Below are 115,343 nucleotides of genomic sequence, written 5' to 3' on the forward strand. Positions count from 1 at the left end.
GCCGAGCGTGGCTCGGCGCTACCGTTCCCATAACGCCCCGCAGCCCCGGCAACGCCGGCCGCCGGCGGAATCCATCACCGTGCGACACCGGGTAGCGCCGAGCCGTGCTCGGCGGAATGCCGGCTACGTGCGGGAGGACGAAAGGCGCCGCTGCGCTCGCCGAGCGTGGCTCGGCGCTACCGTTCCCATAACGCCCCGCAGCCCCGGCTACGCCGGCCTCCGGCGGAATCCATCACCGTGCGACACCTCGTAGCGCCGAGCCATGCTCGGCGGAATGCCGGCTACGTGCGGGAGGACGGAAGGCGCCGCTGCGCTCGCCGAGCGTGGCTCGGCGCTACCGAATCGGTGTCGTGCGTGATGCCGGGTACGCCTCAACCTTCGGCGTCGATCAGCCCCTGCTGGCGCGCGGCGCGCAGGTCGTCCGGTGTGTCGATATCCAACTCCAGTTCCGTGCTGGGCAGCAGAAACACCGTTTCGCGCGGGAGCGCGCGCAGCCGCTGTCGGAATCCACCGCGGCCCGTGCCCGAGGGCAGCGCGTCGAACCAGTGTCCCGGCACCACGGCCGGGACGGCCGCCAGCCCGTGCAGCAACGTTGCAGCGCAGCCAGAGGCGGACCCGCGTGCACCGTCCAGCAATGCCCGCAGGTGCCCCCGCGTCAGCGCCGGCTGATCGCAGAGCATCACCAGCACCTGCGGAACTGCCCGCACCGCATCCGCTGCCCTACGCAGGCTGTCAGCCATGTCCGCAGTGGGACTCGTGTTGACCAGCTGCGTGCAGCGGAGATCCGCCAGCGCCTGCGATGTGGCCTCGCTCGCCTCTGCGACCACGACCCACACCGCCTCCGGCGCCGTCTCAGTCGCGAGGCGCACCGCGCGGTGCAACAGGGTTTCTCCATCGCGGCACAGCCACTGCTTGGGCTGCCCGAGACGCGTGCTGCCGCCGGCCGCCAGCACCACGACCGCGTGGGCAGGTGCACCCGTCGTCATGAAACGGGCAACGCGGACGCGTGGCGCCATGCCTGGAGCTGGGCGGCAATACTCAACGCGATCGCATGGGGTCCGCGACCGCCCAGATCCAGACCAATCGGCGAACGCAGGCGGTCCGCCAAGGCCTCGACGGCAGCTGGCCGAAGCAGCGTGAACAGGTCATCGCGACGCCGTGCAGGACCCAGCAGACCGACGAAGGGTACCTGCGTTGCAGCAAGGGCGTGCAAGGCCTGCAGGTCCAGTTCGAAGTTGTGGTGCATGACCAGCACCGCATCGAACGGACCGCCTTCGGCCAGCGCCGCCTCGACTCCGTCCGAGGCCACCGTCAGCGCGCAGCGCTCACGCCATGCGATACGTGGGTCGTTGACGGTTGCCCGCCATCCCAGACCGCGCAGTGCAGGAACCAAAGGCGTTGCCTCGGGTCCTGCACCCAGCAGCAGAACACGCGGCGGGGGCGCCCACTGCAGACTCCAACGGGTCTGTTCGGCACGCCACGGCACCGACTGCACTGGCAGACGTGCCTCGCTGCACTGCGTGTCGCAGGCCAGCCTGACACCCCCGGACGTATCGAGTGCCAGCCGCAGCGCGCCGGCCCCATCCAACCAGGCCTGGAGCACGGGCGTGCACCCCGGCAACGCACCCAGCGGAATCAGCGCGATGCGCTGGCAGCCCCGGCAACCGACGGCGTTGCCGCTGAACAGCGCGGCGTCATCGCGGGTGTCGATCTCCATCCAGTCGATGCGCCCCCGGGACGCGGCCTGCAGCGCGCAGCGCTCGATTTCCGGCTCCAGGCAGCCACCGCTCAACCAACCCACGTGCTGGTCCTGGGCGAACAACACGACCGTGCCGGCACGCGCGTAAGTCGAGCCCAGCGTTTCCAGCACCACCGCGATGGCCGCCGGTTCGCCGGTACCGAGCGCGCCGATGCACGCCTCCAGTACCTGCGGCAGCCCGGCGTCGTGCACCTCCATCACCGTTTCATTGAAGGACAGGGTCACGCGATATCCGGCAGGCCCGGCAGCAGCTTGTCCAAGGTGACCGGGTAGTCACGGACACGCACCCCTGTCGCGTTGTAGATCGCATTGGCGACCGCCGCGCTCACCCCGCACAGGCCCAGTTCGCCCACGCCCTTTGCTTTCATCGGCGACGACACGGCGTCTGCCTCGTCCAGGAACACGACCTCCTGGTGTGGCACGTCGGCGTGCACCGGCACTTCGTAGCCGGCCAGGTCGTGGTTCACGAAGAAGCCCAGGCGCGTATCCACGGCAAGCTCCTCTGAGAGCGCCGCGCCGATGCCCATCGTCATCGCACCAATGACCTGGCTGCGCGCCGTCTTCGGGTTGAGGATGCGGCCGGCCGCGCACACGGCCAGCATGCGACGGATGCGACTTTCACCGGTGGCCATGTCAACGCCCACCTCGACGAAGTGGGCGGCAAACGTCGACTGCTGGTATTGCTCCTGCAGTTTGTCGAACTCGATGAAGTCCTCCACCACCAGTTCACCGTCGGCTGCTGCCTTGCCCAGCGGAGCCGAACGCGTGCCATCGCGTACCGTGCCATCGGCGAAGGTGGCGGTATCGGCGGAGAAGCCCAATCGCGCCGCCACGGTTTCGCGCAGCTTTGTGCAGGCCGCGAATACGCCTGCCGTCGCACTGTTCGCGCCCCACTGGCCACCCGACCCTGCCGATGCAGGGAAACTCGAGTCGCCGAGTTTCACCGTCACCTGATCGAGCGACACGCCGAGCATTTCAGCGGCCGTCTGGCCCAGGATCGTATAGCTGCCGGTACCGATATCCGTCATGTCCGTTTCGACGGTGACGTGGCCTTTGTCATCCAGGCGGATGCGGGCACCGGATTTCATCACCAGATTGTTGCGGAAGCCCGCAGCGACCCCCATGCCGACCAGCCAGCGCCCATCGCGCTGCTGCGCGGGAACGGCGGACCGCTTGTCCCAGCCGAAGCGCTGAGCACCATCACGCAGGCACTGCACCAGTTGGCGCTGGGAGAACGGACGCTTCGGATCGGAGGGATCTACCTGCGTATCGTTGCGGACGCGGAACTCGACCGGGTCCAGCTTGAGCTTCTCCGCCATCTCATCCATGGCGATTTCCAGCGCCATCAGGCCAGGCGTTTCGCCGGGCGCGCGCATCGCGTTGCCTTCCGGCAAGTCCATCGTGTGCAATCGCAGGCCGGCCAGGCGATTCGCACCGGCGTACAGGAACTTGGTCTGCTGGATCGCCTCTTCCGGCGAGCCGCCCGGCAGGTTGCCCGACCAGGATTCATGCCCGATCGCGGTGAGCGTGCCCTCTGCCGTAGCCCCCAGGCGGATGCGCTGGATGGTGGCGGGGCGGTGGGTCGTGTTGTTGGCGATCAGCGGCCGCGACAGCGCCAGTTTCACCGGTCGCTTGGCCGCCCGTGCACCCAGTGCGGCGAGCACCACGTCGGAGCGGATGAACAGCTTTCCGCCGAAGCCGCCGCCGATGTACGGCGAAATCAACCGGACCTTTTCCTCGGGCACGCCGAGCGTCTTGGCCAGGTCCTTCTTGCCCCACTCGATCATCTGGTTGGACGTCCACACCGTCAGCTGGTCACCCTCCCACGCGGCCAGCGATGCATGCGGCTCCATCATGGCGTGGGACTGATCCGGCGTGTGGTACGTGGCATCCAACGTCACCGGCGCCTCGCCGAAGGCTTTTTCGAAACTGCCCACGCGCGCGTCCGGATCGGTGTCCTGCAGCGGTCCACCGGCCGCCTTCGCGGCATCGAGGTCGAACACGCCCTTCGCGGGTGCGTAGCGGATACGCACCAGGTCAGCGGCCGCGCGTGCCTGCTCGAAGGTTTCCGCCACGACCAGCGCCAGCGCCTGATGGTAGTGCGCCACCTCAGGACCGCCGAGCAGCGCAGCCGCATTGCGTCCCGCCTTGTGCAGGGTGCCGGCATTGTCGGCGGTGACGATGGCCAGCACGCCCGGCGAGCGACGCGCCGCGTCGAGCTCCATCGAGGTCACGCGGCCCTTGGCGATGCCAGCACCGACCACGTAGCCATAAGCGGGCGAGGGCACGGCGTCATGCCACTCGTAGGCATATTTCGCGTGACCGGTGGTCTTCAGCGGACCGTCGATACGGTCCAGCGGCTTGCCGACCACCTTCATCTGGTCGATGGGATTGCGTCCCGCAGGGGTGTCGAATTTCATGGATCAGCTCCTCGCCTGCATCAATACCGACGCCAGCGTGCGCTGCGCCAACTGGACCTTGAACTGGTTCTCCGGTGTCGGCGCCGCACCTTGGAGCAGCGCACCGATCACGGCCTGCGCGCCCTGCGGCAGCAGGGCGTCGGCTGCATCACTGCGCCACGGCTTGTAGGCGACACCGCCCAGCGCGACACGGCCACTGCCATCGGCCTGGATCACCGCAGCGACAGACACCAATGCGAAGGCATACGACGCGCGGTCGCGCACCTTGCGATACAGATGCGTGCCGCCCAGCGGCGCCGGCAGCCTGACGGCGGCGATCAGTTCGCCCTTCTCGAGCAGGGTTTCGATATGCGGGGTACTGTCCGGTGCGCGATAGAACGTGTCCAAGGCAATCTGCCGCGTGCTGCCGTCCGGCCGCACGGTCTCCACCACGGCCGCCAGCAGCATCATCGCCACCGCCATGTCACTGGGATGGGTCGCGATGCAGGCCGTGCTGGTGCCGATGACCGCCAACTGCCGACTGACACCGCCGATAGCCGCACAGCCGCTGCCGGGAAGGCGCTTGTTACAGGGCTGGGCGGTGTCATAGAAATACGGGCAACGGGTCCGTTGCAGCAGGTTGCCTGCGGTCGTTGCCTTGTTGCGCAGCTGGCCGGACGCACCGGCGACGAGTGCGCGTGTCAGCAGCGCATAGTCACGACGGATGCGCGCATCGGCCGCCAGGTCGGTATTGCGGACAAGGGCGCCGATGCGTACGCCGCCGTCGTCGGTTGCCTCGATGGTGTCCAGCTTCAGGCCATTTACATCGATCAGATGGGTCGGGATCTCGATTTCGAGCTTCATGAGATCCAGCAGGTTGGTGCCACCGGCGATGAAGCGCGCGCCGTGGGTACGTGCAGCGGCCGCCGCCGCTTCGGCCGGCGTGCGGGCGCGTTCGTAGGTAAAGGCTCTCATGCGCGCTTGCCTCCCACGTCTTCGATCGCGTCCACGATGTTGGAATAGGCGCCACAGCGGCAGATGTTGCCGCTCATGCGTTCGCGGATTTCTTCGGCGCTGAGCGTTGCGCCTGCCTGCAGGTCACCGGTCACATGGCTGGGAATGCCGTCCTTGATCTCCTGCAGCACCGACACGGCCGAGCAGATCTGGCCGGGGGTGCAATAGCCACACTGGTAGCCATCATGCTTGACGAAGGCCGCCTGCATGGGGTGCAGGTCATCCGGTGATCCCAGCCCTTCGATGGTGGTGATCTCGGCCCCTTTGTGCATCACGGCCAGCGTCAGGCAGGCGTTGATCCGGCGCCCATCCACGATGACGGTGCAGGCACCGCATTGTCCGTGGTCGCAGCCCTTCTTGGTGCCGGTCAGCTGAAGGTGCTCGCGTAGCGCGTCAAGCAGGGTCACGCGCGTGTCCAGCTGCAGCGACTGCTTCTTGCCATTGACGCGAAAGTTCACTTTTTCGACGACCGGAGCGCGGGCCGGCTCACGTGCACCGGGGACGTCAGCCATGGCCGTGGGTATCGCGATCACGGACGCCGAGCCCGCGCCCAGTTTCAGCAGGTCGCGCCGGCTGAGCGCGAATTCGGAAGGGGTATTCATGCAGGACAGTTCCTCTTTGGCTGATGCAGACTTGGCTCAGGGGAGCAGGGTCGGACACCGCCGACGCCCCCAGCATGGCGCGCACGGGGTGGTCATCGGGTGAACCGGCCGCGCGATTCACGAGCGCGGCTCGTGAATGGGGCAGCGGTTGAACTCACTGCGGAAGCGCCGTGAGCCGGCCATCACCACGCGCCGCGCACGGTTGATGCTGCCCAGTGGCTGGTGCGCGGCGAGGGCATGCCACGGCGCGAAGGCGAGCGCATCCTCTGCGGCCTGTGATTCGCCCTCCTGCCAGGCGGCTTGGCGCGGCATGATGAGGTGCGCGACCTCCTGCCAGGGACTTTCTTCTTCCGGCCACGCCACTGACGCGTCCTCTACCGGCATGCGTTCCAGATCGCGGCACAGCTGGACCCGCAGTGCCCACACCGCAGGCTCCTGCAGGGTGGCGAAGAACGCCACGACGGCGTCGCGCTGCGCATCTTCACTGCCCGTGAGCGACTGATCCTTCAACGCAAGCAGCGAGTCCGACAGCGGCGCCAAGGAAAACTTGGCGATGTAGGCGCCGTAGCGATATGGCACCTGACTGAAGAAGGTTTCGCCCAAAGGATGATGCTGGGGTTCGCCGCCCATCGACTTGAGGGTGGCACTCTCCGTGCCGACGGCTTCCAACGCCGCCTCCGCCGCGCGCAGCGTCGCCGAGATCACCCGTTTGGTGCGCGGCATGCGCTCTGTGGTCGACGCCAGCAGACGCGCCGCACGCAGGAAGCCGGCAACGCCCGGCGTGCTGAATGCAGGCCCGTTGACCATCAGGAAATCCTGGGTGTGCTGCTCTTCGTCGCCCGGTAGACGCTCGCCTGCGACCTCCAGCACCTTCACCGCGACGGCACGCGGGGTGGAGACGGTATCCGGAAGCTGTTCGGCGGGAGGGGACGAGAGGCGCATCAGCGCGCGATGCCGCCCAGGGGAAGCGAACAGGCCCTGCGCGAGCTCGGGAGGCAAGCCCTCGAAGACCTGCAGTTCACCTTTCAACAGGCCCTGACCCTTGGCATGCACGGCCCGGTGGGCGTGGCCCTCTTCATCGGCGACGGTGCGCGCCATGCCGGTAAACACCTCGGACAGCGCGGCGATATGCTCGGCTTCGTCCTTCTCAGGCTGTTCCACGGATGGATCGAAGGCAACAGGGGGCGCAATGGAATTCATGGGGTGTCCTGCATCAGCATGGAAGGAGCTGTCGGTGGATGGCGTTCCAGCCGACACCTTCCCGCACCGCCGGTGGAGGCCGCGTGCCCGGACCCCGACCTCCGCTTCACATCCCCCTGTCGGTCGCATCGTAAACCCGCCTGGTAGAGCCGACTTCAGTCGGCTGCCGCTGAACCCGCCGCGGTCCCTCCAACCCCGCCTGGTAGAGCCGACTTCAGTCGGCTGACGTTGGTCCCGACCTCGATCCATCCGCACCGGCGCGCAGCAAAGGCAACGGATCGTAAGCGCCGTCGGCCCCGTAGATGCCCCAGTGCAGATGAGGGGGCGTCCCCTTGGCGTTGCCGGTATCGCCCACGTAGCCCAGGACCGTACCCGGCTCGACCACCTCACCCCGCGCCAGCCCATCGCGCCAGCCCTCCAGATGGGCGTAGTAATACCGTTCGCGCGCCGGCCCCTGCACCCAGACCTGGCGTCCGCCCAAGCCGCTTTCGCGTACATCGGTAACGATCCCGCGCGTGGCACTGCGCACGGCCGTGCCGCGCGACGCAAAAATATCGATGCCTGCATGGGTGCGGTCCGCGCCGCGCGGCGCACCGAAGGTGTCGGCTATCCGCCGCGCAGCGACACCCTCGACGGGTACCGGAAGTGCCGTGGGTGGCGGCATCCGTGATATCTCCCACATCGCACGTGGCACCTCGGCCCAGCGGCTGTTCCAGAACATCCCACCCAGCACGACCAGCGCGATGAGCCAGAACAGGCGCAGCAGCCACCGGCGAAGTGTGCGGGCGGCCGTGCGCTGCACGGGAGGAGCGGAATCGGGAGCCAAGCGGTTTGCCTGTCAGGAGGAAAGGGGCTTCAGCATGGCAGGCGTTGCATCAACGGCACGTTGTCGTCGGCCCCGTGCAGGGGGCGAAGAGGGCGGCAACGGGGGGTTAACGCGGAGCGTCGGCGGGTTCGATCGTCGACGCGTCCGTCAGCCGATGCGTCTGCAGCCGACTGAAGTCGGCTCTACCGGGGGCGGGCATCGTCCGGGGGCAGGTGCCATCCGGGGGGCGGGCATCGTCCGAGGGGCAGGTGCCGTCGGGGTCAGCTGCCGTTTGCCGGGGAGCGGCACGGCCCGTCAGCGGGATGCGTGCTCGTCCAGGTTGCCGCGGACCGCGCGGGCCAGATCGATGCGGGTGAACGGCTTGGGCAGGATGGCGATGGGCCGCCCGAGCTGGTTGTTGGCTTGATGGTCGCGCGGGTAGCCCGAGGTGAACAGGATGCGCAGCTCCGGCTTTCGCTCGCGCGACTCCCTGGCCAGCTCCCAACCGGTCATGCCGGGCATCACGATGTCTGAAAACAGCAGGTCGATTTCCACGTCCGGCCGCTCCAACAGTCGAATCGCGGACGGCCCATCGTGTGCTTCCAGTACGCGGTAGCCCAGTTGACGCAGTGCATCCACCGTGTAGGCACGCACGTCATCGTTGTCTTCGGCGACCAGGATCGTCTCATCCTGCGATTCGTATTCCGCGTAGCCACTGTCCTCCGCTGGACGCGGGCCCGGGAGCGGCAGGCTGGAACGCGGGAACAGCAGGGTGATCACCGTCCCCTCGCCAGGCACCGACTCCAACTGCACATGACCGCCGGACTGCTTGACGAAGCCGTACACCATCGACAGCCCCAAGCCCGTGCCGCGACCGACCTCCTTGGTGGTGAAGAACGGCTCGAACACGCGCGCCATGGTCTCCGGCCCCATGCCGTGGCCGCTGTCACGCACCCGCAGCACCGCATATTGTCCGGGCGGTACGTCCGGGTTCTGTTCGACGAAATCGTCGTCCAGCACGCCGGTACCGGTCTCCAGCACCAGGGTGCCCCCGTCGGGCATCGCATCACGCGCATTCACCGCCAGATTGAGGATCGATGCTTCCAACTGGCTCGGATCCACTTCGACGCACCACATGTCCGGGGCGACGTCGATCTGCAGGCGGACCAGTTCCCCCAGGGCGCGCTGCAGCATGTCCTGCATGCCGAGCACCTGCTCGTTGAGGTTGACGGCCTGGTTCATCAGCGGCTGCCGACGTGCAAACGCGAGCAGGCGCTGGGTCAGGCTGGCCGCACGCATCACGCCCTTCAGCGCATTGTCGAGTGGACGCGCTACCGGGCTGCTGGCCTCGGCCTGACGATCCACCAGCAGCTTGGCGTGTTCCACGTTGCCGGCGATCACCGTCAGGATGTTGTTGAAGTCGTGCGCGATGCCACCGGTCAGCTGGCCTACCGCTTCGATCTTCTGGCTCTGGCGCAGGGCTTCTTCGGCCTGGCGGCGTGCCGTGGTTTCCACCGCTTCGGACACCACGGCGGTGATCCGCCCCTGATGGTCCAGCAGCGGCCGGAACGAAAAATCAAACGACCGCCTGCCGGTCGGCAACTGCAGGTCGAGCTCATGCCGCGATTCATTGCCGCTCGCCGCCGCAACCACCGCAGCGCAGACCACGTCACCGGCTCCCGGGGACGCCGCGAACCACGCCGAATCGCAGAACAGCTCACCGCTCACCGCGTCCTTGCTGGACAGGATGGCGGCCAGCGAGGCGCGGTTCGCGTCCACCACACGTCCGTCGGTGTCGAGCAGGTTCTGCAGCTGGAAACTTGATTCGAACAAGGCCTGCAGCCTGCTTTCGCTCTGCTGCAGGTCGGCGGTACGCTGCTGCACCTGCTGCTCCAGCGATTCGTTCGCGTCGCGCAGCAGCAGCTCGGCCTGCTTCAGGTCGCTGATGTCGCGACCCAGCGTGTAGTACCCCGCAACGTGCCCATCCGCGCTGATCTCCGGCACGCCGTCCAGCAACACGTGCCGTGGCGTCCCGTCGACGCGCGGCACTTCCAGTTCAAACCGGACCCGCTGGCCTTCCAGCACCCGTTGCAGGTGGGGCAGGGCGGCATCGAACAGCGCCGAGCCGACCACTTCCTTCACCTGCAGGCCAATCAATTCGGCTGGCGGACGTCCGTGCCAGGCTTCGTACGCGGTATTGGCGAACTGGTAGCGATGGTCCGGATCCAGGTGCGCGATCAGCGCCGGCATGGAGTCCGTGATCAGCTGCAGCCGGTCGCGGCTCTGCTTGAGCTCATGCTCTGCGTTGAGCAGCTTGAAGCGCGCATGGCCCTCGTCGATGGCGCGGATGATCGCGTCGGGCAGCCGCTGCAGGCGCTGCTTGACCACGTAGTCGCGCGCACCGCGGGTCAGTGCCTGCACCGCCAGCTCTTCCGTCAACGTACCCGAGACGAAGATGAAGGGAATGCGCGGCATCAGCTCCTGGGTAAGCTGCAGTGCGCTGTCCCCGTCGAAGCCGGGCAGCACGTGATCGGCAAGGATGATGTCGTAGCGCTGGTCATCCAGCTCCGCCAGGAACGCGGCGCGGGTCCAGACACGCTGCACCGTAAAGTTCAGGCGCGCGCGCGAAAGCTGCGCCGTGATCAGTTCGGCATCGAGCGCGCTGTCTTCCAGCATGAGGATGCGGATCGGCGCATCCCGGCGGGGTTCAGTCATTCGTTCGGCCTTGCCCGGATGCGGTCAGCGGATGTGGCGGGGGATTGTTGGTGATGCCCCAGAACATGCCCAGTCCCTGGATGGCATCGAAGAACTCCTTGAAGTCGACCGGCTTCACTACGAAGGCGTTGACGCCCAACTCGTAGCTTCGCACCAGGTCCTGCTCCTCGCGCGACGAGGTCAGCATGACGATCGGCGTGCGGCTCAGGTGCGGGTCACCGCGGACGGCGGCCAGCACTTCCAGTCCGTCCACCTTCGGCAGCTTCAGGTCCAGCAGTACCACCACCGGGCCGCCATGGTTGGCATCCTGGTAATTCCCTTCACGGCGCAGGTAATCCAGCGCCTCGGCCCCGTCACGCACATGCGTGACCTGGTTCAGCAGCTGGCAGCGCTCCAGCGCGTTCAAGGTCAGCTCGGCGTCCTTCGCGTTGTCTTCCACGAGCAGGATCGGTCGCAGGTCCCTCATGCTTGGCCTCTTTGGGAATGGGGAATGGAGAAATAGAACGTTGCGCCCTTGTCGAGCTCGCCTTCGGCCCAGACACGCCCGCCATGGCGAGTGATGATGCGGTTCACATTGGCCAGCCCGATGCCCGTGCCCTCGTATTCATCGGCGTGGTGCAGGCGCTGGAACACACCGAACAGTTTGTCCACGTAGCGCATGTCGAAACCGCAGCCGTTGTCACGCACGAAGAAGACATCTTCCCCACTACCGCGCTCACTGCCGACCTGGATGACGGCGGTCTCGCGGTCGCGGGTGAATTTGATCGCATTGCCCAGCAGGTTCTGCCACACCAGGCGCAGCATGGTTGAATCGGCCTTGACCCGGGGCAGCGTGCCGATCTCCCAGTCCAGGCTGCGGCCTTCGTAGTCCATGGCCAAGCTGCGGCGCACGTCGTTCACCAGCGAGGCCACGTCCACATCGACCAGGCCCATGCTGGAGCGGCCCATCTGCGAGAAGCTGAGCAGGTCATCCACCAGGGTGCCGGCGGATTTGGCTGACTCGATGATGGTGTCCAGGTAGCGCCGCTCGGTGTCGTCGAGCTTGTCCGTCGCCGAACTGCCGAGCAGCTCCGAATACCCCACGATATGCCGGAACGGCGCGCGCAGGTCGTGGCTGACCGAATACGAAAAGGCTTCGAGTTCCTTGTTGCTGCGGACCAGCTGCTCGTTGAGCTCGGCCATTTCTTCCGCTTTGCGGAGCACGATGTCGACGATGGCGGTGCGCAGTTCCAGGGCCGCATCGCGATCGACATCCTGCCAAGGCAACGACTGCTCGCGCACGGTTTCCTTCCACGCCTCGAAGGACAGGCGGGGCGTCAGCGAGTCGCCGACCTGCTGCTTCTTCGGCTCACCGCCCCAGCGCACGGTGCGCATGACTTCCGGGCGGAACCACAGCACGAAGCTGTCATGCAGCTGCGAGATGGAGATGGCCATGACCCCGCTGGCGACGGCAGCGAACCCGCGCGCCGGTTCCCACAGGGCCGGCAGCATATCCGTCTGGAAGACATCGTCGCCCGCGTGTTCGGCGGTGAGCCACGCCACCAGTGCGGTGACCTGTTCCTCTGCCGGGCAGTCGCCCAGCCGCACGCACTGCCCCCGGTGGATGATGGCCGCACCCTGCGCGTGGGTCAGCGCAAGCAGGCTGTGTTCGTCGCGGCCAAGCGCCGCCATGAAGTCTTCATCGCCGGCCATGCGGCCCAGCAGACGCATCTGGATCGCCCGACGCGCGATGCGCTCTTCCACCACCGCACCACGCTCTTTCAGTGCGATCTGCATCGACAGGATCTGGCCGATGAACTCGCACGCCGTACGCACGTGGTACGGCACGCGCTTGGCGACGTGGTTGTGGCACGACACCAGGCCCCACAGGGTGCCTTCGCTCAACAGCGACACCGACATCGACGCGCCGGTGCCCATGTTGCGCATGTACTGCAGGTGCACCGGTGACACACTGCGCAGCATCGCCAGGCTGAGGTCGGTCGGTGCCGCATCGGCATGCGCGGGGCTGCGCAGCAGCGGCACCGGCTGATAGTCACTGTCGGCGATCAGTCGCACGCGGTTGCGACGGTACAGCTCGCGGGCCTGCGCGGGAATATCCGATTCGGGGAAGCGCAGGTCCAGGTAGGACGGCAGCTGTTCGTTGCGGTCCTCGGCCACTACCGCACCGTTCCAGTCCGTGTCGAACTGGTAGATCAAGGTGCGATCGAAGCGGGTGAGTTCCCGCACGTGTCGCGCGCCGATCCCGCACAGCTCGACGACGCTGGCCGCAGTCTCGATTTCGCTCATGAAGCGGCTGATCTGCGGGTAGAGGTCTTCCAGCGACCCCGGCTCGCCGGCCACCGGCTCTTCAAGTTCGATGATGAAATGCGTATCACTGCGGTGCGCCAGTGCATGGTGGCGACCAAAGCGGCCCAGCTGGATGGAGCCCAGGAACACCGATCCACCCGGCGCCATATGTTCAAGATGGCGTCGATACGGCGCCAGCGCGCCGCCCAGCACAGCATCGACCGGCTGGTCCAGGGGATCCCCGAAAAATTCCAGCACCGCCGGCTGGGTCATCGCGCGCTCGACCACGTGCATCGACACCGGGTCAACGATCAGCAGCAGGCCATACGGCTGGATCGCACCGGGGGTATGGATCGGCTCGCGGGCGCAGCTCGACAGGTCCAGTGCAGCAGGGGGTACGTCGTTCATGCAAATTCCTCTGCAACGGCGAACTCGTGGAGGACAAATCCCGTGACCGCGGCGAACGCGGCGATGGCACCGTCTTCCACGCACTGCTCTTCTTCGGCCGTCAGGCGGATGGCGTTCAAGGCCAGCGTGAAGTGCCGCCAATGCGCGGCGACGCCTTCTGCGGCAGGTGCCAGATGGCGAGCACCGAAGCCGGAATCCAGGCCCAGGCGAGCGGCCATCTTGTACAGCACCGCGCCACCCAGTGCAGAGCCCTCCACCACGTACAGCCACCCCAGTGCTGCAGCGAACGGCACATCCCGCAACGGTGGGTGCAGCGGGGCGGGGGCGGGCACGCCGAGATCGGCCAGATCCTGCTCGATGGCAGCCAGGCGTTGGCGCGCAGGCAGGTCAGGCAGCACCGCGTGCAGGGACGCGTGCGCATAGATCCCGGCGACGTGCCGGTGCAGGCGATGCTGGACCCGCAGGAACGCGGCAAACCGCTCGCGGCTGTCGAAGATCCGTTCCGCCATGATGCGCTGGTCCAGCCGCTCGTGCGTTTGATGAGTAGCGCGTTTGAGGCGCTCGGCACGGGAGGGCGGCAGGGCCGGGTCAGGTACTGGCATCGACGACGACGGGCAGGGGCGTTTGGGCGGGACGGAGCAGAATACCAGAGAGGTTGAACGCGTCATGTCAACGGAATTTCATGCAGAAACAGCCCAGTGGATCGGCTGGATCTGGGTGGTAGAGCCGGCTTCAGCCGGCTGCTTCGGCTCTTTGCGGTACGTCAGCGGGCCCGGTAGAGCCGGCTTCAGCCGGCTGCGTCGATCCGTTGCGATACGTCCAGCCGACTGAAGTCGGCTCTACAATGGCGTGCTCAGCCTCATCCGGAATGGACACCCGATGCACGACTCTGCCGCCCGATTCGCCGCTGCCTCCTTGTTCCTGCTTGGCCTGCTGGCATCGCCCCTGCATGCCGATGAAGGGACGCGCAGGGTGCAATCCTTCGACCTGCCCGTGTCGCCGTATCTCAGCGAACCCGCGCAAGCGGCCGTCCGCGGCTCGGTCACGCATCCGGACCCCACGGCGAAAATGGACAACGCGGCGGTCCTTGCCGGTCTGGCCAGCCTGCGCAAGGGCGCCGACGAGTGGGCGCGCGGTGAGATCATCGGCCTGCGCCAGCGCTATCCGGTGGATCTCTTCGAGGAGACCTGGAACGGCGTGCCGGTGGTGCGGGTACAGCCGCGCAACGCGCCGAGGGATCCGGCACGGCAGCGTCTGCTGATCGAACTGCATGGTGGCGCCTTCGTGTTCGGCCGGGCGGACACCCTGGGGCTGCTGGAAGCCATCCCGCTTGCGGCGATGACCGGGGCTACCGTCGTCGCCGTCGAATACCGCAAAGGACCGGAGCATCGCTTTCCCGCCGCCAGCGAAGATGTCGCCGCGGTCTACCGGGCTGCACTGGAACGTCATTCACCCGCACACATCGGCGTGTTCGGCTGTTCGGCCGGCGGCGTGTTGACCGGCGAGTCGCTGGCCTGGTTCGCGAAGGAAGGCCTGCCGATGCCGGGCGCGGCGGGGCTGTTCTGTGCGGCCGGTGATGCGCGCTACGGCGGCGACTCCCGGTATGTCGCCGCCGCACTGAACGATGCGCTGTTACCCGACGCCGACGGTCGCCTGCCGATCATGGAAGACCTCTACTACGGCGACGTCGATTTCCGTGATCCGCTGGTGTCACCGGTCTTCTCCGATGCGGTGCTGGCGCAGTTTCCGCCGACCCTGTTCATCACCGCGACCCGCGCCGCCGAGCTGAGCGCGGCCTCCTACACCCACTCCCGCCTGATCGACCTGGGTCGCGAGTCGGACCTGCACGTGTGGGACGGACTGGGACATGCCTTCCATCTGGATGCGCGCCTGCCAGAGAGCCAGCAGGCGTACCGCGTGATGGCGCGATTTTTCGCCCGCCACCTGGACATGACCACGCCAACGCCGTGACCGTTCGCCAGCTGCGATGCGGCGCTACATCAGTCCCAGGGTCACCAGCGCGAGCACCGTGTAGCGGCCGCCCTTGGCCAGGATCACCAGCGGCAGGAACACCCGCAGGGGCTCGCGCATCACCCCGGCCACCAGGGTGATGGGATCACCAATCACCGGCGCCCACGCGAGCAGCAGCGACCAGCGACCGTAACGGCGATACCACGCCTGCGCACGTTCCCGCTTCGCCCCCGAAAGCGGGTACCACCGACGGTTCTCCAGACGCTGTGCCTGCCGGCCAAGCCACCAGTTGACCAGCGCACCGAGCACATTGCCGACGGTCGCCACGAGCACCAGCAGCAGCGCAGGGTGGCTGCGATCCAGCAGCAACGCCACCAGCACGGCTTCGGATTGGGCGGGGATCAGGGTGGCGGCGACCAGCGCCGCAAGGAACAGGCCAAGGAGAGCAAGCATCCGCCCATTCTAAGCGCGTGGGTCATCGCGTGACCTTCAGGCGGATTGGGTCAGGCTGCCATCGCCGCTTACCGCACAGGCCCGCCATGCCACGCTCGCGCACACTCAGGATTGCCACCTTCAACGTCAACGGCATCACGACACGGCTGCCGCATCTGCTGGCGTGGCTGGAGAAGGAACAGCCCGATATCGTCGCATTGCAGGAACTGAAGGCGACCGATGCCGCCTTTCCGCGCGCCGCCATCGAAAGCGCGGGATATGGGGCGATCTGGCAGGGCCAGGCCGCATGGAATGGCGTCGCCCTGCTGGGCCGCGACACGCAGCCCATCGAAAGCCGGCGCGGCCTGCCGGGAGATCCATCCGACACCCAGAGCCGCTACATCGAAGCGGCGATCCACGGGGTGATCGTCGCAGGAATCTATCTGCCGAACGGCAACCCACAGCCGGGCCCGAAGTTCGATTACAAGCTGGCATGGATGCAGCGGCTGGCCCGCCATGCCCGCACGCTGGTGGCGCTCGAGTATCCGGTGGCCATCATCGGCGACTTCAACGTGATCCCCACGGACGACGATGTGTACGACGCAACGTCATGGAAAAAGGATGCCCTGATCCAACCGGCCGTGCGCGATGCCTACGCCGACCTGCTGGCGCAGGGCTGGACCGATGCGCTGCGACAGATCGTCGGCGAGGAGCGGATCTACACGTTCTGGGACTATTTCCGCCAGCATGCCGAACGTGATCGCGGCCTGCGCATCGACCACCTGCTGCTCAACCCGGTGTTGGCCAGCCGACTGAAAGCGGCGGGCGTGGACCGCTGGGTGCGGCTGCAGGAGAAAGCCAGCGACCACGCGCCCACGTGGATCACCGTCAAGGCGCCGACGCGTCCTTGACCTTGCGCAGATCCTCCAGCAGCACCTGATAGGCAGCCTCACGCGCCGGCCCGTCACCTTGTCGCAGTATCCAGGAGGGATGCACCGTCACCAGCGCCCGTGTGCCATCGTGCAGGGCATGCCACTGCCCGCGCCCCTGGCTGAAGCGGAAGGCCGAGCCCAGCAGCGCCGATGCCGCCGTCGCACCCAGACAGACGATGACATCCGGACGCACGTGTTCGATCTCGGCGGCTACCCATGAACGGCACGCTTGGACGTGCTCGCGGTCCGGCCGCTGGTGCACGCGCACCTTGCCGCGCCGCTGGAAACGGAAATGCTTCACCGCGTTGGTCAGGTACAGCGCCGAGCGCTCGATGCCGGCCTCGACCAGCAGCTGGTCCAGCAACTGGCCGGCCGGTCCGACGAAGGGGCGGCCGCTCAGGTCCTCGCGGTCGCCGGGCTGTTCACCCACGAGCATGATCCGCGCACGGGCAGGACCCTCGCCGAACACCGTCTGCGTGGCCGGCTCCCACAGCGGGCACTGGCGGCAGGCCGCGGCGCGTGCGCGCAGCGTATCCAGCGACCCGGCTTCGGCAGGCGTTGGCGGCAGGGGAACCGGTGCCTGGGGGATCCGACGCTGCGGTTCCTGCGCCTGGCGCGCATGCATCTCTTCCACGCGCGTGCTGGCGTCGCGCACCAACGTGGGCAGCAGCGAGACCTCCGGCAGGTGCTTCCAGTACTTGACCGGCATTTCCTGCCGCATCATCCGTTCGTTCAAGCGAGCGGGGTTGAAGATGCTGGCGTAATACGTCCGCCAGAGGTCTTCCCGCGAGTCATCCGCCGGTGCGTCGCTGCGCTTCGCGCCGCCACCGAAGTGCAGGGCGGTGCCGTCCCAGTGCACGCTGCGCGACGGGGTCAGGATCGCCCAGCGCATGCCGGCAAAGCGCCGCGCGAAGAACGGTGCGACCCGATCCACGATGTGGTGATCGGGCTCGAACCAGGCGATGAAGGCATCGTCCTCGCCCGGGACCTCGCGGAAACGCACGAAGGCTTTCATCTTGTGCGAGTCGCGGCGCACGGCCTGGGTCAGGGCATTGGCCCGCAGCACGTCGGCGTCGGTCGGATTGGACAGCACCTCGCGCTGGCCGTGGCCGATGCGCCACAGGATGCGGTACAGCAGGGGCAGCCGTTGCGCATCCCGGTGGCACAGCACCGTGGCGGCGAGCTCCAGGAACGCTTTCGAAACGCGCAGCACCGGGGCGGCGGCCGGGTCATGCGACGACAGCGCCCCCGCAAGATCAGGGGCATCCAGCAACGAGGCTTCGCGGCCTTCCAGCCAGTCGATCTGCTCCGGTGCCACCCCTGCCGTCAGCCCGATGCGGGCCGCCGCACGCCATGCATCCAGCGACCACGGCGGATCGATGCGCGCGGTCCAGCGTTGCACGTTCAACTGGCCGGATGCTCGCCGAACAGCGAACCCTGCCGAGGCGGCGGGGCCAGGCTCGCGCGCAGGCTGGCCGGATCGTCCAGTCGCCGGTGCGGGTGGTGGTCCAGCAGCTGCACGAAAGGCAGCAGCTTGCGCATCGGCGCGCGCAGCCGGGCCACGTCGGCCACGCGGAGGCGGCCATGGCGGCGGGCCATCAGCACCCGCTTCACATTGCGCACGCCCAGGCCGGGCACGCGCAGCAGCAGTTCCTTCGGGGCGATGTTCAGATCCACTGGAAACCGATCCGGATGCCGCAGCGCCCAGGCCATCTTCGGATCGATGTCCAGGTCGAGCATCCCGTCCTGCGTGGTATCGGTGATCTCTTCGATGCCATACCCGTAGAACCGCAGCAGCCAGTCGGCCTGGTACAGACGGTGCTCGCGCTGCATCGGCGGCGGCTGCAGCGGCAGCGCCTTGCTGGCATCGGGGATGGGGCTGAAGGCGGAGTAGTAGACCCGGCGCATGCGGTAGTTGCCGTACAGCTGGTCGGACGTGGTCAGGATGTCGCGATCACTGGCACCATCCGCGCCGACGATCATCTGCGTGCTTTGCCCGGCCGGCGCGAACCGTGGCGCACTCTTCTGCACGCTGCGCGTTGCCGCCGCAATGGCAGGGCGGGCGCGCTCCTCCTTGGATTCTTCGATCCGCCAGCGCAGTTCACCCATCGCGCCGCGGATGGACGGCATGGTTTTCTCCGGCGCGAAAGCGGCCAGCCCGGTTTCGGTGGGCAATTCGATGTTGATCGACAGGCGGTCGGCATATTTACCTGCTGCCGCCAGCAGCTCCGGTGATGCTTCGGGAATGGTCTTCAGGTGAATATAGCCGGCGAAACGGTGCTCTTCACGCAGCTGCCGCGCCACCTCCACCATATGTTCCATCGTGTAGTCCGCGCTGCGGATGATGCCGCTGGAAAGGAACAGCCCCTCGATGTAATTGCGTTTATAGAAATCCAGGGTCAGCGCCACCACTTCGGCCACCCGGAAACGCGCACGCGGCACGTTGCTGGACACGCGGTTGACGCAGTACGCGCAGTCGTAGATGCAGAAATTGGTCAGCAGGATCTTCAGCAGCGACACACAGCGGCCATCAGGCGTATAGCTGTGGCAGATACCGGACCCTTCCGTGCTGCCGATGCCGCCGGAGCTGCGTGAATCCCGCTTGCCCGCGCCACTGGAGGCGCAGGACGCATCGTATTTCGCGGCGTCAGCGAGGATCTCGAGTTTGCGGAGGGTTTCCATGACACCACGCTAGTAATGGCCGGTCTCATCAGATGAGACGAATGAATCAATGAATCTGAATATTTCAGCTGACCAGCCGCCATACCGACGTCTCGACGCTCCGGTCGGCAAACCCCCGGTAGTGCCGACTTCAGTCGGCACGCGTTTTGATCGGAACACGGATACTCTGCAGGTGTTAGTATTCCTACTAAATCACCGCAATACAATATGCCGACCTCCGCTTCCACCGCCCGCCGCGCCTCCCGCGCCGCCACCTATCTGTACCCCGAGCACCTGCGCGACGTCGTGCAGCAACTGCCGCGGACCCCGGGGGTATACGTTTTCCACGGACAGGACGGCGGCCTGCCGCTGTACATCGGCAAGAGCATCAATATCCGTGGGCGGGTGATGGACCATCTGCGCACGACCGAAGAGGCCGATCTGCTGCGGCAGACCCGGCACGTCACCGCGATCCCCACGGCCGGCGACTTCGGCGCGCGGTTGCTGGAGGCCCATCTGATCAAGCGCGACCTTCCGCTGTACAACCGCCTGCTGCGTCGGCTGCGTCGCCAGTTCAGCCTGCGCTTGTACCGCGGAACGGTGAGCGTGGTGCACTCCGGTGATCACGACCTGGCCACGGCACCGATGCTGCATGGCCTGTATTCCAGCGAACGGGCCGCCAAGGAGTCCCTGCGCCGGCTCGCCGACGATCACCGCCTCTGCTATGCACTGCTGGGCCTGGAACGATTGCCGGCCGGACGGGCCTGTTTCCGGTCAATGCTGGGGCAGTGCCTGGGCGCGTGCAGTGGGCGCGAGCCGCTGGACGCGCACGAACAGCGGCTGCGGGGCGCACTGGAGCGGCTGGAGGTATCGGCGTGGCCGTATGGCGGGAAAGTGGCCGTGGAAGAAAGGGGAGAGACCATGACCCAGTTCCACGTCGTCGAGGGATGGCGCTACCACGGCAGTGCGCCCAGCCTGGCCAAGGCCAAGCGGCTTCGCGCGGAGCCCGGCGAGTTCGACCGGGACACCTACCGCATCATCAAGCAGGGGTTTGAAGGTGCCACGATGGCGATCCATCCGCTGGCGTGACACCGGACGCCGAACGATGCGCCCTCTGGACAAGCAGGCGCTCGCACGGATCCAGGATGCTCAGGGCACCATCGCGGCAGAATTCACCAGCCCCACCGCGATGGCAACGCCAGCGGAGAACCAGCCGGCACTCTCGTTGCCGGCATCGATCTGATCCGGGCCACGGCGGGTGATGATCGCGCGGGAGATGCCGAAGGCCAACATCTGCATCACGACGGCGATCGCACACCAGATGGCGGCATCCACCAACGACACCGAATTGCTGATCACCGAGTTGATCGGCAGCGCCAGCCCGATCAGCGCGCCGGCCAGGCCGATGCCTGCCGCCTTGTTGCCTTGGCGGATCAAGGTGATTTCCTTGTGCGGGGTGATCAGCGCAACCAGCGCGATGGCCAGCAGCAGGATCAACAGGCCCATGCCCATGAAGGCGGCGAACGCGAGGAAAGACTGGCCGGTGATGACGTAGGGCATGGATATCCTTGGGAGGTGATGAAAAGGCAGGCACTCAACCTACCGTATTTCAACGCAGCACGTGATCGGCGCGCCATCGACCGATGACGCAGCCTGCACGCGCGACAGCAGAATCTTGCGCCTCCCAGGCCGCACTTCCGCCGCCTGCCCAGCGAGCAGCCCATGCGCGATACCGTCCACGCCCGTTACGCCACCCCATCACGCGTCCGTGAGGGCCGGCCCTTTCCACAGGGCGCCACCTTCGATGGCAAGGGCACCAATTTCGCGCTGTTCAGTGCCCATGCAACCCGTGTCGAGCTCTGCCTGTTCGATGAATCCGGCAACGAAGAACGCATCGAGCTTCCCGAGTTCACCAACGAAACCTGGCACGGCTACCTGCCCGACGTGAAGCCGGGGCAGCGCTACGGCTACCGTGTGCACGGACCCTATGCGCCTGCCGAGGGGCATCGTTTCAACCACCACAAGCTGTTGCTTGATCCGTACGCACGCGAGATCGACGGCGACCTGACATGGGCCGATGAACTGTACGGTTACACCATTGGTCACCCCGACAAGGACCTGAGCTTCGACGAGCGTGACAGCGCGCCGTTCATGCCCAAGGCGGTCGTGGTGCACGACGACTACGACTGGGAAGACGACCAAAGGCTGCTGACGGCGTGGAACCGGACGCTGGTGTACGAGACCCACGTGCGCGGTTTCACCAAACGCCATCCCGCCGTGTCTGCCGAGCTGCAGGGCACGTGTGCCGGGCTCGCATCGGAGGCGGTGCTCGATTACATCAAGGGCCTGGGCGTCACCGCGGTGGAACTGCTGCCGGTGCAGGCTTACCTCGATGACCAGCATCTGCTGGACAAAGGGCTGCGCAATTACTGGGGCTACAACACACTGGCATTCTTCGCCCTGAAGAGCCGGTATCTCGCCAGCGGCCATCGCGATGAGTTCCGTGACATGGTCAAGGCGATGCACCGGAAGGGCCTGGAAGTGGTGCTGGACGTGGTCTACAACCACACCGCGGAAGGCAACGAGCTGGGCCCCACGCTGTCGTTCAAGGGCATCGACAACGCAACGTACTACCGCCTTGCCGATGACAAACGTTTCTACATCAACGACACCGGCACCGGCAACACGTTCAACCTGAGCAACATGCAGGCCATGCGCTTCGTCAACGACTCGCTGCGGTACTGGGCAGAAGACATGCACGTGGACGGCTTCCGTTTCGACCTCGCTACCATCCTTGGACGGGAACCCAGCGGATTCGACCAGCGCGGCGGTTTCCTCGATGCCTGCGGGCAGGATCCGGTGCTGTCGCAGGTCAAGCTGATCGCCGAGCCGTGGGATTGCGGGCCGGGCGGTTACCAGGTCGGCCGCTTCCCACCGGGCTGGGCGGAGTGGAACGACAAGTTCCGCGACAATGCACGCAGCTTCTGGAAGGGCGATGAGGGCATGCTGGCCGAGTTCGCCACGCGCTTCACCGGCTCGGCGGATCTGTTCGACCGACGCGGTCGCCGACCGTGGTCCTCGGTCAACTTCATCACCGCCCACGATGGCTTCACCCTGCGCGACCTGGTCAGCTACAACGAAAAGCACAACATCGCCAACGGTGAGGACAACAACGACGGCTCGAATAACGATGCGTCCTGCAACTACGGCGCGGAAGGCGAGACCGACGATGCGGGCATCAATGCGGTGCGCGAGCGGCAGATGAAGAATCTGCTCGCCACCCTGTTGCTGGCGCAGGGCACGCCGATGCTGCTCGCCGGCGACGAGCGCGCGCAGACGCAGGGCGGCAACAACAACACGTACTGCCAGGACAACGAGACGGCGTGGATCGACTGGGAGCGGGACGCCAGCGACGGACGCCTGGCTGACTTCGTACGTGAACTGACCGCACTGCGCAGGCGCTATCCGATCCTGACCCGCGGTCGATTCCTCAACGGTCAGTACAGCGAGCAGGCAGGGGTCAAGGACCTGACGTGGCTCAATCCGAGCGGCGAAGAGATGCAGCCGGGCAACTGGGAAGAGGCGGGTGCGCGTTCGGTCGGGCTTGTTCTTGAAGGCAAGGCGCAGCATTCCGGCGTACGGGAGCACGCCCACGACGCCACCCTGCTGATCCTGATAAACGCTTGGCACGAAGGAGTAACCTTCAAGCTGCCGGACGACGAAGACACGCCCCTGCATTGGAAACTCGAGCTGTCCACCGACGATGCGCTGGACCGGTCGTCAGTGCCGAAGGGATCTACCGAATTCCTCGCCCCGCCGCGCAGCGTCACCGTGTTCGAGTGCCGCAGCTGAAACAACATCGCGGAACCCGGTAGCGCCGAGCCACGCTCGGCGAGCACAGCGGAACCGGCAACCCCAGCACCGCCGAGCCCAGGCTCGGCGGACCCGTATCAGACCAGCTGCGCCTTCGGTTTGTGCGTGGCCAGCCATACCGTCTGCCAGAGCCCGGACAGGCCGATCAGCGCATACACCGCGCGCGGCCAGGCGCTTTCCGTACCGCACACCATCCCGACCAGATCCACCTGGAACTGGCCCTGCAGGCCGAGGCAGATGGCGCCGAACAGCACCATGATCAAGGTCGCGATGTTGAACGCTCGCACGGCAGGGTCCCCGGTTATGTCAGTGTGATGGGGCCATCGTGGTGGGCAGGATGTCTCAGCGTCGTGAGCCGGGCTTCACGTGCCGCCAACGCAGGGGGGCAGGGCGCGGCCGCTGCACGCTGCACCGGTAGCGCCGAGCCACGCTCGGCGGCTTTTCGATCCAGGCACCGCGCACGCCCGACGCCGACCGCGCAGCGCACTCGGCCGAGCGTGGCTCGGCGCTACACTCTGCTCAGCCCAGCAGACCCGGATTGGCGCGCCAGACCGCCCAGTTCAAAGCCGAGGCAAACGAAATCCACGCCAGGTAAGGCACCAGCAGCAGGGCAGCAAACCGGCTTGCCCGCCAGAAGCCCGCCATGGTCGCCAGCAGCACCAGGATCAGCAGCACGATGTCGGCGAAGGCGGGACCGCCCATCCGCCAGCCAAAGAACAACCAACTCCACAACCCATTCAGTGCCAACTGCACGACGAACAACTGCAGGGCGCCACGCTGGGCACGCCAGCCCCCTCGGCGCCACACCAGCCACGCCGAGAGACCCATCAGCAGGTAGAGCACCGACCACACCGGCCCGAACACACTGGCGGGCGGCGCCCACGACGGCTTGGCCAGCGCCGCATAGAACTCACTGGCCGACACCGACGCTGCCGCGCCCACGGCGGCGACAAGGAAGCACAGCAGGAGCCAGCCGAGCAGGGCCAGCACTGGACGTTTCGGCGGTCGACGCATGGTGCACCGGATATCAGGAGGGCAGGGCAGCGCAGCATCGCACGTGCGCCAGCGCGGCGCCTCCACCCCGCCTGCACGCCTGTGTCCACCTGCACTACACAGCACGCTGCCTATGCTCTGTCCACACCCATCGCAGCGGCCGACCGACCATGATCCCCACCTCCTACTGGCGCAAGAGCTGGGGCACGTTCGTCAGGCCCAATTCCGGAACGTTCGATATCCTCGACATTTCCTGCCTGCAGGAACCGGCATCGCAGCGCATCGTGCATCTGTACGCGCTGCAGGTGCAGTGCATGGAGTGCCAGCACGGCTTTGATGCCCGTGACGGCCACGGCATCAGCACCGTCACCGGGGCGCGCGTCCTTCGTTGCCCGCAGTGTGCCGCCAGCCAGGCCGTTGCGAACACCGAGCTGGTGCGCTTCGCGAGCAGCACGACCGCGTCAGCGCGCCCACGCAGCGCCGCGTCGACCCAGCCCGCTCTGGCGATGGCAGGCTGAAGGGACTACGTCGCAGCGGCGACGTATCTGCGAAATAATAGGGCCTTCGTAACGCGACGCAGCGAAGGACCCGACGCCCATGCTTGATCTGATCGCGCAGCTCGGCCTCACCCACCCCATCATCCAGGCCCCCATGGCGGGCGTATCGACGCCGCAGCTTGCCGCCGCAGTCAGCAACGCGGGCGGCCTGGGCTCACTGGGGATCGGCGCAAGCACCGTGGCGCAGGCCCGCGAGGCCATCGAGGCTACCCGTCAACTGACCTCGCGCCCCTTCAACGTCAATGTGTTCTGTCATGCGCCGGCCACGCCGGGCTCGGCGCGCGATGCGGCGTGGATTGCCGCGCTGGCGCCCTTGTTCAAGCAGCAGTCGAGCGAGCCGCCTACGCAGTTGCGCGAGATCTATCGATCTTTCCTGGGCGACGAGGAGAGCTTCCAGCTGCTGCTGGACCTCAAGCCGGCCGTGGTGAGTTTCCATTTCAATGTACCCCCGCCCGCACAGGTCGGCGCGCTGCGCGCTGCAGGCATCATTACCTTTGCGTCGGTGACATGTGTCGAGGAAGCAGCGCAGGCGACCGCTGCGGGTGTGGATGTGCTGGTGGCCCAGGGCCACGAAGCCGGCGGTCATCGCGGCATGTTCGATCCTGACGCCTTGGATGAAGAGCTCAGCATGCCGGTGCTGGTCCGCAGGCTGGTGCGCGACGCGACACGGCCGGTCATCGCGGCCGGGGGCATCATGGACGGGCAGGGCATCCGCGCGGCGCTCGACCTTGGCGCGGTGGCGGCGCAGCTCGGCACCGCGTTCGTACTGTGCCCGGAGAGTGCGGCTGCCGAAGGCTATCGGGCGGCGATGAAGGGCCGGGGCAACGCGCACACACGGATGACGCGGGCGTTGTCAGGGCGCCCGGCGCGCGGCATCGTCAACCCGCTCATCGACTACGCCGACACCCTCACCGACGCCGACCCGGCGGACTACCCGCTGGCCTACGACATCGCCAAACAGCTGTTTGCCGCTTACGCCGCCCAAGGACGGACCGACGTCGGCGCGTTCTGGGCCGGGCAGGGGGCTCCATTGGCGCGCGAACTGCCTGCGCAGGGCCTGGTCAGCCTGCTGGCCGAGGAAATGACACGCTGACTCAGCGCTGCCAGTACACCGCAGGCAACAGCGCCTGCAGTTTCTGCTGCGCCTCCTCGGTGGTGAACGGTGGCGTGCGGGGCGGATCGTACACCTCCGGACGGGTCCCCTTGACCAGCAGGTCGATGGCAACACACTGTCCGCCGTGCACGGCACGGTAGCTGTCAGCGGACACGTAGTGGCTCATCGCCGCATCTCCGGCGCGGAAGTGGGTGAACGGGACGCCGCCGATTTCGACCTGCCCAGCGGCGGGGCCGGTGGATTCGGCGGGCAGCTGCAGGCAGGCCGCCATCGATGATGGATCGGCACTGACGCCGATGCGCATGGCAGCGGTGGTGACCTCGTTGGACCCATCCAGTACGACCGCGACCACGCGGCGGCCTTCGCTTCCCGGTTCGGCGAACAGCTTCCAGCTGCCAGGTGTGAGCGCGCCGGACTCCACGTCGGCCCCGACGCGGGCGCCAGGCACCGGGCGCAGCGCGAGCCCGGACGCCTCATCGACGAACGCAGGCTGCACGACAGCCGGACGTACCGCCGGAACCGGCGCAGCGGGGGTTGAGGCGTTTGCCGCTGCAGCCTGCTCAGCCGGCTCATCGACAACGTGGTCCGGCGCTGGGTTGCAGCCGGTAAGCGCCGCTGCCGTGGCGATCAACAGGCCGGCCGCCACCGTGTGCGAATGTCCCATCATCAGAAGCGTCCACCTTGATTTTAATGCAGAGCCACATCCTACGCAGGGCAGGCGTGCTCGCAGGGAGAAAGCGCCGATGGCGGCTTCCGCGCGTGGGTGGAGCCGAGGGTAGAGCCGACGGTAGAGGCGACTTCAGTCGGCTGCTCTGGCCTTGGTAGAGCCGACTTCAGTCGGCTGCGTGCAAAAACAGCCGACTGAAGTCGGCTCTACCAGAGAGCAAAAACAGCCGACTGAAGTCGGCTCTACCAGAGCGCGCCAGACCGCGAAAGAGCGCGGAAACAGGCCGCGAAAGCATCCGAGCGGAAGCAAATGCAGCCGATGCACGTCGCTGCAACCGCCGAGCCCGGCGACAACGAGGCGTGAAGACCCGCCCGAACGCCATCACGCCATGACCCACCGCAATGCGGGACACTCGCCCGCATGGACACACATGTTTCGCTAAGCCCCGATGCGCCGCGCATCCTGGTGGTCGAGGACGAAATCGAGCTCTCGATCTTGATGCAGACCATCCTCACTGGTGAGGGTTACGGTGTAGAGCAGGCCTACTCGCTCTCAGACGCGTTGCATTCCATCGATGATGAAGCCTTCGATGCGGCGATCCTTGACGTTGAACTGCGCGATGGCGTCGTGTTTTCGGTTGCGGATGCATTGAAAGCGCGCGGAATCCCCTACTTTTTCCTGTCGGCTGTCTACAAAGGCCTTGTGCCGCGCGCGCATCGCGATGCGCGGTTCCTCAGCAAGCCGTATGAGATCGAAGAGCTGAAGCGCTACGTCGCCGAAAGCCTCAGCGGCGTGAACTGAAAGCACCCGCACACGCAGCAGACATCGGCTCGGGCACGATCAGTCCATCTCCCTGGAACGTGCCCCCATGCCTGCAACCCACACTCCGCTTGCCCAGCACGTGGCCATCGTCACCGGCGCCAGTTCCGGCATCGGACTCGCCGTGGCCGAGGCCATGGCAGCCGCCGGTGCCGCCGTGGTGATCAACTACCACTCGCAGGAAGCGCCGGCAGACGACCTGGCCGAGCGCATCATCGCCGCAGGCGGACGAGCCACGGTGATCCAGGCCGACGTCGCCGATGAAGCCGATGTGGCACGGCTGTTCAATGAGACCGTGGACGTGTACGGACGCGTGGATATCGTGGTGTGCAATTCGGGCGTGCAGAAAGACGCGGCGATCGCGGACATGGCGCTCGAGGACTGGAACACGGTCATCGACGTCAACCTGACGGGGCAATTCCTCTGTGCGCGCGAAGCCGTCCGGCACTTCCGTCGGCAGCCCCGCAGCGGCAGGCCGGCGCGCAGTGCGGGCACGGTCATCGCCATGAGTTCAGTGCATGAAATCATCCCGTGGGCAGGGCATATCAACTACGCCTCCGCCAAGGGCGGCAGCCGGATGCTGACCCGTTCGCTGGCACAGGAGGTGGCCGCGGATGGTATCCGCATCAATGCCATCGCGCCGGGCGCGATCCGCACCCCGATCAACAAAGAGGCATGGGAAACCGAAGCCGCGCTGGAGAAACTGCTGCGGCTGGTGCCTTACGGTCGCATCGGCGAGCCGGAAGACGTCGCCCGTGCGGCGGTCTGGCTGGCGTCGGACGACGCCGACTATGTCACCGGCACCACGCTGTTCGTCGACGGTGGCATGTCGCTGTATCCGGAGTTCCGCGACAACGGCTGAGACCGATGGGGCAGGACGCAGCGGTAACGATGGACGTCGGCGCGGAAGAGGGCATTGCCGTCACAGCTGCAGTGGCAGCATGAGGCACCTTCCCAGACCCTCTCCCCAAGGAGCCTGCCATGGAATCAACCGTCGTCGTGACCCGAACCCGGGTCATCCATCCCGTCCACGCTGCCGTGCTCGGCGGGGTCTTTCCGCTGTTCCTCGGCGCCTTGCTGGCCGACTACGCCTATTGGAGCACCTACGAGATCCAGTGGAGCAACTTCGCGGCGTGGCTGTTGGTGGGCGCGATGGTGATGACCACCCTGGCCCTGCTGGCCGGCATCGTCGGCCTGGTTCGCGGCAGCCGTCAGTTGCCTTATGTGATCGTGCTGGTGGTGACGTGGCTGGTGGGCTTCTTCGATTCGCTGCACCATGCGCGCGATGCGTGGGCGATCATGCCCGGCGCTCTGGTGATGACCGTCATCGCCACCCTGCTGGCCTTCGTGGCCACCTGGATCGGCTTTTCCACCCTGCGCGCAGGAGGTGTCCGATGAGCCGCCAGATCGTGAAGATTCTCAGCGTGTCCGTGCTTGCCGCTTCAGTGGCCGCCTGCAGTGGCAAAGCCCCGCAGATGGACCAGTACGGCCAGAACCCTGAGCTGCCCAAGCCCAACCGTACGTTGATGCCGGACATGACCATTGCCAAGCCGGCGCAGTGGGGAGATCGCGTGCCAACCGTGCCGGCGGGGTATCGCATCGCCGCCATCGCGACCGATCTGAACATTCCGCGGCAGACGCTGGTGCTGCCCAACGGTGACATCCTGGTGGCCGAAGGGCGCGGCGGCAGTGCGCCCAACCTGAAACCGAAGGACGTGATCGCCGGCAAGATCAAGGCGAAGGGCAACACGCAGGTCAAGAGCGGAAACCGCCTGACGCTGCTGCGCGATGCGGATGGCGATGGCGTCTACGAAACGAAGACCGTTTACGCCGACAAGCTCAATGCGCCGTATGGCCTGGCGCTGATCGGCAACGCGTTGTACGTGGCCAACCAGGATGCCCTGGTGCGGTTCGAGTACAGCGAAGGCCAGACCCAGGCCAGCGGAGCGCCGACCAAGGTCACCGACCTGCCGTCAGCGATCAACCACCATTGGACCAAATCACTCACCGCCAGCGCGGATGGCCGGTATCTGTACGTGGGCATCGGCTCCAACAGCAACATCACCGAACGCGGCATGGCCGCCGAAGTGGACCGGGCGGTGGTGTGGCAGATCGATGCGCAGAGCGGCGCGCACAAGACCTACGCGACCGGCATTCGCAACCCCACGGCGCTGGCCGTACAGCCCGGCACCGGCACGGTGTGGGCGGTGGTCAACGAGCGCGATGAGATCGGACCGAACCTGGTGCCTGATTACCTGACGTCCGTGCGCGAAGGCGGTTTCTACGGCTGGCCCTACAGCTACTGGGGCAAGAACGTGGACACCCGGGTGATGCCGCAGAATCCAGAGAAGGTCGCGTCTGCGCTTACGCCGGACTACGCACTGGGCTCGCACGTCGCGGCGCTGGGCGTCTCGTTCTCCACCGCCACGATGGGCGCGAAGTTTGCGGACGGTGTGTTCGTGGGTGAGCACGGCAGCTGGAACCGCAACCCGCCGGTCGGCTACAAGGTGGTGTTCGTTCCGTTCCGTGATGGTCGACCTGCCGGTGAGCCGATCGACTTTGTGTCCGGATTCCTCGGCGAAGACGGCAAGACCCGCGGTCGCCCGGTAGGCGTGACGGTGGATCCGCGCGGCGCACTGATCGTCGCCGATGATCTGGCCAACACCATCTGGCGCATCACCCCGACCCAGTAAGCGGTAGCGCCGAGCCATGCTCGGCGACGCGGAAATCGGAAACCGCCGAGCACGCCTCGGCGCCACTCCCTGGCCAGCCCGCCCGGCTCAGTGCGGGCTGTCCAGCACGGTCTGCAGCCGGGTGGCCAGTTCGTCCAGCGTGAACGGCTTGCCGATCAGGTGCACCCCCGAATCCAACACGCCGTCATGCACCAGTGCGTTGCGGCTGTAGCCGGTGGTGAACAGGACTTTCAACGCCGGCCGCCGCCGGCGCGCTTCATCGGCCAACTGCCGTCCGTTGATTTCCGGCATCAGCACATCGGTGAACAGCAACGCGATGTCCGGGTGCGCGTCCAGATGCTTCAACGCCGCGCTCGCGCCGTCAGCGGCCAGCACCTGATAACCGAGCTCGGTCAGCGCGTCGATGGAAAACTGGCGCACGCCGGGCTCGTCATCGACCACCAGCACCCGCTGCTGCTGCCCAGCGGGCAGCGGCGGCTTCACCAGCGCAGGCGAAGCCGGCGCTGCATCGACGACCGCCGAAAGCCGAGGCAGGTACACCCGCACCGTCGTACCTTCACCCAGCGCCGAGATGATGCGCACGTGTCCAGCCGATTGCTTGACGAAGCCGTACACCTGGGACAGCCCGAGCCCTGTGCCCTGGCCGACCTTCTTGGTGGTGAAGAACGGATCGAATGCCTTGCCGATGACCTCCGGCGACATGCCGCTGCCGTTGTCCGCCACGCTGATCAGTACGTAGTCGCCTGCAGGTATGCCGGCATGCACCTGCGACGAATCGTCCGGCAATGTGCAGTTGGACGTCTCCACGGTCAGTCGGCCACCGCCTGGCATCGCATCGCGCGCATTGACGGCGAGGTTCAGGACGACGTTCTCCAACTGGTTGACGTCGGCGAAGGTGCTCCACAGCTCGGCGGCAAGCACGGTCTGCAGGCGGATGCTGCTGCCCAGCGAATGCACCAGCAGGTCCGACATGCCCGCCACCAGTCGATTGGCGTCCACCGGCACCGGCTGCAGCGGCTGCTGGCGTGAGAAGGCCAGCAAGCGTTGGGTCAGCAGCGCCGCGCGGCGCGCCCCTTCGATCGCCATGTCGATGTAGCGCTTGGAGCGCTCATCCTCATCGCCCAACCGCATCGCCAGCAGGTCCAGGGGGCCGATCACGGTGGCCAGCATGTTGTTGAAATCGTGCGCGATGCCGCCGGTCAACTGGCCCACGGCTTCCATCTTCTGGCTCTGCCGCAGCGCATCCTCCACCCGTGTGCGCTCGGCCACTTCCGCCAGCACACGGCTTTCCAGTTCTTCGTTCAGTTCTTTCAGCTGTGCGTCGGCATGCTTGCGCGCGGTGACTTCGATGGCCACGCCCAGCACCCGCACGCAGCGGTTGTCCTCAAACATGCCGCGTCCCTTGGCGGCCACCCAGCGGACGACGCCGTCTTCCTTGCCAACCGTCCGGTACTCCACGTCGTACAGGGCGCGTCTGTCGGGATCAGCGGCAGCGTGGAACGCCGCGGTTGTCGCTTCACGGTCCTGCGGGTGGATGCCCTCGTAGAAATCACGCAGGGTGACCTCGACGTGGGCGGAAATGCCGAACATCGCCTTGGTCCGTCGTGGCCAGATCAGTTGATCGTGCACCAGGTCCACGTCCCAGAAGCCCATGTCGCCGGCCTCGGTGGCGAAGCGCAGACGTTCCTCGCTCTCGGCCAGCGCGGCCTCTGCCGCCTTGCGGCTGGTCAGATCGAGCATCGCACCGATCATGCGCTGGGGCGTGCCGGCGGCATCACGCAGCACCGTACCCCGGTCCAGCACAGAGGCATACGTGCCATCGGCTCGCTGGAAACGGTACTCGCCGGACCATCCGGAGCGATCGCTGTCGATCACCGCATGGATGTCCGCATCGACGCGCGCCCGGTCATCGGGATGGATGTGGTCGATCCACCACTGTGCCGTCGTCTCGCTCAGCACATGGCCAAACAGCGTCACCAGCGCCTCGTTCCAGATCACCTGGCCATCGCGCATGCGCCAGTCCCAGATCGCATCGTTGGTCGCCCGCGCGGCAAGCCGGTACCGTTCCTCGACTTCCAGGTGGCGTTCCTCTGCCGCCTTGCGGTCGGTGATATCCAGGGAAGTGCCGATGAGTCCCACCACGGCGCCGTCCGCGTCGCGCAGGGGTGCCTTGGTCGACAGCCAGAACGCACGTCGACCGTCGGGGAAACTGACCGCCTCTTCCAGTTGCTCGGAGCGGCCACTGCGCATGACGCGCTCGTCGGTCGCCATCAGCGCGGCCGCCTGTGTCGGGTCGCTCAACAGCTCGGCGTCGGTGCGGCCGATGTACTGCTCCGGGGGCAGGCCGATCAACTCGGTCGTGCCGCGGTTGCCGATCAGCAGCCGCCCTTGGCGGTCCTTTGCGTACACCACGCCCGGCGCCGCTTCGACGAACGAGCGCAGCAGGGTCTGTGCCTGGTCACGCTCGATTTCCATCCGGCGTCGGTCCTCGATGTCGATCAGCACGCCGGGGAATCCCACGGGCCGGCCGTCGGCGTCCGTCTCCACACGGCCCGCCGCTTCGATCCAGCGGTACGTGCCGTCCACGCCGCGCGTGCGGTACTGGTGGATGTAACGTCCGCCGCGCTCGAGCGCATCGGCGACTGCAGCTTCCAGGCCGGCCTGATCGTCGGGATGCACGCGCTCCACCATCTGCTGCAGCGGCAACTCGCTGCCAGCCAACGAAGCATCCAGGCCAAAGGCCTGCGCAAGCGCGGCGTCGACGGTCAACCGGTCACGCTGCACATCCCAGAACCAGGTGCCGATGATGGCGCCGGCGGCCAGTGCCAACCTCACATGCTCGGCGTCGCGCTCGCTTCGGCGCTGGGGGGAGTCGGAAGGATTCAAGAAGGTCTCGCGCTGGCAGCTGTCGTCAGGGACCCGCGCACCCACCTGCGGCCAGACCGGCCGGGGTGTCGCAATCAGGCTGCCTAGATTAGCGCCGCCGCCCCCTGCGATGGAACTGTTTTCGGCGGCCACGCGGGGCGACAGGCGTGGCGACCTTGCTGGCTGTCCAGCCAGGTCGCCGCGCTTTGTCGGCAGGGCGTTATTTGCCGAGCTGCTTGATCAGCACCGCTGCGGTTTCTGCGGACGATGCCGGATTCTGGCCGGTGATCAGCAGCCCATCACGCACCACGTAGGAGCCCCAATCCGGACCCTTGGAGTAGTCACCACCGGCCTGCTTGAGCATGTCCTCGACCAGGAACGGCACCACATCGGTCAGACCGACGCCGTCCTCTTCGGTGTTGGTGAAGCCGGTGACGCTCTTGCCGCTCACCAATGGCTGGCCGTCGGCTGCTTTGACGTGACGCAGCACGCCCGGCGCATGGCAGACCAGGGCAACCGGCTTGTTCGCTGCGATGAAGGATTCGATCAAAGCGATGGAGTGGGCATCTTCGGCCAGATCCCACAGCGGGCCATGGCCACCCGGGTAGAACACCGCATCGAAATCGGCCGCAGACACGCTGTCCAGCCGCACCGTCGCGGCCAGGTGCGCCTTGGCGTCTGCGTCTGCGTGGAAGCGGCGGGTGTCATCGGTCTGGGAATCCGGCTCGTCGCTCTTCGGATCCAGGGGCGGCTGCCCCCCCTTCGGTGAGGCGAGCACGATCGTTGCCCCGGCGTCCTTGAAGGTGTAGTAGGGGGCGGCCAGTTCTTCCAGCCAGAAGCCGGTCTTCTTGCCGGTATCGCCGAGCTGGTCATGTGAGGTGAGAACCATCAGAACGTTCATGCGTATCTCCTGCTGTAGGTGTTCGAAGTAGACCAGTCGTCTTGTACGCTGGCGTGAAAAAAACGCTGCACCGTGCAGCGCCAAAGAAGTCCATCGCCGGACTCAGGAAGCGGGGCGATGTATCAGCTGATCCGTCAGCGCCTGTGCCTCGTCGAATGGGCGGTCCGTGCGCACGATCTTCACCATGATGCTGGCGCCGAGCCATAGCTGATAGAGGCCCTGCGCGACCGAGTGCGGACGTCCATCGATGGTGAGCGAGCCGTCCGCAACACCCGCCTCAAGCGCTGCAGCAAGCCGCTCGATGATGCCCGCAGTGCCACGCAAAAGAGCGGACCGCATGCTTTCGGACAGATCCGCGACTTCGGCGCCAAGCTTCACCGCCAGGCATCGGCCCTGGCAGTCATCGGACGCCTGGCTGGCCCGCCACGCCTGGAAATAGGACGCCAGTTGCTGCGCCTTGCTCTGGCCCGGCTGACGAAAGATCAGATCCATCTCGCCCAGATAGGCGCTGAAATAATCCTCCAGCATCGCTTCGCCGAAGGCTTCCTTGGATCCAAAATAATGATAGAACGAGCCCTTGGGCACGCCGGCAGCAACTAATACCTCATTCAGTCCGACGGCAGAAAATCCTTTCCCGCCCATGATCCGCCTGCCTGTCGCCAGGATCTTTTCACGGACATCGACACTGGCAGGGGAGGGCGCGGAGTTCATGGGACCTACCTTACGCCACATTAGACCGGTCGTCTAGTCGCACTCTGTGCGCCACGGTAGCGCCGAGCCACGCTCGGCGGACACCGTCAGCACCGACGATGCCGATGACATTGCACACAGACAACGCGGCAGGCTAGGCTCCGGGCACTCCGCATTCATGCCTGCCTGCGGCGGCGAGACGCGTGCAGGCGCCAGAGTGGGGGATTCACGATGTATCAAACGCTGCTCGCCCTGGTGCTGCTTGAAGGCGTACTGCTGGTGCTCTGGTGCCGACCGTGGTGGCCATGGGGCGTGACCCTGTTCAGTCGACGCATACCGGTGCCGGCCTCGCTGCTGCTCGATTTCCCCGACACGCGGCTGCAGGCCGACCTGCAGTCTGACCAATGGCCAGACCTGCTGGTGCGCCGGCTGGACCGACGGTCCTTTGCGTTCCGCGAAAGCTTCGGCTTCCATTTTGGCTGGCGCTATCCGCCGATGATGCGCGGGCTGATTCTCGTCGACGTGCAGCGGCGTGAACTGCGGATCGTGGGGCGCTCCAGCTGGACGGTCCTGTTCGTGGTCGCCAGCTTTATTCCTGCGCTGGCGGTGGCCCCCGGCGGCGTCGTGGTGGTTGCGCTGATTTTCGCTGCAAGCTATCTGGTGCAACGGCACCGCTTCCTTGCGGTGGAGGCAGCCATCCGCGGCTATCTGGATCCTCGCGCATAGCCCTGCGTGTCGGTCAGCAGCAGGCGGGCCTGCGTACCCCAGCCACCGATCAGCACATCGGTTCGCCCATCGCCATCCAGATCGCCTTGTCCCATGCTCCAGCTGCGGCCCACGGTGATGCCTGGCACCACGTCCAGCGTGACATCGGTGAAGGTGCCTTTGCCGTCGTTCTGCCACGCACGCAACTGCAGCGGCACGAAGCCCGGAACCTGGATGGCGCCGACCAGCAGATCCGGATGGCCATCGCCGTTGAAATCCACGACCGTGCCGGCCCAGCTGGAGAACGTATGCGTGGGCAACCGCGCAGCCGTTTCATCCACGAACTGCCCCGTGCCGTCGTTGATCAGCAAGCGGGTCTGCGGATCTTTCTCCCACGCCGCATTGTTGCTGGTGATGTTGAAGAAGACGATGTCCGGGCGCCCGTCGCCGTTGACATCCGCCACGTGGACCTCGCGCGTCTCCATCGGGACCCGTAGATCCAGGCGGTGCGACTGATCGCTGAAACGCCCCTTGCCATCGTTGATAAGCAGGCGGTTCGGGTGGGCGGGGCTTGCGAGCACGATGTCGAGGTCGCCGTCGCCATCCATGTCGGCGAACGCCACGCCTTCTGTCTGGTCTTCGCGCTGCGGCAGGTGGCTTTTGCTGGCATCGATGAAATGTCCGGGACGCTTGGCATCGTTGAGCAGCAGCACGTTGCGCGAACGCGCAGCCTCGGCACGGGAGCCGCCTTCGGCGGTGCTGCCGATGAAGATGTCCGGCAGGCCATCGCCGTTGAGGTCCCCCACGGCCAGGCCGTTGCCCTGGCGGCCGGTGGGCAAGCGATCACTGACCTCGGTGAAGCCGCCTTTGCCATCGCCGAAGAACAGCTGATGCCGTGCTTCGTCTTCGGCAACGAACACCACGTCGGCCTGGCCATCGCCGTTGAAATCAGCGGCGCGCACATGCTCGTTGTCCGCCCTGCGCGTGCCGAACACATCGGGCACGTAGCGCAGCCGGCCGCCCCCGTCATTGACGTACAGGCGGTTGACCCCGTGCTCCACCGACACGACCGCATCCAGGTCGCCGTCGTGGTCGACGTCCACGAAGACCGAGTCGGTGGAATGCAGGGCGGGTGCCAGCGGTACGTGGGTCGCGGTGGCGTCGACGAAGACCGACGAGGGCGCCTCATGGATCAGGCTGAAGGCGTGGGTGGCCGCCACGTGGTCGGGGTGATCCTGCGCCACAGCGGGCGCGGTGAACAGCAGGGAGGCGACGCATGGCGCGAGATGGAACGGGGATGCGATCCGGAGCAACGCAGCTCTCCAGTAGCGGAATCAGGGTTCACCGTAACGTGTCACGGAAGCAGGCGAAAGGCCGCGGGTGAGGGCTGACACGTACCGGTAGCGCCGAGCCGTGCTCGGCGGCTTCTTGCGGAAAACCCCACTGCGCTCGCCGAGCACGGCTCGGCGCTACCAAGCAGAAAACCCCGCTGCGCTCGCCGAGCACGGCTCGGCGCTACCAAGCGGAAAGCACCGCTGCGCTCGCCGAGCGTGGCTCGGCGCTACCATGGGGGCACGGACCGGGAGCACGCATGATGAGCAGCACGGGATGGTTGTGGGTGGTAGTGCTGGTGGTGATCCCGAAGGTGATCGTGGTGACCTGGGCCGTGCTGCGTGCGCGGCGGCAGGCCAAGCGACCCGCAACCCGTGACGCGTCACATAAATAACCCAATCACGGGCGACGCGCGATTTCGATTTCCTGCCCGTCCCAGGCATCCCGACGCGCACGGTCAGGATCCTGCTCCACGCGATCGGTCCGGTCCATGATCAGGGTAGGGCGCTGAGGCAGCACGTAGGTTGGCCACTCGCTGCCAGGATCCCCTTCGCGGACGAACCCAATCCAGCGCGAACGCATGCGCTCGGCGAGCGCACGCCGTCGGCCTGTCAGCGGGCCACCCCGCAGCGCACCGAACACCACGCCGTCCAACGGCCACAGGAACGTCAGGTCCACCGCATGCGCGGCCCCCAGGAACAGCCCGCCATAGTCGAAGCGATACACCCATGCGCGGCGTCCGCGGGCGACGTGCCGCTCGGCGAAATGCCGCGTGGGCATCTGGAAGTTGGCGTCGGTGCCCAGGTCACGGTTGCCGGCCCGCGTGTCCGGATAGGTCGCCGCGATGCGGCCAGCAGCGGTTTTCCCCAGCAGCCAGCCCACTTGGGCCAGCAGCTCACCGCGCTCGCGCAGCAACATGGTGCGTGCACCCGGAATCTCGAAGAAACGTATTTCATCCCGCATCGCGCCGACCAGCAGCGGGATGTCGGGCGTCTCAGCCAGCAGGGCCGCTTCAAACGAAGCGGGCAGCAGGTCGCCGTCATAGATCGGCGCGGCCGGGATCATGCCGGGGAACGCGTCGGCGACCTGCGCCTGCGCGTCGAGCAGGCGGGCGACCGGCACGGCCTCCAACGCCGCACGACTGTCGGCCGCATTGCCCAGCAGTTCGCGGTAGCGCACTGCCAGGCGTGCTGCTATCTGCTGGTCGTGAAGCAGGTTGAGCGATCCGCTCTGCATGATGGCAGCGCGGAACAACGGCTCGATCCCCCGGGCCACCATCAGCAAGGCAACCGACGTCGACCCCGCCGACTCACCGACCACGGTCACCTGCGCCGGGTCACCACCAAACAGCGCGATATGGGCCTGGACCCAACGCAAGGCGGCGATCTGATCGTGCAGCCCCCGGTTATTGGGGATGCCCAGTGCCGAAAAATCAGCGAATCCGATCGCCCCCAGCCGGTAGTTGAGCGTGACCACCACGATATCGCCGCTGGCGGCCAGCTCGTGGCCCGGATACATCGACCCTGCCCCCGTACGGAACCCGCCGCCGTGGATCCACACCATCACCGGACGTTGCGTGCCGTCCGCTGCGGGTGACCAGACGTTGAGGAAGAACGGGTCATCGGATTCACTGCGCGCACCGCCCGCGCCTTTCTCCTGCGCGGCCGTCGCGCCGAACGTGGTGCAAGCGACGGGGGCGGCCGGCAGCGGCTCCACGACGGGCAAGCCGAAGCGCGTGGCGCGTGCGTAGCGGATACCCCGCCACGCCGCCACGCCATTGTCGCGGTGACCGGTAAAGGGGCCGGCCTGCAGGCCCGCGGCGGTCAGCGACCTGCGCGTTTCGTCGGGTGGCGTCACGCTGCTGGAGGCGCGCCCACCCAGCCGTGTCGAACAGGCCAGCAACGGCGCAGCGGCCATCGTCATCGCACCCGCTCGCAGAAAGCGGCGGCGTGTCTCCAGGTCGGTCTGCGGCACAGGCGGCACTCATCAAGGCAGTCCGCGCCACGATAGGCCGCGCGTGCGCACAGCCATGTGAGGCGCCACACCGCCACGCGCGGCGCTCAGCCCATGTCGCGCTTTACCCGATTGCGATACGCGGATACGTTGTCGCCGCGTATCTGCCGCTCCCGCGTGCCGGTCACCGTATCCACCTTGCGGTCCGACCCGGTCACCGGCTTCGCATCGACTGCCGTTTCGCGCTCGAACGCATGGGATTTGTCCGTGTTGCGGTAGTAGCGGTACAGCCCCCAATACAGCGCCGTCGCCGCAGCAGGGCCAGCCGCCAACAACCAGAGTCCACTGTCTTCGCTCATGATCCGGCCACCAGTATCCAGAGTGCGATGGCTTCAACGACGCTGCCGGTGGTGAGCGCGGCCAGCAGCAGCTTCCACTGCTGTACCGGCACGCTGCCCATGGTTTCACCGGTGCGCCCGTTCACCGCGATGTAATGCAGCATGCCGCCCTTCTTGCCCGGTTGGTGGTACGAGTACAACCACACCGGCAGGTACATCGATACCCAGCGGGTGCCATGCACGTCCAGGCGTTCCTGTTCCCAGCGGACGCCGCGGTCATAGCGACGCACCGAGCTTTCCACTTTTGCCCGTGCGATCGACAGGAGCTGATCCTCCAGGCGCGGCAGCATCTTGTCCACGTCCAGGTTGCGCTTCTCCGACGTGAATCCGGTCAGGAAGGAGGCATTCCACTGCAGCGCGTTCTTGGTGTCGAACGGCAGGATCGTGTTGATGATGTTGTTGGTGTTGGCCTGCGTATCCAGGTTGCCGCGCTCCACGGAAGACTCCAGCGGCAGGTCGTCCACGGTGAACGCTACGTGGCGGTCCACGGCGTAGACATCCGCGTCGTAGTAGGTCTGCTTGTTCTTCTCGGTGCCCCGTGTGTACTCGCGGGTCTTGATTTCGCCGCGTCCCGATACCGTCGCACTGACATTGCTGTCCACGATCATGTAGGGCAGGTACACGCCGATGACATTCTCCGGCGTGAACTCGTCCTTGAACGCCTTCAGGGCGAACAGGCGACGCTTGTCGACGAACTGGCGGATGCGCGCTACCGCGTCGTCCTTGGTGATCCGGAACGGCAGCACGGCATCGGGCACGGCGCCGTTGGCCACCTGCTCATTGACCCCGAACACATGACGGCACCAGTGGCAGCGTGCGGTCATCGTGCTTTCGGTGTTGATGGTCACCTCGGCGCCGCAGCCGGTGCACTTGAAGCTCATCAGGCTGGCACTGTCGGCGGCGATGTCACGGGCGCCGGAGGCGATGACATGACCACGCAGCTGGTCGATGCCGGCGCCCAGGCCGAAGGCTTCTTCGACCCGCGTGCCGTGCCATTCGTTGCGGCAGTACTGGCACACCAGCACGTCCGTGCCCAGCTTGAGCCGGACGTCGGTCGACCCACACTTGGGGCAGCGGTTGAGGCCATCCTTCAGTTCGGCGGCAGCCGTATCCAGCGCCACCGGATCCGGTGCCAGCAATTCGTCACGGATCGGCGGGGGCAGGGTGGTCGCGTCCACGGGCAGGCTGCCGGGAAGGGGCGGCACGTCCCGCGGCGATCCCGGACCGGTCAGCGGAGGCGTCGGGGCCGCCGCTGCGGGCGGCAGCGGCGGCAGCGGCGGGGGTGTTCTGGAGTCGGACATGAGGTCGGCGCGTCCCTGGTCTTACAGACCCAACGCCTTGGCCTTGAGCTTGTCGTAGTCGTCCTGGGTGATCAGGCCCAGGTCAAGCATCTCCTTGGCCTTCGTCAGCTTGGCGATCGGATCGTCGGCGGCCGGGCTCGCCGGCGCGACCGGCTGTTGCATGCTGCCCACGCCACCGAACATGCCCGAAGCCATACCCACGCCGACCAGGCCTGCTGCGCCGCCGGTTTCGCCTGCCGACTGGATGCCCTGGGCCATGCTGGCCTGCAGGTTGGAATTGCCGCGCGCACCGGACAGGGCATCCGCTCGCTGCACCGTCTTCAGCAGTTCACGGGTATTGGCGTCGTACTCGATCGACACGATGGCCGTCTTGACGATGGCAAGCCCGCGATCGGAGTTCCACTGGTACGCCTGTTCCACTGCGTCGGACAGGCTCTTGGCGAAGCCCAGCGAGTCCTGCTGCAGCTTGGTGATGCGATTGCCCTTGCCGGGATCGTTGGTATACAGGCTGAAGGCGGGCGCCAGCGACCCCACGACTTCGTTGAACAACTGGCTGGCGGCCGCATTGTCCAGGTCGGTGAAATCAAAAACCTCGCCCGGCTGCAGATAGCGGGCCGGCACGAAGTTCTTGACGAACAGGATCGGGTCCACGATTTTCAGCGTATAGGAACCCCGCGTCACCGCGCCCACCTGCGTGCCGAGGAAGCCGTCGTCCCAGTAGATCTCCGACTGGGTGCCGAAGCGGTTGTCCGGCAGTTCCTTCAGCGATACGAAGAATGCAGCCTGCTGCGAGCCGGGCTGGCCGCCGAACTTGAACCGTTCCCAGGTCTGGCGGATCAGCGGCGTCACCAGGCCGTCTCCGGCGAAGATCGACTGCGAGTTGGCATCGTCGGATCGCCATTCGTAGCCGCCGGACTCGGCGACGAACGCGGTGACTGCACCGTCCTGCATCAGCAGCAGGCCGTAGCCTTCCGGGACCACGATCTTCGAACCGTTGGTGATGATGTTGGACGACGCGCTGGTGTTGGAGCCGCGCCCGGCGTTGGTGCCGCGTGGGACCGCCGCGAACAGGGCAGCCGTGGCAGGCAGTCCAACCGGAACGGTGTAGAAATCCTTCCACTGATCGGCCAGCACACCGCCCACCGCACCTGCCACCGCCTGACGAAGACCCATGACGCACTCCCTGTGATTTCGTGGACAGGCACTGTGCCTGCCATGCCCGGCCGACTATAGCAGCCGGGTGAGGCCGGCCGCGGTGCCGCGGATCAGGCGCCGGGCAGCTCGCATTGCATTTTCCCGTCCACGTAATACGGCTTGGGCACATCCGGATTCGCGCTGGTCTTTTCGAACACGACTTCGAACGAATCGGTGTCTGCGGTGCCTTGGCGATCCTTGCAGGCTTGCTGCAGCTTCTTCTTCACCGCCGCGATGCCGGCGTCGCGATCTGCGCCGTCGGCGCTGTTGGTCAGGTTGACGGTCTCGGCGAATGCCAGCGGACTCAGGCCCAGCAGGCAGACGGTGAACACCATGGCGTGCAGCTTCTTCATGTGCGACATCCTGTTCCCTCTGGAAGAAACCACAGGATAAGAACGCAGGGTTAAGACGCCGTGCGGGTGTCGGCCGGGTGGGCTGCCTGGTGACGGTGATCGGGAGGCAATGCATGGGTAGCGCCGAGCCGTGCTCGGCGGAACGTAAAAGGCACCGCGCTGCGGGCTCGCCGAGCATGGCTCGGCGCTACCGGGTCCGCTGCGGGCTCACCAGTCGGTGGGCGCGTAGTCCTTCAGGAACTGGCCCCAGACGTGCTCGCCGGTGTTGATCCCATGGATGATCGGGTCGACGATGCGCGCGGCGCCATCGATGATGTCCAGCGGCGGGTGGAACCGCTCCTGCTCCACCTTCTTCGCCGCCAGGTCGGCCGGATCCTCATCGGTCACCCAGCCGGTGTCCACGCTGTTCATGTGGATGCCGTCGTTCTGATAATCCGCCGCGGAGGTACGCGTCATCATGTTCAACGCGGCCTTGGCCATGTTGGTATGCGGGTGACGGGTGGTCTTGAAGTTGCGGTAGAACTGACCTTCCATCGCCGATACGTTGACGATGTGCTTGTCACGCTCCGGCGTACGCAGCATCAACGGCTTCAAGCGCGCATTGAGAATGAACGGGGCAATGGCATTGACCAGCTGGGTCTCCAGCAGTTCCACCGACGGCACCTCGGCCATCTGCATGCGCCAGGAGTTGCGGTCGCGCAGGTCGATCTGCTGCAGGTCCTGGTCCAGGCGGCCATCCGGGAACAGATGCTGCTGGCCGACCAGTTCGTCGGCCAGCAGCGGCACCTGCGAAAGCTCGGCGGCACGCACCAGGCCGTTGGCCCCCTTGAAGCCTTGTTCCTGTGTCACCTGCAGCACCGTGGCCGGGGTCGCACCCAGCAGTTCGGCGCTGCGCAGGCCCTCGTAGTCACCGATCAGGTTGCGCAGGGTTTCCGGCACGTCGTGCAGCGCAGCGGTCTCGCCGGCCATCATGTGCGCGTAGAACTGCGGCGGACGCCGCACGGTCTGGCAGGCATTGTTGATGATGAAATCCAGCCGCGTGCGCGTGGCGAGCAGCTCGGTGCAGAAGGCTTCCACGCTGGGCGTGTGGCGCAGGTCCAGGCCATATACCTGCAGGCGATGGCCCCATACGGCAAAGTCGGGCTCTTCGGCATAGCGGGCAGCCGAATCGCGCGGGAACCGCGTGGTCACGATCAATTCGGCACCCGCGCGCAGCAGCTTCAACCCGGCCTGATAACCGATCTTGACCCGGCCGCCCGTCAGCAGCGCGACGCGCCCGCGCAGGTCGGCCGTCTCCGTACGCTTGGTGAAGTTCAGCGCGGCGCAGTCCGGGCACATCTGGTCGTAGAAATGATGCAGCTGGGTGAACTTCTGCTTGCACACGTAACAGTGGCGCAGCTCGGGAGAGTGCACCGGCTCCGGGCCGGCATCAGCGCCTTCGCCGTTACGGGCGTCATGCAGGCCGGCCGCGTGCGGCGGGAAGTAGTTCGGCGTACTGAACACCGGCTTGCGGCGCAGGGCACGGATGCCGGTCTGTTCCAGCAACGCTTCGGCCTTGCGGACCTTCTCCTGGTGGCGGACCTTGGCCTGCTGCTTGAGCATCTGCCGGCGCGCCTTGGGCTCGGGATGGTAGACCTTGGCCACGACCTGGTGCAGCCGCACGCGGTCGGCCTCGGGCAGGGTGTCCAGCACGCTGCGGTCCGCTTCGATGGATTCCAGCAGGTCCAGCGCGGCGCGCAGGCGGTCGGTCAGGGGCGCATCGTCGGCCACGGCGACAGAGGAGGGGGCAGTGGTAGTCACATCAGATCCGGAAGAAACGGCATGAAGCCTGGAGTGGACAGCAGAGCGATGACCGGCTCGATGCGGGTCCATGCTGTAACGGGCCGGGCAGGACCCGGACGAGCCGCCATTGTCCCTGATCCAGCCGGGCCTGTGCTAGATGGGCGGCACGCGGTGGCCTGGGACCCTTTCACCCCCGTTGCGCACGCGCTGGCCCTCGGCCTCCGACGGGAAGCGGCGGAGCCCCATCAGGCGATGGTTTTTCAGCGGCCAGACAGGGCGCTGCGCGTGATCAGGGCCGCACTGCCCACCGCGATCGCGTCTTCCGCCAGGCCGGTGGGTGTCTGCCCGTAACGCCGCAGGGCCCGCATACGCAGGTTGAAGGCCAGGTAAGACGCTGCCACGGCAGTGCCGGCGCCCAGCGCTGCCCCTAGACCGCGCTGCGAACGCGGCGCCAACGCGGCGCCGACGATCAGTCCGGTTGCTACACGGGCCGCCATGCCGGCAGGTACGATGCGGTCCGGCGCCGTTTTCATTTTGTCGCCCATCAGCTCGCCGCCTGCCAATGCCAGCATGCCTGCCGCCGCGGCGCGATTGGCCAGCAGGCGCGTCGCCGCGGTGCCCGCGGGCAACCTGCCGCTGCGCGCCGCGTTGGTGACGGCGGCCAGCGGGGTCATGGCGCGCATGCCCGCGACGGCGCCCATCAGAAAGGAATGGATCAGTGCCATGCGAGCGTCCTTGAGCGGAGAAGTGATGCCCCACGCTAGACACGCGCCCGTAGGCAGCGTGGCAAGAAAATGCGAACGTCGGGCAAAGGAGCGGTCACTCGGCCAAAGCGGACGTCGCGTGGACGTCCGCCCGGTTTTTCCAGCTTACTTCGGCATCAACACCGAATCGACCACGTGCACCACGCCGTTGGACTGCATCACATCAGCGGTAGTGACCGATGCCTTGCCGCCCTTGGCATCCACGATCCACAACTTGCCGTCCTGCAGCTTGAAGGTAAGCGGCTCACCCTCCACGGTCTTCATCGTGGCGGTGCCGCCCTGCTTGGTGGCCGCAGCGGTCAACTGGGCAGCCGTATGCACGCCCGGCACCACGTGATAGGTCAGGATCTTGGTCAGCGCGGCCTTGTTCTCCGGCTTGACCAGGGTATCGACCGTGCCCGCCGGGAGCTTGTTGAAGGCGGCATTGGTGGGGGCGAACACGGTGAACGGACCTGCGCTGTTGAGCGTGTCCACCAGCCCGGCCGCCTTGACTGCCGCGACCAGCGTGGTGTGGTCCTTCGACGCGCTGGCATTCTCAACGATGGTCTTGGCCGGATACATCGGCGCGCCACCCACCATCGGCGGGTTGGCGGCGAAGCTGGGGGCCGCGACGGCGCCCAGAACGGCGAGGCTGGTAGCGAGGGCAATCTTCTTGAAAGTAGCTTGCACGGTGCATCTCCTGTTCGTCCCTCGGATGAGGGTACTGAAGGTACGCAGCCGGCAGCGGACTGGATGCAGGGCAATGCACTTATTTTTCTGCATGAGGGTGGCGTGAACAAACGGCGCGCCGCGGTCATCGGTGCGCGGCCACGAGGCGACGCGTAAGCGAGAATAGCCACCGCTTGTGAGATCGAAGGTGTTGTTCGCTGTATGCGCCGGACTGTTGTGATGTGTGTAGCACTGGTTGTGTCGCCGTTGAGCATGGCGGCCCCCCTTGAGATCGTCGGCCGTGCCACCGTGGTGGACGGTGACACGCTGGCGGTGAACCAGAGACGGGTACGGCTGTGGGGGATGGATGCGCCTGAGAGCGCGCAGCACTGCAGCACCGCGCAGGGCGCGCGATGGCCCTGCGGACGCCGCGCTGCCAATGCGCTGGATGCACATCTGCAGGACAAGACGGTGCGCTGCGTGCAACGCGACGTAGATCGTTACGGCAGGTCGGTCGGTGAGTGTTTCGTGCAGAACGAATCGGTGAACGCCTGGATGGTCCGGTCCGGCTGGGCAGTGGCCTACCGTGAGTACGCCACCCGGTATGTCGAGGATGAGCAGCGGGCCAAGGCGCAGAAGCGGAACATCTGGCAAGGGGCCTTCCAGATGCCGGCAGATTATCGTCGTGCGCAGCGTGCCGCCCATGCACGTCCCACTCAAGCCGAATCGGCGCCTGCCACGGCGTGCCGTATCAAGGGAAACATTTCCAGCGGCGGCGCGAAGATCTTCCATCAGCCGGGCCAGCGCGACTACGCGCAGACGCGGATCGACTTTGAGGACGGCGAGCGTTACTTCTGTTCGCCGGAAGAGGCGAGGGCAGCCGGCTGGCGCGCCGCAAAGCGGTAGCGCCGCTTTCGTGCTGCGCCGCAACGCGTATCGGGCGAATTCCCCAACGACTTCCCCGTAGCGCAAGCCTTTTCGCACCTGGTGGCGTCATGGCATTGACAGCGCTGTCAAACCCGGCTTAGAAACGGTTCAGCATCGCTGCTGCACGCGACGCACTCGTCTAGCCTGCATCCAGGCGACCCGTTCTGATCCGACCAGGAATCCGATGCGCATGACTACCCGTTTCGTCCCACCCGCTGCCGGTCGTTTGACGCCTGTGCTGTTGTCCGTTGCGCTGGCGTTGGCCTGCATGTCCAGCGCCGCTGCGGCGCCGGCCGAGGGTCGGATCCACCCCGCGCAGTGGCCGCAGCCGAGCTGGCCGTTGCCCACCGATGCCGCCATGGAACAGCGGATCCGCGCGCTGATGGCATCGATGAGTGTGGAAGAGAAGGTCGGGCAGATCGTGCAGGGCGACATCGGCAGTATCACGCCCGCGGAGGTCAAAAAGTACCGACTGGGCTCGGTGCTTGCCGGCGGCGGTTCCGATCCTGGCGGACGCTACAACGCCAAGCCCGCCGAATGGCTGGCCTTGGCCGATGCCTACTGGGAAGCCTCGATGGATACCAGCGCGGGCGGTCATGCGATTCCCATCATCTGGGGCATCGACGCGATGCACGGTCAGAGCAACGTGGTCGGCGCCACGTTGTTCCCCCACAACATCGGGCTGGGCGCTACGCGCAACCCGGAACTGCTGCGCGAGATCGCCCGCATCACCGCGGCAGAAACCCGCACCACCGGCATGGAGTGGACCTTCGCGCCGACCGTCGCAGTGCCGCAGGACGATCGCTGGGGCCGCGCCTACGAAGGCTATTCGGAAGATCCGGCACTGGTGGCCAGCTATGCCGGCGTGTTCGTCGAGGGACTGCAGGGCAAGGCCGGGGCAGCGGACTTCCTTGACGATCACCATGTCATGACGACGGTCAAGCACTTCCTCGGCGACGGTGGCACCACCCATGGCAAGGACCAGGGTGACACCACGGTGACCGAGGCACAGCTGCGTGACATCCACGCGGCGGGCTACATTCCGGCGATCGCGGCGGGCGCGCAATCGGTCATGGCCTCGTTCAACAGTTTCCACGGTGAAAAGATGCACGGCCACAAGCCGCTGCTCACCGACGTACTGAAAGAGCGGATGAATTTCGGGGGCTTCGTGGTGGGCGACTGGAACGGCCACGGCCAGGTCAAGGGCTGCACCAATACCGATTGCGCGCAGACCTTCATCGCGGGCATGGACATGGCGATGGCCCCCGATACCTGGAAGGGCCTGTATGAGTCCACCGTCAAACATGTGAAGGACGGCACGCTGCCCATGGCGCGGCTGGACGATGCGGTGCATCGGATCCTGCTGGCGAAGATGCGCATGGGTCTGTTTGAAAGGCCCAAGCCGTCGGCGCGCGCATTGGGCGGAAAGTTCGAACTACTGGGATCGCCCGAGCATCGTGCGGTGGCGCGGCAGGCCGTGCGTGAGTCGCTGGTCCTGCTGAAAAACCAGAACGCGGTGCTGCCCCTGTCCCCGAAGCAGACCGTCCTGGTGGCCGGGGATGGCGCGGACAACATGACCAAGCAGACTGGCGGATGGACGCTGACCTGGCAGGGCGACGGCACGAAGCGCGACGACTTCCCGCATGCCGACACCGTGTGGGATGGCATCAGGACGCAGGTGACGGCGGCAGGCGGCAAGGCACACCTCTCGGTGGACGGGTCGTATGAAACCAAGCCGGACGTTGCCGTGGTCGTGTTCGGCGAAGAGCCGTATGCCGAATTCCAGGGCGACCTGCCGGACCTGATGTTCAAGGGCGGCCGTTCCGGCGACCTGGAGTTGATCAAGAAGCTGAAGGCCGATGGCATCCCCGTGGTTGCCGTGTTCATCAGCGGCCGGCCGTTGTGGATGAACCGCGAAATCAACGCCGCCGATGCGTTCGTGGCGGCCTGGCTGCCGGGCTCGGAAGGCGAGGGCGTTGCCGATGTGCTGCTGCGCGGGCGTGACGAAAAGCCTCAGCATGACTTCCGCGGCAAGCTCAGCTTCTCGTGGCCCCGTCGTGCGGATCAGTACGTCAACAATGTGGGGCAGCCCGGCTATGACCCGCAGTTCGCGTTCGGCCATGGGCTCCGCTACGCCGACAACGGCGACCTGAAGGCGCTGTCCGAAGAGCCCGGCATCGACCCGACCAAGACCCGCACCAGCACCTGGTTCGACCGCGGCGCTGCCAGCACCGGGCTGACCTTGCGCCTGACCGGCACCAATGGCGAGCCGGTGGACATCGTGCACCCCAACGCGGCGACACCGGACGGGTCGATCACCATGACGGCGATCAACACCGATGTGCAGGAGGGAGCGCGCCAGTTTGATTTCAGCGGGCAGGGCCTGGTTGAACTGCGCTCCAACACGCCGCTGGACCTGCTGCGGGAAACCAACGGTGACGTGCTGGTCATCGCCACGCTTCGCGTTGACGCGCTGCCGGCCAACGCTTCGGTCAGCTACGTTGCGGCAAGCGGCAAGGCGTCGCGCGGTGAGGTGCCGATCGCCACGGCGCTGGCACGGGCGACCCCCGGTGAGTGGACCCGCATGGGCGTGCCACTGCACTGCCTGGCGAAGGCCGGCGTGGACATGAAAGGACTGGATGTGCCGATGGGCCTGCGTGCCAGCAAGGGCGTGAAGCTGTCATTGGCCAAAGTGGCCGTGGGTACGGAGTACGACCAGAAGGTCGACTGCGCCGGTTGAGCGGGTGCTGCGTCGACCTGGTGGTCCGGGTCGACGCAGCGCGCTGCTTAGAACAGCCCTTCGAAGGGGTTCCAGCTTTCCTTGCCCTTAACGCGCTCCATGAAGAAGCTGTAGTTGGTGCTCATGCCGACGGCGATGTTGAGCGCGGCCCACAGCGCACGGGCGACGATGTCCGGCATCACGAACGACAGCACGACCAGAATCACGTTGAGGCCGAGCACCACGAGGGCTTTGCGCCACATGCCCAGGATGGCCAGGTAGATCCAGCCGAAGAACAGGGCGAACAGGTTGACGTTGACCTTGAGCTTGTCACCGAAGGGCAGGGCCTTGAGGGCCTCGCGGTATTCCTTGGTCTTCGGCGCGCCGTGCTGCTGGAAGAAGTCGAAGCGGAACTGCCACTTCGGGCTGACGGGGGAGGTAGTACGTGCTTCCATTGACTCTCAGGCTCCATGTAATCGTTTACATGTTAGCGATAGTCTGCGCCAATGGGTAGGGCTGAGGTGCGCCGCGCGGTGCGCTCGCCGAGCGTGGCTCGACGCTACCAGGCCGTACACGCTGCCGTTGTAGCGCCGACCCGTGGTCGGCGGGAGAGCAAAGGCGCCGCGCTGCGCGCTCGCCGAGCGCGGCTCGGCGCTACCTGACCGTGCACACTGCCGTTGTAGCGCCGACCCATGGTCGGCGGGAGAGCGAAGGCACCGCGCGGTGCGTTCGCCGGGCGTGGCTCGGCGCTACCCGACCGCGCACGCTGCCGTTGTAGCGCCGACCCATGGTCGGCGGGAGAGCAAAGGCACCGCGCGGTGCGCTCGCCGAGCGTGGCTCGGCGCTACCACGGACCATGCTGCTATTTGCCGTCCACGGCGAAGGCGGCGTGGATAAGCGCCAGGTGACTCAATCCTTGGGGGGTGTTGCCCAGTCCCTGCTCGGTCGCCGGGTCCCACATTTCGGGCATCAGCCCGACATCGTTGCGGACCCGTGCCAGAAGCGATTCGAACAACCGCTTGGCCTCTTCCGGCTCGCCCAGCAGCCCGTACGCCTCCACCATCCAGAACGCGCAACTGATGAACGTGCCTTCGCAGTCCTGCATCCCGCTGTAACGCCACAGCAGGTCCCCGCTGGCATCGCACAACTCGCGCCGCATCGCATTACGGGTGGCGATGAAGCGCTCCCGCCGAACGTCTGCCAGTCCGAACCGGCACGCCAGCATCAAGCTCGCATCCAACCGATCACTGCCGGCATGCATCACATACGACTGGCGCGCTTCATCCCAGCAATGCGCATCGATCCATTCCAGGATGCGCTCTTTTTCCCGCTGCCATCGCGGCAAACGCGCGGTGGTGATATGGCCTTTTTCGGCCAGTTCGCAGGCACGTCGCAACGCCATCCAGCACTCGACCTTGGACATCGTGTAGTGCTGCATGTCTTCAAGCTCCCAGAATCCGCTGTCCTTGCGCATCCAGCCGTCGGCACACTCTTCGGCCAGCTCGAACAGCAGACGCGCGGTGGAAGGGTCGAAGATATGGCCAGCATCGATCATGCGGCTGGCCATCTCCATGACGTCACCGTAGCCACAGGTCTGCAACTGGTCGGTTGCGGTATTGCCCACGCGCACCGGCTGGCTGTTGCGATAACCGGGCACCTCCACGTAACGCTCCTCTTCCACCCGCTCGCCGCGCAGCGTGAAACAGGGTGCCAAGCCAGGCCGGTGGCGGCCGATGGTGGTCATCAGCCAACTGAAACCCGCCTTCGCATCTGGCGTTGCGCCCACGCGCAGGAAAGCTTTGATCACATAGGCCGCATCGCGTACCCAGGCATAGCGGTAATCCCAGTTCTTGTCACCGCCGATGCGCTCCGGCAAGGACGCGCTGACCGCCGCGGCGATGGCACCGGTGGGCGCGAACCACAGGAACTTCAGCGCCAGCGCGGAGCAGATCACTTCTTCCCGGTAGGTGCTCGTGCACTTCAGATCCGCCACCCACTGTCGCCACTCCCGGTCGGAGCGGTCGATGCGCGTGTCGATCTCCTTCAGCGGCGGCACCGGCAAGACTTCATCCTGCGAGGCGAGCAGGGCGACGATATCCTGCTCGCCCGCGTCGAGGACCAGAACGCCGCGCACCTGCCGGTCATCGCAGGTCTCCACCTGCAGTCGTGGAGAATAATGAAGCATGGTCATCACCGGGCCGACGTGGTGCACGCAGCCGTTCGGCGTTTCGCTCATCCACGGCGTGCAGGTGCCGCCCCGGTTACCGGGTTGGTACAAGAGATCGAACGTGACGCTGCCGTCCAGTACGTCGACACGGCGGGCGAGTTCCGACCACGGCAGCCGACCTGCCGGGCCGCTGTTCAACGATTCGGTGATGCGCGCCGTGCCACTGGCCGTCCGCACCTCGGTTTCCAGCACGTTGCTGTTATGCCGGTAACGTCGCTGCACGTGCTGGCTGTCGCGTGGCTGCAGGACGAAGCGCCCGCCCTCCGGTGCATCCAGCAGCCGGTCCAGCAGCGGCGGGGCATCCATGCACGGTGCACACCACCAGTCGATGCTGCCGTCCGGTGCGATCAGCGCACTGGAGCGGCCATCCCCGATCGCGGCATACCCGTTGATCGGTGCATAGCCGTCCGCATCGCGCCGGGTGTCGATCCCCGCAGCGTCGGCAGACGTCACGGCAGCAGCATCCCGCCCGTTGCACCGATCACTTCGCCGGTGATGTAGCTCGATTCCTGCGTTGCCAGCAGCACGTACGCCGATGCCATCTCGACCGGCTGGCCCGCACGCTTCAGCGGGGTCTGTGAACCAAACTCAGGGATCGCGTCCGGTGGCTGTCCGCCAGCAGGTTGCAGCGGCGTCCAGACCGGACCCGGCGCAACCGCGTTGACCCGGATGCCGCGCTCCGCGACCTGCTGCGCCAGCGCCTTGGTGAAGTTGACGATGGCCGCTTTCGTCGGCGCGTAGTCCAGCAGGTTGGGGGAGGGCTGATACGCCTGGATCGAGGCGGTGTTGATGATGGTGGCGCCCGCCGGCAGATGCGGCAGCGCGGCCTTGCACACCCAGAACAGCGCATGGACGTTGGTGCGGAAGGTCGCGTCGAACTGTTCTGTGCTCAGGTCTTCGATTTTTTCCACCGCGACCTGCTTGCCGGCAATGTTGGCCACGACGTCCAGACCGCCAAGCGCGTCCACCGCCTTGGCCACCAGCGCGCTGCAGAACTGCTCGTCCTGCAGGTCACCGGGCACCGCAACGGCCTTGCGCCCCTCGGCCTTTATCAACGCCACCACCTCGGCTGCGTCCTGTTCTTCCTCCGGCAGGTAGTTCAGCACGATATCGGCGCCCTCGCGTGCGAACGCGATTGCAACGGCGCGCCCGATGCCCGAGTCGGCGCCCGTGACCAAGGCCTTTCGTCCCTTCATGCGGCCAAGTCCGACGTACGACGTTTCGCCATGATCGGCTGAGGGGGAAAGTGCATGCACGGTGCCCGGCGCCGTCTGCACCTGCGCGGGATAGGTCGGCTGCGGGAACTGGGTAAGCGGATTCTGCATGTCGTACTGATTGCGGGTGGTCATTGCGGTTCCTTGGGGGGGAGGGAGTGAGCCGAAGCGTTACAGCGTTGCGGCACCGCCGGAGATCGTCAGCAGTGCGCCCGAGGTGTAGCTCGAGCTGTCAGCCGCCAACATCACATACGCCGAGGCGAGTTCCGCCGGCTGGCCCGGGCGACCAAACGGCGTCTGGCTGCCGAACTGCGCCACTTCTTCGGCGGCCATGCCAGCAGGAATGAAGGGGGTCCAGATCGGGCCCGGCAGCACCGCGTTCACGCGGATGCCTTTTTCGGCCAGCAGTCCTGCCAGCCCGATGGTGAGGTTGGCCAACGCGCCCTTGGTGCTGGAGTAGGGGAGGATGTTCGGAGTGGGCTTTTTCGAGTTCACCGACGCGGTATTGATGACCGAACCGCCGTCCTTCAGGTACGGCACCGACAGACGCGTGAGGTTGAATACCGCGTGCACATTGGTTTCAAACGTCTTGCGCCAGTCTTCGAGCGTGATCTCGTCGAAGGATTCGTAGTAGCGCTGGTAGGCGGCGTTGTTGACCAGGATGTCCAGCCCACCCAGCTCGTCGGTCACGCGCTTGATCAGCGCTTCGGCCTGCGCGTCATCGCTCACGTCACAAGGGCAGAGAACGGCCTTCTGGCCGGCCTTTTCGATCAGCGCGGCGATGCTCTCCGCATCTTTTTCCTCACCCTTGAGGAAAGCGATCGCCACATCGGCCCCTTCCCGTGCGTAGGCAATGGCGACGGCAGCGCCGATGCCGCTGTCGCCGCCGGTGATCAGGGCTTTCTTGCCTTTCAGCAGCCCGTGGCCGACGTAGCTTTCCTCACCGTGGTCGGGGCGCGGCTCCATCTTGTCCGTCTTGCCGGGGAAGGACTGCTGAGGGGTGTTGAACGGGGGCTTGGGGTAGTTGGGGACTGACATCAGCATTTACTCCGGGGGCAGCAGGGAAGCCGGAGTGTGGCGGGGCGACGGTAAAGCGCGTGGCCCCGGGATGTCTGCGTGATGTGGAGAGGGCACGGGAAGAAGCGCCGCGCTGCGCGCTCGCCGAGCGTGGCTCGGCGCTACCAGACCATGCACGCCGCCGTTGTAGCGCCGAGCCGTGCTCGGCGGGAAAGCAAAGGCGCCGCGCTGCGCGCTCGCCGAGCGTGGCTCGGCGCTACCAGACCGTGCACGCAGCCGTTGTAACGCCGAGCCGTGCTCGGCGGGATCCTGACTTCACGCGGCACACCGTGTTGACGGTGTAAACAGATCGTTCTGCGTTTCACTCCACGCTCACCTTGCGGCGCGATCCGCAATCAAGTTGTTGAATGCGATGAATTAAAGCGTCGGTAGCGCTATTAGTTGCATATTTGAATTAATAGCTCCGCCAATTGATGGTGTCTCCGCAGCCTGCAATCATGCGCAGCTTCCCCCTCACATGCCGCATTGGAACGCTTCCGTGGACGATAGCAACGGTGATGCGGGCTCTGAACAACCCAATGCCTGGTCACGCCGGAGATTTCTTCTGGCGTCGGCCTCGATGGCGCTGTTCGCAGCCTGCCGTCGCAGCGATACCGCTGCTGCCGGCACCCAGCCAAGCGCCAACCAGCAAGCCGACTCCGTCCCGTCAGACGCTGATGCGGCCGCAGATGCCAGGTTCCTGGCGTTGTCCAGTGCCTTGACCGGCAAGCACGATCTGGATCCCTACGTGTCCGGGCGCATCCGCGCTGCGATGGCCGTCCATGAGCCGGCCACCACGTCCACGCTGGATGCGCTCCAGCGCTTGGCCGGCACAGTGGACTCACCGGAGGAGTTCATTGCCATCCCGGCTGTCCGCGACGCTGCGTTGGTGATCGTCGCGGCCTGGTACACCGGCACGGTAGGCAAGGGCACCGACGCAGTCACCGTGGCCTACCGCGATGCGCTCATGCAGCATCCGGTCGCCGACGGCATCTTCCCGGCAACCTACGCCAGGGGTGGCCCTGCGTGGTGGGTTGCTGCGCCTCCGCCGGCCGTCGCCGCACGCTGAAAACATCCTGATCCTGTCGATAGCCGCGCGGCGCTGATGCACCGCGCCTCCGGAGTGCTGTTCCGTGAAGAAACCTACATTCAACAACGGTGACGTCGAGGCAGACGTCATCGTGGTCGGTTCCGGCGTCGTTGGCGCGCTGGTGGCCAACCAGCTCGTCGCCGCCGGTCACAGCGTGGTGATGCTGGAGGCCGGCCCGCGCCTGAAACGGGCCGAGGTCGTACAGAACTGGCGTAACGCGAGCTTCGAACGCCGCTTGGGCAGTGACTTCCAGGGCCCGTACCCGCAGTCGCCGCACGCCACCGCACCGCTGTATTTTCCAGCCAACGACTACGTCGCCCTGAGCGGCCCCGATGCCAGCAGTTTCCGCCAAGGCTTCATCAAGGCGGTCGGCGGCACTACCTGGCACTGGGCGGCGTCGTGCTGGCGCCACCTGCCGGTGGATTTCAAGATGAAATCGGCCTATGGGGTTGGTCGCGACTGGCCCATCGCCTACGCGGACATCGAGGCGTATTACTGCCGGGCAGAAGAAGCGCTAGGCGTATCGGGGCCCAATGATCCGACGCGGCAGAGCCCGCGCGAACGATCCCGGCCCTATGTGGCAGACATGATTCCCTGGGGGCACGGCGACGCCACCTTCGCCGAGGTCGTCAACCCGCACGGCTACAACCTGGTGCCGATCCCGCAGGGCCGCACCATCCAGCCCTGGAACGAGCGGCCCGCCTGTTGTGGCAACAACAACTGCCAACCCATCTGCCCGATCGGTGCCATGTACAACGGCATCCACACCGTCGATGCGGCCGAGAAGAAAGGCGCGGTCGTGCTGGAAGAGGCCGTGGTCTACCGCATCGACACCGATGCGCAGAACACCGTCACCGCCGTGCACTGGTACGACCGTGACCGGGTCAGCCACAAGGCCACCGGCCGCCAGTTCGTCATCGCCTGCAACGCCCTGGAAACGCCGCGTCTGCTGCTGCTGGCGGCCAACGAACAGAACCCGACCGGCATCGCCAATGGATCTGATCAGGTCGGACGCAACATGATGGATCACTCCGGTTTCCACTGCTCCTTCATTGCCGACCGCCCGATCTGGCTCGGCCGCGGGCCCGCGCAGTCCAGCTGCATGGTCGGCCCGCGTGACGGCAGTTTCCGGGCGGACTACTCGGCCAACAAGATCATCCTCAACAACATCAGCCGCGTGCCTGTCGCTACCCAACAAGCGCTTGCGATGGGGCTGGTCGGTGATGCCCTCGACGCGGAAATCCGCAGACGGGCGGTGTATGGCGTGGATCTGTCCATCAGCCTGGAACCCTTGCCGGACCCGACCAACCGCCTCACCCTGTCCACATCCCGGGTGGATGGGCTGGGCCTTGCCTGCCCGGACATCCACTATTCGCTCGGCGACTACGCCCGCAAGGGGTATGACAAGGCATGCGAGCAGCTGCGGCACATCGGCTCGCTGTTCAACGCCGAAGAATTCAACATCACCACCGCGCTCAATGCGAACAACCACATCATGGGGTCCACCATCATGGGCAGCGACCCGCGCGATTCGGTGGTGGATGAAAACTGCCGCGCGCACGACCACGCCAACCTGTGGCTGCCCGGCGGCAGTGCGATGGTGTCGGCAAGCGTGGTCAACAGCACCTTGACCATGGCCGCGCTGGGCCTGAAGACGGCCGATGCCATCGAGCGTGCGCTGTGAGGGCGGCTGCGCTGGTCCTGTTGGCGGCGGCGTGGGCGCTGTGCGTGCCCGCGGCCCATGCAGACGATGCGGTGGGGCGGGGACGTTACCTGGCCACGGCCGGTGACTGCATGGCCTGCCACACCAAGCCGACCGACGGCAAAGCCTACGCCGGCGGCTACGCCATCGCCTCGCCGATGGGGCAGATATGGGCCAGCAACATCACCCCTTCCGTGAAGTTCGGCATCGGCCGCTATAGCGAAGCCGACTTCGAGCGCGCCGTACGCCAGGGCATTCGCAAGGATGGCGCCCGTCTGTATCCGGCGATGCCGTACACCGCGTATGCCAAGCTGAGCGAGCAGGACATCCACGATCTGTATGCCTACTTCATGGCCGAGGTGAAACCGGTCGATGAGGTGTCCCCGTCCACCGACCTGCCGTTCCCGTTCAACATGCGCTTTTCGATGGCGGGCTGGAACCTGCTGTTCCTGGATGACGCGCCGTTCGTCGCCGAACCCGCCAAGGGTGCCCAGTGGAATCGCGGCGCTTATCTGGTCGAAGGCCTCGAGCACTGCGGCAGCTGTCATACGCCGCGCGGGCTGCTGATGCAGGAAAAGTCCAGCCAGCCGTTGGCAGGAGGCTCGCTGGGGCTGTGGTACGCCCCCAACATCACCTCTGACCCGGTGAGCGGTATCGGGGCGTGGACCGATCAGGAGATCACCCGGTACCTGAAAACCGGCAAGGTGAGCGGCAAGGCGCAGGCCGGCGGCGGCATGGCAGAGGCCATCACCCACAGCCTGTCCCACCTCACCGATGACGACATCGCATCGATCGTCACCTACCTGCGCACGGTGCCCCCGGTGGCGGACGCGGGCATGACCCGCAGCGCCTCTTCCTGGTCGCTGCGGGAGGGCGGCGCCACGACTGCCGGCGAGGCCCGCCTGCGCGGTACCTCGCTGCCGCTGGACAACGGCCAGGTGGTCTACGACGGCTCCTGCGCCAGCTGCCATGGCAGTCGCGGCGAGGGCAGCGCGGATCAGTACTATCCGTCCCTGACCCACAACAGCACGGTGGGCGCAGCGACCCCGCAGAACCTGCTGGCGACCATCCTGAGCGGCGTAGACCGCGAGGTGGCGGGTGAGCACGTGCTGATGCCGCACTTCTCAACTGGCTCGTACGTGCAACCGCTGACCGACACGGAAATCGCCAACGTCGCGACCTACGTACGGCAGCAGTTCGGTCCCGGTGACAGCGTATCGTTGGACGACGTCAAGCGCGCACGCGCCGGCGGTCCAGCGCCGTTGCTGATGACGCTCACCACCTACGGCCTGCCGGCAGCCGCACTGCTGTTCATCGGGCTGGTGTACTGGCTGTGGCGTCGTCGCGCCGCGCGCAGGAAGAGGGAGCTGTGATGCGCGCATTGTCTGGGGTGCTGTCGCTGGCTGCGCTGCTCGCCGCGCAGCAGACCGCTGCCGCCGAGGCGCGCCTTGAGCCCGCCGCCAAGCCGGTCGACACGGTAAAGCAGGTGCCGCTCAGCGCGGGCCTGCCATTGCGTGCATGGCTGCAGGATGCCGGCATCACTCCCACTGCCCGCGCCGTGGTGTCATCGGCGTATGCGGATGGCGGCTACCGTGGTTCGGGCAGCGCCACGGCCACACATCTTGATCTTGGCGCCATCATCGACACCGGCAAGGCCCTGGGCGTCGACGGCACGGTCAGGATCGTGCTGTCCGACCGCTTCGGCCAGGCAGTGCATGACCGCTACACCGGCAGCTACATCCAGAACCAGGCGTTCTGGGGACAGGGCCAGAATTTCCGCCTCAACGAGGTGTCCTACGAACGCTCGCTGCTGGACAAGCGGCTCAGCCTGAAGGGTGGCTTCTTCTCGATGGGCAACGATTTCGGTGGCCTGCCGTACACCTGTAATTTCAACAACAACGGACAGTGTGGCCACCCACTGGGGCCGATCTACAGCTCGGGCTGGCTGGATAATCCCACCGGCCAGTGGGGGCTGCGTGCCAAATGGACCGACCCCTCCGGCTGGTACGCACAGACCGGTGTGTTCGATGTAAACCCCTCGCGCAAGCAGGCCGACAATGGGTTCAAGCTTGCGCTGGATGGAAACACGGGCCTGTTCTTCCCGGTGGAACTGGGCTTCGTCCATGATCCCGGCCAGCGCGGTTACGGCGGCACTTATAAGGTCGGCTATTACCGGGACACGTCCAACGCCGTGCAGCTGGGCGACCCTGCGGCACGCGAGGCTTCGCACCGTAGCGGCGAGTACATCCAGCTTGCACAGCGCATCTGGAAGCCGGAAGCAGAGACGGTGCGTGGCGTGTCCGCGTTCGCCATCGCCACTCAGGCCGATGTGCGGACGGGGTCGCTGCGGCGTTCGTGGGAGCTCGGCGTAAGCTGGCGCGGTCCGTTCCGCGCACGCGAGGACGATATCGTCAGTGTCGGATGGACCCGGCTGGATTTCTCCGACCGGCTGCAGGCGCAGCAACGCAGCAGCGGTGAGCCCGTGCAGACCCGTGAGCAGATGCTGGAGGTGAACTATGGCGTGCAGGTTGCGCCCTGGCTGATCCTGCGGCCGGCGGCGCAATATGTGACCCGGCCTTCCGGCCTGTCCGAACGGCCCGATGCCTGGGTGTTCACTCTGCAGGCGCAGGCCACGCTGTAGTCGTCGTCGCCATGGATGGCGTGACACCGCGTTGCGGCGGTTTGTCGCAGGGCCGGCTGGCGGTGCCCCGGTAAACTACCGCCTTGGGTCGCTCGCGGTACGGGTCCGACGTCCACCCGGTCACGCACGGATGAGCATGGGTAACGCACTGATTGTCTACGCATCCACCCATGGACATACCGCGCGCATCGCCGGCGTGCTGTCGCAGCGACTGCGCCGGGCAGGTCACGGAATCGACCTTGTCACAGCGTTCGATGCGTCTGGCCTGGATCTGACACGCTTCGATGCCATCGTGGTCGGCGGCAGCATCCGTCACGGTCGCCATCACGCGCGGCTGGCCGCATTTGTCCGCGCCAACGGTGCGCAGATCAGCGCCGCGCGCGGCTTTTTTTTCTCCGTCAGCGCGATAGCCCGCAAGGCCACGAAGCGTACGCCGCAGGGCAACCCTTACGTGGCGCCATTCCTCGCCCGCACCGGATGGACGCCGGACGGCATCGCGGTGTTCGCCGGTAAAATCGACTACCCGCAGTATGGGTTCTTCGATGCGACGGTGATCCGCCTGATCATGAAACTCACCGGCGGCCCCACCGATCCTGCCACGGCCACCGAGTTCACCGACTGGGCCGCGGTGGATGCGTTCGCCAGCGTGATTGCCAACGCGCTGGCCCCGGAAACGGTGACCCCCGTGGCGCAGCCCACCCCGCGTCTCAGCGCGGATCGCCCCCTGCAGCACGTTGGCTGACGCACTGCGCGCAGCGGCCGGAAATCTCCACCGCGTGTGTGGCCGGAACAAAGCCGAGGTGGCGCGATGCCGCAACCCATCCCGGTTCCAGCGGAGCGGACCGCAGCATTGCGACGCTGGTGCACGTGTCGCAGACCAGGAACGTGCAATTGCCCGGCGTGCCGGGCGGCAGGAACAGATAGGCATTGATCGAGTTCAATTTCACCGCCCAGCCGTGGAACTGCAGGAACTCCATCGCACGATAGACCGCGGTGGGTCCGGTTCCGGGCAAGGTCCGCCGGATCTCATCCAATACGGCGTAGGCCTTCAGCGGGCCATCGGCCCCCGCCAGGATGTGCAGCACCCTGAGCCGGGCCGAGGTCAGCCGCTGGCCCCGTTGCTGCACCAGCCGATGGATCGTGCGGATGCGCTCATTGTCCAGCGCCGCGACAGCGGGGCGGTGGGGCGGCGATGTGGGGGGCAGGGCAAGCGGCATGGAATCTCCTGTCGGGGCGACGGCAGGTGCGACGAGGGAAGGAACTCCGATGGACCGGCCGATGGGTCATGCGGGCTCGGCCACCACCACGTAATCATGGCCATGTGCCAGCCCACCACGCTGCCGGGCCAGCGCCAGTGCGCGCGCCTGCAGGTCGGCGACATGACGCAGCAATGCGACGGCCAAGGTGCGGTCTGGCAGCTTGCCTGCCGCCTGCGAACACATGGCCAACTGGCTCTCGATGAATCGGCTGCCGTAAGTGATGGCCACGAGCTGTGCATCGATGATGCGGAAACCGGCGGCCTCCAGGCTGCGCAAGGCCCAGTCCAGCGGGTACTCGCGATACGGGCTGTCACCGGCCATCAACAGGCAGGCATCGCGCAGGCGCCCGATGTCGTTGACCATGCGCCCGGCCTCGGTATCGGGCTGACCATGCACGTAAGGCTGCAGCCCGATCATGTACAGGCGCTTGCCCACCAAGGGCCGCAGGCGCGGGAACAAGCGATCCTGCCAGTAAGGCGCAAAACCTTCGACCGCTCCCAGCAGATAGTCGGCGAGCACCACGTCGTAGTGCTCGCCGGCCAACAGCTGCGGATCCATCCAGTTGCCCACCACCAGGCGATCGTCAGCGCGGGGGGACAGATGCAGGGCCTGCGTGGTCTTCTGCAGCATCTGCTCCGAGCCGGTCACCGCCGTCCAGCGCTGGGTGTCCAGCGACTCCAGCCAGCGGATCGAGGCGGGACCGGTGCCGGCGTCTAGGACCGCGCCCCACGGCCGGTGGCCGTGGAGCGTGGCGACCCGGTCATACAGGGTCTGAGCCATCGTCAGAAGCGGTAGCTGAAGCCGACGCTGACGTTGCGTCCCGGCTGCGGCACCGTGTTGGCGAGGAACGAGGCATGGTTCCAGACCTGCTCGTCCATCAGATTGCTGCCGCGCAGGAAGACCTGGCTGTTGTGGTGGGGCAGGGTATACGCAATGGTCAGGTTGACCATGTCGTACGACGGAGTTTCCATTTCGAAGTCGTCGATGTGGGTCTGTCGGTTGACCCGGTACAGTTCCAGTTCGCCGTCGAACTGGCCCACTACCAGGTTGGCGCGTCCACCGAAGCGCGCCGCCGGGATGCGCGGCACGTTGCCGCCATCGGCAAAGCGCGCCCGGGTGCGGTCACCGAACAGGCTGGCCGAGAAGGCGTCGGTGAACTGATAGCCGACCTCCGCCTCCACCCCGCGGAACTCCACGTCGGCCTGGGTGTATTTGATCAGCCGGAAGGCTTCGTACTGGTCGAGGGTGCGGGCGTAGATGTAGTTGTCCACGTTGTTGGCGAAGGCGCCTACGCTGAAGGTCAGCGGTCCTTCGGTCTTGCGCAGGGTGAGCTCGGCATTGCGCGAGGTCTCCTTGTCCAGGCCGGCATCATTGGCTGCGCCACCGCAGGTCAGCGCGCTGCGCAGCAAGCCGCACTCGTAGGTATTGGTGGCCATGTGGATGCCGCGCGCGTACAGCTCCTGCGCGTGCGGCAGGCGCTGTGACCGCGATAATGCGAAGGTCAGCGATACATCCGGACGGAACGACCAGATCGCCGCACCCGAGTACGAAGTGGCGGTGTCATCGAAGGTCGGGCGGTTGCGGACATCGGCCTGCGGCTGGTGCTGCAACCACTCATGCCGCGCGCCGAGCTCGAAATGCCAGTGTTCGTTCAATTCGACGTGCTCCACCAGAAACAGACCGGTGGTGCGCGTGTCGACGGTCGGCAGGAACGCTTCGATCCCTTGTGCACTGAAGGTGGTGTCGGCGTGCTGGATGCCGAACACCCCGGTCCACGGCCCCAATGGCACGTGCTCCAGCTCGATGCGGCTGTCGTAGCCCTTGTTGGCGAAGGTGGTGGTTACTTCCTCGCCATCGATCTCGTCATGCTGGTAGTCGGTGTGGTTGGCACGGAAACGGATGCGGCTGATGCCGGGGAACGGGTCGCTGTACTCGCCGCGCAGGTCGATCCGCTTGCTGGTCAGGTCGATGGCCGCGACGTGCTCGTGATCGTGTTCGTGCGCATGGTCGTGGTCGTCTTCCGCGCCGTGTTCGTGCGAACCACAATGCAGCGCGCTGCCGTGGGGGTGGCAGCCTTCGTACTCATGGCTGTGGCCGGGCAGGCCATATTTGTCCTCGCGATACGAATAGGAAAGACCGACGTAGCCGTTGTCGGTCACCCAGCTGGCACCGACGCTGCCGTTGCTGGAGCGACTGAAGGTGGCATCCACCCGTGACTCGGCAAGATCCGGCGCACGGTAATCATCTGCGTCCTTGTAGGAGCCTTCGGCGTGCAGCACCAGGTTGGAACCGCCGATCTGACCGGTTACCGAGGCCGCCCCCACACGCTCATTGGCTACCGTGTTGCCGCGGACCAGCAGGCGGCCTTCCAGGCCGTTGTCCGGCAGGCGGCTGGGGATCTTGTTGTCCAGTACGTTGACCACACCGCCAATGGCACCGCCGCCATACAACAGGGTGGCCGGACCACGCAGCACTTCAATGCGCTCGCCCATCAGCGGATCAACGGTGACGGCATGGTCAGGGGAGATGTCAGATGCATCCAGCACGGACGAACTGTCGGAGAGCACTTTCACCCGCGGTGCGGTCTGCCCGCGGATGACCGGCCGTCCGGCACCGGCGCCGAAGGAATCCACGCGGACGCCCGGCAGGCCGTCGAGCACTTCGCCCAGGTTGCCACCGGCCTGCTGGATCTTCTCGGCACGGATCACGCTGACCGGCGAGGCGATCTTGCTGGCGTCTTCGATCATGCCGGTTACATGGACGGCATCGAGCGTGGCGGCGGACGGGCGGAGCGCAGCATCGGCGCGGGCCTGCGGTGCGATGACACCGCTGGCGAACAGGGCGAGCGCGATATGCGCAGCGAGCGTGGTACGGGTAGACGTCATGCGGTTTCCATTGCCCGTTCTGGGCATGCAGTGGCGAAAGAGTTGGGCGGCGCAGTGCGATAGCCGGTACTGGAAGATCCGGCACATCGCGACGTGAACCATCCAGCAACGGATGTTATAACATTACATGCGCCTAACGCCACTGGCATCGTCATGCTGCATCGGGCTGCGGTGCTCAGCCCTGCAGATTCCGGCAGATGGATGGCGCGTGACCGACCACGCGACGGAAGGCGGCGGAGAACTTGCTCGCATTTGCGTAGCCCGCCGACTGCGCGACCGCCGTGACACTGCAGCCTCGCAGCAGTTCGGTGCGGGCCCACTGCATGCGGTGATGGGTGAGGAAGGTGTACGGCGAGAGCCCGGTCGCCGCCCGCAACGCCCGACCGAAACGCGACGTGGGCATGCCCAGTGCAGTGGCCATCGCTGTCACCGTCGGGCGGCCATCGCGTGATGCATCGATATAAGCAAGCAGGGCCTGCACCTGCAGCGCACTCAGCGGACGCACCACCTTCAAGGAGCGCTGGGTCTGCTGCGCGAGCTGGGCCAACCGCTGCAGCACGGCCATTGCGCCCGCGTGCAGCAGCGCATCGGACAGCACGCCGCCTTCAGCCGCCGCCCACAGCGCGTGCAGCAGGGCGCTGACGGTGGCGTCACGGTGCAGCGTCATTGCCAAGGGATCCAACTCTGCCGCAGCAAAAGGGGGCTGACACAGCGCCGCCCAGTCAACCGCCAGACCCACCACCTCCAGAGCAGGGCTCACGTAACTGCCGGCCTGTCCCGGCAGCACCACGTTGAACTGGCCTACCGACCAGCGGGCATCCAGTGCCTGACGTCCAGAGGCGCGCTGCAGCAGGCGTCCACCACCGCCGACGGCAAGCGCCAGGCGAAGCTGGGCCGGCCGACCCATCGCACCTTCGCTTGCCTCGAACCGATGGCGTATCAGTGCGATCGCTCCATCGGCGCTGGAGGTCACCGCCAGCGGCGCTGCGAGGGCCTCCCGCTGCAGTACCTCGGCCAATGACATCAGCGTGCCGCGAATGGAGTCCTGCGCGTGCATATGGAGTAGCGGCCCCGGTGAATTGTTACATCATAACAGTCTGTTTTCGACGTCTGTCCATTCTCCTGTGAGGCCTCCTTTGAACGCCCCCGCTTCCTTGGCTGCTGCGATCGCCGCCAGCCTGATCCTGCTTGCACACTCCGCCGCCGCCCAGGACGCCACCACACTGGACGGCGTGCGTGTGACCGGATCCAAGCGCGATACGCCGTACCTGAAAAGCGATTTATCCGTGACCGTGCTTGACCGGCAAGCGCTGAAAGAGGCTGGCGTGGTCGACTTCCGCGACCTGGACAAGCTGGCACCCAACGTGAAGTTCAACGCCATGGGCCAGTTGAGCGACATGTTCATCTCGATCCGCGGGATCGAATCCAATCCCTTCCTGGTCAACCGCGCATCGGTCTACATCGACGGGATTCCGTTCCGTGAACTCAGCAATGCCGTGCTCAACCAAGTCGAATCGGTGGAAGTACTGCGCGGCCCACAGGGCACGCTGTACGGTGCCAACAGCGAATCGGGGCTGGTTCTGGTGCGCACGCGCGGGCCCTCTGATACGCCAGAGGGTGAGCTCACCCTGCGCAGCACGTGGTTCGGCAATGGCAACGGTAACAGCCTGGACGGCTTTCTCGCCGGACCGTTGCGACCCGGCGGCGACCTGTCCGGCTCGGTGGCCTTCATGGCATCGGACGACGACAGCTATCTGCGCAACCTGACCCCCTTCGGCGGTACCCGCGGCCAGGTCGGTGAGGGTTACCTGCAGGGAAAGCTGCGCTGGCGACCCAGCGATTATGTGATCGTCAATGCGCTGGCCTACCATCTGCGCACGCGGGCACCGGGCATGTTCGAGTACGAGTACCTGCCCTTGGACGTGGGCCTGTACAACCGCACGTATGGGGAAGCGCTCAACGGCGGTCGCCGCGCGGGCGACTTCACCTACATCAACGACGCCCCCAAGCGCACGGAGAACGACGAGAGCGTGGCCGGTGCCAGCGCGCAGTGGCAGTTGGCGACCGGCACGGTGGACCTTGCCACTTCTTACCGTACCCAGGAAGACACCTCGGCCGGCTATGACTTCGACATGACGCAAAGCGCTGCACTCGCCGGGCGCATCCATGACGAGCAGACAGCCTGGAACGCCGAGGCACGCTTCAGCTCGCTCGATGACCGGCCCTTTACCTGGATGGCCGGCGTATCGACCTACCGCACCCACAAGGACTCGGTACTGGGCACCTTCGTCGGCCCCATCACCCGCGGACTGGACAGCTACCACCTTGCCCCGCGGCAGACCGCCAAGGGTGAGGACTACAGCGCCTTCGCCACTGCCAGCTACCGCCTGCCGACGCTGCCCGAACTGACCGCCAGCGTGGGTCTGCGCCACGAACAGGCACGGCGCTCCACCGAGCAGCGCGCCGGTTCACTCGACCTGGCAGCCGGCGGGGTGGTGCGCTACCGCGACGCCGCACTCGCCCACACCTTCAGTGCGACGCTGCCGCGCGTATCGCTGCGGTATGACGCCAGTGAGGATCTGGCGTTCTACGCAGCCTCTGCCAAGGGCTACATACCGGGTGGCTTCAACCTGGCGGCGGCACAGAGCGATGTCATCAACGCGAAAGTGCTGCGCTACGAATCGGAAATGATGTGGAGCCACGAACTGGGCTTCAAGATGAACATCGGCGCAGGGCGTGGTCATGTGGGCGGCGCGGTGTTCCACATCACCTCCGACAACTGGCAGGAAATTCAGCTGGCCGTGGATGCCGATGGCCGGCCGATCTCTTCGGACTACGTAGGGTCCGATGCGTCGATCCGCTCACGGGGCGCAGAACTGGAGGGCGCCTACGCGATCACCCCCGCGCTGACCCTTACCGCCAACGCCGGTTACGTGGATGCGAAATACACCGCCCTGCAGGCGTCGGCCAACGAGAACCTCGCAGGCAACCGGGTCAAGCTCACCCCGCATTACACCGGCTACGTGGCAGCCCGTTATCAACATCCGTCCGGCCTGTTTGCACGGGTGGAATCGGCGTTCACCGGTTCGAGTGCGCTCGACGAGCGTAATCGCGCGTTTCAGCCCGCCGTGGCCATCCTGGGCGTGCAGGTAGGCTATGTGCACGGCCCCTGGAGCACACGCGTCTTCGTGCAGAACCTGACCGACAAGCGCCGCATCAACGGCTTGATCTTCGACAACCTGGCCTTCGGTCGCGACGGCAATTACTACGGCCCGATCGACAATCCACGCATCATCGGCGCCGAGATCAGCTACACGCTGTAACGGCGACGCGCTGGGGGGGCAACCCCTCCGGATCGGAAAGACAAAGACAACCAACAGCGTGCGCTGCCGTCGGTAGTGACGGCCGCTGGCCGTCAGGCCGTTGCCGCCGTAGCGCCGAGCCGGGCTCGGCGGCAAAACAAAGGCGCCGCGCTGCGCGCTCGCCGAGCGTGGCTCGGCGCTACCAGACCGCGCACGTTGCCGTCGTAGCGCCGAGCCGTGCTCGGCGGGAGAGCAAAGGCGCCGCGCTGCGCGCTCGCCGAGCGTGGCTCGGCGCTACCCACCGCGTGCACGCCCCGATCCCGGTCAGAACCGCGCTGTTGCACCCACGAAGAACGTCCGTGCGCCACCGTCGTAGTTGTTGCCTTCTTCGATGGTCGATACATCGCCGACGTTCAGTACGCCGGCGCGCAGGGTCAGACTCTCATTGACGTCGAACCCGGTCACCAGGTCCACCGTGGTATAGGCCTTGGCGAAGGTCGCACTGGTGGCCGACACCAGCTGCTCGCCGATGTGCTGCGCGCTCAGGTTCAACGACCACGCATCGGTGACCTGCCAGTCCAACGAGGTGTTGCCGGTGATCTTGGGCACCACCAGCAGGCTGGCGCCGGTGCTGCGGTTCTTCGATTCCAGCATGCGCGTGGCGTTGGTGGTCCAGCTCAGACGATCATGCAGGGGCACGGTGACGCTGGCTTCCACGCCACGGGTGCGTGCCTTCTGCACGTTCTGCGCCACCGTCCACCAGAATCCGTTGACGAAGCTGGTGGACTGGCCGGGAATCTCGCGCAGCGGTACCTGCTGGATCTTGTCGTCGAAATCGGTCAGGAAGTAGGTTGCCGATGCGGACCAGCCGCCCTGGTCGAAGCCCACGCCGATCTCGTAGTTGGTGCTGGTCTCCGGTTCCAGGTCCGGGTTGCCGGCCATATAGCAGCCGGTAGTGCCATCGGCACTGACCGAGCGGTTGGTCCACCCCTCGGCGGTCAGCGCGGTGCAGCCATTGCCGCCGCTCTGGGTCGCCGCACCGGCCGTGCCCTGCTTCAAGGTGGGCGCGCGGAAGCCTTCCGAGACACCACCACGGATCGTCCACGCATCCGCCGGATGCCACACGCCGTAGATGCGCGGGCTCAGGTTGTCGTCGTAGTTGTCGGTGTTGTCCCAGCGCAGCCCCACCGTCAGGATGAAACGCTCGTGCAGGGTGATGTGGTCTTCGGCGAACAACGCCCACGAATCGGCTTCTGCGGTCGGACTGATACGTCCCGTACCGGTCCAGGTCACCGGCACGGTGCCGATGGTGTTGTTGTTCTCAAGCTGCTCGCGCTTCCACTGGCCCCCGACGTTGATGTTCTGTTCGAAGCCCCAGTCGAAGCTGCGGGTGAAAGCGGTATCGAACACGGTCTCCTTGGCATGGTTGCCGACGGTACTGCCCTTGTCTTCGTAGTCGTTCTGCACCAACGTGGTCTTGGACGTGGACGCATCGCCGTACCGGCCGTCGTGCATCACCACGTAGCCGGTCTGCACCAGCTTGGACAAGCCCCATGCGCCGACGGCACCGGCCCCGGTGTTGCGCTGCTCGCCACGCGATGCCTCGACGCCTACCGTGTGGTCATCGTTGATGCGCCAGTTGAGCAGGGCGTTGTAGTTCTGCGCCTTGTTGCCGGGTGTCTGCCGCGCGCCGGTGTCGGATTCGCGGTTGGTCACATTGGCGCCCACGCGCAGACCGAGGTTCGGCGTCAGCGGACCACTGAACAGCGCGCCCATCTGGGTCGTGTTGCCGCGCGTGTCCGAGTCGGGCTTGCTGTAGTTGTAGGTGACCGAGCCGCCCCATTCGTTGGCGATCTTGCGGGTGATGATGTTGATCACCCCACCCATGGCATCGGAGCCGTACAACGAGGACATCGGCCCGCGTACCACTTCGATGCGCTCGATCATGTCCGGCGAGAGCCAGTTGAGATCCTGCGGTCCGAGGTCGTCACGATAGTTCACGCCCGACGAATTGCCTTGGCGGCGGCCGTCGATGAGGATCAGGGTGTACTGCTCGGGCAGGCCGCGCAGTTTGATCTTCGATTGCGCACCCGACAGCGCGTAGCCACCGGTGACCCCGGGGACGGTGCTGAGCAGTTGGCCGATGCTGCTGACCGGCTTGCGTTCGATCTCCTCGCGGGTGATCACGCTGATGCTGGCGGGCGCATCGCGGATCCACTGCTGGGCGCCCGTAGCGGTGACCACCACGGTGTCCATCTGCTTGGCCGACGCGGCGTCGGCGCTGGCCTCGGCATGGGCCTGGGCGGTGATGACAAGACCGACGGCGACCGACAGGGCGGCCACCGTGAAGCGGGAAAGGGGGGAGGGGGACAACATCGACGCAGTACTCCTGAAAGAGAGGGTCCGCTGGCGATGGCTGGGACATCCGTGTGGGGTATTTCAAGCTTCCTTAACAATCGTATCACGAACCATTCGCATTTGACATGTCACGTTACGTTGTCATGTGTGGAGACGCGATGGTGGTGCCCACGGTAGAGCCGGCTTCAGCCGGCTGCTCTTCGCAGTCGGCTGCTCCCCGCCAACGGCCCGCTTCGCTCGCCGAGCATGGCTCGGCGCTACCGGCCGATACCTTCCCGCTGGCGGCACTGACGGTCGAGCTCACGGTAGAGCCGGCTTCAGCCGGCTGCTCTTGGCATTCGGCTGTTCTCCGCGGACTGCCCGCTGCGCTCGCCGAGCCTGGCTCGGCGCTACCCGGAACCCACCCGGCTGGTCTCTGGCATCGCAAGGGCCAGCACGCACGCCAATGCTGCAATCGCGGCCAGGCTGAGGAAGGCGGCATCGTAGCCGGCGAACTGCACGATCACGCCCGCCAGACCGGGGCTGAAGGCCGCACCCACGCCGAACGCGGTGGAGACAGCGCCGAGGGTGACGTTGAAGCGGCCGGTTCCTTGGGTCAGGTCGCTGACGATCTCCGGCAGCAGTGCGCCGAAGATCCCGGCGCCAATGCCATCAAGCAGCTGCACGCCCAGCAGCCAGTACGGTGCATCGGACAGGGGATACAACACGCCGCGGATCGGCAGGATGAAGAAGGCGATCAGCAGCAGAGGGCGGCGGCCCCAGCGGTCAGCGCGGGCGCCGACCAGCAGGGCAGCCGGCACCATCACCAGCTGCGCCGCCACGATGCAGGCAGCGGTGAGGGTGGTGGCCAGATGCGGGCTGGACTGCGACAACTTCTGCCCGACCAGCGGCAGCATCGCCGCGTTGGCCAGATGGAACAGCGCACAGCACGCTGCAAGAATCACCAGCGTACGGTTGTGCAGCAGATGCATGATCCCAGCGGGCGCGGCCGGCGCGGACGTCGCGGCTGACAGGCCGCGCGCCTGCTGATGGTCGATGGCGGCGGCCGGAATCATCAACACGGCGCCGACACTGGCCAGTGTCATCACCGCCATCAGATAGAACACCACCACCGGCCCACCGACATACGCCAGGCCACCGGCCAGCACGGCCGCGACCGCGTTACCGGCGTGGTTGAAGGTTTCGTTCCGGCCCATGCGGCGGGCAAACGCGCGTTGACCGCCAATGCCCAGCGACAGCGCGGCAATGGCCGGTGCGAAGATCGTCCCGGCCACCGCGCTGATTGCCTGGGTAAGCGCGACCAAAGTGAACGAGGTGATCCACGGCAAGACCACGCAGCTGACCGTCACCACCAAGGCGGCGATCACTACTGCCGCGCGCTTGCCGTTGATCCGGTCCATCAACGCCCCGGCGGGCGTCTGCGTCAGCAACGCAGCAAGCCCTGCGACGGTCATCACCACGCCGATGCTGGCCGGCTCCCACTTGTGCACCGCCAGCAGATAGATGGCCAGATACGGCCCTAGTCCGTCGCGGACATCGGCAAGGAAAAAATTCAGCCCATCGAGACCCCGTGCGGGCGTATGCGAAGCAGAGGGAGCAGAGGGCGTTGGGGTCACGGGGGGCTCGCGGGGAGGGGCGGGGTGCCCGGCTGCAACGGCATTGGCACGTTATGCGCGTGCGCCTGTGACGGCTGCGTGGCGTGTTCGGCAAGCGCTCCCCGCATCTGCTTACGCCTCGCCCGCAGGCACCGGTTCTACTTTCGCACGGCCGTGGACGAGCGCCCGCGGAGCGTGATGCGGTTGCTCGATTCCGGCAGGGTGGCGAGCCGCTGCGCATGCAGCGCGTACACGCTTTTCTGCACGCAAAGCAGACGCGATGCCACGCATGCTCCGGAACCGGATATGGCGGATTTTTCATGCAGCGGCCCACTCTTTTTTTTCTGCACGCATTGGGCGCAAGCCGAGACGAATGGCGGGATGTGATCGCCACCCTGGAGCCACAGTTCGAGTGCGTGGCCCTGGACGTACCCGGTTTTGGAACCACGCCAAGCGCAGGACGCCTGGATGTGATTGCGCTGACGGACTGGTTCTGTGCGGAAGTGGCAGACCGTGCGCCGCCCTGCTGGTTCGCCATCGGTCACAGCATGGGCGGAAAGATCGCCACGCTTGCGGCGGCGAGGTCACGCGATGGGCTGCTGGGATTGGCCGGACTGGGGGGTGTGATCCTGATCGCAGCCTCCCCGCCGTCGCCTGAGCCGATGGATCCGGCGCGGCGCGCGGAGATGCTGGCCTGGTTTGGCAGCGGTGCGCCCCAGCGTCAGCATGCGGAGACGTTCGTGGACAACAACGCGGCATCCATGCTGCCGCCCGCGTTGCGCGAACGTGCCATCGCCGACGTGCTGCGGTCGCAGCCGGAGGCGTGGGCGGCGTGGCTGCTGCGTGGCAGCCGCCAGGATGTCGCCGATGCGGCAGGAACGCTTCACGTACCCGCACTGATCATGGCCGGCGCTGAGGACGGTGACCTGGGTGCGGACGCGCAACGTCGGCTCAACCTACCGCACTACCCAGCGGCCACGTTGGAGTGCATCCCCGGTGCGGCGCACCTGTTGCCCTATGAAGCTCCGCACGACGTGGCGCGGCTGATCACCCTGCAGGTAGAACGCAGCCAGGCACGGCGCCTGCCCGATGACTTCATGCGCCTGCTCAACAGCAACCGGGTGGTCCCGCGCATGCGCAGTCGGCTGTTGCAGCGCCATGCCGGGCCAGCGCCGGATGCCCGCGGAGTGCTCTCCGACGGGCAGCGTGCCGTGCTTGGCGCATTGGCGGCGGCCGTCCTGGATGGGCAGGCCGATGGCCTGGATCTGGCGCGCCGGATCGACATCGCCCTGGCCAACGAGGAAGGCGACGGCTGGCGTTTCGCCGACCTGCCTGCCGACGTGGCCGCATGGAAAACCGGGCTGGACATGCTGCAGCAGATGGATTTCGGCGACCTGCCGACCAGCGGCCAGGCCGCGCTGCTGACGGCGATAGCACGGGGTGAGCATCCTCTTGCGCCGGACAGCGCGTTCAGCACGGCGCAGCTTGCGCACTGGTTCGAAGACGCGCGCGCCACCGTGGTGCGCACCTGGACCAGCCTGCCATCCACCTTTGCGCTGATGGGTTACGACGGCTTTGCGGTGGGCGGCGACGGCCGGCACAGCCTGGGCTACACGCATACCGAGGCCGACCACGGCGAGGACTGGCAACTGCGGGGAGCACGCCCATGATGCAGGCCACGCCGTTGCACCCGGTCGATGCAGTGGTCATCGGCAGTGGGGCAGGGGGCGCGCCGCTGGCCGCACGGTTGGCGGAAGCCGGGCTGTCGGTCGTCGTGCTGGAAGCCGGCGCCGCATTCGACTCTGAAGATCATCTGGCCGATGAACTCACCACCGGCATCTACTGGATGGAAGAACGGCTGAGCGGCGGCAGTACGCCCACCGCGTTCGGCCCCAACAATTCCGGCACCGGACTGGGCGGTTCGACGCTGCATTGGGGCGCGTTCTGTCCGCGACCCGATGCCCGCGACATGCAGCTGAAGACGTTGACCGGACAGGGCGAAGACTGGCCCATCGCCCACGCGGACCTCAGCGCCTACATCCAGCGCGTGGAATCGTTCATCGGCGTAGCCGGACCTGCCCACTATCCGTGGGACACCACGCGTCACTATGCCTATCCGCCGCCCTTGCGCAATGCCTCGGCGCAGGCGATGCAGCGTGGTTGCGCGGCACTGGGTATTCAGGCCACGGACGCGCCTGCGGCTTTGGTGACGCGTTCGCGTGAGCAGCCCGGCTTCGGCACGCGCAGTGCCTGCAACAACTGCGGTGCCTGCCACCAGGGCTGCAGCAACGGCGCCAAGACCAGCATGGACACCACGTGGCTGCCACGCGCCCGCGCGTTCGGCGCGCAGCTGCGCAGCAGTTGCCGCGTCACGGATATCGAACGCGACGCACGTGGCCGCGTCACTGGCGTGGTCTACCACCAGGACGGCGTCGAGCAGCGTCAGCGCTGTGCCGCCGTGTTCCTGTGTGCCGGCGGCATTGAAACCCCGCGCCTGCTGCTCAACCTTGGCCTGGCCAACGGCAGCGGACAGGTCGGGCGTAATTTCATGGCCCACGTGGCAACCCAGGTCTGGGGCGAGTTCGACGCCGACATGTGCATGAACCGCGGCTACCCGTCGTCCATGATCAGCGAAGATCAACTGCGCCCGGACGCCGCCGCGTTCGTCGGTGGCTATCTGGTACAGAGTCTGGGCGTGCAGCCGGTGACCCTGGCCACCACGCTCGCCCGGGGTGCGGAACTGTGGGGCGCGGCGTTGGTTCGCACACTACAGCGTTATCGGCGGCTGGCAGGCATCGGCATCAACGGCGACTGCCTGCCGCAGGCAGCAAATCGGCTCTACCTGTCCGACGAAACCGACGCGTTCGGTCAGCGCAAGGCGCGCATCGATTTCAGCTACGGCACCAATGAAACGGCGTTGAACGTGCATGCCACGCGCACGCTCACCTCGATCTGGCAGGCCGCCGGTGCCAGCGGGATCTTCAGTGCCGAACGCTCGGCCCATACCTTGGGCACCTGCCGGATGGGCACGTCCCGGGAGCACGCGGTGGTGGACCCGGACGGTCGCAGTTTCGACATCGCCAATCTCTATATCTGCGACAACTCGACCTTCCCCAGCGCACTGGCAGCCAATCCAGCACTCACCCAGATGGCGCTTGGGCTTCGTACCGCTGAAAGGTTCCTGGCCACGCACGGCCTGGGACGCACAACCACAGCCTGAGGAGGCGACATGGATCTGGGTATCACAGGGCGCATCGCACTGATCAGCGGCGCCGATTCGGGAATGGGCAAAGAGACCGCCCGGCAGCTGCTGCAGGCCGGCGTGCGCGTTGCCATCACCGATGTAGCCGACGGCACGCTGGATGAAGCGCTGGCCGAGCTCAGTCCGCTGGGCGAGGTGATCGCCATCACCGGCGATGTCACCCGCGCCGCGGACGTCGACACGATCTGGGCCAAGGTGCGCGCCGATCTGGGCGAGCCGGACATTTTCGTCAACGCCGCCGGTGTGACGGGCGCTACCGGTGATTTCCTCGATGTGGATGACGAGGGCTGGCTGCGCACGCTGGACATCAACCTGATGGGCGCGGTGCGGATGTGTCGCCACGCCGTGCCGGCGATGCGCGCGCGGGGCTGGGGCCGCATCGTGCTGTTCGCGTCCGAGGATGCGGTGCAGCCCTATGTGGATGAGCTGCCGTACTGCGCATCCAAGGCCGGCATCCTCACCTTGGCCAAGGGGCTGTCGAAGGCGTACGGGCCAGACAACGTGCTGGTCAACACCGTGTCGCCGGCCTTCATCCACACCCCGATGACCGACGCGATGATGGAGAAACGCGCAAAGGAAAAGGGCATCTCCTTTGACGAAGCCGTCGCCACGTTCCTGGACGAAGAACGCCCCGGCATGGTGCTCAAGCGGCGCGGGCAGCCGGAAGAGGTGGCGTCTGCCGTAGCGTTCCTGTGTTCCGAACGCGCCAGCTTCATCAACGGCGCAGGCATCCGCGTGGATTCGGGCTCGGTCAACACGCTGGCCGGCTGACCCACGGCGGTGGCGCCGATGGTGGCGCCCACGGTGGCGCCGATGGTAGAGCCGGCTTCAGCCGGCTGCTCTTCACATCAGGCTGCCCTTCGCCCTCCGCGAACGGCCCGCTTCGCTCGCCGAGCATGGCTCGGCGCTACCAGCCGGTGCCCTCGCGCCGGTCGAGCCGGCGCGTCTCGGGCGATGCCTTCGCGCATGCGGAACCCATGGGGTGGGGCGCCGTATGATGGCTGGGCTCTCTTCCTCGCTCCGGAATCCAAGGTACGCCCCTCGCCATGCACGAACTGATCGCCCGAACGTCCCGCCCGCCCGCCTTCCGTATTGCCGCCTGGTTGCTGATGCTGCTCGGCATGTGGCTGGCGCTGCGCCTGGGGTTGGTGGTGACGCTGCTGTCGGGCCTGCTGGTGTTCCACCTGACCCACCTGCTTGCTGGCTCGGTGGAAGGCAAGCTGCCGCCGGGACGGGCCCGCGCCATGTCGGTCATCGTGCTGGCTGTGCTGATCATCGGCGGGTTGAGCTTGGCAGGCGTCGGCATCGCGGCGGTGTTCCGCAACCAGACCGGTGGCCCCGACGTACTGCTCGCCCATCTGATGGACATTCTCAACAGCTCCCGCCATCAGGTGCCGGCCGTGCTGCGCGCCTACATTCCCGAGGACATGGACACGCTGCGCACCGCACTGAACGAATGGGCCGCCGAACACCAGCGTCAGCTTGGTGTGGCCGGTACGTCGGTCGTGCAGGTGGGCGTGCGGGTATTGATCGGCATGGTGCTGGGCGCGATGGTCGCGCTGTATGACGAAATGCCGTTGTCGCGGATGGGTCCGCTGGCCCAGGAAATGGTCGGCCGCATCAGCCGAATGGCCGTGGCGTTCCGCCAGGTGGTCTTCGCCCAGGTCAAGATCTCGCTGTTGAACACGCTGTTCACCGGGATCTTCCTGCTGATCGTGTTGCCGCTGTTCGGCGTGCAGTTGCCGCTGGCCAAGACGCTGGTGCTGATCACGTTCGTCGCCGGGCTGCTGCCGGTGGTCGGCAATGTCATCTCCAATACCATCATCACCATCGTCGCGCTGTCCGTTTCGTTCTACGTCGCGGTGGGCGCGCTGCTGTACCTGGTGGTCATCCACAAGCTGGAGTACTTCCTCAACGCGCGCATCGTGGGCGGCGAGATCCGCGCACGGGCCTGGGAGCTGCTGCTGGCGATGCTGCTGATGGAGGCGGCGTTCGGACTGGCCGGCCTGGTCGCCGCGCCGGTGTTCTATGCCTACATCAAACGCGAGCTGCTCGACCAGGGCTGGATCTGAGCAGCGCACGCCGCAGAACGCCGACCGTGTGACCGGTCGGCGGTTGCAATCACGGCTGGCTGCTGGGCGCCACGTGCCGATCCAGGAAGGAGCGGATGACCGGAATGATCTCCTGCGCATGGGTTTCCAACGCAAAGTGGCCGGTGTCGTAGAAATGGATCTCCGCATCGGGAATGTCCCGCGTCCACGCCTGCGCGCCAGCCGGCAGGAAATACGGATCGTTGCGGCCCCATACCGCCAGCAGCGGGGGCCGCTGCGTACGGAAGTACGTCTGGAAGGTGGGGTACAGCTGCACGTTGGAGGCATAGTCCAGCAGGAGATCCAGCTGCACGTCGGCGTTGCCGGGCTGTGACACCCGCAGCCCTTCCAGGATATAGCCATCCGGTGGCACCCGTGTGTGGTCGCTGACGCCTTCCAGATACTGCCATTTGATCGACGCGGCGGTGGGGAAGTCGGCCAGCGCGGCGCGGTTCTTTGCCGTGGGTTCTTTCCAGTAAGTGCGGATCGGATCCCAGCCCTTGGCCAGCCCTTCTTCGTAGGCATTGCCGTTCTGCGAGATCAGCGCCGTGATCCGTTCCGGATGGGCGGTCGCCAGGCGCCAGCCGATCGGTGCGCCGTAGTCGTGCACCATCAGCGCATAGCGGTCGAGCTTGAGCTGTTCGGTGAAGCGATCCATCGTCCTGCTCAGGTTGTCGAAGGTGTACGCATAGACATCGCCGGCAGGCGACTCGGTGTGGCCGAACGACGGCAGGTCCGGTGCGATCACATGGTAGGTGTCGGCCAACGCGGCGATGACATCGCGATACATGTACGACGAGGCTGCGAACCCATGCAGAAGCAGCACAGTGGGTGCGTTTCGGGGGCCGGCCTCCCTATAGAAGATCCTGACATCACCCACCTGCTCGTAGCGGTAGTGGACAGGGGTAGCGGAGGGTGTGGCCAGCGCGCTGCCCGCAGTGAGGGCGGCAGCCACGCCGAGCGGAGCAAGGAGGTGATTGATCTTCATAAGTCTCGCCATGTAACCGAGATGGAGTGTTTTTGCAGGTTACGCAGCAAGATGGTAACCTGTCAATCTAATTTACGGAGGTTACATATGCCACCTTCAGACGCCACCGCCCCCCTGTTCGTCGCCAACGACCTGGCGTTGGACTTCATCAACTCGGCCTACGGGCCGCCCACCGCACCGGTGGACGTGCTGGTGGACGACGCGGCGGTGGTGCTGTGGCTGACGGAGGCCGGCGTCGTCGCGGCAGGCAGCGTGCGTGCGCCGAAGGGGATGCTCGCACTGGCGATCGCCCTGCGTGACGAAGCGCGTGGCCTGCTGGCTGCTGCGAGGGCAGGGAAGCCGTTGCAGGCGGACCGGGTCAACGCGGTGCTTGAAAGAGGCAGGCCCGTACTGGAATTGAGCTCAATGCCCAGCGACGCGACGCCCGTGCTGGTGGAGCGTCGTCGCGATGACAGCCCCGAGGCCTTGCTGCAGCCGGTCGCGCTTGCGCTGGGGCAGCTGTTGGCGGGCGGCGATCTGCAGCACGTCGGCCAGTGTGAGGCGCATGACTGTTCGCTGCTGTTCCATGACACCACCAAATCCAGGAAGCGGCGGTGGTGCAGCATGGCGCTGTGCGGCAACCGGATGAAGGTTGCCGCGTTTCGTTCGCGCCGGCAGTTCGTGCCGACTCAGGGATAGATTCCAGCAGTGCGGGTGATCTGCGCGGCCCCTCCCTGGAAGCGTACGGGGAGTGCGCATAGCGAATATGGGAATGTCCAACGATCATTTAGATGTGGCGACGCGACATGAAACAGTGGGCCTCCGTTCACGATCCCCACGGAGTTCCGCCGCCCATGTCCACCGCCCGTTCTGCGTCGCCGTTCAAGGTTTTCGGCGCGTCAACTTTGTCGGCCATGCTGCTGCTGGCCGCGCCGCTCATTTCCTCAGCGGCGGACAACGGCTCACCCCTGCGCACGTATCTCGCCGCCAAACGTGAGGCTATCAAGGCGCAGTCGGCGCAGCCTGCCGCACCCATCGCGATCCACGCAAAGGTCACGGCCGAAAGCCGCTCCGGCGTACGTCGCCTGCGCATCGGGCCCACGGGCGAGTTCCAGTACATCAGCGATAGTGGCCGCAACTACGCAGGCTACAACCTCGGCGCCGGTTCCTGGGACTCGCTGGTCGGCACCTTGGCGAGCGCCGTGGCCGATGAGTACATCGTGCAGGCGGCCGAGCAGAATGTCCCGCTTGATGCGCTGGACGTGGTGTTCACCAGCATCCCCGAGCGCAAGAGCGAGAGCCTGGCGTACCCGAACAATCTCTCCTATGTGGCCTACATCGACTCGCCTGCCACCGACGCGCAACTGCAGACGCTGAAGCGCGCGGTGCACGAAAATTCCTCGGCCATCGACCTGGTAACGCGACCGCAGCAGGTCAGCCATGCCGAGGTCGAATACCTCCATAGCGATGCGGTGCGCGACCCGGCGTTGCCGCCCGGTCTGCGCGATTTCATCACCGAGGAGAAGCGTCCCGCGGTGCTGGCCAGGCAGGGTAAGCCCGCCTCGGGCAAGGGCAAGCCCGCCGATCCGGAAACCCTCGTCGCGCGCGCCCACGTCGAGCCGCGCACCGGCCTGCGCCGCGTCTTCCTGGGCAAGGACGGTTATCACCAGCAGCTGCACGATAGCGCGCCCGGCCTTCTCGGCTATGGGCTGGCGCCGACGGTGGAGGAACACCTGCTCGGCGTGACCGGCACCTGCCTGACCCACATCTTCGAGGTGCAGGCCGCCGCACGGAACGTGCTGTTGGATTCGTTGGAGCTGACGGTTGATGGTCAGCTGAGCCCGCGCTTCGGCAGCAACATCCAATCGCCCGCACGCTACAGCGGTATCCGTTACAAGGTGCGGATTGAATCGCCTGCATCGGAACAGGAGATCGACGCGCTGCGCCAGTCGGTCGAGGCCACGTGCCCGCTCTACAACCTGGTCAAGGACGAGCAGAAGCTCGAAGGCAGCATCGTCCGCGGCGCCTACGCCGAAGCGACGAACCACGCGCGATAACGCACGCCGCGATCCAACCGGCCGTGCCCTGCAGCCATCACCTGGGGATATTCAATGAGTCGCACCCACCGTTCGCAGCTGATCGCGAAAAGCCCGTGCCATGCCCTGCACGGCCACCGTCCTCGTCGCGGTCGGCTGGCCTTTGCCCTGTGCACGCTGCTTGCGCCGGCAGCGTATGCCGCCGAAGAAACGGGCGTAGGGGCTGCGCCGTCGCAGGGCTCGAATGCCCGGTTGCTGGACAAGGTGTCGGTGCTGGGCTCGCAGATCGCCGGGGGTGGCGCGCAGGCCGCGCTGCCGGTGGTCGCGGTGGACCGGGAACAGATCGACGCCACGGGAGCGACCAACGGCAACGAGTTGTTCCGCAGCCTGCCGCAGTTCGGTGATGTCGCCGTCACCGAGAAGGGCACGACCAACGCAGGACGAAACTCCAATGTCGCACGCGGTGACGTGGGTTCCATCAACCTGCGCAACCTGGGCTCCAAGTACACACTGCTGCTGATCAACGGCCGGCGCACGGTGCAGCACCCGATCAGCAACAGCGGCGACGACACGACCTACAACGCCAATGCCATTCCCACCTTCGGCCTGGAGCGGGTCAACCTGCTGCTGGATGGCGCGGCGTCCATCTACGGTTCCGATGCCGTGGCAGGCGTGGTCGACCTGGTGACGCCGAGCAACCTGCAGAATGGCGGTGGCATCAAGCTGAACTACGGCAAGGTGGCTGATGGCCATCGCGAAGACATCTCGCTGGACGGCTACTTCGGCAGTGATTTCGCGGAGGGGCGCGGCAACATCTCGGTCCTGTATGGCGTCTCCAAGCGGACCGCGCAGCGCAATTCGGACGCATGGTTCACTGCCACCGATGGCCGCCGTCCCCTCGGCGATGGCACCAGCGTGCCGGATCCGAACGGTAGCTCGGGCTTCAGCACACGAACCCCATGGGGTCATTTCGACACCTATGCCGGCAGCCGGCGCACAGGCAGCTGGCACGTCGATCCCGCCAGCGGTTCCCTGGTGTCCGGCGCGGTACCGACGCGCTATCACTACGATTCCGCGGCCGAGCCGGGCATCACTTCGGCACCGTCCATCAACAAGGGAAATGTCTTCGCCAGTGGACGGTTCGATGCCACCGACAACCTGCAGCTGTTCGGGGAACTGGGTTACTACCGGGCCACCTCCGAATCCTGGGTGAGCAGCGAGTCGGGCTTCGGCGGTGACGGCTTCCTGCTGCATATCCGCCCGGACGCCTATTGGGTGCCGGACGCCTTGCGCGGCGCTGACGCGATCCGGCTGCTCAACTACCAGTTTGCGGATTCTGGGATCCGCCGGGTAAAGGTGGATAACGATCAGTCGCGTGTGCTGCTGGGCGTGCGCGGCTGGACCGACGGCGGCTGGAACTGGGAAACCGCTCTGCTGTATTCGCGTGCACGCAGTACCGACACGCAGCAGGGCGGGCTGACCGATACCTTCATCGCCGCGGTGAACCGTACCGATGCCGGTGCCTACAACCCCTTCAGTGGTGGCGATCCGGCCAGCATCCGGCTGGGCGATGCCACGCCCTACGACACCTCGGCGTTCATTGGCGAGGCCACCCGCGAAGGCACTACGGAGCTGGCGCTGTGGGATTTCAAGATCAACCGTTCGGACCTGTTGACCTGGTACGCCGGTGACATCGGCCTGGCGGCAGGCGTTGAGTACCGGTATGAAAGCCGTGAAGATGATCGCGACGAAAACATCGATGGCAGCCGTCCCTATACGGACTGGTATACCGGTACGGTAGCGGCCAGCAACTTCTTCACCCATAGCCCCCGGCCCGATGTCCGCGGCAGCCGCAACGTAACGTCAGCGCTGATCGAACTCGCCGTGCCGCTGATTTCCCCCGCGCAGGGCATACCGCTGGTGCAGTCCCTGGATCTGCAGATTGCGGGCCGCTGGGAGGACTACAGCGATGCAGGCAAGGTGGCCAAGCCAAAGCTGGCCGCGGCGTGGAAGGTAAATGACAGCCTGTTGCTGCGTGGCTCGGTCAGCGGCGGCTTCCGCGCGCCGGGGCTGGAACTGGTGAACTCCCCGCCGACCTACGGGTTCGGCTTCAACAACGATGCCGTCCGCTGCCACGCGCTGATCACCAAGGGCGCCCAGCCCGACTACAGCGCCTGCTTGAATGCCTACAGCAGTGGCTCGTCGGTCAAGCCCTCGGTGAGCGCCGTGACCTCCTACGGTGACGATGTGAAGCCGGAAACCACCCGGCAGTCGTCATGGGGCGCGGTGTTCGAGCCGCAGTTCCTGCCGGACTCCCTGGGCGCGATCAGCCTGAGCGTGGATGCCTGGCGGGTGCAGGTAGAGAATCCGATCAATACCCTGGGTGAGGAGCTGTTGTACGACGCGTATCTGCGCGTGGTGGAGGGCAGCAGCAACCCGAACGTGGTGCGTGCGGCCGTCACGGCGGAGGACACCGCGCTGTTTGCAGGCTCGGGTCTTGCGCCTGCGGGCGTGGTGACGCACGTGTACAACCGATATCAGAATCGTCGGCCACTCACCGCGTCGGGCGTGGACTACAACGTTACCTGGCGCCTGAGTGAGACGGCCTGGGGCAACTTCGCCTTCCTGCTGAGTGTCAGCCAGCTCAAGGAATACACCCAGCAGAAACCTGCCGAGGTGCAGCAGGTGGCGGCCGCCATTGCCAATAGCCAGTTGAACATCATCGCGCCAGACCTGGGCGCGGCCAACGAGGTCGGCATCAATGGGGCCAAGCCGGAATGGCGGGCCAGCGCGACGTTGATCTGGAACCTGCAGGACTGGACGGTCCGCTTGCGCGACGACTACATCGACAGCGTGACGGCCGGCGCCTATGCCGATCGCACGCCGTTCGTGGTGGGCTCCACCCAGCGCTGGGCGTTGTCGGTCAAAAAGGAGTTCAACAGAGGACGCCTGAAGGGGACGGCGGTGGAAGTGGGGGCGCGCAACCTGTTCAACGAAGAGCCGCCACTGAATGCCACCGGCAGCTACCTGAGCGCGTTGCACGAAACCTACGGACGCTACGTCCACCTCGGCATTTCCAAAAACTGGTGACCTGCATGAAGACGCACACGCTGGCCTCTGTCCTTGTCATCACCCTGCTTGCGGGGGCATGCAGCCCGCACGACACGCCTGCGCCGGAGACGTCCGCAGCCGCGACGGCAGCGCTGGATTTCAAGAGCGAACACGCTGAGTGGGTGCAGGAACGTACCGCGGATCTGGGCAAGCCCGATGGCTGGACCAGCCTGATCGGGCTGCACTGGATCGAGGCCGGAACGCAGAGTGTGGGCGCTGCTGAAGGCAATGCCATCCGCCTGGCGATCGCACCGGACCGCTTGGCCCGGCTGGAGCCGCGGGCCGATGGTCTGTACTTCACGCCGGTGGACGGGGCGCAGGTTACCGCCGATGGCAAGCCGGTGCAGGGGGAGATACGGCTGGATCCAGAAGGGAAGGGCGGTGGCACCACGCTGACCTATGACGAAGGCAAGGGACAGATCACCGCGATCAAGCGCGGACAACGGCTGGCACTACGGGTGCGCCATGCCGATGCGCCGGCGCGCCTGCACTTCGGTGGCCTGGACTTCTTCCCGGCCGAGGAAAGCTGGCGTGTGCAAGCGCGTTTCGTGCCACATCCGCCCGGCAGGACGCTGCCGATCGTGAACGTGCTCGGCGAGGTCGCGGATAATCCGAATCCCGGCTACGTCGTGTTCGAGAAAGAAGGGCGGGAGTGGAAACTGGAAGCCTTGGGAGACCCGGCGAAGAGCTTGAACCTGATGTTCCAGGACCAGACAACCAGCCGGCAGACCTACGGGGTGGGTCGCTACCTGCGCACCGATGCGGTCGCGGCAGACGGCACGGTCACGCTGGATTTCAATCGCGCGTACAACCCGCCGTGTGCCTACACGGACTTCGCAACCTGCCCGTTGCCACCGCCTGAGAACCGTTTGGCGCAGCAGGACGACAACCGGCAGCTCGTGCGGCTGGCGGTCGTGGCAGGCGAGAAGAAATACGCCTTGGCGCTGCACTGACGTTCGTCGCGATCCGGTAGCGCCGAGCCGCGCTCGGCGGAATGCATCCGGCGCTGCGATGCCAGACACAGGCCGCGCTTCGCGCTCGCCGACCATGGGTCGGCGCAACCACGCCGGATTTCGGTGCGCCACGCCGTGCCGGATGCCGGTTACGGGCCGTGCGGCGCAATATCTGGTAGCGCCGAGCCACGCTCGGCGGATTCCTTCCGGCACCGCGATGCCGGACGCAGGCCGCGCTTCGCGCTCGCCGACCATGGGTCGGCGCTACCAGGCCGGATCCCCGGTCGGCGCGCGATCCGGTAGCGCCGAGCCACGCTCGGCGGAATACATCCAGCGCCGCGATGCCGGACGTAGGCCGCGCTGCGCGCTCGCCGACCATGGGTCGGCGCTACCACGGCGGATTTCGGTTGCGCCGCGCCACGCCGGCTCCCGGTTGCGCCGCGCCATTACGCGGCCGGGGCGCTCCACACGCACATCAGCCGGCTGATGGCGGCATCCATGACCTTGAGACTCACGCCATCACGGGCGAGGGGAGAGAGGCCCTGCAGGAAACTGTCGAAGACGCAGGTCAGCGACGCAGCATCGGCGTCCGCTCCGAACTCACCCGCCGCGATCCCGCGCTCCACGCAGGCACGGATGCCAGCCCGCGTGTGGGCGCGTGACCGGGTCAGCGGCGCGGTCACGGACGCAAGCTCGGGCGTGGGCGCGCTCATGACAGCCAGCGTCACCATGCAGCCCTTCGGGTGGCCGCGTTCGCACTGCATCCTGGCCGACTGGCGCAACGCACGCTCCACCGCCTGTTTTGGTGCAAGCGTGGTGTCCCATAGACACTGGGTCACCTGCGCGTAAGTCGACAGATAGCGCTCAGCGCATTCCTGAAACAGCGCCTCCTTGGATCCAAACGCCGCGTAGAAACTCGGCGCACTGATCCCGCCGCCGATCGCCGCCTTGAGCTGGGACAGTGAGGTGGATTCGTAGCCCTGCTGCCAGAACAGGTGCAGCGCCTGATCCACCGCGGCGTCACGGTCGAAACTGCGTGGTCGGCCCATCTGTGCCATGGCGTCCTCCGATGCTTACATAAATACTATTCGATACATATCTCGTTGACAAGCCGCGATGCCACGCCTATATCTATATCGGTCGATACACATCTGCCAAACCTTCCACCCCTCGGGTTGACCCCTATACGCGAGCCGGTGCGGCAGGATTCCCAACCTAAAGGACACTGCGTGACTTCCCCCACCTCCACCACACCTGCTGCGGGCCTTGCGCCGCTGCCCATCGCTGCGCTGTTGGCGCTGGCCATGACCGGCTTCATCTGCATCGTCACCGAAACCCTGCCGGCGGGCCTGCTGCCGCTGATGTCCGATGGGCTGGGCATTACGCCCGCCTTGGCAGGACAGACGGTCACCGCCTACGCACTGGGCTCGGTGATCGCCGCCATTCCGCTGACCATCGCGACCCAGCAGTGGCGGCGACGCAACGTCCTGCTGCTCACCATCGTCGGCTTCCTTGTATTCAATTCGATCACCGCAGTGTCCAACGACTATGCACTGACCTTGGTGGCCCGCTTCTTTGCTGGCGCCGCAGCGGGCCTGGCGTGGAGCCTGCTGGCCGGCTATGCCCGACGCATGGTGCAGCCCGACCAGCAGGGCAGGGCGATGGCCATCGCCATGGTAGGCACACCGATTGCGCTGTCGCTCGGCGTGCCGCTGGGCACGTGGATGGGCGGCCTGCTGGGCTGGCGCACTGCGTTCGCTGCCATGTCGGCGCTGACCGTCGTGTTGATCGTCTGGGTGCTGGTCAAGGTGCCGGACTACCCGGGCCAGTCAGCCGCCCAGCGCGTCCCGCTGCGCAAGGTGCTCACCACGCCGGGCGTGCGTCCGGTGCTGGCGACCGTCATGGCATGGATGCTGGCGCACAACATCCTGTACACCTACGTGGCTCCGTTCGCGGCCAACGCCGGGCTCGCCGAACGCGTGGACGTGCTGCTGCTGGTCTTCGGTGTTTCGGCACTGATCGGCATCGGCGTGGCAGCCAAGCGGGTCGAGCGACACCTCCGCAGCACCGTGCTGGTGTCGTTGGCCACGTTCTTCGTGATCTGCGTGACCCTGGCGTTCCTGCAGCAGCTGCAACCGGTGGTGTATGTCTGCGTGGCGATCTGGGGCCTGACGTTCGGCGGTGCCGCCACACTGCTGCAGACGGCGTTGGCCGACAGTGCGGGCGAGGGCGCCGACGTGGCGCTGTCACTCAACGTCGTCGCCTGGAACCTGGTCATCGCCGGTGGCGGTGTCATGGGTGGGGTGCTGCTGGACCAGTGGGGGGCGCAGACCTTCCCGGCGGCGATGGCGTTCCTACTGGCCGTGGGCTTCTGCATCGTCTGGCGCGCGCGACATCACGGATTTGCGGCTGGCGCACGCGCGGCGGTTGCCGGGCACTAGGCCGTCATCGGGTCAGGAGGGACGGCCGCATCCCGGCGGTCGTCCCTGCAGGTGGCGTCATAAACCGTTGATGGGCAAGGCCTTCATTATTCTTCAGACAGTCATCAGGCCCTTCATTTGATGGCATGGTCCGCTGCGGACTCCTCTGCTGGAGTGTGCCCATGTCGATCCTGCTTCGCCTGTTTCCTGTCGCCGTCCTGCTGCTCGCCGCCAGCGCCGCGTGCGCTGCTCCTCCCATGGCCGTGGCGGAGGATTGGCCCGCCGGCGACCCTGCAGGTCACGGCTTCGATCCTGCGCGACTCGCCGCGCTCGATGCGGCGATCAACAGCGGCCAAGCGCCTGACACCACCAGCGTGCTGGTGCTCCATCAGGGCGCATTGATCCACGAGGCGTACTTCAACGGCGCTGACCGGGAGACGCTGCACAACACCCGCTCGTTGACCAAGAGCGTCACCGCACTGCTGGTGGGGGCGGCCATCGACCGCGGCCTGATCGACGGGGTGAGCGCTCCGGTGCTGGGCTACTTCCCGGACAGGACGCCCGCGCACGCCGGGGCCTTCAAGGACGCCATCACCCTCGAAGACCTGCTGACGATGAGTGCGGCGTGGGAGTGCGATGACAACAACAGCTTCTCGGCCGGCAACGAAGAACGCATGTACGTCAGTGCCGACTGGACCGGGTTCACCCTGGACCTGCCCGAGCGCGGCTACGCGCCGTGGAATCTGCGCCCGGCCGAAAGCCCGCACGGTCGCGCCTTCGCTTACTGCACGGCCAACTCTTTCCTGTTGGGCGCGATCGTCGAACGCGCTACCCACATGCCATTGGCGCAGTTCGCGGCCGACGCGCTGGAACGGCCCTTGGGCATCCGGACGTCGGTGTGGCAGCGTGCTTCAGAAGGCGTCGGCATGGGCGGCGGCGGCACCCAGTACCGCAGCCGCGACCTGGCCAAGCTGGGGCAGTTGATGCTGGACGGCGGTCGCTGGAAGGGTAGGCAGGTGATCTCTGCCGATTGGATCGAGGCCATGACCCAGGTGCGTGCGCAGACTCCGTTCGACGCAGAGTACGGTTACCAGATGTGGCGCTTCACCTTCAAGGACGGCGCACGGCTGCTGCACGCGTGGACGATGTCCGGCAATGGCGGTAACGCGGTATTCGTGGTGCCCGAGAAAGCGCTGGTGATGGTGGTGACCCGCACCCGCTACAACCAGCGCGGCATGCATGAGCAGACCCGGGCGCTGCTGCAGGATTTCATCCTCACCGCGCCGCAGTAGCCTGCCGTGCGTCTTCGGGGAGGATGCCCGATGCGATGACGCGCGCCCGTTCGGTCGCCACGTGGGCCTGCACTGACTGCAGCACCGCGGCGAATCCGGGGTCGGTACGCAGCGCGCTGAACAGCGGTGACACCCGCAGATACGCAGCATCACGGTAACCGCTGGCAACCGCAGCGTTGAGCGCCTGCAGGGCGGCCTGCCGGTCGCCGGCCAGCTCGGCGAGCAGGGCCGCTTCCACCCCGTCCAAGGGGTCGGCACCCTGCGCAAGCCCGGCCTGCAACGCGGCGGACTGCTGACGCAGCACGGTCGCAGCGGGCACAGGGGTTGCGCCGGTGATCCAGGCTACAGTGCCGGGCAGGCTGGCGTGAGACTTCAAGGCCCGTGCCTGCAGGGCAGCACTGCGGGCAGCGGGCTGGTCACCGCGCTGCAACGCCAGCTCCGTCGCCAGCAGATACAGCGCGGCATGCTCGGTGCCGCGTGCCATGGCCTCGTCCAGCGCCGCCTGCGCCTCCGCGGTGCGGCCTTGTCCATACAGAAAGACGGGCCAGGCACTGTTGGAAAACACATTGTCCGGATACAGCTGGAAGCTGCGCCGGTAACGCGCCTCGGCCGCCGCGGTGTAGCCCAGCAGCTCCAGGTTCGAGGCCACCTGCACCGGCCAGAAGCGCACACGTTCCGGATGACGCACGGCGAGGTTTGAAGCCAGCGCATCATGCAGGCGCCCCTTGCGGGCATACAGATACGCGGCCGAGGCGCGGCTTGCGTCGTCGTCGGGGTCCAGCTGCACCGCGTGCTCATACGCGGCCAGCGCGGCGTCGACCTCGCCCAGGCAATCATGCGCATAGCCCAACGTCGCATAGGCGGCGGACCGCTCCGGGCTGCGCACCACCACGGCCTGCGCCAGCGTCAACGCCTGCTGCACATCGTTGCGGTTGCCGTTGTACAGGCACGCACGCGCAGCGAGGGCGCGGGAAATCCCGAGCTGGGCCGGCATATCGTCCGGCACCTCCTGCAAGCGCTGGCGGTACAGCGCCAGGGCGCGTTCGTTGTTATCGCGCTGGCCGATGGCCGCGTAATAGTCCGCACGCTCCAGCAGCGGCGATGCGCCATCGCCCACGGCGGCCGGCCATTGCCACCACGCAAGTCCAGACAACGCGAGGACCAGCAGCGCGGCGGCTCCGATGATCATCGGCGCACGGCGCGGCGGAGGCATGGGCTGCGTGTCCGCCGATGCATCCGGCACCGGCTCGCTGCACAACTGATACCCCTGGCCGCGCACGGAACGCAGATAACGCGCCTGACGCCCGTCGTCGCCCAGTGCCTGGCGCAGCAGGCGGACCCGCTGGGTCACCGTCTCTTCGTTGACATGCGCGCCCGCCCACACGTTGGCGATCAGGTCATCGAAACCGACGACCCGCGTGCCTTGGGTGATCAGGTAATGCAGCAGCCGAAAGCTGAGCCCGGCCACGTCCACGACCTGGCCGCCCTCACGGACCACGCGCTGCCGCGCCACATCGATGCGCAGGTCATCAAGGCGGTAGTGCAGGGGCAGGGTGCCGGTGGCCTCAGCCATGGAGGAACACAGCGCTACAACGGGTCAACGGGGTCACCTGGCGGCTGCGGATCGTGGTTGCCGAGGGTAGCAGGCAGCCGCGGTCATCGGTGCTTGCCGATGCGGCATTGGTAGAATGCAGGTCAGGGCAGGGGGCCCGGACGGGAAAAGGAAGAACCGGCAATGGACAAGCACGCAGGCGCGACGGACGTGCCGAATCAAGAACCCGACAGCGGCGAATCGCTGACCTTCGACTGGCTGTATCAGCAGGTCCAGCGTTATGCCAAGCACAGCGTATATCCGCAGGCATCGAGAATCGAGCGCTGGCTGTTTCGGGTTGGCCTTGCTTCTGCAGCGCTGGCGATCCTGGCCGCGCTGATTCCATCTCATTACCTGGATATCAAATGGGCGCTTGCGATTGCAATCAGCTGTCTGGTCATAGAGGTTGCCAGCTTCCTGGTGGGGTCGATCCTCGCAGCGCGTCGCCAGCTCCGGCAGTACACCCAGCCGCGACTCTCCCATGCGAAGGAGATGGACGCCGAGTTCGGCTATTGGCAGACCGTGGTGCAGCATCTGCGCACGTTCCCACGGCAACAGCGCGAAGAGCGCCTGCGCTTCGTCAGCACCCTGCGGACCGGAATGACCGATCGCATGGGAATGATGTACGGCGGTCTGCAGCGGCTTGGGCCGTTCCCCCTGCTGATCGCGCTCTACCTGCAGTTCCGCCACTGGCAGTGGGGTGACTGGTCTGCAGTGTTCGATGTCACGGTTATAGAAGCGATACTGATCTTCGCCATGGTGCTGCTGTATGCGGTGGGGTGGCTGCTGGTCGGGCTGCGGGTTCGGCTGGATACCTATGTCAGCGTGCTCGAGGCATCGTTGCACGAGGGTGCGGCGTCCGGTGATCCCGCAGCTACACCATCCCAGGATGTCACTTCGCCTCGATATGCAGGCGAAGGCCCATCGCGCTCAGCACCGCCGTCAGACTCGTCAGGCGCACGCCCGCTGGCGCAGTGAGCCGTCGGCGGAGGGTCAGGGGATTGGAGCGCAGCGTCGTGGCGATGTCTCCCAGGCCGTACGCTTCAGCCAATGCGAGCACGCCGGCGATCAGTACTTGCGGATCGTCTGGCGCCAACGCCAGCTGAGTGTTGAGCGATGCCGCCATTGCCGAGGCACTTGGCGCGGAAGACGCTTCGCTGCCTGCGGGGCTCGGGGTTTCCCGGCTTTCGTCCATGCTCAGTGGGCCCCCAGGTCCGGTCCGACCGACGTCTTGATCAGCTCTCGACCGGCCGCCAGCAGCCCCTCCAGCAGATGCTCGCCCAGCAGGGTGTCGGTATGCCCGTCGCATCGTGAGAGATGCTCACCGTGGAGGATCTCAAGGATGGCGTCCAACCCTTGCAGGACGCGTCTCGACACGATGACCTTGCCGCTGCGCGCCAGCTCGCCCTCAAGCTCGGACGGGGCCGGGACCAGAGCCAGTCGTGGCGTCCATGGATGAGTGGGATGGTCGCGTTCGAACTGTTCGATCTGCGCTTCCAGTCGATCGACAAAGCCGGGTGGGAAGGCGTTCACGCGGTCGCCAAGCAATAGGGCCAGGCGAGCGCGACTGCGTGGATGCTGGGGTGTCATCGGTCGGACCTCGCATGCGATGAGGCCACCTGCGCCAGGGCGCAGGGTGGCGGGCGATGCGGGTTGGCATACCGGTGGTAACAAAGCAAAAGACCGGCGGATTGGGATCCCCTCGCACCGCCCGCCGTGTGACCGGTGGGCAATGCTGTGCATTCTCCGCCGTGCCCCGGAGGGCAGAACAGAGCCAATCGCTTTGTTACCTGTCAGGATGCCAATCCCGGCTGTGACCTTTCGGCTTCAGCCCGGTCATGGTCCGTGCACAGCATGGATGCGTCCATGAGGATAGTTGCGAATCTGGCAGGTGCGACGGCGACGCCAATGGCGTGGTGATCAAAGCCGCAATCGGCCGGAGAACCACTGCAGCGCTCAATTATCCGGCCGAAAGGAAAGGTGCCGCCGGAATGTCGCAGTGGCATCCCGCGCCGGGTCCGGAGGAAAGAGAGAGATCAGTCCCGCTGCCACTGCCTTCGGTTGCAGGGTCACGCCCACGCCTTCTGCGCGTTCGATATCCACGGCGCTGACCGTTCCATCCCGCTTGATGTGCATGACCCAGACCAGCTCCCCCGTGAACTGATCGGGTGCGAGGGACGGATCGTAATTCGGTCGGCCGAGGACGTAGGGCATGCCCGCCGGCGTGTGCTCGACCAGGGCCTCGACGGTAGCGAACACATCGACCGACTGAGCACCCACCACACGATCCTGATCGTTGACCCGGACCTCGTAAGTCCATTTTCCAGCGGGTGCGTCTGCCGGCAGATCGGCAGAGAAACACTTCTTGCTACCGTCCACGTCGCGATACATCTGGCGGCTGATCTGCCGGCCGGCGGGGCCGACGGCCCGCACTTCCATACGCTCGACGACCAGGTCTTTGTTGAGGATTGCCACGCAGATCTGGTGATCAAAGCGGCCATCCAAGGCGAAAGAGCGGGTTTCCTGCCGCGCCAGTGCGCCCACGCTCGTCCTGGTCCAGAGAAACTCGATGTAGGCATCCTTGGGGATTGGGGCAGGCGGCGTGGCGAGCGCCGTCCCACTTGACCAAAGGCACATCATCAAACACAGGCTTCTGAACATGGACCGTCCTTGGTATTCGTCTCGTTGACCTCGCCACCTGATTAAAGCGCAGATTCTCTGCAGGGGCGAGCGGATTACCCGGGAAAGAAAATCGGCGCGCCAGACACTCGCTGTGGAAAGCCTGCGGAAGAAGAAAACAGAGCGCGTGCACGCCCTCAATCCAGCCAGCGGAACAGACGTAACCGCGGCCTGATCCAGCGATCAAACACCAAGACCACCAGCAGCGACAGAAACACCAGCGGCAGCACGATGGCGGTCGCGAGGGCGATGACGAGCCACCAGCGAAGCGGCGTGCGGCTGCCTGTTCCCGGTGCGCCGATGCGGCCAGCCGGCTTGCGCCGCCACCACATCACCACACCCGACACACACAGCACGACGATGCCGATGCACGTGGCCAGCATGACCGCCTGATTGGCCCGCCCGAAGTAGTTGCCCATGTGCAGCTGCACGCCCATTTCAATGGCCTGGGCAACGACGCCGTAATCATCGAAGCCCGCTCGCACCAGCAGTTCGCCCTCTTTGTCGAAGTGGTAGGTGACCTGGCCCTGGGGCCTGTCGGGGTAGGTGTAGGCCATCAGCGCACCGCGCTGCGTGCTCGGCAGAAACACGCGCAACGGGTCCGTCGTGCCTGCAGCGCGCACATGCGCTATCGCGCGCTCCAAACCTGCTGCGGTCCACTGTCGCCCCGCGCCGTCCGCCGGGGACGCGTGGCTTCCGTGATGCGATTGCGCTGCGTCGGCCGCCGCCTCGGCAGGCGGCATCGGCGCGTGCTGCAACGTCCACGGGACGTCGTTGAACGCACTGCCGATCTTAGGTGCCTCCGGTGCCACGTAGCGGCGATAAACCGGCGGGTAACCCGCATGGATTGCGTCCGCGCCACCGCGCACCCAGTCGCCCCAGAACGCGGCCCATGGCAGGCCGGTGAAGATCAGGAACAGCACCGGCACTGACACCCACAGGCCCGTGGCAGCATGGAGCGACTTCCAGAACGCCCGCCCCTTGGCGCGCATATCCGGGACAACGCCCGACCACCAGGCAAGCCCCTGTCCACGCGGCCAGCCCAGATAAAGCCCCGTCACGATAAGCACCACCGCCCAACACGCGGCCAGCTCGATCAGGTAATTGCCCAGCGTGCCCAGCATCAGCGACCCATGGAGGCGCTCAGCGAACCCCACCAGCGTCCGGGACGGCACCATCGCGCCAAGCACCTGACCGGTGCCGGGGTCGACGAAGGTGATCTGACTTTCTGCATTGGCGCGCTGCAGATAGACCTGGGCAGGACGTTGCGGATCGGTCGGTACATCGATCCGCGTGGCGCTGCTACCGGGCGCGGAGGCCTCCGCCGCATCGATCATGCTCGCCAGCGGTGATCGCTCTTGCCACGGGGCAGGGGTGAAGCGCAGCTCCGGGTAGAGGGCATCGTTCAACTCATCGTTGAACAGATAGATCGCACCGGTGATGGCAAGCAACACCAGAAACGGCGCGACGAACAGGCCGGCATACAGATGCCAACGCCAGAACAGCCGATGCCGGTCCCGGTTGCCTGCATCGCCACGCTGCGCGGAAGTGGAGTGTGAGGTCATGTCAGAACCGGGTGCGCAGGGTCAGCTCGACGCTGCGGGGCGCGCCGAGGTAGATGTGGGTGGACGGGTACCCGGAATAGGTGCCGTAAAGTGCGTTCGACAGATTCCGCACACGCAGCACCGCCGATACCTGCTGCCAGTCGTAGCCGACCCAGGCATCGAACGTCGTATGGCCACGCACATGGATCGTGTTGGCGTTGTCGGTGTAGAAACCGCCGACGCTGCGGCCGGAGGCCCCTGCAGAAAGCGGAAGGCCCAGGAAGCGATAGGTCGCAGCCAGTGCGGCCGTGCCATTGGGCACATTGGTGGGGCGATTACCGCTGCGATCGGCCCCGCCGGCTTCCAGCAGGCGATCGTAGCGCGCAGTGCCATACGCAGCCGAGAGGTCCACGCGCAGCCCGCGCGTCACCTGGGCCTCTGCAGACAGCTCAACGCCCTGCGACGACAGCTCGCCGCCCTGCACGCTGATGCTCGGGTTGGCCGGGTCGCGGGTCAGGATGTTGTCCCGCTCGATCCGGTAGGCCGCTGCAGTAAGTTCCATGCGCTTGTCCCACACGCTCGCCTTGATGCCTGCCTCGAGCGACTTGCCCTTGCTGAGATCGAACACACCGGCAGCCGGGCGCATGGTCAACAGGGTGGACACCGGGCTCACCGCAGTGGCGTACTGCCCGTAGACCTGCACATCCGGGGTGAGGTCGAACACGCTGCCGACCCGCCAGGAGAACGGGCTGTAATCCGGCCGGAACGCGTCCACGCTGCCGGTGTTCAGATCGCGGATGTCACGCGACAGCTTGATGTTTTCCACGCGCGCGCCCGCCAACAGGGTCCAGCGGTCTGTCACGTTGAGTGCATTCTCGGCGAACACGGCGGTGGTGCGCAGGCGTGACTCGAAGATCACATTGTTTCCCGCGCCGGGAAAGTTGCCGGCCGATCCATCCGGGAACAGACCGACATCCGGATCAAGCGGTGATACCGGGGTGGTCACGCCGGTCTGTCGCGGATTGTGGAAATCGGTGTCGTTGTACTCGACCCCTGCCGTGAACCGGTTGCGACGTGCCCCGATCTGGCCATCGTGGGACAGCGCAAGGCGCTCGTTCCACGTCGTCTGGTCGTGCCGGATCCGTTCGGCGGTTCGCGAGAACTGCCCGGTCGAACGGTTGTAGATCCAGTTGTCGGAATAGAAAAAGTCGCGGTCTGCCTGATACCAGCTGAGATCGTTCTGCAGCGTCCAGTTGTCAGCAAGCGGAAGTTCGACACGCCAGCGCAGCAGGTCGCTGGTGGCGCCGGTGGTCGCACCCAGCGGGTTGTAGTTCACATGGCGGGTGGCCTTGTCCACGACGAATCCGTTGCTGCTGCGGACGACGTGACTGGGCGATCGGGCCACATCGGCCGGCACCATCGGCGCGCCCTGATACGTGCCCGTGCTCTCGTCCTCGGCGTGCTCGAAAGAGAACAACATCGACATGCCGGAATCGCGGCGCCAGAGCAGGCTGCCGCCGACCGTCAGCAGGTCCGTGTCGTTGTTGTCGATGTCGTCCAGGCTGTCAGAGCGCAACCGGCTGACGAAACCGCGTACCGCCACGGTATCCGACAGCGGCGTGTTGACGTCGAGGCCGGCCCGCCACGTGTTGAAGCTGCCGACCCCGAGCATGCCCTCCAGGCTGGTCGCGCCGAACTGCGGCTTGCGACTCACCAGGTTGATGGCACCACCCAGTGCCCCTTCACCGTAGAGCACCGACGCCGGACCGCGCAGGACTTCAACGCGTTCCAAGCCGAACGTATCCAGGTTACGGGTGACGATCGTGGAGGTGCCCAGTCGCACGCCGTCGTGCAGGACCGAGACCGTGTTGCCACTGAACCCCCGCATCGTGACCACGGCAGGATTGCCCGGCACATTGCCGACCATCGCGCCGCCGACCATGTCGAACACCTCGCTGGTGGTGCGTGCCCCCTGGGTGGCGATGTCGTTCTGGTCGATGACCTGCAAAGACGCTGGGGTCTCGCGCTGGGTCAGGCCCAGGCGGCTGCCTACCGCCTCCGGCGAATCCAGCAGGCGCTGCCGCTGCCCTTGAACGTTCAGCGCGTCCAGCGTCGTCGGGTCTGCAGGCGCAAGCGCACTGGTGGTCTGGGCGAAGGCGCCGGGTGCGCAGAGTGCGCTGATGGACAGCAGCAGCGCGCCTTGGCGGGGCAGCGTGCGGGATGAGAATCGGGAGATCGTCATGGGTGGACCTTGGATACGGGATGTCGGACCACGGGATACGGGGTGCCCAAGCGCCCAAGCGCACGGGTGCTGATCGACGCACGATCAGCCACGACATCGAGATGCCGCGACCCCCCAGGGCCGCGACACGGAATTGAGCCGGCCTGTCAGCCGGTTACGGAACGGGGGATCCAGTGTCCAGCCGCAAATGCGCCTGCCCCGGCGACCTGCCAGTGACATGGAGCGTGCAGGAACGGCCGGGCTCGGTGAGCCTCAGGGCGTGGGCTGGATCAGCAGGCGAGGGCGCGTGGTGGGCCGCGGGCGCCGAGCGTTCCCGGCGCGGGGCGGGTCTGCGTATCGACCAGTCCGGCTACGGCACGGAACACCGCCGGCCACAGGCTGATCAGCAACAGCAGCGCCACCAGCAGGGTGATCATGCGGGCGGCGATGAGGCAGTAATCGCACTCCACGCCCATCTCATGGTCTGCGTGGGGATCAATGACCTTCGCGGCCGTGGATTCCGGGGATGCCGTTTTCGTGGGCGGCGACATCATCGGCATGGCGTGGTCCATGCCCTGCATCCCTTCATGGTGCTGATGGTGTGTATCGGCCGACGGGGATGGCGCCGCGTCCATTTCCATCGCATGGCCCGCATGGGCATCTGGCGCCTGCACGGATGCCACCACCGGGTGTGCCAACGCCCGGCTGACCAACGGAGCGACCACGACCAGCACAATGGCCAGACAGGCCAGAACGTGGAGCCAGCGGTAGAAGACGGGGACGCGCACGGGGCTGATTCTACGGGATGGGGCGGACGCGTCAGGGGGAAAACGGCTTGGTTGCGCCATTCTGCGACGGTTTGTCGCAGGTACTGCGTCGGTTGAGTCCGCAGGACGGCGAGGCGCAGCTCACCCTGGACCAGGCAGATTCAGTTCGTAAGCGGTACCGCGCCCGCCCGCCGCGCGTTTAGTCAGGACGCCCAACGCCAGCAAAGCAGCGATATCACGCAGCGCCGTGTCTGCCGAACATTTGGCGATTGCTGCCCACTTGCTGGTGGTCAGGTTTCCTTCGAATCCATCAAGCAAACGGGCAAGTAGTTTGATCTGGCGCGCGTTGAACGACGTACCGGCCCAGTGCTGCCAGAAGCGCGCTTTGCTTAGCACGCTATTCAAGGTGGCCTGCGCGCTGTCGATGGCACGTTCAAGCGCACCCAGAAACCACGCCAGCCACGCAGTGACGTCCAGTGAACCTTTCTGCGCACGCTCCAGTTCGATGTAGTAATCGTTACGCTCGCGCTGTATCTGCGCCGACAGGCTGTAGAAGCGCTGTTGGGTCGCACCATCGGCCCGGGCAAGGAACAGGTCGCCCACAGCCCGCGCGATACGGCCGTTGCCATCGTCGAACGGATGCAGTGTCACGAACCACAGATGAGCAAGTCCCGCCTTGATCAGGTCGGGCTGGCCGGCGTCCTGATTGGCCCACTCCAGAAATGCCGTTGTCTCGGCAGCAAGCTGGCTGGCAGGCGGCGCCTGGAAGTGGACTTTCTGGCGTCCGATCGGCCCCGACACAACCTGCATGGGGCCGCGCTCATCGTCGCGCCACTGCGCTACGTTGATGCGGCTCATTCCGGAATAACCGGTCGGAATCAGGGCGGCGTGCCAACCGAACAGGCGCTCGGCGGTCAATGGCTCGGCGCTGCACGAGGTCGCGTCCAGTACCATCTCGACCACCCCATCTATGTGGCGATCAACGGGCGAAACGGCGCCAACGTCCACGCCGAGGTGCCGTGCGATCGACGAGCGGACCGACTCGACGTCGAGCACCTCGCCCTCGATGGCACTGGTCTTGACCACGTCATCGGTAAGCGCTGCCAGGCTCGCCTCATCGCGCAGGGCCATGCCCACGTCTGCCAGTCGGCCGAGCAGCATGCCCTGAGCACGACTGACACTCGACAATGCAGGGGCCAGCGCACCTGCATCGTAGGTCATTGCAGGCCAGCGATCTGCCTGCCAGATATAGGGCGTATCTCCGCAATTCATGCGGAGATTAGCGCATGGATTCGCCGCAACCGCAAGCTAATCGCCGCATATTATGCGGCGATTAGGCGTTTTTTCTCCGCGCAGTGCCCCGGACGGCCGGGGTCCCGACTGCGGAGCCGGCCAGCAGACCTCCCTCCCGGCTACTCCTGCAGACTCATCGGCTTGGTCCCGCCCGGCGGCAAGCCGAACCGCGCGCGCACCCAGTTGAGGAAAGCGCCGTAGGGGCGTCCGGAGAGCAGCATGATGACCGTGGCACCCAGGATGCCGAACACCAGATCGCGGCCCGACGCGCCGCTGAAGGCGATGACGGCGGCGTAGATCGGCACCTGGAACGTCACCAGCGCCGTGCTGTCCCAGAGAACGCGGGACCAGCGCGCCCCAGTTGCGCGGTGCATCAGCAGATCGCGCCACATGCCGTAGGGGCGTGCCACAGGCACCATCAGTGCCGCACCGAGCAGCCGTGCCTGGCCGACGTCTTCCCAGCTCATGCCGGTGATGTAGCGCTCGTTGAGGGCCCCGGTAACGGTGAAGAAAATGATCAGTGCCGTGGTGTCGGCAAGGAACCCACGCGGATTCCAGGCTTCCTTGTTCGTGGTCTTCTGCATGGGGGCAGGATGACACGGCCCGTGCGCGCGTTCGGTGAGCAACACGCCCTGCCGTGCACCTCAATCAGGTGACAGCTGTCACTGTGAAGCGGACGCGTTGCCCCCCATCATTTACTCAACGCGCTGGCCCGCCTGGCCAGTATCTCTTACATCAAGGACGTCCCGTGCAGATGCTGCAGCTCATCGTTTCGCATACCCCGATCTGGGTCTGGCTGGTCCTGGCATTCCTGGTAGTGCGCGGCATCAAGGCCATGAAACCGGGGGAAACCTCGCTGGGGAAACTCGCCATCGTGCCGGTGCTGTTCACGGCGTGGGGCATGTGGTCGATCAACGCCCGGTATGCAGGCTCCTGGCAGGCATGGGCGCTCTGGCTGGTCGGTATAGCGGCCGGCGCCGCCATCGGCTGGGCACTGCTGCGCAGACTGCAACTGCGCGTTGAACCAACCACCGGCGCATTGTGGCGGGGCGCGGATTACAGCCTGCTGCCGCTGCTGCTGGTCACCTTCCTGGTGAAGTATGGTTTTGAAGTGGCGCTTGCGATGTCACCCGAGCTGGTGGCTGATACCGGATTCCGTGCCGCGTACCTGATGATCTCCGGTGGCTTCACCGGCATCTTCGTCGGCAAGTTCATCCGGTATGTCAGCGCATCGCGGGGGTTGGTGGGGCAGGGGAAGGTGATGCCCGCCGCTTGAGCCCGGCGTGTACCGCACGGAGCGGGAGTCGCCATCTTCTTCGCAGGAGGTGGCGAGCTCGTCGCGATGGCGGGCCGTGCTGTAGCCAAGCTGGCGCTTGATCAGCCCACGGCACGCAACGTAGCCGCAGGCTGGACGTCAATGCGAGACCGACTCAAAAAGGCCCAGAAACAGGACTATCAGGAACAAGGAAAGGCCAACATGGAGAAGAATGGTCGCAGCGCGATGCGCACTGACCACTTCACCGGAAAGATGGACACCGTCGAGGAGGTCACCCTTGACCGCGCGCAATGCCTTATAAGCCACCTGCAACTCACCCGTCATTGCAACGCCTCCGCGCCGTGACCATATCTCGGGGTGGTCTCGCTTGAGAAGCCGCTTGAATTCGAAAAGCAAGAAAAAATACGTTGGGTAGGAGAAAACCATGCCTATGAGGCCCAACAGAAAAACTGTACCCATTGAACCGTCTCCCATCCTCCCATTGCGGGAGGCTTGACAATGCCCTGCGTCCTCTCGCCGCCGTCCCCCGATACAGACAGCGGTCCCCCGACGCGGTCATGAACCTAGCACCCAGGCCAGCGGATACGCCAGCAGCCCGGAATCAAAGCGTCGAACGTGAGGTCTTAGGGTATGTCAGCGCATCGCGGTGGCCGCGGGGCAGCGGACAGTCGCGCGCGCGGCTTGAGCAACCTGCAGACAGGGTGCTGGCAGGGTGACGATGAGGCCAAAGCCGTTGAAATACGCGGGGGTATAGTGGTTCATCGTCACCGCAAGGATCGAAGCTATGCAGAAGGGCTCGGATCTACTGGTCAAAGCGCTGGAGAATGAAGGCGTCGACCGCATCTTTGGTGTGCCGGGCGAGGAGAATCTCGACTTCCTCGAGTCACTCCGCAACTCGCGCATCGAACTCGTCCTTACCCGCCACGAACAGGCGGCCGCTTTCATGGCCGCCACCCACGGCCGGCTCACGGGCAGACCGGGCGTGTGCCTGGCCACCCTCGGCCCGGGCGCGCTGAACTTCTCCACCGGTGCGGCGTATGCCCATCTGGGTGCGTGGCCGATGATCCTCATCACTGGCCAGAAGGCGGTAATGAGTGCGAAGCAGGCCCGCTTCCAGATCGTGGATATCGTGGCGTCGATGAAGCCGCTCACGAAAATGACGCGGCAGATCGTCAGCCCGGCCGCAATCCCCGCCATGGTGCGTGATGCGTTCCGCGTGGCCATGGAAGAGCGCCCCGGCCCCGTGCATCTGGAACTGCCGGAGGACGTGGCAGGCGAGGAAGTGGAGGATATTCCTGTCATCCCCGTGCACGCGCTGGACCGTCCCGTTGCATCGCCTGCCGCCTTGGACCGGGCAGAGGCCGCCATCCTCGCGGCGAAGCGGCCACTGGTGATGATCGGCGCGGCCGGCAGCAGGCCGTGGCTCACCGAGGCCCTGTCGGCCTTCGTGGCACGTACGCGCCTGCCGTTCTTCAACACACAGATGGGCAAGGGCGCTGTCACCGGGGGGTCCAACCTGTACATGGGGACGGCCGCGCTTTCCGAAGGCGATTATGTCCATGAGGCCGTCGCCCGCGCCGACCTGATCATCGCCATCGGCCACGACACCATCGAAAAGCCGCCGTTCCTGATGAAAAGCAGCGGCGGGCCCAAGGTCATCCATATCAGCTTCCAGTCCGCCACGGTCGAGCAGGTCTACCACCCCGACATCGAGGTGCTGGGCGACATCGGTGCATCGGTCGACGCCTTGGCTGACCGCCTTGAAGGTCGCCTGTCTGTCGACGAGGGTATGGCCGAACTGCGCCAGAAAATCCTTGCCCATCTCAACGAGCGCGCCGACGAAGACCGTTTCCCGGTCACGCCGCAGCGGGTGGTGCATGACGTGCGCCAGGCGGTGCCGGACGACGGCATCGTGTGCCTGGACAACGGCATGTACAAGATCTGGTTCGCCCGCAATTACCGCACGCATGTCGCCAACACGCTGCTGCTCGACAATGCGCTTGCCACCATGGGCGCCGGCCTGCCATCGGCCATGATGGCGGCGATGCTGTACCCGAAGCGCCGGGTCATGGCGGTATGTGGGGACGGCGGTTTCATGATGAACTCGCAGGAGATGGAAACGGCCGTGCGGCTGGGCCTCAACCTGGTCGTGCTGATCCTCAACGACAACGCCTACGGCATGATCCGCTGGAAGCAGGCAGTCGATGGCTTCGAAGATTTCGGCATGCAGTTTGGCAACCCCGATTTCGTGAAGTATGCCGAGGCGTATGGCGCGAAGGGGAGCCGGGTAACGGCTGTGGAGGAACTGGCGCCGATGATCGAGGCCGCCTTTGCCGGCGGGGGTGTCCACCTGCTGGACGTGCCCATCGACTACTCGGAGAACACCCGCGTGCTGGTGGATGAACTGCGTAATCGCGTACCGGATGTGGGCTGCGCCTGATCGTCCCCTGACCTTATCAAGGAGCACAAGATGCTGACCGTCGTACAGGCCTTCGACCGCGCACCCATCACAGAGGTCGGGTTGGACACTGCTGGCGCGCTGGAGAAGAAGCTCAGCGCCGCTGAGCGAGTGTTCAAGGACCGCGACGGCTGGCTGCCGCCGCACCAGCGCATCGCGATCCTGCGCAAGCTCGCCGCCTTGATGGATGCCAAGCGCGATCACCTCGCCCTGCAGATCGCACGCGAGGGCGGCAAACCGCTGCGGGATGCGATTGTCGAGACCACGCGCGCGATCGACGGTGTCCACAACGCAGCAGATGAGTTGCGGAACTTCGGTGGCCGCGAGATCCCGATGGGGCTGTCGGCCGCCGCAGAAGGGCGCTGGGCCTTCACCACACGCGAACCCATCGGCATCGTGGCGGCGATCTCGGCGTTCAACCATCCGCTGAACCTGATCGTCCATCAAGTCGCACCGGCCATTGCCGTGGGTTGCCCGGTCATCATCAAGCCGGCCTCTGCCACGCCGTTGTCCTGCCTGGAGTTCGTGGCGATGGTGCACGAGGCAGGCCTACCCGAACCGTGGTGCCAGAGTTTCCTGCCGGAAGGTAACGACCTCGCCGAGGCATTGGCCACCGACAGACGAATAGCGTTCCTGAGCTTCATCGGCTCAGCACGGGTAGGGTGGTCACTGCATGCCAAGCTGGCCCACGGCGCGCGCTCGGCACTGGAGCACGGTGGCGTTGCGCCTGCGATTGTCGACCGCAGTGCGGACCTGTCCAGAATCATCGAACCGATCGTCAAGGGCGGCTATTACCACGCAGGCCAGGTGTGCGTGTCCACGCAGCGTATCTTCGTCCACGACGACATCGCCGATGCGTTCACCGAAGCCCTTGTTGACCGCGTCGAACGCCTGCAGACCGGCGATCCGACCCTGGAGGAGACCGATGTCGGTCCGCTGATCCAGCCGCGCGAAGCCGACCGCATTGCCGAATGGATCGAGGACGCCGTGAGCGGCGGCGCCACGCTCGCCACAGGGGGCAAGCGCCTGTCCGAGACCACGTTGCAGCCTACCGTGCTGCTGAATCCTGCCGATGATGCCCGCATTACCACGCAGGAAGTGTTCGGGCCGGTGATGGCGGTGTTTCGCTACGCCGATCTGGACAAGGCGATCGCGCGGGCCAACGCGCTGCCAACCGCGTTCCAGGCCAGCATTTTCGCGCAGGACATCGACATCGCCCTGAGAGCGGCCAACCGGCTGGATGCTTCGGCGGTGATGATCAACGATGCTACGGCGTTCCGCACGGATTGGATGCCTTTTGCCGGACGCCGTGAGTCGGGATACGGCACCGGCGGCATCCCGTACACCATGCGCGACATGTCTCAGGAAAAAATGATCCTGATGCATAGAAGCTGAGCGGGGGGAGGGGGTCTTCACACCCCCTCTACCTCCCCGGGCATTCACTGAACGTCGGTCTTGGCCTAGTCAAAAACGCCGCTATAGTCCGAACACCCCATACGACGGAGACAGCGAAATGTTCATTACCAAACAGCACCTGACGACCGCACGTACGCTTGGCGTCGCACTGATCGCAGGCGTCAGCCTGAGTGCCTGCGCCACCTATAAAGACGACTTCGCACGCATCGACTCCCGCCTCGACCAGTTGGACGTGAAGGTGCAGGGTGCAGCCCAGAGCGCCGAATCCGCCAATCAGTCCGCGACCCAGGCCAACCAGCGTCTGGACCAGATTGAAGGCCGTGTGCAGCAGCTCGAGCAGGCCCCGCGCCGCAAGCCGCGCGGTTGATCGCTTCGCTCACCTTGCAGTGAATGTTTGAACCAGGGACAGGTGGCCGTTACAGGCCACCTGCGTCCTTAGGGCGTTAGAGATGATTCGAAGGAATACTCCCATCCGTACCCACTCCTATTCCAGCTTCAGGCCGCTTGGTGGCGCATTGGTCGTGGCGCTGGCGCTCGCGAGCGCTGGCACGGTCAGTGCCAGGAACGCCGACAAGAGCGCCGCTGCACCGCCGGTAGCCGCGGTGGACGAGCTTCCGGAAGGCCAGTCGGTGTCAGACACCGTGATTGAACTGGCGGGCTGGGTCGTTGCATCGAAGGACAGCCAAGGCTACCCGTTCGCGATCATGGACAAGGCGGCAGCGCAGGTCCTGGTGTTCGACGGCGATGGCAGGCTGCGCGGCGCAGCGCCGGCATTATTCGGTTCAGCGAAAGGTGACCACACCGCACCCGGCGTCGCCGGTCTGGCGCTTCGCGAGATTCCAGGGCGAGATCGCACTACGCCTGCCGGTCGCTTCATAGGCGGGTACGGCCCGTCCATCGATGCCGGGCGCGTGCTGTGGGTGGACTACGATTCCGGGGTTGCGTTGCATCCGATTACCACCGGCGTGCCGGCAGAGAAACGTGCCGAGCGATTGGCATCAGCGTCAGCCGAGGACAACCGCGTGACGCATGGCTGCATCAACATTTCGCCGACGTTTTACGAGCAGATTGTTCGAACGACCTTCGAGCGGGGCGGGGTGTTCTACGTGCTTCCGGATAAGGCGTCGATGGCAGAGACGTTCCCGGAGTTCGTGGAAAGCCGCGCTGGTGCAAAAGACAACGATAAAAGGGACGCGCGTCCCGCTCATAAGTGAGAGGCGGGCGAGGGCGCGTGCTCTGGGACGATCAGCTGTCAGGCCACTTAGCCTCTGCCAGCCCGGGATCGATACCGGTCATTTCCACCGACATCTCCCAAAGGCGTCTTGCCGCCTCCGGATCCATTGCGCCTGCCGAGCGCTTGGCGGCCCCCGATACACCTCTCATCTCAGCGAAGCCCAAGGGACCGTAGTAGCCGCCAGGCACTACAGCGCCTGTGGCTGCTTGCAGTGCTGGCCACGCCCCCTGGGCAGCCGTGTTGAGTAATAGCCCAACCGCGGGACCAGCAAGCTGCGCGATTCCCATGTAACGCCCAAGCCGGGTATACGCCACCCCAGGATGGCACCCCACCGACAGAACGCTTGAACCAGCGGCCCTGAGGCGTTTATCCAGCTCGAAGAAATGAAGCGCGTTGGCCAGCTTGCTCGAACGATAACGTGCCGCCCGGTGGTACGTTCTTTCCGCGTTGATATCGTCCCACTCCATGTAGCCCTTGATGTGGGCAATGCTTGATGTGACAACCACGCGCGCACCTGGTGTTGCCGCCAGCTTCGGTAGCAACAGCGCGCTCAATGCAAACGTGCCGAGATGATTCACGCCAAACTGCAGTTCGAATCCCTGTTGGGTACGGGTCAGCGGTGGAATCATGACGCCGGCATTGTTGATCAAGCCATGAAGATGACGCTCTTTTTCCACGATGGCCGCTGCGTCACGAACGCTTGCCAGATCAGCCAGATCGAGAGGGAGCCAAGCCAACTCTGACTGTGGCGCCGTGCGCCGGATATCAGCGGCCGCGGCTTGGAACTTGGCGATGTCCCGACACGCCATCAGTACGCGCGCACCTCGCAACGCCAGCACACGCGCTATCTCCAATCCAATTCCAGCATTAGCGCCGGTTACAACGAAGGTCTTTCCCGACTGATCGGCTACGCTTCTATCCGTGAAGCCTGCGGCAGTTGTCATTGATATCCATCCAACGGATTAAAGCGTCAAGTCGGAACATCACCTTATGCGGCGAGGTGGGAACGCCATACGGGTCCTTCGCTCGTATATGCAGCACTTCCATGAACCTGGAAGTTTACCGGGCGCAGGGGCATGGGTGCCTTATGGAAAGGCGACACACCCAAGGAACGTCTGAGCAGAACCTGTACGCTTTTGTTGGCCAATCCACTCTAGCGCACCTCGGTGTTGCCAAACTGGCGCTTCAACGCTGCACACCCGACGTACCCGTCGTTAGCGACCGAATTTTCGTGCGGGACGGCCATATGTGGTCCTCAGCGGACGTCACGGCAGCCGTCCGGGGGGCAGTCGCAGTTCAGTGCGCTGAGGAACCAGGATCGCACTGCCTGCGCGCCGGGCACATCAATCAGTCACTCGGCGACCTTGGCGTACAAATCGCTGAACTGGACGGTCCCGGCCCGCGGTCCCTTCACCAGTCGTGCGCGGATGAAATCCCGTTGCTCCTGCGAAAAGTCGAAGCTCATCGATCATTCCTTTGAAATTGTCATCGTGCGAACCAGCGCGTCGAGGTCGCGCCACCTTTTGAGATTGCCCCGTGAGTAAAAGTGGTATCTGACTAAGTATGGTTCCGCTTTCCACTCGACGTAGTTGATGGTGGGGGTCCAGTCCTCGGCCGGCGAACCTTCTATATAGAATGCCGAACCGTCCGGATTTACATATGGCGTACCCAGCGGCATGAACAGCTGGGACTTCAAGCTGCCCTGACCGGCGCGTATGCGCCTGAATTCACGGAGGTGCAGGTCGGGGTGTTCCACCTGCTCGGTCCACGGCTGTGCAAGAGCGACGGTACTGCCCAGTTCCGCATTCCCTGAAAGGCATTTCACCAGAACGACCAAGGGGTCGTGAGTGAGGCTGCCGCCGAGTTTATCCAACGCGACTTCGATCACCAGGACGTCCTTGCTGCCTCGCACGGTCGTGATCGCGGGATTGGTATTCACCGTGGCGCCGCACATCCTGACGCTGCCATCGCTCGCGCGCGCAGGCGATTCGGCAGCGGGTGGGGCAGCCGGCTTACAGCCGGTGCCTGCAACGGCCAGCAGTGCACCGATGATCGATGCCGTCCTAAGCGTGATGACCATTACGACCTATCCATTGTCGAGTCCAACGCAGCGGAGTGTACTTCGTGCGTTTGCCGCGGAGTAGGGGCCAGCACTCGACAATCCGCAATTGGGCGAGGGTGCTTCTGGCGCCCAACCGGGTGTTACGTTTATCTCCCGCAGTTGAGCCAGCCTCCTCACCCTGCGGTACGCGTAGTGAGGCGCATGGGCGAGGGTGTCCTCGTCAACCTGCTAAGCAAGATTGCGGGTACCTGAGCGCGATCCATGGAAGGAGCACCGGACGAAGCTGAGGTAATCTGTTGATAGTAGGTATCGACAGCTTGGAGCGCATCCTCATCACGCTGCGGCTGTAGCGAATCATCCGCAGCACAAAAAGAACGGGGGCGTGGTCCGAAGAGGAATTGTTACATAAGTGGTTTTTGTATATCGCCGAGTAGAGTTGCAATAGATCGGGAGCTTGGACCACGAATGGATGACGGAGAGCCATGCAAGAATGAAGACACCCAGACGAGGCTCTGAAGCCGCTCGCGCACAATTCAGTTCGGCGGCGCCAAAACTTTTGGCAGTCCTGGTCACCGGACTGAGTACTGGAAACGTGACGGCAACGGAGACATGCATTGCTGCGCCGATCGAGGGCAAGGCGAATGTTCAAATCTGCGATGCGGATTTCCCCACCCTTTGGCAGAGGCGGGAGCAGTACGATGGCAGGTACATCATGATCACCGGCTTCGCTACCTACGTAGATGGGAGCCCATACCTGTTCGCTTCAAAAGACTTGTACACCTACATGGCTGCGCGAGGAGGCATCGCGCTGGAGATAGATCCAAGGGACGCGGTGCTCTTCAGGAAGGTGGTGGAGGGCGGAGGACCTGTGACGTTGCAGGGCAGGTACGCGGTCAACCACAGCGCGGTAGCATCGATCGGATTGTTGATCGTCCCCAAGCGACGCTTCTGGCCGGAGACGATGCCGGGTGAACGTCCTCAGCGACCGCCGGACTGAGTTCAGTGGCGATCCTTCAAAGGAGCAAGCGTGCTCCATGCCGCTTTGGACAGAGAAGAACGATGAACAAACTAGCGCGGCTGACCTGCGTCGCTTTGGTCCTCACTGCATGTACTGGCGAAGACCATCCCGCTGATTCCAAGTTGCCTGACCCATGTGTCATCAAGACCAATGGCTCGCCCCCGTCGTGCGAAGTCTCAGCCCAGCACCTACTGTCTGCTGGGCAGGAATTCGCTGGGAAGATCGTATCCGTATCGCTCTACTACCCCGGCTATAACGCAAGTCTCTTGTTCTCAGGGGAAGAGTCCGCGGAGATTCACGACCTATCGTCAGCGTTCGTTTTCGACCCGACGTCGCTACGTGGTGGGGGGAGGTCGGAAGATAGCCCTGAGTTGGCTTCCGGCTACTATCGGGTTCGTGCCCGTTTCCAACAGGTCGGGCCGCTGACGGTGGGCGAGGGGGTGGTCATGCCCCTGGTGGTTGCCGGTCGCTTGATCGATATCACTCAATTGGAAAAGATCAGGACCGTCAGGGAGATTCGCGAGGACTGCACCAGCATTCCCGGATGCAAGATGAACTACCTGCACGGGTTTTATCCGATTCCGACGTTACGGGAGCAGCCGGAATCCTAACGGTCGGGTGCGCCGGCACCACCTCTTACCAGGGCTGTGGGAACGTGCTAAATGGCAATCAGTGCGCTGAAAAAAAAACATCCACTGCAGCGACACGAGGTGACACGTTTTGGCTGTGAAATCATTGATACTGACCTTGGCCCAAGCCAACGCAGCGACTCAAAAACTCCTGGTTGGCGCATATCTGGACAGCTTCAGCGTTACCAGCGTGTCGGTGTCTCTGCAGTTCATCAACCCTGCACTGGTTCAGCGCACGAACCTTTTGGTCGATGTCGATTTTACGTGTCCTGCTGCAGTCCTCAGTCCTTTCTCGAAGACACGCATTGCCGAGGACGAGGATTTCTTCGTTGAACGCAGCATCTTCATTTCACAGGTATTCAATTGCATCGGCAAAGTGATTGACCGCATGCATGTGGAGGCGGACGGCAGGCTTGTTCTGGTGATTGAAGATGTGTCCGTCGAACTGCACGTCTCTGCTGATGATTGGGCAGATGATAACTCGGTATGGAGGATTGCATTGAACGGTGCGGACGCTCATCACTCGGCGATAAGCGCGATCTCATGCATCGCAGATGAGTCGATTTTGTTTGTGGCGGAGTGCTGAGCCTAGCGATGGTTTGCCGGTGGTCCATCCGCAGGTTGGACAACGCGAAGGGCCTCACCGGCCAGCAGCCGGCGATACTTCCTGAAGGGCAGGCCGTCGACAGCAGGCCTAATCTTGAGGACATCAAATTGCATATGACCCTGCACCTGCAGCAGTTCAACCTCTTCGCGCCGGCCAAGAACGGCCTTGAGCTCAGGGACGGAGGAGGACTCGGTGAGCGTCTTCTCGGATGCGTCTTGACCAGCCGGCTCTACATACGGTCTGCAACGCTGTGAAAGGGTCTCGGCACAGCAGATCCGTTCCTTGCAGGCACTAGTAGCTTTCTGTAGGCACCTGAGGTTCAATTGGTACATGACCAGCGAATATTCCGCGATCGTTTCGATCCTCGCCTTGATATTTTCAATGATATCCACCTGGATAGCCTATCGAGCGCACCGTGATTCGCGCGAATCCAGACAGGATGAGTTGCAACTTGCATTCTCTCGCGAGAGATCCGAGTTCCTGATTAGAATTGATCGAGCAACGAAGCTGTTTGATCACCACAAGCGCAGGAGCGAGGGTCTGCTGGCTCACATTGACAGCTGGCCACTCCATGAGCAACCCACCATGGCTGATGCTGTCGCGCAACTTCGTGGTGAGCTGAGATACTTGGAGGGCTGCCAGCGCCAAGTAGGGTCGCTTCGGGATGAGGTTTACCACCTGAGTCTATCCGGGTTGGCGCATCACAAGCCCCGGTTTCTCGCTCTCATCGAGGACGACGAGAAGATCGTCAGCGAAAGGGCGCTGCGTTCCGAGGTCCTAGGTGCCAACGCGCTCACACAACCCGAGCTGTTGGACGTCTATGCGCAAAGCATGGTGAACCCTGTTAAGGAGGGGGCAGGGGCGCAACAAGTCCGGTCCATACCCAAGGAATGAAGCCTCCGCCGAACCCGGCTGTTTAGGCTGTAATTCGTCTCCTCAGCGACGGTCCCCTCACGTCGTTTGCCGCTGTCCTTCCGCAAAAATGGAGCTTCTTTGCCCGGAAGGGCCAGTGAGATACTCGAGTTCGAGCTACCTTCAGTTGCATGATCGCCAGCAGCGACACACCCTGACGGCTAGCCTCGGTCACCTACCCGGAGCGATGGTTGTGCCCGTCAAATTTTTTCAGAGCCTCCCTAGTTCAAGTCCTTAAGATCGATGGCTGCTTCGTCAAAGGTCTCTCTTCTTCTGGGAATTGGAAATCGAAGGGCCCTGACCTCTGTTGGCGGATGCAGCTCGCCTATCAAAATGTCATCTGTAGTTCCGTTCCTCTCTTTGGTCTTGAACGTTCCAGTAACTGATACCCAAGAATAACCGTGCTGATCGTACATTTGACGCTGCGAATCCAAAGGCCCTCTAATCCTTACAAAAACTTCGTCGGCAACTCCTGCGTCAAAGAGCTCCTTGCTTGAGCTCAAAACAAAGAGTCCCGCCGAGACAACGAGGTAACCTTCAATTCTCACCTTGCGGCCGTGGAATGACGCTGGATCGGCTGCGAGCGCGCGGAAGGATACTCGGCATACGCTCTCTTTTTGCTCTGATTCGCAGAGTTGCGGAGTTACGCTTCTTGACGTGTCTGCGCATCCTGCCAGAGAGCTTGCGTAGAAAGCCAAAATAAGGAAGAAACGCACCATCACTTTAGCCCTCTGATTGACCGGTTTTGTTCAACTCTTACACACTTGAAGGAATGGATACATAGTTCGTCGAATTCCATCTCTCAGTTGAAGTCCGAACTATCCATCTTAGCTGTATCAATGTCGAGGCGCCGAACGTGCACCCCAACACCAAATTCAGCCCGTCTCCTGACCGGACGTTCGAGTACCAGGACGAGGAGCTCACGGGCCATGCGAATATTGAATTGTCGCCTGATCAGGCCGTCAGACTCACCCCAAGTGGCTGACGCGGACAGGATTCCCTAGAAGTTCTACGGCAGTCGCGACATCACGGCGATCCGTAGCGTGGCACTGCCTCAACCCGCACGACCGAGCCAGATCATCGCGAAGGTACAGATGATGCAGCCCACGAGAATCAGGAAAAATGTCTGCAGCGTGCCGGCAATCATGTTCCTGCCTAATAGGTAATGCCCCCATGTGAACGCAGGTTTTCGCTTGAGCGCATGCTGCTCTTTCAAGGTGGACTCCTGGTTTTGTTGCTTTTTTTGCGGCGTGGCATGTATTGCCCAGATAGACTACGGCTCTGGAGCAGCCGCAGCTACTCGCATTTCAAGACCGACATGCCCATACCTCGTGACCTTCCGTCGCAACCTCGCAAACTTCCTCGCCAGGCGCGCTCGATCAGCACTGTGGACGCCATCCTTGAAGCAGCAGCCCGTCTGCTCGAGCAGCAGAAGTTCCATGCGTTCAGTACGAACGCGATTGCGGCCCTCGCGGGTGTCAGCACTGGCTCGCTGTATCAGTACTACCCTGACAAGGAGGCTGTCCTGCGAGCGCTGGTCATCAGGGAGGTGCAGGGCAGGGTGGAACACGCAGTGGAAGCGATGCGGCAGCACACAGGTCCCGGGGCCGTCATGGCTGGGGTCGCTGCAGCGCTGGCCCATGCGCAAGAGAGGCCAGGGCTGACGACGCAACTCGCATTCGCGGAACCCATGATCCTCGCTGCACCGCACGACAGCGCTCTCACCAAGGGTCTTTTCGGTGTGCTGGAACAAGCGATCCAGCGAGACCACGGGGTATCGGCACAGCTCGCCACTGACTTGGCCCACGATGTCCTGGGCATCTGCAAGGGCATGCTGCTCTCGGCGGCTGCCCGAAATTCCGTCAGTTCTGCCGACCTTGCCAAGAAGATCAGCGTTGCAGTTGGTTCCTATCTGGATGCGATAAGCAAATCATGAAGGAAGAACAGGCGGTACGACAAAACCGCACGCGCCCGACGTGCCGTTTCCTAGCGGTCTCAAGCGTCGGGAAGCGTCCCATCGGCGTGTTCCCGGAGCCGGCTCGGAATCCTTACGGAGCTAGGTAAGTTAAAACCTTCAGCAGGGTTCGTGGGGCACGTCCCGCCAGCCACCCTCGATGCGCCTGAAGCGATTACCTGAAATGCATCGCTCACCCGGCCGCAATGGCGCCGGAGCGTATTCCGGGATGCTCAGCCTGATTGTTCTCGGACGGATGGCCTCTGCGTCCCGCGCCAGCTCAGTGTTCAACCGTGCCATTTCTCGGTCGAACTGTGCCTGTTCGGATTTCGTCATTGGACGCATCAGCTCGGCTGTCATGGCTGCCGCTTGCCGCCTAGCGTTCCACTCAATCAATCCCATTGCTATTGCGACCGCTACCGCCCCCCCTAGGCAGATTCCTAGCCATGGAATCTCCGGTCGATGTCGATAGGTTGAGTTGGAGCTAGAACGCTCCCTGAAATGCACTTCCGCCATGTCTTGTTTGCCAAACGTCGGCTCCTGCCGTTCGCGTTCCATAACATCCCCAAAGCGTGTCCCGGTTCGCATTGTAAGGGTGTGTAGGGCAGGGTCCCTACGGCAAAGGCGTGATCGGCTGAGGTGGACAACAATGGAAGGCTCCTCGCTGCGGCCGCGGCCTGCTTTGCCTTATGGCATCGTGCAGATTGATCACGTTTGGTCTGCAGGAGCCAGCCCGTGGAATCCATTGAAGTTGGCGATGCGCGACGTTGCAGGTCACCGACCGCCAGGCCATGTCAGAGGGCTCAAAGCTGTGACACTCGGAGACGTACACAGGTCCACCCTGAAAACCAGAACCGACCTAACGACATGGAAGGGACGCAAGTGCCAACCCAAAGCTCGATCCAATGCCAGCCACAGCTGAAAAAGGCTCCGACTTGACCCAGAATGGATTTCGCATAATGTATATTATGTTACGAAAGACCAAGCCCTGACTGTCTCACAGGATGCGACAAGCTTCGATCCCCTAGTCAAATAGATGTCCCTCCTCAACGGCGCCAACTTTTCCGGTAGGATCCAGTCGAATGGGGTCAAGGTGGAATACTAGGCTCGCGGCCTTCCAGATGGTCCGGTCAACGTCGGTGCAATCTGTCCGGTGAAATGTTGATGCAAGTAAAATGATGATGCGAGCTATTTCAGAAAGGGAAAGGTTCCTGATCGAAGGCGTGGCCAAGCGCCTTCCGCCTCAGGCGGCGTCACAGCTGATTGAAGATATGAATAGATGTAGTGCCGTGGATCGCTTCCCGGATGGCGCTGTAGTCTTGTTCATCATTGAAGGGTATGACCGACCGAAGTACGAGGGTCAGCATTCTTACCCTGTAGAGATCCGCCTTTCTGACGCTGATGGGGCCGACTTGACAGCAATTCTGTTCGCGGACCCCAACGACCGTCTTTATGAGCTTGAAATCATAAGGTGGGACCTTGGGGTATTGGTTGGACCGAACATGGAGTCAGTGGAGTTTTATTGACCCCCAGCGTTTGCGTGATCAGAAAGCAACAAAGACGGCTTACCCGAGACCGTAGGCAAGCCCACAAAGGTTTGCCAGCATGATGTTGCCCCCGCCCTACTCTCTCCGTCTCCGCCGCCGCACCGCCAGCACCTGCCCAACCACCGCCGTCGCCAGGATCAAACAGTTCGTCACGACGAACACCGTAGACCCCACCAAAGCGCTGTAAGCAATGAACAGCACCGACGCGGTAATCTGACCCACGAACAACCACGTAGATACGGCTTCCAAGGAATCCGCCTTGTGTTGTTTGTGGATCTGGCGCGCCAGCGTAGCGATCAACACCACCGTGGCCGCCCAGCCCAACAGATCCGCCGTCGCGTCCATGTTCAGCCCTGCAGTGCTCGCGTCGGCAGCAGGCGCGTGCCGACATCAAGGACTTCCCGCTCCAACGCCCGCAGGAATTCGCTGAAACCGTGCGGTGCGCGCGCCGAGCGGCGGGCACTGGTGAGCACGGCAGGCTTCGCATGCCATGCAATGGATGCGCGGGTATTGCTCAGCGCACTCACCAACGCGACATCCTCGCCGGTGGAAAGTGTCTGGAAACCGCCAGCGGCCAGGTACGCAGGCGTGCTCACGCCCATGTTGGCCCCATGGATATGGCGATGACCATCCCTGACGAGTTCGCGTTGCGCGAAGGCGTCTCGAACCGCATCCGGATAGTCCATCCAGTCGGCGACGTTCACCACGCCGCAGAAGGCATCTGCACCACAGCCTACCTGCCTGCTCAGCCAGTCGCGGGGCACGATCGTATCGGCGTCCGTGCTGGCGATCCAACGCGCCCCCTGGGCAATTACATAATCCGCGGCGGCCGCACGTGCAGCGCCAACGCAGCGCGCATTTACTGCAATGGCCATCACGCCCTGCCCCTCACACACCGCCGCCGTTGCGTCGGTGCAGCTGTCCAGCGCCACGACGGTCAGCACGGCCTCGCCCCGCAATCTCGGATGCTGGGCGGCGCGGCTGACAGAGGCCAGACAGTGCTGGATCGCGGCCGCCTCGTTGTGGGCCGGAATGATGACGCCGATCATCGCAGTCCCTCCCATTGCGCCACGCTGGTCGCCTGCGTGCTCCATCCCTGAAGCAGCAGATCATCGTCGCGATAGATGAATGCCTCCACCAGGCCCTGGCCGAGCGCTTCGTGCACCTGGTCAGTGCTGCTGCAGGCCTCATCAAACCCATGCCGCCAGTGGCAGCCCAGCAGGAGGCCGCCATCGGCGAGGCTGCCACGCAGGCCAACAGCGAGTTGCTCAAGATCAGGCTCCGCCAGGTAGTAGCCGACTTCGCTGATCACGATCAGATCGAACCGGCCGGCAGGCCAGTCCTGCGGGTGCACGGCGCGTTCAAGCGTCACGTGGGGATACATGCGCGTGGAAGCGGCCGCCTCGGTCAAGGCGTCCGCGCTGATATCGGTACCCAACAGCGTGTCACAGCGCGGCGCCAGCTCCGCCGTGAGCACGCCATTCGAGCAGCCCAGCTCCCACACTTTCTGATACCGCTGCCGTGGGAGCGCGGCGATGGTGAGTGCACGCTTGCGCGCTTCATACCAGCGGCTACGGTACTGAAACGGGTCAGGCTGCTGATACAAGGTATCGAAGTAGGCGGCGCTACTCATCCGATTAACACCTCGTAGGGCCGCTTGAAACGCGCGGTAACGTGATCGGGCAGGATGGGGGCGCAGTCGAGTCCGTCCACCGCGCCCATCTGGGTGGCGAACGCCCGCATTGCCCGCTGCTTGCGCGACATCGAGGCATCACACAGGGCGACGCGCGAGGCCACGCGCCAGGGCCCCATCGTGGTGTGCGGATCCATCCAGTGCCATGCCCATACCGGATACTGCAGCGCACGCACACCGCGAGCCGTCGCTGCCTCCAGCGTCGCACGTCCGGTTGCCTCGTGGTCCGGATGGGCATCATGTACCCACGGACCCAGCACCAGGTCACCCGGCAGCAGTTGTGCCACCAGCAACGTGACCAGCTCGGCCTCGCGCAGGCTGACGCCACCATCAGGAAGGCCAAGCAAGCTCACATGGGTGGCATCGAGCCCGAGCTCGCGCATGGCGGTGGCCAGTTCGTGCCGCCGCGCATCGCGCAGGCGCGCAGCAGGCCACAAGGGTTGATCGGGATAGCAGGCCTCGCCGTCGGTTACCGAGATCACATGCACGTCCGTACCGAGGCGTGCGGCCGCCTGCATGAGGCCGCCACAGCCCAGCACCTCATCATCCGGATGGGGCGACACGATAACCAGCCGGCGCACGTCCTGCAGTACCGAATGGGCTTCGCGTGCTGGCAGCGCGCCCAGCCACGAAGACGATTCCCACTCGGCTTCCGGCGTGCCCTGCCCTTCAATCCGGGGTCGAGGGGGAACAGCTTTTACAGACTCCATGTGCCCTCCTGCGCCTGCACATCGCGCCCCAGCGCGGCCCAGTCGCGGTCTGCGTGGCTTTGACGGATGAAAACGGTGAGGTCGCTCCAGCGACGGGCATGCTCCGCATCCAGACACATCGGGCCAGGTCCAAGCGCGCGCCCCACCACATCAAGCACGCGCGTGCAGGTGCGCTCCACGACGCTGCGCGCGCGGACCACTTCGGTCTGCCACGGCCGCGAAGGATCGGCATCAATGCGCGCTGCGAGGTCACGCAGCAACGCGGCAGCACTGTGCAGCGCCATATCGACCTCGCCCAGCAGGGCCGCGGTCTGTGCGTCGGTCGCAACGCGCGGGGAACGCTGCAGGGGCGCAGCCAACGCGGCCGCCGCACCATACCAGCAGGCCGCAATGCCCGCGCCACCGTGCCAGAAACCCGGACGTGCCAGGTAAGTGCCAGGCGCTCCCACGGGCACGGCAGCAACCCCATCAAAGCGGGCCGTCCCGCTGGGGATGCCGCCCATGCCGGTGGCGTGCCACGTCTGCGGCTGCAGCAGGATCCCGGCCGCATCGGTGCGGACCTGCACGAGCCGCGGGCCCTCAGCGCTCTGTGCGGTGACCAGTGCAACATCCACCAATCCTGCACCGGAGCACCACGGCTTGTTTCCTGTCACGGTGCCACCATCTGGATCAAAGCACAGCGTCGCCTGCGGGCCCTCGGCTGCCCACACTGCAGCCAACGTGCCCTGCGGCAGGGCATCAGCATGCAGGTCGGCAAGAATCGCCTGTGCATCGTAGTGGGCTTCGACGACCTTCACCACGCAGAGGTCGTGGGCAGCGATGTCGGCCAGCGCACGCCAGCGATCCAACGTATTGCCACGTCCTGGCAACGGCAAGGCAGGCAGGCGGGCCACGACCTCACGGGCGCCGGCATCCAGCGCGGGCGATGCATGCTCTGAAAGCTGGTCCATCAAGGAGTCAGGATGACCTTGCGGCAGTCCTCCTCCTTGCGATCAAAGATCTCGTAGCCGCGCACGGCGTCCTCCAGCGAGAGCCGGTGGCTGATGATCACGCCAGGATCGAGCGCACCTTCGCCGATGTAGTCCAGCAGTTCGGGCATCAATCCCTGTACGTGGGTCTGGCCCATCTTGAACGTCAGGCCCTTGTCGAAGGCATCGCCCAGCAGGAAGCCGTGCAGGTAACCGGCATAGACACCCGGAATGCTGACGGTGCCGCAGCGCCGGGTAGCCGCAATGCATTGACGGATCGCCACCCCACTGCTGCCTTCCACCTTCAGCGTGGTGAGCGCGGTCTCCAGCGCGCTGCCCTCCGCTTCGAAGCCCACGGCCTCGATGGACGCATCCACGCCGCGCCCGTTGGTCTGAGTGATGATGTACTCGGCAGGATCTTCGATCTTGCTGAAGTCGACCGGGGTCACCCCATAGGTGCTTTCGGCGAAGGCCAAACGATACGCCAGGTGATCCACCATGAAGATGGTCTCCGCGCCCAGCAGGCGGCAGCAGGCAGCCGCCATCAGCCCCACCGGCCCTGCACCGAAGATCGCGACCGTCGAGCCTGGCTTGACGCCGGCGTTGATGGCGGCCTGATAGCCAGTGGGCAGGATGTCGGACAGGAACAGGACCTGCTCGTCCGCGAGCACGTCGGGTATGCGCAGCGGCCCCACATTGGCCTTGGGTACCCGCACATACTCTGCCTGGCCGCCGGACACGCCCCCGTACAGATGGCTGTAGCCGAACAACGCCGCCGGCGGGCGGATGCCCTTCTGGTTCAGTGCCGCGCCCTTGCCAGTGTTGGTGGTTTCGCAGGCGGCATGCTCGGACAACATGCAATGGAAGCACTG

General features: G+C 65.3%; 104 protein-coding genes (1 of these 104 running past the window's edge). 44 read left to right on the plus strand and 60 right to left on the minus strand.

The window, feature by feature from the left end:
• Positions 1–371 precede the first annotated feature (371 nt).
• The 11 genes from IFT58_RS00005 to IFT58_RS00055 form a co-directional block, all read right to left on the minus strand.
• A complete protein-coding gene (locus IFT58_RS00005; protein ID WP_192093567.1) occupies positions 372–986 on the minus strand; it encodes a nucleotidyltransferase family protein in 615 nt (204 codons plus the stop codon).
• Complete coding sequence (locus IFT58_RS00010; protein WP_342029511.1) at positions 983–1,984, minus strand: XdhC family protein; 1,002 nt, start codon at positions 1,982–1,984, stop codon at positions 983–985. Before IFT58_RS00010 ends, IFT58_RS00005 begins: the two co-directional genes overlap by 4 nt.
• Complete coding sequence (gene paoC / locus IFT58_RS00015; protein WP_192093568.1) at positions 1,981–4,179, minus strand: aldehyde oxidoreductase molybdenum-binding subunit PaoC; 2,199 nt, start codon at positions 4,177–4,179, stop codon at positions 1,981–1,983. The genes IFT58_RS00010 and paoC overlap by 4 nt, the downstream gene beginning before the upstream one ends.
• Positions 4,180–4,182: 3 nt before the next feature.
• Positions 4,183–5,133, minus strand: a complete 951-nt coding sequence (locus tag IFT58_RS00020; protein WP_192093569.1) for a xanthine dehydrogenase family protein subunit M — start codon at positions 5,131–5,133, stop codon at positions 4,183–4,185.
• Positions 5,130–5,774 (minus strand): aldehyde dehydrogenase iron-sulfur subunit PaoA, encoded by a 645-nt coding sequence (gene paoA, locus IFT58_RS00025; protein WP_192093570.1) that lies wholly within the window; start codon positions 5,772–5,774, stop codon positions 5,130–5,132. The genes IFT58_RS00020 and paoA overlap by 4 nt, the downstream gene beginning before the upstream one ends.
• A 117-nt stretch (positions 5,775–5,891) precedes the next feature.
• On the minus strand, positions 5,892–6,974 hold the full coding sequence (locus IFT58_RS00030; RefSeq protein ID WP_192093571.1) for a catalase family protein: 1,083 nt from the start codon (positions 6,972–6,974) through the stop codon (positions 5,892–5,894).
• Positions 6,975–7,188: 214 nt separating this feature from the next.
• On the minus strand, positions 7,189–7,695 hold the full coding sequence (locus tag IFT58_RS00035; RefSeq protein WP_192093896.1) for a M23 family metallopeptidase: 507 nt from the start codon (positions 7,693–7,695) through the stop codon (positions 7,189–7,191).
• Between the two features lie 399 nt (positions 7,696–8,094).
• Positions 8,095–10,494: a PAS domain-containing protein gene (locus IFT58_RS00040; RefSeq protein ID WP_192093572.1), complete on the minus strand. Its 2,400-nt coding sequence runs from the start codon at positions 10,492–10,494 to the stop codon at positions 8,095–8,097.
• Positions 10,487–10,960 carry a response regulator gene (locus IFT58_RS00045; RefSeq protein ID WP_188323961.1) on the minus strand — a complete coding sequence of 158 codons (474 nt, stop codon included), beginning with the start codon at positions 10,958–10,960 and terminating at the stop codon, positions 10,487–10,489. Before IFT58_RS00045 ends, IFT58_RS00040 begins: the two co-directional genes overlap by 8 nt.
• Positions 10,957–13,188: an ATP-binding protein gene (locus IFT58_RS00050; RefSeq protein ID WP_192093573.1), complete on the minus strand. Its 2,232-nt coding sequence runs from the start codon at positions 13,186–13,188 to the stop codon at positions 10,957–10,959. The genes IFT58_RS00045 and IFT58_RS00050 overlap by 4 nt, the downstream gene beginning before the upstream one ends.
• Complete coding sequence (locus IFT58_RS00055; RefSeq protein ID WP_192093574.1) at positions 13,185–13,790, minus strand: biliverdin-producing heme oxygenase; 606 nt, start codon at positions 13,788–13,790, stop codon at positions 13,185–13,187. Before IFT58_RS00055 ends, IFT58_RS00050 begins: the two co-directional genes overlap by 4 nt.
• A gap of 277 nt (positions 13,791–14,067) precedes the next feature.
• Here IFT58_RS00055 and IFT58_RS00060 point away from each other — a divergent pair, with 277 nt between their 5' ends.
• On the plus strand, positions 14,068–15,159 hold the full coding sequence (locus IFT58_RS00060) for an alpha/beta hydrolase (RefSeq protein ID WP_192093575.1): 1,092 nt from the start codon (positions 14,068–14,070) through the stop codon (positions 15,157–15,159).
• A gap of 24 nt (positions 15,160–15,183) precedes the next feature.
• Here the strand turns inward: IFT58_RS00060 and IFT58_RS00065 are convergent, their stop codons facing one another.
• A complete protein-coding gene (locus tag IFT58_RS00065) occupies positions 15,184–15,612 on the minus strand; it encodes a YqaA family protein (RefSeq protein WP_188323965.1) in 429 nt (142 codons plus the stop codon).
• A gap of 86 nt (positions 15,613–15,698) precedes the next feature.
• On the opposite strand from IFT58_RS00065, the gene xth reads away from it, so the two are divergent.
• Entirely contained in the window at positions 15,699–16,502 is an 804-nt protein-coding gene (xth, locus tag IFT58_RS00070; RefSeq protein WP_192093576.1) for an exodeoxyribonuclease III, read from the plus strand.
• On the opposite strand, the gene IFT58_RS00075 is transcribed toward xth, so the two are convergent.
• Positions 16,480–17,925, minus strand: a complete 1,446-nt coding sequence (locus tag IFT58_RS00075) for a UdgX family uracil-DNA binding protein (RefSeq protein WP_342029527.1) — start codon at positions 17,923–17,925, stop codon at positions 16,480–16,482. The genes xth and IFT58_RS00075 overlap by 23 nt on opposite strands.
• A 2-nt stretch (positions 17,926–17,927) precedes the next feature.
• On the minus strand, positions 17,928–19,205 hold the full coding sequence (locus IFT58_RS00080; RefSeq protein ID WP_192093577.1) for a putative DNA modification/repair radical SAM protein: 1,278 nt from the start codon (positions 19,203–19,205) through the stop codon (positions 17,928–17,930).
• Positions 19,206–19,412: 207 nt separating this feature from the next.
• On the opposite strand from IFT58_RS00080, the gene cho reads away from it, so the two are divergent.
• Entirely contained in the window at positions 19,413–20,273 is an 861-nt protein-coding gene (gene cho / locus IFT58_RS00085) for an excinuclease Cho (RefSeq protein WP_192093578.1), read from the plus strand.
• A gap of 60 nt (positions 20,274–20,333) precedes the next feature.
• On the opposite strand, the gene IFT58_RS00090 is transcribed toward cho, so the two are convergent.
• Positions 20,334–20,744: a DUF350 domain-containing protein gene (locus IFT58_RS00090; RefSeq protein ID WP_188323968.1), complete on the minus strand. Its 411-nt coding sequence runs from the start codon at positions 20,742–20,744 to the stop codon at positions 20,334–20,336.
• Positions 20,745–20,906: 162 nt separating this feature from the next.
• Between IFT58_RS00090 and glgX the strand changes: the two genes are divergently transcribed.
• A complete protein-coding gene (gene glgX / locus IFT58_RS00095) occupies positions 20,907–23,036 on the plus strand; it encodes a glycogen debranching protein GlgX (RefSeq protein ID WP_192093579.1) in 2,130 nt (709 codons plus the stop codon).
• Between the two features lie 98 nt (positions 23,037–23,134).
• Here glgX and IFT58_RS00100 read toward each other — a convergent pair whose 3' ends face one another.
• Both IFT58_RS00100 and IFT58_RS00105 read right to left on the minus strand, forming a co-directional pair.
• A complete protein-coding gene (locus IFT58_RS00100; RefSeq protein WP_197974514.1) occupies positions 23,135–23,344 on the minus strand; it encodes a DUF378 domain-containing protein in 210 nt (69 codons plus the stop codon).
• 232 nt (positions 23,345–23,576) lie between these two features.
• Positions 23,577–24,071, minus strand: a complete 495-nt coding sequence (locus IFT58_RS00105) for a TspO/MBR family protein (protein WP_192093580.1) — start codon at positions 24,069–24,071, stop codon at positions 23,577–23,579.
• Between the two features lie 149 nt (positions 24,072–24,220).
• On the opposite strand from IFT58_RS00105, the gene IFT58_RS00110 reads away from it, so the two are divergent.
• Together IFT58_RS00110 and IFT58_RS00115 are read left to right on the plus strand one after the other, a co-directional pair.
• Positions 24,221–24,568, plus strand: a complete 348-nt coding sequence (locus IFT58_RS00110; protein WP_192079579.1) for a hypothetical protein — start codon at positions 24,221–24,223, stop codon at positions 24,566–24,568.
• Between the two features lie 79 nt (positions 24,569–24,647).
• Positions 24,648–25,700, plus strand: a complete 1,053-nt coding sequence (locus tag IFT58_RS00115; protein ID WP_192093581.1) for a nitronate monooxygenase — start codon at positions 24,648–24,650, stop codon at positions 25,698–25,700.
• 1 nt (position 25,701) lies between these two features.
• Here IFT58_RS00115 and IFT58_RS00120 read toward each other — a convergent pair whose 3' ends face one another.
• Positions 25,702–26,388: a hypothetical protein gene (locus tag IFT58_RS00120; protein ID WP_192093582.1), complete on the minus strand. Its 687-nt coding sequence runs from the start codon at positions 26,386–26,388 to the stop codon at positions 25,702–25,704.
• Positions 26,389–26,808: 420 nt separating this feature from the next.
• Between IFT58_RS00120 and IFT58_RS00125 the strand changes: the two genes are divergently transcribed.
• The 4 genes from IFT58_RS00125 to IFT58_RS00140 all read left to right on the plus strand — a co-directional run bounded on the left by IFT58_RS00125 (position 26,809) and on the right by IFT58_RS00140 (position 29,900).
• Positions 26,809–27,189, plus strand: coding sequence for a response regulator (locus IFT58_RS00125; protein WP_192079573.1), 381 nt, complete (start codon positions 26,809–26,811; stop codon positions 27,187–27,189).
• Positions 27,190–27,256: 67 nt separating this feature from the next.
• A complete protein-coding gene (locus IFT58_RS00130) occupies positions 27,257–28,069 on the plus strand; it encodes a glucose 1-dehydrogenase (protein ID WP_192093583.1) in 813 nt (270 codons plus the stop codon).
• Between the two features lie 119 nt (positions 28,070–28,188).
• Positions 28,189–28,605 carry a DUF2231 domain-containing protein gene (locus tag IFT58_RS00135; protein WP_188323976.1) on the plus strand — a complete coding sequence of 139 codons (417 nt, stop codon included), beginning with the start codon at positions 28,189–28,191 and terminating at the stop codon, positions 28,603–28,605.
• Entirely contained in the window at positions 28,602–29,900 is a 1,299-nt protein-coding gene (locus tag IFT58_RS00140) for a sorbosone dehydrogenase family protein (RefSeq protein WP_192093584.1), read from the plus strand. The genes IFT58_RS00135 and IFT58_RS00140 overlap by 4 nt, the downstream gene beginning before the upstream one ends.
• An 87-nt stretch (positions 29,901–29,987) precedes the next feature.
• Here IFT58_RS00140 and IFT58_RS00145 read toward each other — a convergent pair whose 3' ends face one another.
• The 3 genes from IFT58_RS00145 to IFT58_RS00155 all read right to left on the minus strand — a co-directional run bounded on the left by IFT58_RS00145 (position 29,988) and on the right by IFT58_RS00155 (position 34,377).
• On the minus strand, positions 29,988–32,729 hold the full coding sequence (locus IFT58_RS00145; RefSeq protein WP_192093585.1) for a PAS domain-containing protein: 2,742 nt from the start codon (positions 32,727–32,729) through the stop codon (positions 29,988–29,990).
• A 256-nt stretch (positions 32,730–32,985) separates the two neighbouring features.
• Entirely contained in the window at positions 32,986–33,666 is a 681-nt protein-coding gene (locus IFT58_RS00150; RefSeq protein WP_192093586.1) for a type 1 glutamine amidotransferase domain-containing protein, read from the minus strand.
• A 102-nt stretch (positions 33,667–33,768) separates the two neighbouring features.
• Positions 33,769–34,377: a TetR/AcrR family transcriptional regulator gene (locus IFT58_RS00155; RefSeq protein WP_192079563.1), complete on the minus strand. Its 609-nt coding sequence runs from the start codon at positions 34,375–34,377 to the stop codon at positions 33,769–33,771.
• A gap of 210 nt (positions 34,378–34,587) precedes the next feature.
• Here IFT58_RS00155 and IFT58_RS00160 point away from each other — a divergent pair, with 210 nt between their 5' ends.
• Complete coding sequence (locus IFT58_RS00160) at positions 34,588–35,082, plus strand: hypothetical protein (protein WP_192093587.1); 495 nt, start codon at positions 34,588–34,590, stop codon at positions 35,080–35,082.
• On the opposite strand, the gene IFT58_RS00165 is transcribed toward IFT58_RS00160, so the two are convergent.
• Positions 35,061–36,374, minus strand: a complete 1,314-nt coding sequence (locus tag IFT58_RS00165) for a VCBS repeat-containing protein (RefSeq protein WP_192093588.1) — start codon at positions 36,372–36,374, stop codon at positions 35,061–35,063. The two genes, IFT58_RS00160 and IFT58_RS00165, sit on opposite strands and share 22 nt — an antisense overlap.
• A 281-nt stretch (positions 36,375–36,655) precedes the next feature.
• Between IFT58_RS00165 and IFT58_RS18880 the strand changes: the two genes are divergently transcribed.
• Positions 36,656–36,787 carry a hypothetical protein gene (locus IFT58_RS18880; protein ID WP_274603038.1) on the plus strand — a complete coding sequence of 44 codons (132 nt, stop codon included), beginning with the start codon at positions 36,656–36,658 and terminating at the stop codon, positions 36,785–36,787.
• A 5-nt stretch (positions 36,788–36,792) separates the two neighbouring features.
• On the opposite strand, the gene IFT58_RS00170 is transcribed toward IFT58_RS18880, so the two are convergent.
• From IFT58_RS00170 to IFT58_RS00205, 8 genes are all read right to left on the minus strand, one after another.
• Positions 36,793–38,367, minus strand: a complete 1,575-nt coding sequence (locus IFT58_RS00170; protein ID WP_192093589.1) for a carboxylesterase family protein — start codon at positions 38,365–38,367, stop codon at positions 36,793–36,795.
• An 86-nt stretch (positions 38,368–38,453) separates the two neighbouring features.
• Positions 38,454–38,705, minus strand: a complete 252-nt coding sequence (locus IFT58_RS00175) for a hypothetical protein (RefSeq protein ID WP_188323982.1) — start codon at positions 38,703–38,705, stop codon at positions 38,454–38,456.
• The gene (locus IFT58_RS00180) at positions 38,702–40,045 is read right to left on the minus strand and encodes a TFIIB-type zinc ribbon-containing protein (RefSeq protein ID WP_192093590.1); all 1,344 of its coding nucleotides are present in this window, start codon (positions 40,043–40,045) and stop codon (positions 38,702–38,704) included. Before IFT58_RS00180 ends, IFT58_RS00175 begins: the two co-directional genes overlap by 4 nt.
• A gap of 21 nt (positions 40,046–40,066) precedes the next feature.
• A complete protein-coding gene (locus IFT58_RS00185) occupies positions 40,067–41,218 on the minus strand; it encodes an SPFH domain-containing protein (protein WP_192093591.1) in 1,152 nt (383 codons plus the stop codon).
• Positions 41,219–41,310: 92 nt separating this feature from the next.
• Positions 41,311–41,592, minus strand: coding sequence for a hypothetical protein (locus IFT58_RS00190; RefSeq protein WP_192093592.1), 282 nt, complete (start codon positions 41,590–41,592; stop codon positions 41,311–41,313).
• Positions 41,593–41,799: 207 nt separating this feature from the next.
• Entirely contained in the window at positions 41,800–43,362 is a 1,563-nt protein-coding gene (locus IFT58_RS00195; RefSeq protein ID WP_223203059.1) for an SDR family oxidoreductase, read from the minus strand.
• Between the two features lie 272 nt (positions 43,363–43,634).
• Positions 43,635–44,099 carry a DUF4126 domain-containing protein gene (locus tag IFT58_RS00200; RefSeq protein ID WP_192093593.1) on the minus strand — a complete coding sequence of 155 codons (465 nt, stop codon included), beginning with the start codon at positions 44,097–44,099 and terminating at the stop codon, positions 43,635–43,637.
• Positions 44,100–44,243: 144 nt separating this feature from the next.
• A complete protein-coding gene (locus tag IFT58_RS00205; RefSeq protein ID WP_188323987.1) occupies positions 44,244–44,807 on the minus strand; it encodes a fasciclin domain-containing protein in 564 nt (187 codons plus the stop codon).
• Between the two features lie 219 nt (positions 44,808–45,026).
• On the opposite strand from IFT58_RS00205, the gene IFT58_RS00210 reads away from it, so the two are divergent.
• On the plus strand, positions 45,027–45,692 hold the full coding sequence (locus IFT58_RS00210; RefSeq protein WP_249405569.1) for a thermonuclease family protein: 666 nt from the start codon (positions 45,027–45,029) through the stop codon (positions 45,690–45,692).
• Between the two features lie 211 nt (positions 45,693–45,903).
• Positions 45,904–48,453 (plus strand): glycoside hydrolase family 3 protein, encoded by a 2,550-nt coding sequence (locus IFT58_RS00215; RefSeq protein WP_192093595.1) that lies wholly within the window; start codon positions 45,904–45,906, stop codon positions 48,451–48,453.
• A 47-nt stretch (positions 48,454–48,500) separates the two neighbouring features.
• Here IFT58_RS00215 and IFT58_RS00220 read toward each other — a convergent pair whose 3' ends face one another.
• From IFT58_RS00220 to IFT58_RS00235, 4 genes are all read right to left on the minus strand, one after another.
• Positions 48,501–48,887, minus strand: a complete 387-nt coding sequence (locus IFT58_RS00220; RefSeq protein ID WP_192093596.1) for a DUF2628 domain-containing protein — start codon at positions 48,885–48,887, stop codon at positions 48,501–48,503.
• A 407-nt stretch (positions 48,888–49,294) separates the two neighbouring features.
• The gene (locus IFT58_RS00225) at positions 49,295–51,112 is read right to left on the minus strand and encodes a glycoside hydrolase family 15 protein (RefSeq protein WP_192093597.1); all 1,818 of its coding nucleotides are present in this window, start codon (positions 51,110–51,112) and stop codon (positions 49,295–49,297) included.
• Positions 51,109–52,008, minus strand: coding sequence for an SDR family oxidoreductase (locus IFT58_RS00230; RefSeq protein WP_192079543.1), 900 nt, complete (start codon positions 52,006–52,008; stop codon positions 51,109–51,111). The genes IFT58_RS00225 and IFT58_RS00230 overlap by 4 nt, the downstream gene beginning before the upstream one ends.
• Before the next feature lie 36 nt (positions 52,009–52,044).
• Positions 52,045–52,911, minus strand: a complete 867-nt coding sequence (locus IFT58_RS00235; protein ID WP_192093598.1) for an SDR family oxidoreductase — start codon at positions 52,909–52,911, stop codon at positions 52,045–52,047.
• A gap of 517 nt (positions 52,912–53,428) precedes the next feature.
• Here IFT58_RS00235 and IFT58_RS00240 point away from each other — a divergent pair.
• From IFT58_RS00240 to hemG, 5 genes are all read left to right on the plus strand, one after another.
• A complete protein-coding gene (locus tag IFT58_RS00240) occupies positions 53,429–53,998 on the plus strand; it encodes a sugar dehydrogenase complex small subunit (RefSeq protein ID WP_342029512.1) in 570 nt (189 codons plus the stop codon).
• A 64-nt stretch (positions 53,999–54,062) separates the two neighbouring features.
• The gene (locus IFT58_RS00245; RefSeq protein WP_192093600.1) at positions 54,063–55,703 is read left to right on the plus strand and encodes a GMC oxidoreductase; all 1,641 of its coding nucleotides are present in this window, start codon (positions 54,063–54,065) and stop codon (positions 55,701–55,703) included.
• Positions 55,700–57,094: a cytochrome c gene (locus IFT58_RS00250; RefSeq protein WP_342029513.1), complete on the plus strand. Its 1,395-nt coding sequence runs from the start codon at positions 55,700–55,702 to the stop codon at positions 57,092–57,094. Before IFT58_RS00245 ends, IFT58_RS00250 begins: the two co-directional genes overlap by 4 nt.
• On the plus strand, positions 57,094–58,362 hold the full coding sequence (locus tag IFT58_RS00255) for a carbohydrate porin (protein WP_192093602.1): 1,269 nt from the start codon (positions 57,094–57,096) through the stop codon (positions 58,360–58,362). The genes IFT58_RS00250 and IFT58_RS00255 overlap by 1 nt, the downstream gene beginning before the upstream one ends.
• A 136-nt stretch (positions 58,363–58,498) precedes the next feature.
• Positions 58,499–59,104 carry a menaquinone-dependent protoporphyrinogen IX dehydrogenase gene (gene hemG, locus IFT58_RS00260; RefSeq protein WP_192079524.1) on the plus strand — a complete coding sequence of 202 codons (606 nt, stop codon included), beginning with the start codon at positions 58,499–58,501 and terminating at the stop codon, positions 59,102–59,104.
• Here hemG and IFT58_RS00265 read toward each other — a convergent pair.
• The 4 genes from IFT58_RS00265 to IFT58_RS00280 form a co-directional block, all read right to left on the minus strand.
• A complete protein-coding gene (locus IFT58_RS00265) occupies positions 59,070–59,579 on the minus strand; it encodes a transcriptional repressor (RefSeq protein ID WP_192079522.1) in 510 nt (169 codons plus the stop codon). The genes hemG and IFT58_RS00265 overlap by 35 nt on opposite strands.
• 66 nt (positions 59,580–59,645) lie before the next feature.
• Positions 59,646–60,401 (minus strand): class I SAM-dependent methyltransferase, encoded by a 756-nt coding sequence (locus IFT58_RS00270; protein WP_192079520.1) that lies wholly within the window; start codon positions 60,399–60,401, stop codon positions 59,646–59,648.
• Between the two features lie 2 nt (positions 60,402–60,403).
• Positions 60,404–62,506: a TonB-dependent receptor gene (locus tag IFT58_RS00275; protein WP_192093603.1), complete on the minus strand. Its 2,103-nt coding sequence runs from the start codon at positions 62,504–62,506 to the stop codon at positions 60,404–60,406.
• A 175-nt stretch (positions 62,507–62,681) separates the two neighbouring features.
• Positions 62,682–63,563, minus strand: coding sequence for an AraC family transcriptional regulator (locus IFT58_RS00280; protein WP_249405549.1), 882 nt, complete (start codon positions 63,561–63,563; stop codon positions 62,682–62,684).
• 79 nt (positions 63,564–63,642) lie between these two features.
• On the opposite strand from IFT58_RS00280, the gene IFT58_RS00285 reads away from it, so the two are divergent.
• Positions 63,643–65,829, plus strand: a complete 2,187-nt coding sequence (locus tag IFT58_RS00285) for a TonB-dependent receptor (RefSeq protein WP_249404978.1) — start codon at positions 63,643–63,645, stop codon at positions 65,827–65,829.
• Between the two features lie 303 nt (positions 65,830–66,132).
• On the opposite strand, the gene IFT58_RS00290 is transcribed toward IFT58_RS00285, so the two are convergent.
• Positions 66,133–68,184 (minus strand): TonB-dependent receptor, encoded by a 2,052-nt coding sequence (locus IFT58_RS00290; RefSeq protein WP_192093604.1) that lies wholly within the window; start codon positions 68,182–68,184, stop codon positions 66,133–66,135.
• A gap of 371 nt (positions 68,185–68,555) precedes the next feature.
• On the minus strand, positions 68,556–69,782 hold the full coding sequence (locus IFT58_RS00295) for an MFS transporter (RefSeq protein WP_192093605.1): 1,227 nt from the start codon (positions 69,780–69,782) through the stop codon (positions 68,556–68,558).
• A gap of 299 nt (positions 69,783–70,081) precedes the next feature.
• Between IFT58_RS00295 and IFT58_RS00300 the strand changes: the two genes are divergently transcribed.
• From IFT58_RS00300 to IFT58_RS00315, 4 genes are all read left to right on the plus strand, one after another.
• Positions 70,082–71,431, plus strand: coding sequence for an alpha/beta hydrolase (locus IFT58_RS00300; RefSeq protein ID WP_192093606.1), 1,350 nt, complete (start codon positions 70,082–70,084; stop codon positions 71,429–71,431).
• The gene (locus IFT58_RS00305) at positions 71,428–72,981 is read left to right on the plus strand and encodes a GMC family oxidoreductase (RefSeq protein WP_192093607.1); all 1,554 of its coding nucleotides are present in this window, start codon (positions 71,428–71,430) and stop codon (positions 72,979–72,981) included. Before IFT58_RS00300 ends, IFT58_RS00305 begins: the two co-directional genes overlap by 4 nt.
• A gap of 9 nt (positions 72,982–72,990) precedes the next feature.
• Positions 72,991–73,794: an SDR family oxidoreductase gene (locus IFT58_RS00310; RefSeq protein WP_192093608.1), complete on the plus strand. Its 804-nt coding sequence runs from the start codon at positions 72,991–72,993 to the stop codon at positions 73,792–73,794.
• Between the two features lie 275 nt (positions 73,795–74,069).
• Positions 74,070–75,095, plus strand: a complete 1,026-nt coding sequence (locus IFT58_RS00315) for an AI-2E family transporter (RefSeq protein ID WP_188324000.1) — start codon at positions 74,070–74,072, stop codon at positions 75,093–75,095.
• Positions 75,096–75,144: 49 nt separating this feature from the next.
• Here the strand turns inward: IFT58_RS00315 and IFT58_RS00320 are convergent, their stop codons facing one another.
• Entirely contained in the window at positions 75,145–76,101 is a 957-nt protein-coding gene (locus IFT58_RS00320; RefSeq protein ID WP_192093609.1) for an alpha/beta hydrolase, read from the minus strand.
• An 87-nt stretch (positions 76,102–76,188) separates the two neighbouring features.
• On the opposite strand from IFT58_RS00320, the gene IFT58_RS00325 reads away from it, so the two are divergent.
• The 4 genes from IFT58_RS00325 to IFT58_RS00340 all read left to right on the plus strand — a co-directional run bounded on the left by IFT58_RS00325 (position 76,189) and on the right by IFT58_RS00340 (position 82,180).
• Positions 76,189–76,779 (plus strand): CGNR zinc finger domain-containing protein, encoded by a 591-nt coding sequence (locus tag IFT58_RS00325; RefSeq protein ID WP_192093610.1) that lies wholly within the window; start codon positions 76,189–76,191, stop codon positions 76,777–76,779.
• A gap of 155 nt (positions 76,780–76,934) precedes the next feature.
• Complete coding sequence (locus IFT58_RS00330) at positions 76,935–78,137, plus strand: OsmC family protein (protein WP_192093611.1); 1,203 nt, start codon at positions 76,935–76,937, stop codon at positions 78,135–78,137.
• 54 nt (positions 78,138–78,191) lie between these two features.
• On the plus strand, positions 78,192–81,206 hold the full coding sequence (locus IFT58_RS00335; protein WP_192093612.1) for a TonB-dependent receptor: 3,015 nt from the start codon (positions 78,192–78,194) through the stop codon (positions 81,204–81,206).
• Between the two features lie 5 nt (positions 81,207–81,211).
• Positions 81,212–82,180: a DUF1684 domain-containing protein gene (locus IFT58_RS00340; RefSeq protein WP_192093613.1), complete on the plus strand. Its 969-nt coding sequence runs from the start codon at positions 81,212–81,214 to the stop codon at positions 82,178–82,180.
• 446 nt (positions 82,181–82,626) lie between these two features.
• Here IFT58_RS00340 and IFT58_RS00345 read toward each other — a convergent pair whose 3' ends face one another.
• The gene (locus IFT58_RS00345; protein WP_192093614.1) at positions 82,627–83,238 is read right to left on the minus strand and encodes a TetR/AcrR family transcriptional regulator; all 612 of its coding nucleotides are present in this window, start codon (positions 83,236–83,238) and stop codon (positions 82,627–82,629) included.
• Between the two features lie 171 nt (positions 83,239–83,409).
• On the opposite strand from IFT58_RS00345, the gene IFT58_RS00350 reads away from it, so the two are divergent.
• On the plus strand, positions 83,410–84,621 hold the full coding sequence (locus IFT58_RS00350; RefSeq protein WP_342029514.1) for an MFS transporter: 1,212 nt from the start codon (positions 83,410–83,412) through the stop codon (positions 84,619–84,621).
• Between the two features lie 161 nt (positions 84,622–84,782).
• A complete protein-coding gene (locus IFT58_RS00355) occupies positions 84,783–85,892 on the plus strand; it encodes a serine hydrolase (protein ID WP_249405550.1) in 1,110 nt (369 codons plus the stop codon).
• Here the strand turns inward: IFT58_RS00355 and IFT58_RS00360 are convergent.
• Positions 85,876–87,465 (minus strand): winged helix-turn-helix domain-containing protein, encoded by a 1,590-nt coding sequence (locus IFT58_RS00360; protein ID WP_249405551.1) that lies wholly within the window; start codon positions 87,463–87,465, stop codon positions 85,876–85,878. The two genes, IFT58_RS00355 and IFT58_RS00360, sit on opposite strands and share 17 nt — an antisense overlap.
• A 162-nt stretch (positions 87,466–87,627) precedes the next feature.
• Between IFT58_RS00360 and IFT58_RS00365 the strand changes: the two genes are divergently transcribed.
• The gene (locus IFT58_RS00365; protein WP_249405552.1) at positions 87,628–88,461 is read left to right on the plus strand and encodes a hypothetical protein; all 834 of its coding nucleotides are present in this window, start codon (positions 87,628–87,630) and stop codon (positions 88,459–88,461) included.
• A 219-nt stretch (positions 88,462–88,680) separates the two neighbouring features.
• Here IFT58_RS00365 and IFT58_RS00370 read toward each other — a convergent pair whose 3' ends face one another.
• The 7 genes from IFT58_RS00370 to alaE form a co-directional block, all read right to left on the minus strand.
• Positions 88,681–89,016 (minus strand): hypothetical protein, encoded by a 336-nt coding sequence (locus IFT58_RS00370; RefSeq protein ID WP_192093615.1) that lies wholly within the window; start codon positions 89,014–89,016, stop codon positions 88,681–88,683.
• A 423-nt stretch (positions 89,017–89,439) separates the two neighbouring features.
• A complete protein-coding gene (locus IFT58_RS18685; RefSeq protein WP_249405553.1) occupies positions 89,440–90,144 on the minus strand; it encodes a hypothetical protein in 705 nt (234 codons plus the stop codon).
• Positions 90,145–90,299: 155 nt separating this feature from the next.
• Positions 90,300–91,727 (minus strand): PepSY domain-containing protein, encoded by a 1,428-nt coding sequence (locus IFT58_RS00380; protein ID WP_192093616.1) that lies wholly within the window; start codon positions 91,725–91,727, stop codon positions 90,300–90,302.
• Between the two features lies 1 nt (position 91,728).
• Complete coding sequence (locus tag IFT58_RS00385) at positions 91,729–93,948, minus strand: TonB-dependent siderophore receptor (protein WP_192093617.1); 2,220 nt, start codon at positions 93,946–93,948, stop codon at positions 91,729–91,731.
• A 269-nt stretch (positions 93,949–94,217) separates the two neighbouring features.
• The gene (locus tag IFT58_RS00390; protein ID WP_192093901.1) at positions 94,218–94,664 is read right to left on the minus strand and encodes a hypothetical protein; all 447 of its coding nucleotides are present in this window, start codon (positions 94,662–94,664) and stop codon (positions 94,218–94,220) included.
• Between the two features lie 171 nt (positions 94,665–94,835).
• Positions 94,836–95,966: a Fic family protein gene (locus tag IFT58_RS00395; RefSeq protein WP_192093618.1), complete on the minus strand. Its 1,131-nt coding sequence runs from the start codon at positions 95,964–95,966 to the stop codon at positions 94,836–94,838.
• 140 nt (positions 95,967–96,106) lie between these two features.
• Positions 96,107–96,571 carry an L-alanine exporter AlaE gene (alaE, locus tag IFT58_RS00400; protein ID WP_192093619.1) on the minus strand — a complete coding sequence of 155 codons (465 nt, stop codon included), beginning with the start codon at positions 96,569–96,571 and terminating at the stop codon, positions 96,107–96,109.
• Positions 96,572–96,735: 164 nt separating this feature from the next.
• On the opposite strand from alaE, the gene IFT58_RS00405 reads away from it, so the two are divergent.
• The 6 genes from IFT58_RS00405 to IFT58_RS00430 all read left to right on the plus strand — a co-directional run bounded on the left by IFT58_RS00405 (position 96,736) and on the right by IFT58_RS00430 (position 102,351).
• On the plus strand, positions 96,736–97,263 hold the full coding sequence (locus IFT58_RS00405; protein WP_192093620.1) for a DUF6622 family protein: 528 nt from the start codon (positions 96,736–96,738) through the stop codon (positions 97,261–97,263).
• A 66-nt stretch (positions 97,264–97,329) separates the two neighbouring features.
• Positions 97,330–97,608 carry a hypothetical protein gene (locus IFT58_RS00410; RefSeq protein ID WP_192093621.1) on the plus strand — a complete coding sequence of 93 codons (279 nt, stop codon included), beginning with the start codon at positions 97,330–97,332 and terminating at the stop codon, positions 97,606–97,608.
• A 439-nt stretch (positions 97,609–98,047) separates the two neighbouring features.
• Positions 98,048–99,703 carry an acetolactate synthase large subunit gene (locus IFT58_RS00415; RefSeq protein WP_192093622.1) on the plus strand — a complete coding sequence of 552 codons (1,656 nt, stop codon included), beginning with the start codon at positions 98,048–98,050 and terminating at the stop codon, positions 99,701–99,703.
• Between the two features lie 30 nt (positions 99,704–99,733).
• Positions 99,734–101,116, plus strand: a complete 1,383-nt coding sequence (locus IFT58_RS00420) for an aldehyde dehydrogenase family protein (protein WP_192093623.1) — start codon at positions 99,734–99,736, stop codon at positions 101,114–101,116.
• A gap of 118 nt (positions 101,117–101,234) precedes the next feature.
• Positions 101,235–101,504 (plus strand): hypothetical protein, encoded by a 270-nt coding sequence (locus tag IFT58_RS00425; protein WP_188324015.1) that lies wholly within the window; start codon positions 101,235–101,237, stop codon positions 101,502–101,504.
• A gap of 154 nt (positions 101,505–101,658) precedes the next feature.
• Positions 101,659–102,351, plus strand: a complete 693-nt coding sequence (locus IFT58_RS00430; RefSeq protein ID WP_192093624.1) for a L,D-transpeptidase — start codon at positions 101,659–101,661, stop codon at positions 102,349–102,351.
• A gap of 31 nt (positions 102,352–102,382) precedes the next feature.
• Here IFT58_RS00430 and IFT58_RS00435 read toward each other — a convergent pair whose 3' ends face one another.
• Both IFT58_RS00435 and IFT58_RS00440 read right to left on the minus strand, forming a co-directional pair.
• A complete protein-coding gene (locus tag IFT58_RS00435; RefSeq protein ID WP_192093625.1) occupies positions 102,383–103,315 on the minus strand; it encodes an oxidoreductase in 933 nt (310 codons plus the stop codon).
• A 524-nt stretch (positions 103,316–103,839) separates the two neighbouring features.
• On the minus strand, positions 103,840–104,451 hold the full coding sequence (locus tag IFT58_RS00440; RefSeq protein ID WP_192093626.1) for a hypothetical protein: 612 nt from the start codon (positions 104,449–104,451) through the stop codon (positions 103,840–103,842).
• Between the two features lie 472 nt (positions 104,452–104,923).
• Between IFT58_RS00440 and IFT58_RS00445 the strand changes: the two genes are divergently transcribed.
• From IFT58_RS00445 to IFT58_RS00465, 5 genes are all read left to right on the plus strand, one after another.
• The gene (locus IFT58_RS00445) at positions 104,924–105,430 is read left to right on the plus strand and encodes a hypothetical protein (protein ID WP_192079469.1); all 507 of its coding nucleotides are present in this window, start codon (positions 104,924–104,926) and stop codon (positions 105,428–105,430) included.
• Between the two features lie 62 nt (positions 105,431–105,492).
• Positions 105,493–106,062 (plus strand): hypothetical protein, encoded by a 570-nt coding sequence (locus IFT58_RS00450; protein ID WP_192093627.1) that lies wholly within the window; start codon positions 105,493–105,495, stop codon positions 106,060–106,062.
• Between the two features lie 136 nt (positions 106,063–106,198).
• Positions 106,199–106,666 carry a hypothetical protein gene (locus IFT58_RS00455; protein ID WP_192093628.1) on the plus strand — a complete coding sequence of 156 codons (468 nt, stop codon included), beginning with the start codon at positions 106,199–106,201 and terminating at the stop codon, positions 106,664–106,666.
• A 35-nt stretch (positions 106,667–106,701) separates the two neighbouring features.
• Positions 106,702–106,941 (plus strand): hypothetical protein, encoded by a 240-nt coding sequence (locus IFT58_RS00460; protein WP_192093629.1) that lies wholly within the window; start codon positions 106,702–106,704, stop codon positions 106,939–106,941.
• A gap of 76 nt (positions 106,942–107,017) precedes the next feature.
• Positions 107,018–107,581 carry a hypothetical protein gene (locus IFT58_RS00465; protein ID WP_192093630.1) on the plus strand — a complete coding sequence of 188 codons (564 nt, stop codon included), beginning with the start codon at positions 107,018–107,020 and terminating at the stop codon, positions 107,579–107,581.
• A gap of 239 nt (positions 107,582–107,820) precedes the next feature.
• Here IFT58_RS00465 and IFT58_RS00470 read toward each other — a convergent pair whose 3' ends face one another.
• Together IFT58_RS00470 and IFT58_RS00475 are read right to left on the minus strand one after the other, a co-directional pair.
• Positions 107,821–108,147, minus strand: a complete 327-nt coding sequence (locus IFT58_RS00470) for a hypothetical protein (RefSeq protein ID WP_192093631.1) — start codon at positions 108,145–108,147, stop codon at positions 107,821–107,823.
• A gap of 506 nt (positions 108,148–108,653) precedes the next feature.
• Positions 108,654–108,815, minus strand: coding sequence for a hypothetical protein (locus tag IFT58_RS00475; RefSeq protein ID WP_192093632.1), 162 nt, complete (start codon positions 108,813–108,815; stop codon positions 108,654–108,656).
• A gap of 171 nt (positions 108,816–108,986) precedes the next feature.
• Between IFT58_RS00475 and IFT58_RS00480 the strand changes: the two genes are divergently transcribed.
• The gene (locus IFT58_RS00480) at positions 108,987–109,535 is read left to right on the plus strand and encodes a TetR/AcrR family transcriptional regulator (RefSeq protein WP_192093633.1); all 549 of its coding nucleotides are present in this window, start codon (positions 108,987–108,989) and stop codon (positions 109,533–109,535) included.
• Positions 109,536–110,728: 1,193 nt separating this feature from the next.
• Complete coding sequence (locus IFT58_RS00485; RefSeq protein WP_192093634.1) at positions 110,729–111,079, plus strand: hypothetical protein; 351 nt, start codon at positions 110,729–110,731, stop codon at positions 111,077–111,079.
• Between the two features lie 96 nt (positions 111,080–111,175).
• On the opposite strand, the gene IFT58_RS00490 is transcribed toward IFT58_RS00485, so the two are convergent.
• The 6 genes in view from IFT58_RS00490 to IFT58_RS00515 are tightly spaced (at most 2 nt apart) and all read right to left on the minus strand, a layout consistent with a single transcriptional unit that may run on beyond the window.
• Complete coding sequence (locus IFT58_RS00490) at positions 111,176–111,445, minus strand: PQ-loop domain-containing transporter (protein WP_192093635.1); 270 nt, start codon at positions 111,443–111,445, stop codon at positions 111,176–111,178.
• Positions 111,446–111,447: 2 nt separating this feature from the next.
• Positions 111,448–112,149, minus strand: a complete 702-nt coding sequence (locus IFT58_RS00495) for a glycosyltransferase (protein WP_192093636.1) — start codon at positions 112,147–112,149, stop codon at positions 111,448–111,450.
• A complete protein-coding gene (locus IFT58_RS00500) occupies positions 112,146–112,733 on the minus strand; it encodes a class I SAM-dependent methyltransferase (RefSeq protein ID WP_192093637.1) in 588 nt (195 codons plus the stop codon). Before IFT58_RS00500 ends, IFT58_RS00495 begins: the two co-directional genes overlap by 4 nt.
• On the minus strand, positions 112,730–113,503 hold the full coding sequence (locus IFT58_RS00505; protein WP_192093638.1) for a PIG-L family deacetylase: 774 nt from the start codon (positions 113,501–113,503) through the stop codon (positions 112,730–112,732). The genes IFT58_RS00500 and IFT58_RS00505 overlap by 4 nt, the downstream gene beginning before the upstream one ends.
• A complete protein-coding gene (locus tag IFT58_RS00510; RefSeq protein WP_192093639.1) occupies positions 113,491–114,453 on the minus strand; it encodes an acyl-CoA dehydrogenase in 963 nt (320 codons plus the stop codon). The genes IFT58_RS00505 and IFT58_RS00510 overlap by 13 nt, the downstream gene beginning before the upstream one ends.
• On the minus strand, positions 114,453–115,343 hold the 3' portion of the coding sequence (locus IFT58_RS00515) for a zinc-dependent alcohol dehydrogenase (protein WP_188324048.1). The gene runs 273 nt beyond the window's last position; the window shows 891 of its 1,164 coding nt (coding positions 274–1,164); the start codon falls outside the window, past its right edge — the gene reads right to left on this strand; it ends in the stop codon at positions 114,453–114,455. Before IFT58_RS00515 ends, IFT58_RS00510 begins: the two co-directional genes overlap by 1 nt.

The organism is Stenotrophomonas sp. CFBP 13718 (assembly GCF_014842145.1).
GTDB lineage: Bacteria > Pseudomonadota > Gammaproteobacteria > Xanthomonadales > Xanthomonadaceae > Stenotrophomonas.

Excerpts from the sequence above, each read along its gene's own strand:
- IFT58_RS00465 (WP_192093630.1), top strand. The coding sequence starts at position 107,018 with ATGACCAGCGAATATTCCGCGATCGTTTCGATCCTCGCCTTGATATTT.
- IFT58_RS00420 (WP_192093623.1), top strand. The coding sequence starts at position 99,734 with ATGCTGACCGTCGTACAGGCCTTCGACCGCGCACCCATCACAGAGGTC.
- paoA (WP_192093570.1), bottom strand. The coding sequence starts at position 5,774 with ATGAATACCCCTTCCGAATTCGCGCTCAGCCGGCGCGACCTGCTGAAA.
- IFT58_RS00485 (WP_192093634.1), top strand. The coding sequence starts at position 110,729 with ATGATGATGCGAGCTATTTCAGAAAGGGAAAGGTTCCTGATCGAAGGC.
- IFT58_RS00395 (WP_192093618.1), bottom strand. The coding sequence starts at position 95,966 with ATGAATTGCGGAGATACGCCCTATATCTGGCAGGCAGATCGCTGGCCT.
- IFT58_RS00330 (WP_192093611.1), top strand. The coding sequence starts at position 76,935 with ATGTCCACCGCCCGTTCTGCGTCGCCGTTCAAGGTTTTCGGCGCGTCA.
- IFT58_RS00305 (WP_192093607.1), top strand. The coding sequence starts at position 71,428 with ATGATGCAGGCCACGCCGTTGCACCCGGTCGATGCAGTGGTCATCGGC.
- IFT58_RS00215 (WP_192093595.1), top strand. The coding sequence starts at position 45,904 with ATGACTACCCGTTTCGTCCCACCCGCTGCCGGTCGTTTGACGCCTGTG.
- IFT58_RS00320 (WP_192093609.1), bottom strand. The coding sequence starts at position 76,101 with ATGAAGATCAATCACCTCCTTGCTCCGCTCGGCGTGGCTGCCGCCCTC.
- IFT58_RS00150 (WP_192093586.1), bottom strand. The coding sequence starts at position 33,666 with ATGAACGTTCTGATGGTTCTCACCTCACATGACCAGCTCGGCGATACC.
- IFT58_RS00425 (WP_188324015.1), top strand. The coding sequence starts at position 101,235 with ATGTTCATTACCAAACAGCACCTGACGACCGCACGTACGCTTGGCGTC.
- IFT58_RS00270 (WP_192079520.1), bottom strand. The coding sequence starts at position 60,401 with ATGGCTCAGACCCTGTATGACCGGGTCGCCACGCTCCACGGCCACCGG.
- IFT58_RS00175 (WP_188323982.1), bottom strand. The coding sequence starts at position 38,705 with ATGAGCGAAGACAGTGGACTCTGGTTGTTGGCGGCTGGCCCTGCTGCG.
- IFT58_RS00415 (WP_192093622.1), top strand. The coding sequence starts at position 98,048 with ATGCAGAAGGGCTCGGATCTACTGGTCAAAGCGCTGGAGAATGAAGGC.
- IFT58_RS00280 (WP_249405549.1), bottom strand. The coding sequence starts at position 63,563 with ATGCACGCGCAGGACTCCATTCGCGGCACGCTGATGTCATTGGCCGAG.
- IFT58_RS00310 (WP_192093608.1), top strand. The coding sequence starts at position 72,991 with ATGGATCTGGGTATCACAGGGCGCATCGCACTGATCAGCGGCGCCGAT.
- IFT58_RS00220 (WP_192093596.1), bottom strand. The coding sequence starts at position 48,887 with ATGGAAGCACGTACTACCTCCCCCGTCAGCCCGAAGTGGCAGTTCCGC.
- IFT58_RS00140 (WP_192093584.1), top strand. The coding sequence starts at position 28,602 with ATGAGCCGCCAGATCGTGAAGATTCTCAGCGTGTCCGTGCTTGCCGCT.
- IFT58_RS00265 (WP_192079522.1), bottom strand. The coding sequence starts at position 59,579 with ATGCCGCTTGCCCTGCCCCCCACATCGCCGCCCCACCGCCCCGCTGTC.
- IFT58_RS00355 (WP_249405550.1), top strand. The coding sequence starts at position 84,783 with ATGTCGATCCTGCTTCGCCTGTTTCCTGTCGCCGTCCTGCTGCTCGCC.
- IFT58_RS00080 (WP_192093577.1), bottom strand. The coding sequence starts at position 19,205 with ATGGAAACCCTCCGCAAACTCGAGATCCTCGCTGACGCCGCGAAATAC.
- IFT58_RS00135 (WP_188323976.1), top strand. The coding sequence starts at position 28,189 with ATGGAATCAACCGTCGTCGTGACCCGAACCCGGGTCATCCATCCCGTC.
- IFT58_RS18685 (WP_249405553.1), bottom strand. The coding sequence starts at position 90,144 with ATGTTCAGAAGCCTGTGTTTGATGATGTGCCTTTGGTCAAGTGGGACG.
- IFT58_RS00035 (WP_192093896.1), bottom strand. The coding sequence starts at position 7,695 with ATGTTCTGGAACAGCCGCTGGGCCGAGGTGCCACGTGCGATGTGGGAG.
- paoC (WP_192093568.1), bottom strand. The coding sequence starts at position 4,179 with ATGAAATTCGACACCCCTGCGGGACGCAATCCCATCGACCAGATGAAG.
- IFT58_RS00005 (WP_192093567.1), bottom strand. The coding sequence starts at position 986 with ATGACGACGGGTGCACCTGCCCACGCGGTCGTGGTGCTGGCGGCCGGC.
- IFT58_RS00125 (WP_192079573.1), top strand. The coding sequence starts at position 26,809 with ATGGACACACATGTTTCGCTAAGCCCCGATGCGCCGCGCATCCTGGTG.
- IFT58_RS00045 (WP_188323961.1), bottom strand. The coding sequence starts at position 10,960 with ATGAGGGACCTGCGACCGATCCTGCTCGTGGAAGACAACGCGAAGGAC.
- IFT58_RS00105 (WP_192093580.1), bottom strand. The coding sequence starts at position 24,071 with ATGCGTCGACCGCCGAAACGTCCAGTGCTGGCCCTGCTCGGCTGGCTC.
- IFT58_RS00185 (WP_192093591.1), bottom strand. The coding sequence starts at position 41,218 with ATGGGTCTTCGTCAGGCGGTGGCAGGTGCGGTGGGCGGTGTGCTGGCC.
- IFT58_RS00180 (WP_192093590.1), bottom strand. The coding sequence starts at position 40,045 with ATGTCCGACTCCAGAACACCCCCGCCGCTGCCGCCGCTGCCGCCCGCA.
- IFT58_RS00335 (WP_192093612.1), top strand. The coding sequence starts at position 78,192 with ATGAGTCGCACCCACCGTTCGCAGCTGATCGCGAAAAGCCCGTGCCAT.
- IFT58_RS00210 (WP_249405569.1), top strand. The coding sequence starts at position 45,027 with ATGTGTGTAGCACTGGTTGTGTCGCCGTTGAGCATGGCGGCCCCCCTT.
- IFT58_RS00090 (WP_188323968.1), bottom strand. The coding sequence starts at position 20,744 with ATGCCCTACGTCATCACCGGCCAGTCTTTCCTCGCGTTCGCCGCCTTC.
- IFT58_RS00385 (WP_192093617.1), bottom strand. The coding sequence starts at position 93,948 with ATGACGATCTCCCGATTCTCATCCCGCACGCTGCCCCGCCAAGGCGCG.
- xth (WP_192093576.1), top strand. The coding sequence starts at position 15,699 with ATGCCACGCTCGCGCACACTCAGGATTGCCACCTTCAACGTCAACGGC.
- IFT58_RS00500 (WP_192093637.1), bottom strand. The coding sequence starts at position 112,733 with ATGAGTAGCGCCGCCTACTTCGATACCTTGTATCAGCAGCCTGACCCG.
- IFT58_RS00365 (WP_249405552.1), top strand. The coding sequence starts at position 87,628 with ATGGACAAGCACGCAGGCGCGACGGACGTGCCGAATCAAGAACCCGAC.
- IFT58_RS00160 (WP_192093587.1), top strand. The coding sequence starts at position 34,588 with ATGTATCAAACGCTGCTCGCCCTGGTGCTGCTTGAAGGCGTACTGCTG.
- IFT58_RS00275 (WP_192093603.1), bottom strand. The coding sequence starts at position 62,506 with ATGACGTCTACCCGTACCACGCTCGCTGCGCATATCGCGCTCGCCCTG.
- cho (WP_192093578.1), top strand. The coding sequence starts at position 19,413 with ATGCCGACCTCCGCTTCCACCGCCCGCCGCGCCTCCCGCGCCGCCACC.
- IFT58_RS00345 (WP_192093614.1), bottom strand. The coding sequence starts at position 83,238 with ATGGCACAGATGGGCCGACCACGCAGTTTCGACCGTGACGCCGCGGTG.
- IFT58_RS00155 (WP_192079563.1), bottom strand. The coding sequence starts at position 34,377 with ATGAACTCCGCGCCCTCCCCTGCCAGTGTCGATGTCCGTGAAAAGATC.
- IFT58_RS00230 (WP_192079543.1), bottom strand. The coding sequence starts at position 52,008 with ATGACCACCCGCAATCAGTACGACATGCAGAATCCGCTTACCCAGTTC.
- IFT58_RS00050 (WP_192093573.1), bottom strand. The coding sequence starts at position 13,188 with ATGAACGACGTACCCCCTGCTGCACTGGACCTGTCGAGCTGCGCCCGC.
- glgX (WP_192093579.1), top strand. The coding sequence starts at position 20,907 with ATGCGCGATACCGTCCACGCCCGTTACGCCACCCCATCACGCGTCCGT.
- IFT58_RS00235 (WP_192093598.1), bottom strand. The coding sequence starts at position 52,911 with ATGTCAGTCCCCAACTACCCCAAGCCCCCGTTCAACACCCCTCAGCAG.
- IFT58_RS00340 (WP_192093613.1), top strand. The coding sequence starts at position 81,212 with ATGAAGACGCACACGCTGGCCTCTGTCCTTGTCATCACCCTGCTTGCG.
- IFT58_RS00445 (WP_192079469.1), top strand. The coding sequence starts at position 104,924 with ATGAAGACACCCAGACGAGGCTCTGAAGCCGCTCGCGCACAATTCAGT.
- IFT58_RS00040 (WP_192093572.1), bottom strand. The coding sequence starts at position 10,494 with ATGACTGAACCCCGCCGGGATGCGCCGATCCGCATCCTCATGCTGGAA.
- IFT58_RS00300 (WP_192093606.1), top strand. The coding sequence starts at position 70,082 with ATGCAGCGGCCCACTCTTTTTTTTCTGCACGCATTGGGCGCAAGCCGA.
- IFT58_RS00315 (WP_188324000.1), top strand. The coding sequence starts at position 74,070 with ATGCACGAACTGATCGCCCGAACGTCCCGCCCGCCCGCCTTCCGTATT.
- alaE (WP_192093619.1), bottom strand. The coding sequence starts at position 96,571 with ATGCAGAAGACCACGAACAAGGAAGCCTGGAATCCGCGTGGGTTCCTT.
- IFT58_RS00120 (WP_192093582.1), bottom strand. The coding sequence starts at position 26,388 with ATGATGGGACATTCGCACACGGTGGCGGCCGGCCTGTTGATCGCCACG.
- hemG (WP_192079524.1), top strand. The coding sequence starts at position 58,499 with ATGGGTAACGCACTGATTGTCTACGCATCCACCCATGGACATACCGCG.
- IFT58_RS00060 (WP_192093575.1), top strand. The coding sequence starts at position 14,068 with ATGCACGACTCTGCCGCCCGATTCGCCGCTGCCTCCTTGTTCCTGCTT.
- IFT58_RS00325 (WP_192093610.1), top strand. The coding sequence starts at position 76,189 with ATGCCACCTTCAGACGCCACCGCCCCCCTGTTCGTCGCCAACGACCTG.
- IFT58_RS00255 (WP_192093602.1), top strand. The coding sequence starts at position 57,094 with ATGCGCGCATTGTCTGGGGTGCTGTCGCTGGCTGCGCTGCTCGCCGCG.
- IFT58_RS00190 (WP_192093592.1), bottom strand. The coding sequence starts at position 41,592 with ATGAAGAAGCTGCACGCCATGGTGTTCACCGTCTGCCTGCTGGGCCTG.
- IFT58_RS00440 (WP_192093626.1), bottom strand. The coding sequence starts at position 104,451 with ATGGTCATCACGCTTAGGACGGCATCGATCATCGGTGCACTGCTGGCC.
- IFT58_RS00055 (WP_192093574.1), bottom strand. The coding sequence starts at position 13,790 with ATGCCAGTACCTGACCCGGCCCTGCCGCCCTCCCGTGCCGAGCGCCTC.
- IFT58_RS00410 (WP_192093621.1), top strand. The coding sequence starts at position 97,330 with ATGGCGGGCCGTGCTGTAGCCAAGCTGGCGCTTGATCAGCCCACGGCA.
- IFT58_RS00360 (WP_249405551.1), bottom strand. The coding sequence starts at position 87,465 with ATGGCTGAGGCCACCGGCACCCTGCCCCTGCACTACCGCCTTGATGAC.
- IFT58_RS00450 (WP_192093627.1), top strand. The coding sequence starts at position 105,493 with ATGAACAAACTAGCGCGGCTGACCTGCGTCGCTTTGGTCCTCACTGCA.
- IFT58_RS00130 (WP_192093583.1), top strand. The coding sequence starts at position 27,257 with ATGCCTGCAACCCACACTCCGCTTGCCCAGCACGTGGCCATCGTCACC.
- IFT58_RS00030 (WP_192093571.1), bottom strand. The coding sequence starts at position 6,974 with ATGAATTCCATTGCGCCCCCTGTTGCCTTCGATCCATCCGTGGAACAG.
- IFT58_RS00490 (WP_192093635.1), bottom strand. The coding sequence starts at position 111,445 with ATGGACGCGACGGCGGATCTGTTGGGCTGGGCGGCCACGGTGGTGTTG.
- IFT58_RS18880 (WP_274603038.1), top strand. The coding sequence starts at position 36,656 with ATGAGCAGCACGGGATGGTTGTGGGTGGTAGTGCTGGTGGTGATCCCG.
- IFT58_RS00435 (WP_192093625.1), bottom strand. The coding sequence starts at position 103,315 with ATGACAACTGCCGCAGGCTTCACGGATAGAAGCGTAGCCGATCAGTCG.
- IFT58_RS00110 (WP_192079579.1), top strand. The coding sequence starts at position 24,221 with ATGATCCCCACCTCCTACTGGCGCAAGAGCTGGGGCACGTTCGTCAGG.
- IFT58_RS00495 (WP_192093636.1), bottom strand. The coding sequence starts at position 112,149 with ATGATCGGCGTCATCATTCCGGCCCACAACGAGGCGGCCGCGATCCAG.
- IFT58_RS00200 (WP_192093593.1), bottom strand. The coding sequence starts at position 44,099 with ATGGCACTGATCCATTCCTTTCTGATGGGCGCCGTCGCGGGCATGCGC.
- IFT58_RS00115 (WP_192093581.1), top strand. The coding sequence starts at position 24,648 with ATGCTTGATCTGATCGCGCAGCTCGGCCTCACCCACCCCATCATCCAG.
- IFT58_RS00505 (WP_192093638.1), bottom strand. The coding sequence starts at position 113,503 with ATGGAGTCTGTAAAAGCTGTTCCCCCTCGACCCCGGATTGAAGGGCAG.
- IFT58_RS00290 (WP_192093604.1), bottom strand. The coding sequence starts at position 68,184 with ATGTTGTCCCCCTCCCCCCTTTCCCGCTTCACGGTGGCCGCCCTGTCG.
- IFT58_RS00020 (WP_192093569.1), bottom strand. The coding sequence starts at position 5,133 with ATGAGAGCCTTTACCTACGAACGCGCCCGCACGCCGGCCGAAGCGGCG.
- IFT58_RS00510 (WP_192093639.1), bottom strand. The coding sequence starts at position 114,453 with ATGGACCAGCTTTCAGAGCATGCATCGCCCGCGCTGGATGCCGGCGCC.
- IFT58_RS00380 (WP_192093616.1), bottom strand. The coding sequence starts at position 91,727 with ATGACCTCACACTCCACTTCCGCGCAGCGTGGCGATGCAGGCAACCGG.
- IFT58_RS00065 (WP_188323965.1), bottom strand. The coding sequence starts at position 15,612 with ATGCTTGCTCTCCTTGGCCTGTTCCTTGCGGCGCTGGTCGCCGCCACC.